This window comes from Methylobacterium sp. AC832 (assembly GCF_979256025.1).
Window position 1 is genome coordinate 452,014 of sequence record NZ_CEEDMV010000004.1, and the last position, 111,303, is coordinate 563,316.

General features: G+C 67.8%; 113 protein-coding genes and 1 pseudogene (2 of these 114 cut by a window edge). 46 read left to right on the forward strand and 68 right to left on the reverse strand.

Translation table 11 applies throughout. The features are described from left to right. Positions 1-170, reverse strand: the 5' portion of a protein-coding gene (locus AC0IXR_RS16760; protein ID WP_471761520.1) for a hypothetical protein. Its footprint begins 79 nt before the window's first position; 170 of the gene's 249 nt are visible here — the first part of the coding sequence; the start codon lies at positions 168-170; its stop codon lies beyond the left edge, outside the window. Between the two features lie 133 nt (positions 171-303). Continuing rightward, positions 304-573: a hypothetical protein gene (locus AC0IXR_RS16765; protein WP_056423171.1), complete on the reverse strand. Its 270-nt coding sequence runs from the start codon at positions 571-573 to the stop codon at positions 304-306. Positions 574-1,047: 474 nt separating this feature from the next. Here AC0IXR_RS16765 and ileS point away from each other — a divergent pair, with 474 nt between their 5' ends. The 6 genes from ileS to AC0IXR_RS16795 all read left to right on the forward strand — a co-directional run bounded on the left by ileS (position 1,048) and on the right by AC0IXR_RS16795 (position 9,263). Next, positions 1,048-4,032 carry an isoleucine--tRNA ligase gene (ileS, locus tag AC0IXR_RS16770; RefSeq protein ID WP_471761521.1) on the forward strand — a complete coding sequence of 995 codons (2,985 nt, stop codon included), beginning with the start codon at positions 1,048-1,050 and terminating at the stop codon, positions 4,030-4,032. Positions 4,033-4,195: 163 nt separating this feature from the next. Next, on the forward strand, positions 4,196-4,696 hold the full coding sequence (gene lspA / locus AC0IXR_RS16775) for a signal peptidase II (RefSeq protein ID WP_056423178.1): 501 nt from the start codon (positions 4,196-4,198) through the stop codon (positions 4,694-4,696). Between the two features lie 209 nt (positions 4,697-4,905). After that, complete coding sequence (locus AC0IXR_RS16780; RefSeq protein ID WP_207413047.1) at positions 4,906-5,535, forward strand: hypothetical protein; 630 nt, start codon at positions 4,906-4,908, stop codon at positions 5,533-5,535. Positions 5,536-5,720: 185 nt separating this feature from the next. After that, positions 5,721-7,106 (forward strand): M16 family metallopeptidase, encoded by a 1,386-nt coding sequence (locus AC0IXR_RS16785; RefSeq protein WP_056423183.1) that lies wholly within the window; start codon positions 5,721-5,723, stop codon positions 7,104-7,106. Positions 7,107-7,169: 63 nt separating this feature from the next. Next, positions 7,170-8,471, forward strand: a complete 1,302-nt coding sequence (locus AC0IXR_RS16790) for a M16 family metallopeptidase (protein WP_471761522.1) — start codon at positions 7,170-7,172, stop codon at positions 8,469-8,471. Between the two features lie 195 nt (positions 8,472-8,666). Beyond that, positions 8,667-9,263, forward strand: a complete 597-nt coding sequence (locus AC0IXR_RS16795; protein ID WP_056423189.1) for a HupE/UreJ family protein — start codon at positions 8,667-8,669, stop codon at positions 9,261-9,263. A gap of 10 nt (positions 9,264-9,273) precedes the next feature. On the opposite strand, the gene AC0IXR_RS16800 is transcribed toward AC0IXR_RS16795, so the two are convergent. Further along, complete coding sequence (locus AC0IXR_RS16800) at positions 9,274-9,897, reverse strand: FMN-dependent NADH-azoreductase (protein ID WP_471761523.1); 624 nt, start codon at positions 9,895-9,897, stop codon at positions 9,274-9,276. A gap of 153 nt (positions 9,898-10,050) precedes the next feature. Here AC0IXR_RS16800 and AC0IXR_RS16805 point away from each other — a divergent pair, with 153 nt between their 5' ends. From AC0IXR_RS16805 to AC0IXR_RS16825, 5 genes are all read left to right on the forward strand, one after another. Then, positions 10,051-10,986: a ring-cleaving dioxygenase gene (locus AC0IXR_RS16805; protein ID WP_461235676.1), complete on the forward strand. Its 936-nt coding sequence runs from the start codon at positions 10,051-10,053 to the stop codon at positions 10,984-10,986. Positions 10,987-11,674: 688 nt separating this feature from the next. Then, positions 11,675-13,360, forward strand: coding sequence for a methyl-accepting chemotaxis protein (locus tag AC0IXR_RS16810; RefSeq protein ID WP_471761524.1), 1,686 nt, complete (start codon positions 11,675-11,677; stop codon positions 13,358-13,360). A gap of 360 nt (positions 13,361-13,720) precedes the next feature. Then, a complete protein-coding gene (locus tag AC0IXR_RS16815) occupies positions 13,721-14,494 on the forward strand; it encodes a ferredoxin--NADP reductase (protein WP_056454539.1) in 774 nt (257 codons plus the stop codon). A 1-nt stretch (position 14,495) separates the two neighbouring features. Continuing rightward, positions 14,496-15,194: a dethiobiotin synthase gene (bioD, locus tag AC0IXR_RS16820; protein ID WP_471761525.1), complete on the forward strand. Its 699-nt coding sequence runs from the start codon at positions 14,496-14,498 to the stop codon at positions 15,192-15,194. 264 nt (positions 15,195-15,458) lie between these two features. Next, the gene (locus AC0IXR_RS16825; RefSeq protein ID WP_471761593.1) at positions 15,459-17,318 is read left to right on the forward strand and encodes a potassium transporter Kup; all 1,860 of its coding nucleotides are present in this window, start codon (positions 15,459-15,461) and stop codon (positions 17,316-17,318) included. Here the strand turns inward: AC0IXR_RS16825 and AC0IXR_RS16830 are convergent, their stop codons facing one another. Then, the gene (locus AC0IXR_RS16830; protein WP_419953250.1) at positions 17,319-17,627 is read right to left on the reverse strand and encodes a hypothetical protein; all 309 of its coding nucleotides are present in this window, start codon (positions 17,625-17,627) and stop codon (positions 17,319-17,321) included. It lies immediately after the preceding gene. A 335-nt stretch (positions 17,628-17,962) separates the two neighbouring features. Here AC0IXR_RS16830 and AC0IXR_RS16835 point away from each other — a divergent pair, with 335 nt between their 5' ends. Further along, positions 17,963-19,111: a sensor histidine kinase gene (locus AC0IXR_RS16835; RefSeq protein ID WP_056430889.1), complete on the forward strand. Its 1,149-nt coding sequence runs from the start codon at positions 17,963-17,965 to the stop codon at positions 19,109-19,111. 144 nt (positions 19,112-19,255) lie between these two features. Here AC0IXR_RS16835 and AC0IXR_RS16840 read toward each other — a convergent pair whose 3' ends face one another. The 4 genes from AC0IXR_RS16840 to oxlT all read right to left on the reverse strand — a co-directional run bounded on the left by AC0IXR_RS16840 (position 19,256) and on the right by oxlT (position 24,055). Then, positions 19,256-20,791, reverse strand: a complete 1,536-nt coding sequence (locus AC0IXR_RS16840; RefSeq protein ID WP_471761526.1) for an acyl--CoA ligase — start codon at positions 20,789-20,791, stop codon at positions 19,256-19,258. 117 nt (positions 20,792-20,908) lie between these two features. Next, positions 20,909-21,919: a ketopantoate reductase family protein gene (locus AC0IXR_RS16845; protein WP_471761527.1), complete on the reverse strand. Its 1,011-nt coding sequence runs from the start codon at positions 21,917-21,919 to the stop codon at positions 20,909-20,911. Positions 21,920-21,967: 48 nt separating this feature from the next. Then, positions 21,968-22,744, reverse strand: a complete 777-nt coding sequence (locus AC0IXR_RS16850; RefSeq protein WP_471761528.1) for a fumarylacetoacetate hydrolase family protein — start codon at positions 22,742-22,744, stop codon at positions 21,968-21,970. A gap of 3 nt (positions 22,745-22,747) precedes the next feature. Further along, complete coding sequence (oxlT, locus tag AC0IXR_RS16855; RefSeq protein WP_419953253.1) at positions 22,748-24,055, reverse strand: oxalate/formate MFS antiporter; 1,308 nt, start codon at positions 24,053-24,055, stop codon at positions 22,748-22,750. A 329-nt stretch (positions 24,056-24,384) separates the two neighbouring features. On the opposite strand from oxlT, the gene AC0IXR_RS16860 reads away from it, so the two are divergent. From AC0IXR_RS16860 to AC0IXR_RS16870, 3 genes are all read left to right on the forward strand, one after another. Next, positions 24,385-24,597: a CsbD family protein gene (locus AC0IXR_RS16860; RefSeq protein WP_056251411.1), complete on the forward strand. Its 213-nt coding sequence runs from the start codon at positions 24,385-24,387 to the stop codon at positions 24,595-24,597. 217 nt (positions 24,598-24,814) lie between these two features. Then, positions 24,815-25,252 (forward strand): CsbD family protein, encoded by a 438-nt coding sequence (locus AC0IXR_RS16865; protein ID WP_471761529.1) that lies wholly within the window; start codon positions 24,815-24,817, stop codon positions 25,250-25,252. A gap of 88 nt (positions 25,253-25,340) precedes the next feature. Continuing rightward, positions 25,341-26,117, forward strand: coding sequence for a creatininase family protein (locus AC0IXR_RS16870; protein WP_056426951.1), 777 nt, complete (start codon positions 25,341-25,343; stop codon positions 26,115-26,117). Between the two features lie 16 nt (positions 26,118-26,133). On the opposite strand, the gene AC0IXR_RS16875 is transcribed toward AC0IXR_RS16870, so the two are convergent. Beyond that, positions 26,134-26,655 (reverse strand): YcgN family cysteine cluster protein, encoded by a 522-nt coding sequence (locus AC0IXR_RS16875; protein ID WP_471761530.1) that lies wholly within the window; start codon positions 26,653-26,655, stop codon positions 26,134-26,136. A gap of 312 nt (positions 26,656-26,967) precedes the next feature. On the opposite strand from AC0IXR_RS16875, the gene AC0IXR_RS16880 reads away from it, so the two are divergent. From AC0IXR_RS16880 to AC0IXR_RS16890, 3 genes are read left to right on the forward strand one after another with little or no spacing between them, the layout of a single operon-like run. Then, the gene (locus AC0IXR_RS16880; protein WP_056426948.1) at positions 26,968-29,196 is read left to right on the forward strand and encodes a transglycosylase domain-containing protein; all 2,229 of its coding nucleotides are present in this window, start codon (positions 26,968-26,970) and stop codon (positions 29,194-29,196) included. Between the two features lie 37 nt (positions 29,197-29,233). Then, positions 29,234-29,917 carry a DUF1214 domain-containing protein gene (locus tag AC0IXR_RS16885; protein WP_056427092.1) on the forward strand — a complete coding sequence of 228 codons (684 nt, stop codon included), beginning with the start codon at positions 29,234-29,236 and terminating at the stop codon, positions 29,915-29,917. After that, entirely contained in the window at positions 29,914-30,516 is a 603-nt protein-coding gene (locus tag AC0IXR_RS16890) for a DUF1254 domain-containing protein (protein ID WP_471761531.1), read from the forward strand. Before AC0IXR_RS16885 ends, AC0IXR_RS16890 begins: the two co-directional genes overlap by 4 nt. 38 nt (positions 30,517-30,554) lie before the next feature. Here AC0IXR_RS16890 and AC0IXR_RS16895 read toward each other — a convergent pair whose 3' ends face one another. Both AC0IXR_RS16895 and AC0IXR_RS16900 read right to left on the reverse strand, forming a co-directional pair. Next, positions 30,555-31,361 carry a hypothetical protein gene (locus AC0IXR_RS16895; protein ID WP_471761532.1) on the reverse strand — a complete coding sequence of 269 codons (807 nt, stop codon included), beginning with the start codon at positions 31,359-31,361 and terminating at the stop codon, positions 30,555-30,557. Between the two features lie 72 nt (positions 31,362-31,433). Continuing rightward, positions 31,434-31,610, reverse strand: coding sequence for a hypothetical protein (locus AC0IXR_RS16900; protein ID WP_311276602.1), 177 nt, complete (start codon positions 31,608-31,610; stop codon positions 31,434-31,436). 602 nt (positions 31,611-32,212) lie between these two features. Between AC0IXR_RS16900 and AC0IXR_RS16905 the strand changes: the two genes are divergently transcribed. After that, the gene (locus AC0IXR_RS16905) at positions 32,213-32,503 is read left to right on the forward strand and encodes a hypothetical protein (RefSeq protein ID WP_471761533.1); all 291 of its coding nucleotides are present in this window, start codon (positions 32,213-32,215) and stop codon (positions 32,501-32,503) included. A 220-nt stretch (positions 32,504-32,723) separates the two neighbouring features. Further along, positions 32,724-33,671 (forward strand): glutathione synthase, encoded by a 948-nt coding sequence (gene gshB, locus AC0IXR_RS16910; RefSeq protein WP_471761534.1) that lies wholly within the window; start codon positions 32,724-32,726, stop codon positions 33,669-33,671. 84 nt (positions 33,672-33,755) lie between these two features. Here the strand turns inward: gshB and AC0IXR_RS16915 are convergent, their stop codons facing one another. The 4 genes from AC0IXR_RS16915 to AC0IXR_RS16930 all read right to left on the reverse strand — a co-directional run bounded on the left by AC0IXR_RS16915 (position 33,756) and on the right by AC0IXR_RS16930 (position 37,039). After that, complete coding sequence (locus AC0IXR_RS16915) at positions 33,756-34,265, reverse strand: OsmC family protein (protein WP_471761535.1); 510 nt, start codon at positions 34,263-34,265, stop codon at positions 33,756-33,758. Between the two features lie 91 nt (positions 34,266-34,356). Next, positions 34,357-35,130, reverse strand: a complete 774-nt coding sequence (locus AC0IXR_RS16920; protein ID WP_461221668.1) for an ABC transporter ATP-binding protein — start codon at positions 35,128-35,130, stop codon at positions 34,357-34,359. 37 nt (positions 35,131-35,167) lie between these two features. Continuing rightward, a complete protein-coding gene (locus AC0IXR_RS16925) occupies positions 35,168-35,908 on the reverse strand; it encodes an ABC transporter permease (RefSeq protein WP_471761595.1) in 741 nt (246 codons plus the stop codon). Between the two features lie 156 nt (positions 35,909-36,064). After that, positions 36,065-37,039, reverse strand: coding sequence for an aliphatic sulfonate ABC transporter substrate-binding protein (locus AC0IXR_RS16930; RefSeq protein ID WP_471761536.1), 975 nt, complete (start codon positions 37,037-37,039; stop codon positions 36,065-36,067). A 182-nt stretch (positions 37,040-37,221) separates the two neighbouring features. Between AC0IXR_RS16930 and AC0IXR_RS16935 the strand changes: the two genes are divergently transcribed. The 3 genes from AC0IXR_RS16935 (at position 37,222) to grpE (ending at position 40,853) form a co-directional block, all read left to right on the forward strand. Further along, positions 37,222-40,011: a [protein-PII] uridylyltransferase gene (locus tag AC0IXR_RS16935; protein ID WP_056426917.1), complete on the forward strand. Its 2,790-nt coding sequence runs from the start codon at positions 37,222-37,224 to the stop codon at positions 40,009-40,011. Between the two features lie 111 nt (positions 40,012-40,122). Next, positions 40,123-40,260 carry a hypothetical protein gene (locus tag AC0IXR_RS16940; RefSeq protein ID WP_156467748.1) on the forward strand — a complete coding sequence of 46 codons (138 nt, stop codon included), beginning with the start codon at positions 40,123-40,125 and terminating at the stop codon, positions 40,258-40,260. Then, positions 40,257-40,853, forward strand: coding sequence for a nucleotide exchange factor GrpE (gene grpE / locus AC0IXR_RS16945; RefSeq protein WP_056426914.1), 597 nt, complete (start codon positions 40,257-40,259; stop codon positions 40,851-40,853). The genes AC0IXR_RS16940 and grpE overlap by 4 nt, the downstream gene beginning before the upstream one ends. Positions 40,854-40,927: 74 nt before the next feature. Here grpE and AC0IXR_RS16950 read toward each other — a convergent pair whose 3' ends face one another. The 5 genes from AC0IXR_RS16950 to AC0IXR_RS16970 all read right to left on the reverse strand — a co-directional run bounded on the left by AC0IXR_RS16950 (position 40,928) and on the right by AC0IXR_RS16970 (position 45,354). Then, positions 40,928-41,899, reverse strand: a complete 972-nt coding sequence (locus AC0IXR_RS16950; RefSeq protein WP_056426911.1) for a hypothetical protein — start codon at positions 41,897-41,899, stop codon at positions 40,928-40,930. A 309-nt stretch (positions 41,900-42,208) separates the two neighbouring features. Beyond that, entirely contained in the window at positions 42,209-42,847 is a 639-nt protein-coding gene (locus tag AC0IXR_RS16955) for a 2,3-bisphosphoglycerate-dependent phosphoglycerate mutase (protein ID WP_056143159.1), read from the reverse strand. 105 nt (positions 42,848-42,952) lie between these two features. Beyond that, complete coding sequence (gene dapB / locus AC0IXR_RS16960; RefSeq protein ID WP_311276599.1) at positions 42,953-43,750, reverse strand: 4-hydroxy-tetrahydrodipicolinate reductase; 798 nt, start codon at positions 43,748-43,750, stop codon at positions 42,953-42,955. A gap of 120 nt (positions 43,751-43,870) precedes the next feature. After that, positions 43,871-44,560 (reverse strand): MarC family protein, encoded by a 690-nt coding sequence (locus AC0IXR_RS16965; protein ID WP_471761537.1) that lies wholly within the window; start codon positions 44,558-44,560, stop codon positions 43,871-43,873. Positions 44,561-44,619: 59 nt separating this feature from the next. Further along, positions 44,620-45,354: a class I SAM-dependent methyltransferase gene (locus AC0IXR_RS16970; protein ID WP_056426899.1), complete on the reverse strand. Its 735-nt coding sequence runs from the start codon at positions 45,352-45,354 to the stop codon at positions 44,620-44,622. Positions 45,355-45,549: 195 nt separating this feature from the next. On the opposite strand from AC0IXR_RS16970, the gene gloB reads away from it, so the two are divergent. From gloB to AC0IXR_RS17015, 9 genes are all read left to right on the forward strand, one after another. Then, positions 45,550-46,329, forward strand: coding sequence for a hydroxyacylglutathione hydrolase (gene gloB / locus AC0IXR_RS16975; protein ID WP_461221662.1), 780 nt, complete (start codon positions 45,550-45,552; stop codon positions 46,327-46,329). Positions 46,330-46,498: 169 nt separating this feature from the next. Next, entirely contained in the window at positions 46,499-47,149 is a 651-nt protein-coding gene (locus tag AC0IXR_RS16980; RefSeq protein ID WP_244478182.1) for a TetR family transcriptional regulator, read from the forward strand. Between the two features lie 290 nt (positions 47,150-47,439). Beyond that, positions 47,440-48,402: a malate dehydrogenase gene (mdh, locus tag AC0IXR_RS16985; RefSeq protein ID WP_018045796.1), complete on the forward strand. Its 963-nt coding sequence runs from the start codon at positions 47,440-47,442 to the stop codon at positions 48,400-48,402. Positions 48,403-48,516: 114 nt separating this feature from the next. Next, a complete protein-coding gene (gene sucC, locus AC0IXR_RS16990; RefSeq protein ID WP_461221660.1) occupies positions 48,517-49,713 on the forward strand; it encodes an ADP-forming succinate--CoA ligase subunit beta in 1,197 nt (398 codons plus the stop codon). Positions 49,714-49,721: 8 nt separating this feature from the next. Then, positions 49,722-50,606 carry a succinate--CoA ligase subunit alpha gene (sucD, locus tag AC0IXR_RS16995; RefSeq protein ID WP_056426894.1) on the forward strand — a complete coding sequence of 295 codons (885 nt, stop codon included), beginning with the start codon at positions 49,722-49,724 and terminating at the stop codon, positions 50,604-50,606. A 183-nt stretch (positions 50,607-50,789) separates the two neighbouring features. Then, complete coding sequence (locus tag AC0IXR_RS17000; protein WP_056426891.1) at positions 50,790-53,777, forward strand: 2-oxoglutarate dehydrogenase E1 component; 2,988 nt, start codon at positions 50,790-50,792, stop codon at positions 53,775-53,777. A 56-nt stretch (positions 53,778-53,833) separates the two neighbouring features. Next, entirely contained in the window at positions 53,834-55,159 is a 1,326-nt protein-coding gene (gene odhB / locus AC0IXR_RS17005) for a 2-oxoglutarate dehydrogenase complex dihydrolipoyllysine-residue succinyltransferase (protein WP_056426888.1), read from the forward strand. A 114-nt stretch (positions 55,160-55,273) separates the two neighbouring features. Next, positions 55,274-56,674 (forward strand): dihydrolipoyl dehydrogenase, encoded by a 1,401-nt coding sequence (gene lpdA, locus AC0IXR_RS17010; RefSeq protein WP_056426886.1) that lies wholly within the window; start codon positions 55,274-55,276, stop codon positions 56,672-56,674. Between the two features lie 145 nt (positions 56,675-56,819). Further along, complete coding sequence (locus AC0IXR_RS17015) at positions 56,820-57,542, forward strand: glutathione S-transferase (protein WP_471761538.1); 723 nt, start codon at positions 56,820-56,822, stop codon at positions 57,540-57,542. Here the strand turns inward: AC0IXR_RS17015 and AC0IXR_RS17020 are convergent. Next, positions 57,496-58,521 carry a tyrosine recombinase XerC gene (locus AC0IXR_RS17020; protein WP_419953267.1) on the reverse strand — a complete coding sequence of 342 codons (1,026 nt, stop codon included), beginning with the start codon at positions 58,519-58,521 and terminating at the stop codon, positions 57,496-57,498. The two genes, AC0IXR_RS17015 and AC0IXR_RS17020, sit on opposite strands and share 47 nt — an antisense overlap. A 171-nt stretch (positions 58,522-58,692) precedes the next feature. Between AC0IXR_RS17020 and AC0IXR_RS17025 the strand changes: the two genes are divergently transcribed. Then, entirely contained in the window at positions 58,693-59,277 is a 585-nt protein-coding gene (locus tag AC0IXR_RS17025) for a histidine phosphatase family protein (protein WP_461234958.1), read from the forward strand. Between the two features lie 48 nt (positions 59,278-59,325). Here the strand turns inward: AC0IXR_RS17025 and AC0IXR_RS17030 are convergent, their stop codons facing one another. The 10 genes from AC0IXR_RS17030 to AC0IXR_RS17075 all read right to left on the reverse strand — a co-directional run bounded on the left by AC0IXR_RS17030 (position 59,326) and on the right by AC0IXR_RS17075 (position 70,815). Beyond that, positions 59,326-60,039, reverse strand: coding sequence for a hypothetical protein (locus AC0IXR_RS17030; RefSeq protein WP_471761539.1), 714 nt, complete (start codon positions 60,037-60,039; stop codon positions 59,326-59,328). A gap of 97 nt (positions 60,040-60,136) precedes the next feature. Next, positions 60,137-61,153 (reverse strand): nickel/cobalt transporter, encoded by a 1,017-nt coding sequence (locus AC0IXR_RS17035; protein WP_471761540.1) that lies wholly within the window; start codon positions 61,151-61,153, stop codon positions 60,137-60,139. Next, positions 61,144-61,848: a DUF1007 family protein gene (locus tag AC0IXR_RS17040; protein WP_471761541.1), complete on the reverse strand. Its 705-nt coding sequence runs from the start codon at positions 61,846-61,848 to the stop codon at positions 61,144-61,146. The genes AC0IXR_RS17035 and AC0IXR_RS17040 overlap by 10 nt, the downstream gene beginning before the upstream one ends. 124 nt (positions 61,849-61,972) lie before the next feature. Beyond that, entirely contained in the window at positions 61,973-63,652 is a 1,680-nt protein-coding gene (locus tag AC0IXR_RS17045) for a methyl-accepting chemotaxis protein (RefSeq protein WP_056426864.1), read from the reverse strand. A 171-nt stretch (positions 63,653-63,823) separates the two neighbouring features. After that, positions 63,824-64,183, reverse strand: coding sequence for a hypothetical protein (locus AC0IXR_RS17050; protein WP_056427078.1), 360 nt, complete (start codon positions 64,181-64,183; stop codon positions 63,824-63,826). A 304-nt stretch (positions 64,184-64,487) separates the two neighbouring features. Continuing rightward, positions 64,488-64,955 carry a cytochrome c-type biogenesis protein gene (locus AC0IXR_RS17055; RefSeq protein WP_056426861.1) on the reverse strand — a complete coding sequence of 156 codons (468 nt, stop codon included), beginning with the start codon at positions 64,953-64,955 and terminating at the stop codon, positions 64,488-64,490. After that, a complete protein-coding gene (locus tag AC0IXR_RS17060) occupies positions 64,952-66,961 on the reverse strand; it encodes a heme lyase CcmF/NrfE family subunit (RefSeq protein WP_056426858.1) in 2,010 nt (669 codons plus the stop codon). The genes AC0IXR_RS17055 and AC0IXR_RS17060 overlap by 4 nt, the downstream gene beginning before the upstream one ends. 31 nt (positions 66,962-66,992) lie before the next feature. Next, positions 66,993-67,514, reverse strand: coding sequence for a cytochrome c maturation protein CcmE (gene ccmE / locus AC0IXR_RS17065; RefSeq protein ID WP_056426855.1), 522 nt, complete (start codon positions 67,512-67,514; stop codon positions 66,993-66,995). A 205-nt stretch (positions 67,515-67,719) separates the two neighbouring features. Then, the gene (gene ccmI, locus AC0IXR_RS17070; RefSeq protein WP_471761542.1) at positions 67,720-69,234 is read right to left on the reverse strand and encodes a c-type cytochrome biogenesis protein CcmI; all 1,515 of its coding nucleotides are present in this window, start codon (positions 69,232-69,234) and stop codon (positions 67,720-67,722) included. A 165-nt stretch (positions 69,235-69,399) separates the two neighbouring features. After that, positions 69,400-70,815 (reverse strand): sensor histidine kinase, encoded by a 1,416-nt coding sequence (locus AC0IXR_RS17075; protein ID WP_056426850.1) that lies wholly within the window; start codon positions 70,813-70,815, stop codon positions 69,400-69,402. A gap of 92 nt (positions 70,816-70,907) precedes the next feature. Between AC0IXR_RS17075 and AC0IXR_RS17080 the strand changes: the two genes are divergently transcribed. Continuing rightward, a complete protein-coding gene (locus tag AC0IXR_RS17080; protein ID WP_082470591.1) occupies positions 70,908-71,129 on the forward strand; it encodes a type II toxin-antitoxin system VapB family antitoxin in 222 nt (73 codons plus the stop codon). A 36-nt stretch (positions 71,130-71,165) separates the two neighbouring features. Here AC0IXR_RS17080 and AC0IXR_RS17085 read toward each other — a convergent pair. The 20 genes and pseudogenes from AC0IXR_RS17085 to AC0IXR_RS17180 all read right to left on the reverse strand — a co-directional run. Then, positions 71,166-71,639 (reverse strand): annotated as a pseudogene (locus AC0IXR_RS17085) (RES family NAD+ phosphorylase); the annotation flags it as partial. Continuing rightward, on the reverse strand, positions 71,636-72,088 hold the full coding sequence (locus tag AC0IXR_RS17090; protein WP_056426848.1) for an antitoxin Xre/MbcA/ParS toxin-binding domain-containing protein: 453 nt from the start codon (positions 72,086-72,088) through the stop codon (positions 71,636-71,638). The pseudogene AC0IXR_RS17085 and the gene AC0IXR_RS17090, both read right to left, overlap by 4 nt. 77 nt (positions 72,089-72,165) lie before the next feature. Further along, complete coding sequence (locus AC0IXR_RS17095) at positions 72,166-72,843, reverse strand: response regulator transcription factor (protein WP_056143225.1); 678 nt, start codon at positions 72,841-72,843, stop codon at positions 72,166-72,168. A 68-nt stretch (positions 72,844-72,911) separates the two neighbouring features. Next, positions 72,912-73,286 carry a PepSY domain-containing protein gene (locus tag AC0IXR_RS17100; RefSeq protein WP_056426845.1) on the reverse strand — a complete coding sequence of 125 codons (375 nt, stop codon included), beginning with the start codon at positions 73,284-73,286 and terminating at the stop codon, positions 72,912-72,914. 143 nt (positions 73,287-73,429) lie between these two features. Beyond that, the gene (locus tag AC0IXR_RS17105; RefSeq protein ID WP_311276584.1) at positions 73,430-73,636 is read right to left on the reverse strand and encodes a hypothetical protein; all 207 of its coding nucleotides are present in this window, start codon (positions 73,634-73,636) and stop codon (positions 73,430-73,432) included. An 88-nt stretch (positions 73,637-73,724) separates the two neighbouring features. Continuing rightward, a complete protein-coding gene (locus tag AC0IXR_RS17110; RefSeq protein ID WP_207410814.1) occupies positions 73,725-74,075 on the reverse strand; it encodes a hypothetical protein in 351 nt (116 codons plus the stop codon). 404 nt (positions 74,076-74,479) lie between these two features. After that, positions 74,480-75,004, reverse strand: a complete 525-nt coding sequence (locus AC0IXR_RS17115; RefSeq protein ID WP_471761543.1) for a hypothetical protein — start codon at positions 75,002-75,004, stop codon at positions 74,480-74,482. 41 nt (positions 75,005-75,045) lie between these two features. After that, positions 75,046-75,741 (reverse strand): lysozyme, encoded by a 696-nt coding sequence (locus AC0IXR_RS17120; protein ID WP_471761544.1) that lies wholly within the window; start codon positions 75,739-75,741, stop codon positions 75,046-75,048. Positions 75,742-75,820: 79 nt separating this feature from the next. Next, complete coding sequence (locus tag AC0IXR_RS17125; protein ID WP_471761545.1) at positions 75,821-77,386, reverse strand: DUF2793 domain-containing protein; 1,566 nt, start codon at positions 77,384-77,386, stop codon at positions 75,821-75,823. Positions 77,387-77,411: 25 nt separating this feature from the next. After that, positions 77,412-81,320 (reverse strand): baseplate multidomain protein megatron, encoded by a 3,909-nt coding sequence (locus AC0IXR_RS17130; RefSeq protein WP_471761546.1) that lies wholly within the window; start codon positions 81,318-81,320, stop codon positions 77,412-77,414. 270 nt (positions 81,321-81,590) lie between these two features. Then, complete coding sequence (locus AC0IXR_RS17135; RefSeq protein WP_471761547.1) at positions 81,591-82,037, reverse strand: NlpC/P60 family protein; 447 nt, start codon at positions 82,035-82,037, stop codon at positions 81,591-81,593. 19 nt (positions 82,038-82,056) lie between these two features. Beyond that, positions 82,057-82,950, reverse strand: coding sequence for a DUF2163 domain-containing protein (locus AC0IXR_RS17140; RefSeq protein WP_471761549.1), 894 nt, complete (start codon positions 82,948-82,950; stop codon positions 82,057-82,059). 15 nt (positions 82,951-82,965) lie between these two features. Continuing rightward, positions 82,966-83,601, reverse strand: coding sequence for a phage distal tail protein, Rcc01695 family (locus tag AC0IXR_RS17145; RefSeq protein WP_471761550.1), 636 nt, complete (start codon positions 83,599-83,601; stop codon positions 82,966-82,968). 73 nt (positions 83,602-83,674) lie between these two features. Further along, a complete protein-coding gene (locus tag AC0IXR_RS17150) occupies positions 83,675-84,247 on the reverse strand; it encodes a phage tail tape measure protein (protein WP_471761551.1) in 573 nt (190 codons plus the stop codon). Positions 84,248-84,259: 12 nt separating this feature from the next. Then, positions 84,260-84,475 carry a phage tail assembly chaperone gene (locus AC0IXR_RS17155; protein ID WP_461221638.1) on the reverse strand — a complete coding sequence of 72 codons (216 nt, stop codon included), beginning with the start codon at positions 84,473-84,475 and terminating at the stop codon, positions 84,260-84,262. Beyond that, on the reverse strand, positions 84,472-84,795 hold the full coding sequence (locus tag AC0IXR_RS17160) for a gene transfer agent family protein (RefSeq protein WP_311276574.1): 324 nt from the start codon (positions 84,793-84,795) through the stop codon (positions 84,472-84,474). The genes AC0IXR_RS17155 and AC0IXR_RS17160 overlap by 4 nt, the downstream gene beginning before the upstream one ends. Continuing rightward, positions 84,795-85,202 carry a phage major tail protein, TP901-1 family gene (locus AC0IXR_RS17165; RefSeq protein ID WP_018045758.1) on the reverse strand — a complete coding sequence of 136 codons (408 nt, stop codon included), beginning with the start codon at positions 85,200-85,202 and terminating at the stop codon, positions 84,795-84,797. Before AC0IXR_RS17165 ends, AC0IXR_RS17160 begins: the two co-directional genes overlap by 1 nt. Positions 85,203-85,263: 61 nt before the next feature. Beyond that, entirely contained in the window at positions 85,264-85,704 is a 441-nt protein-coding gene (locus AC0IXR_RS17170) for a DUF3168 domain-containing protein (protein WP_471761552.1), read from the reverse strand. Further along, on the reverse strand, positions 85,701-86,048 hold the full coding sequence (locus AC0IXR_RS17175; RefSeq protein WP_471761553.1) for a phage head closure protein: 348 nt from the start codon (positions 86,046-86,048) through the stop codon (positions 85,701-85,703). The genes AC0IXR_RS17170 and AC0IXR_RS17175 overlap by 4 nt, the downstream gene beginning before the upstream one ends. A 23-nt stretch (positions 86,049-86,071) precedes the next feature. Next, positions 86,072-86,632, reverse strand: a complete 561-nt coding sequence (locus tag AC0IXR_RS17180) for a head-tail connector protein (protein WP_461234976.1) — start codon at positions 86,630-86,632, stop codon at positions 86,072-86,074. A 29-nt stretch (positions 86,633-86,661) separates the two neighbouring features. Here AC0IXR_RS17180 and AC0IXR_RS17185 point away from each other — a divergent pair, with 29 nt between their 5' ends. Then, on the forward strand, positions 86,662-87,432 hold the full coding sequence (locus AC0IXR_RS17185; protein ID WP_471761554.1) for a trypsin-like serine protease: 771 nt from the start codon (positions 86,662-86,664) through the stop codon (positions 87,430-87,432). A gap of 107 nt (positions 87,433-87,539) precedes the next feature. After that, positions 87,540-88,403, forward strand: coding sequence for a S1 family peptidase (locus tag AC0IXR_RS17190; RefSeq protein ID WP_471761556.1), 864 nt, complete (start codon positions 87,540-87,542; stop codon positions 88,401-88,403). A gap of 110 nt (positions 88,404-88,513) precedes the next feature. Here AC0IXR_RS17190 and AC0IXR_RS17195 read toward each other — a convergent pair whose 3' ends face one another. From AC0IXR_RS17195 to AC0IXR_RS17210, 4 genes are all read right to left on the reverse strand, one after another. Continuing rightward, positions 88,514-88,759 carry a hypothetical protein gene (locus AC0IXR_RS17195; protein ID WP_471761557.1) on the reverse strand — a complete coding sequence of 82 codons (246 nt, stop codon included), beginning with the start codon at positions 88,757-88,759 and terminating at the stop codon, positions 88,514-88,516. 1 nt (position 88,760) lies between these two features. Continuing rightward, the gene (locus AC0IXR_RS17200) at positions 88,761-89,864 is read right to left on the reverse strand and encodes a hypothetical protein (RefSeq protein ID WP_471761558.1); all 1,104 of its coding nucleotides are present in this window, start codon (positions 89,862-89,864) and stop codon (positions 88,761-88,763) included. Positions 89,865-90,077: 213 nt separating this feature from the next. Next, positions 90,078-91,391 (reverse strand): phage major capsid protein, encoded by a 1,314-nt coding sequence (locus AC0IXR_RS17205; RefSeq protein WP_471761559.1) that lies wholly within the window; start codon positions 91,389-91,391, stop codon positions 90,078-90,080. After that, positions 91,388-91,921, reverse strand: a complete 534-nt coding sequence (locus tag AC0IXR_RS17210; RefSeq protein ID WP_471761561.1) for an HK97 family phage prohead protease — start codon at positions 91,919-91,921, stop codon at positions 91,388-91,390. The genes AC0IXR_RS17205 and AC0IXR_RS17210 overlap by 4 nt, the downstream gene beginning before the upstream one ends. A gap of 74 nt (positions 91,922-91,995) precedes the next feature. Here AC0IXR_RS17210 and AC0IXR_RS17215 point away from each other — a divergent pair, with 74 nt between their 5' ends. The 3 genes from AC0IXR_RS17215 to AC0IXR_RS17225 all read left to right on the forward strand — a co-directional run bounded on the left by AC0IXR_RS17215 (position 91,996) and on the right by AC0IXR_RS17225 (position 93,250). Continuing rightward, on the forward strand, positions 91,996-92,238 hold the full coding sequence (locus AC0IXR_RS17215) for a type II toxin-antitoxin system VapB family antitoxin (protein ID WP_082470627.1): 243 nt from the start codon (positions 91,996-91,998) through the stop codon (positions 92,236-92,238). Continuing rightward, a complete protein-coding gene (locus tag AC0IXR_RS17220; protein ID WP_311276564.1) occupies positions 92,235-92,648 on the forward strand; it encodes a type II toxin-antitoxin system VapC family toxin in 414 nt (137 codons plus the stop codon). The genes AC0IXR_RS17215 and AC0IXR_RS17220 overlap by 4 nt, the downstream gene beginning before the upstream one ends. Before the next feature lie 164 nt (positions 92,649-92,812). Beyond that, a complete protein-coding gene (locus tag AC0IXR_RS17225) occupies positions 92,813-93,250 on the forward strand; it encodes a YybH family protein (RefSeq protein WP_056426769.1) in 438 nt (145 codons plus the stop codon). A gap of 5 nt (positions 93,251-93,255) precedes the next feature. Here the strand turns inward: AC0IXR_RS17225 and AC0IXR_RS17230 are convergent, their stop codons facing one another. From AC0IXR_RS17230 to AC0IXR_RS17240, 3 genes are all read right to left on the reverse strand, one after another. Then, positions 93,256-94,416 (reverse strand): phage portal protein, encoded by a 1,161-nt coding sequence (locus AC0IXR_RS17230; protein WP_461234982.1) that lies wholly within the window; start codon positions 94,414-94,416, stop codon positions 93,256-93,258. Positions 94,417-94,824: 408 nt separating this feature from the next. After that, positions 94,825-96,102 (reverse strand): DNA-packaging protein, encoded by a 1,278-nt coding sequence (locus AC0IXR_RS17235; RefSeq protein ID WP_471761562.1) that lies wholly within the window; start codon positions 96,100-96,102, stop codon positions 94,825-94,827. Continuing rightward, positions 96,035-96,772, reverse strand: coding sequence for a hypothetical protein (locus tag AC0IXR_RS17240; RefSeq protein WP_471761563.1), 738 nt, complete (start codon positions 96,770-96,772; stop codon positions 96,035-96,037). Before AC0IXR_RS17240 ends, AC0IXR_RS17235 begins: the two co-directional genes overlap by 68 nt. A gap of 424 nt (positions 96,773-97,196) precedes the next feature. Between AC0IXR_RS17240 and AC0IXR_RS17245 the strand changes: the two genes are divergently transcribed. From AC0IXR_RS17245 to AC0IXR_RS17255, 3 genes are read left to right on the forward strand one after another with little or no spacing between them, the layout of a single operon-like run. After that, positions 97,197-97,403, forward strand: a complete 207-nt coding sequence (locus tag AC0IXR_RS17245) for a hypothetical protein (protein WP_471761564.1) — start codon at positions 97,197-97,199, stop codon at positions 97,401-97,403. Next, on the forward strand, positions 97,400-97,669 hold the full coding sequence (locus AC0IXR_RS17250) for an ATP-binding protein (RefSeq protein WP_471761565.1): 270 nt from the start codon (positions 97,400-97,402) through the stop codon (positions 97,667-97,669). Before AC0IXR_RS17245 ends, AC0IXR_RS17250 begins: the two co-directional genes overlap by 4 nt. A gap of 33 nt (positions 97,670-97,702) precedes the next feature. Next, positions 97,703-99,898: an AAA family ATPase gene (locus AC0IXR_RS17255; protein WP_471761566.1), complete on the forward strand. Its 2,196-nt coding sequence runs from the start codon at positions 97,703-97,705 to the stop codon at positions 99,896-99,898. A 407-nt stretch (positions 99,899-100,305) separates the two neighbouring features. On the opposite strand, the gene AC0IXR_RS17260 is transcribed toward AC0IXR_RS17255, so the two are convergent. The 4 genes from AC0IXR_RS17260 to AC0IXR_RS17275 form a co-directional block, all read right to left on the reverse strand. Further along, the gene (locus AC0IXR_RS17260; protein WP_471761567.1) at positions 100,306-100,809 is read right to left on the reverse strand and encodes a hypothetical protein; all 504 of its coding nucleotides are present in this window, start codon (positions 100,807-100,809) and stop codon (positions 100,306-100,308) included. Positions 100,810-100,910: 101 nt separating this feature from the next. Then, positions 100,911-101,393 carry an Hsp20 family protein gene (locus tag AC0IXR_RS17265; protein WP_056426748.1) on the reverse strand — a complete coding sequence of 161 codons (483 nt, stop codon included), beginning with the start codon at positions 101,391-101,393 and terminating at the stop codon, positions 100,911-100,913. 619 nt (positions 101,394-102,012) lie between these two features. Next, positions 102,013-102,474, reverse strand: a complete 462-nt coding sequence (locus AC0IXR_RS17270; protein WP_471761568.1) for a hypothetical protein — start codon at positions 102,472-102,474, stop codon at positions 102,013-102,015. A 106-nt stretch (positions 102,475-102,580) separates the two neighbouring features. After that, positions 102,581-103,777: an MFS transporter gene (locus AC0IXR_RS17275; protein WP_471761569.1), complete on the reverse strand. Its 1,197-nt coding sequence runs from the start codon at positions 103,775-103,777 to the stop codon at positions 102,581-102,583. 123 nt (positions 103,778-103,900) lie between these two features. Here AC0IXR_RS17275 and AC0IXR_RS17280 point away from each other — a divergent pair, with 123 nt between their 5' ends. Then, positions 103,901-104,689 (forward strand): helix-turn-helix domain-containing protein, encoded by a 789-nt coding sequence (locus AC0IXR_RS17280; protein ID WP_471761570.1) that lies wholly within the window; start codon positions 103,901-103,903, stop codon positions 104,687-104,689. 116 nt (positions 104,690-104,805) lie between these two features. Then, positions 104,806-105,228: a hypothetical protein gene (locus tag AC0IXR_RS17285; protein ID WP_471761571.1), complete on the forward strand. Its 423-nt coding sequence runs from the start codon at positions 104,806-104,808 to the stop codon at positions 105,226-105,228. A 112-nt stretch (positions 105,229-105,340) separates the two neighbouring features. Here AC0IXR_RS17285 and AC0IXR_RS17290 read toward each other — a convergent pair whose 3' ends face one another. The 6 genes from AC0IXR_RS17290 to AC0IXR_RS17315 form a co-directional block, all read right to left on the reverse strand. Then, positions 105,341-105,985: an OmpA family protein gene (locus AC0IXR_RS17290; RefSeq protein WP_471761572.1), complete on the reverse strand. Its 645-nt coding sequence runs from the start codon at positions 105,983-105,985 to the stop codon at positions 105,341-105,343. Between the two features lie 8 nt (positions 105,986-105,993). Beyond that, entirely contained in the window at positions 105,994-106,446 is a 453-nt protein-coding gene (locus AC0IXR_RS17295) for a hypothetical protein (RefSeq protein ID WP_471761573.1), read from the reverse strand. Between the two features lie 181 nt (positions 106,447-106,627). Then, positions 106,628-106,828: a DUF3606 domain-containing protein gene (locus AC0IXR_RS17300; protein ID WP_471761574.1), complete on the reverse strand. Its 201-nt coding sequence runs from the start codon at positions 106,826-106,828 to the stop codon at positions 106,628-106,630. Next, positions 106,825-107,028, reverse strand: a complete 204-nt coding sequence (locus AC0IXR_RS17305; protein ID WP_056426724.1) for a hypothetical protein — start codon at positions 107,026-107,028, stop codon at positions 106,825-106,827. The genes AC0IXR_RS17300 and AC0IXR_RS17305 overlap by 4 nt, the downstream gene beginning before the upstream one ends. Positions 107,029-107,087: 59 nt before the next feature. Further along, on the reverse strand, positions 107,088-107,912 hold the full coding sequence (locus AC0IXR_RS17310; protein ID WP_419953382.1) for an ATP-binding cassette domain-containing protein: 825 nt from the start codon (positions 107,910-107,912) through the stop codon (positions 107,088-107,090). Between the two features lie 54 nt (positions 107,913-107,966). Further along, the gene (locus AC0IXR_RS17315) at positions 107,967-109,349 is read right to left on the reverse strand and encodes a lysine N(6)-hydroxylase/L-ornithine N(5)-oxygenase family protein (protein WP_471761575.1); all 1,383 of its coding nucleotides are present in this window, start codon (positions 109,347-109,349) and stop codon (positions 107,967-107,969) included. Positions 109,350-109,547: 198 nt separating this feature from the next. Here AC0IXR_RS17315 and AC0IXR_RS17320 point away from each other — a divergent pair, with 198 nt between their 5' ends. Together AC0IXR_RS17320 and AC0IXR_RS17325 are read left to right on the forward strand one after the other, a co-directional pair. Next, positions 109,548-109,763 (forward strand): MbtH family protein, encoded by a 216-nt coding sequence (locus tag AC0IXR_RS17320; protein ID WP_056426712.1) that lies wholly within the window; start codon positions 109,548-109,550, stop codon positions 109,761-109,763. 41 nt (positions 109,764-109,804) lie between these two features. Beyond that, positions 109,805-111,303: part of an AMP-binding protein coding region (locus AC0IXR_RS17325; RefSeq protein WP_471761576.1), annotated on the forward strand (this coding region is incomplete at its 3' end). The annotated region continues 2,916 nt past the right edge of the window; the window shows 1,499 of its 4,415 annotated nt.

The window sequence follows — 111,303 nt, forward strand, 5'->3', positions numbered from 1 at the left end:
AATCGGCGCGCGAGACGGCCGGCAAGCCGGTCGATCATCATGACGATGGCGCTGACGATGATGGCGAAGGCGCAGGTGCTCCCGATCAGGATACCGATGACGCCTGGTGTCGGGATCACCATGAGGCAGACGAGACCGAATAGGGCCGTCAGCGGAATCCATTTTGCCATTTCGCAGACGGTCCCTCGGTAAGGCCGGACCGACGTTGCCACACCTCCATAAAGACACTCTTAAACCAATGGCGAGCGTTGCAGAGAAGCCCGCCGGCCTTCCCTGTCGCGGGAAGGCCGGTTCGGATTCGCCTCAGCGGCGGTGGTGGTGGTGGCGGTAGTGGCGACGCGAATTCATGCGCGTCCGGTAGGCCCTGCGACCCGGATCGATCCCGAGGGCGCCGTTGACGGTCCCAACTGCGCCACCGACCGCGCCACCCACGATGCCACCGATCGGTCCGCCGACCCGGTCACCCTCGGCCGCGCCGCGACGGACACCACCGGGAAGGCCCTGGGCCTCGGCCGCGCCCGACAGCGCAAAGGCGGATAGGACGAGGGTGGCAGCAAGCAATGCCTTCTTCATGACGGCTTTCCTTCTCTTTCGTTCCTAAACCGGCCGCATGTTCGCGGCCGGTTCGGCTTCGAGCGTTCGGATCGGCACCGTCCTCGACAAGGACGGCGCGCCGTCACGCATAGACTGATAACGGCCGAGCTTCGAAAAGGTGGCATCGATCCCGCCGGGCGCTCGCGGTTCCATGGTGGACCGGGTCCAGGAAGAGGAGATGAGAGGCGCATTGGGATGGCTTCAAGCGATTGCCCGTTGACTCTCGCACCGCTGCTGGTTTCTGCCGTCCGGCGCTGCTAGAAGCCGGGAATGCGCGTTCTTGACGTCCCGCGCGGCGCGAGCCGCCTTCGAATTACGAGCCCGGCCTCCGCCTGAAGGCCGCTGCGGCGGCCCGAGCGGGAGCCGGGAGGGCGGTCGCACCGCCTCCGTTCGCCGACATCGGCCCAATGCCGACCGTCTTGAAGATCAGCGCACCGTTTCGCAGAAGATTCCATGACCGATTCGACAGCCACCGACGCCGGCCTGCCCGCCCGCGACTATTCGCAGACCCTGTTCCTGCCCAAGACCGAGTTCCCCATGCGGGCCGGATTGCCGGTGCGCGAGCCTCACCTGCTGGAGCGTTGGGCCGCCATCGACCTGTATGGCCAGATCCGCGTGAAGGCGGCCGGCCGGCCGAAATTCGTGCTCCATGATGGGCCGCCCTATGCCAACGGCAACATCCACATCGGCACGGCGCTCAACAAGATCCTGAAGGACGTCATCGTCCGCAGCCAAGGCGCCCTCGGCTACGACGCCAATTACGTTCCGGGATGGGACTGCCACGGCCTGCCGATCGAGTGGAAGATCGAAGAACAGTACCGTGCCAAGGGTCGTAACAAAGACGACGTTCCGGTCATCGAGTTCCGCCAGGAGTGCCGGACATTCGCCGCGCATTGGCTCGACGTGCAGCGCGCCGAGTTCAAGCGCCTGGGCGTCACCGGCGATTGGGAGCACCCCTACGCGACCATGGCGTTTCCGGCGGAAGCCGCCATCGCCCGTGAACTCATGACCTTTGCCATGACAGGGCAGCTCTATCGCGGCTCGAAGCCGGTGATGTGGTCGGTGGTGGAAAAGACCGCCCTCGCCGAGGCCGAGGTCGAATACGAGGACCATGTCAGCGACACGATCTTCGCGGCGTTCCGGCTCACCGCAGGGGCGCCCGATGACCTGGCCGCTTCGCGGATCGTGATCTGGACCACGACCCCCTGGACGATGCCGGGCAACCGCGCCGTCGCTTATTCGAAGCGCGTCGCCTACGGGCTCTACCGGGTGACTCAGGCCGCCGAAGAGAATTGGGCCAAGACCGGCGACAGCTATATCCTGGCCGATAGCCTGGCCGCCGGGGTCTTTACCTCGGCCCGCGTGGAGAAGTTCGAGCGTGTCCGGGACGTCACGGCCGCTGAGCTTGGCGGCCTCACCCTCTCGCATCCGCTCGCCGGGCACGTTTCCGGCTACGATTTCGCGGTACCCCTCCTCGACGGCGACCACGTCACCGACGAGGCCGGTACAGGCTTCGTCCATACGGCGCCGGGCCATGGCCGCGAGGATTTCGAGGTCTGGACGGCCAATGGCCGGGCCCTTGCCCAGCGCGGCATCGAGACCCGTATCCCCTACACCGTCGATGCCGACGGGGCGCTCACCGAAGAGGCGCCCGGTTTCACGGGAAAACTCGTTCTGACTCCGAAGGGCGACAAGGGGGACGCCAACAAGGCGGTCATCGCTGCATTGACGGAGGCCGGCTCCCTGGTCGCGCGTGGCACGCTGAAGCACAGCTATCCTCATTCCTGGCGCTCGAAGAAGCCGGTGATCTTCCGCAACACGCCGCAATGGTTCATCGCCCTCGATAGGCCGGTGGAGGCGCTGGGCGAGAAGACACTGCGCGACGTGGCGCTGAAGGCCATCGACGAGACACAATGGGTGCCCACCCAGGGCAAGAACCGCATCAACGGCATGGTCGCCAACCGCCCGGACTGGGTGGTGTCGCGCCAGCGCGCCTGGGGCGTGCCGATCACCGTCTTCGTCAAGCGGGGCACCAGTGAGGTCCTACGCGACGAGGCGGTGAATGCCCGCATCGCGGCAGCCTTCAAGGCGGAAGGGGCGGATGCCTGGTTCACCGATGTCGACGGCGCTCGCTTCCTAGCCCCGGATTACGATCCGGCCGAGTACGAGAAGGTGACCGACGTCCTCGACGTGTGGTTCGATTCCGGCTCGACGCATGCTTTCGTGCTCGACGACCCTGAGATGTTTCCCGGCCTGTCGGGTGTCGTGCGTAAGCGCGACGGCGGCCTCGACACGGTGATGTATCTCGAAGGCTCCGATCAGCATCGCGGCTGGTTCCAGTCCTCGCTGCTCGAATCGAGCGGGACCAGGGGACGCGCGCCCTACGACATCGTCCTCACCCACGGGTTCGTCCTCGACCCGAAAGGGCTGAAGATGTCGAAATCCAAGGGTAACGTCGTGGCGCCGCAGAGCGTCATCAAGGATTCCGGTGCCGATATCCTCCGCCTGTGGGTCGCGGCCTCTGACTATGCCGACGACCTGCGCATCGGCCCCGAGATCATCAAGACTTTCGCCGAGACCTACCGCAAGCTTCGCAACTCGCTTCGCTGGATGCTCGGCTCGCTGGCGCATTTCGAGGCCGGGCCGGCCGTGCCCCATGCCGAGCTGCCCGAACTCGAGCGGCTCATCCTGCATCGCCTCTGCGAGCTCGACGGTGAGATCCGCGAGGCCTACGCCAGCTTCGACACCAAGCGCGTGGTGGCCCTGCTCAACGGATTCATGACCGGCGATCTCTCGGCCTTCTATTTCGACGTGAGAAAGGACGCGCTCTATTGCGACCCGATCTCGTCGCAGGTCCGCCGTGCCTCCCTGCAGGTGATCGACGAAACCTTCCGCCGGGTGACGATCTGGCTCGCGCCCGTGCTCGCCTTCACGGCGGAAGAGGCCTGGCTCGATCGCTATCCGTCAGCCGTCGGTTCGGTCCATCTCGAGACCCTGCCCGAAACGCCGACGTCCTGGCGCGACGACGCATTGGCTCAGCGCTGGCAGAAGATCCGCCGCGTCCGCCGGGTCGTCACCGGCGCCCTGGAAATCGAGCGCGCAGCCAAGCGCATCGGAGCGAGTCTCGAGGCGGCGCCGACCGTGTTCATCGCCGATCCCGACCTGCTCACGGCCCTCGACGGAATCGACTTCTCGGAAGTCTGCATCACCTCCGGCATCACCATCGAGGCGGGCGAGGGCCCGGCCGACGCTTTCCGGCTCGATGACGTGCGGGGCGTGGCGTTGGTCCCAGGACTTGCCCAGGGACGGAAATGCGCCCGTTCTTGGCGGGTCTCGGAGACTGTCGGGTCCGATCCCGCCTATCCGGACGTGACGCCGCGCGATGCCCAGGCGTTGCGCGAGTGGGACGCCGTCCATGGCGGGGCGGGGGCGGCGTGATCCGAATGCGCCGGGCGGCCATCCCTCTTTTCCGGGGGAGGCCGGTCATGAAGCGACCGGAGGAGCGGGCGCCGTCTCCGAGCGACGCGGCGCGTCCCTCACCTGACCTAAGCTCAGGCGAGGGCCGACCTCGTTCGCGACCGGGAAAGGGACGAGTGTGGCCATGACCTCCTTCCGCCTTGGCCTTGTCGTCCTCCTGACCACCCTCGTCCTCGATCAGGCCTCCAAGCTCTGGCTCTATTTCGGCACCGACCTGGTGCTGACGCAGCCCTGGCACCTGACCGCCTTCGTGGATTTCGTCGTCGTGTGGAATCGCGGGATTTCCTACGGTCTGTTCCAGCAGGATGGCGGCCTGGGTCGCTGGATCCTGGTGGCAGTCTCCGTGGCGGCCTCGATCGGGATGATCGCCTGGATGCGCCGTGCCTCGTCGGCGCTCCTGGCCGCCGCCCTCGGCCTCATCGCGGGCGGGGCGATCGGCAACGCCATCGACCGTGCGGCCTACGGCGCGGTGTTCGACTTCGTCCACCTCCATGCAGGAGCATGGTCCTGGTACGTCTTCAACATCGCCGATGCGGCCATCGTCGCCGGTGTGGTCGGACTCCTCATCGACAGCCTGATCCCGGTCCGGCGCCCTCGCGACGGGGCCTCGCCCGGCGAGGCCTGAAGATTCGCGTGGCTGTGTTCCGTAAACCACAATACGGATCCTTATCTCCGTGAGGCTGGTGCGCTGCGGTCAAGGCGCCATACGATCGCCTGAAACCGCCGTCAGGCCACGAGGGCAGGATCGGCATCGACCAACGAACGCCGGTGCCTTCCGGGCAGGCACGCATTCGAGCCGGCGCAATCTGCGAGCCGGCGTAATTTGGGGGCAGCATGATCGGGCATCGTGGGTTCATCCTGGGCCTTACCGGACTCCTCGCCGCTAGCGGCGCGCAGGCGCAGCAGGGCGTGTTCATGCGCGACACCCTGAGCAGCATGGGCCTGATCGAGGCCGATAAGCCGGCCATCACTTACCGTGAGCGGGCGCCCCTGGTGATGCCGCCCAAGCTCGACGGCAAGGCGCTGCCGCCGCCGCGCGCCGCCACCGCCACGCCGCAATGGCCCAAGGATCCCGAGATCGTCCAACGCGAGCGCGAACTCGCCGACGCGAGGAAGCCGATCTCCCGCGGGGCACAGGGGCGGATGGACGACAACAACATGACGCTCTCGCTCGACGAGATGCGCGGCGGTCGCCGTGCCGACGCGAGCGTGCGTACCGAGCCGGGTCGTCCCGAAAGCGACGGTGCTTCGTCTTCGATCTGGAGCCCCTTCGACATTTTCGGCAAGCGCGAGGAGAAGGCCGAGCCGATTCTCGTCGAGCCCGATCGCGATACGCTGACCGATCCGCCGAACGGATACCGCAAGGCTCCGAAGGCGGTCGCCCGGAACAACAGCGACCCGATCAACAATCCCTCGCGCGAGCGTGAAGAAGCCGATCCGGGTGCCTACATCCGGGGACGTTAGGCGCGTTCGAATCTCGGACCTGCCTGGTCCGGCTCTTCGAGAGGGCGAGGGTAACGCCCGGCCGGTGTCGGTACGGGATTTGCCCTGACTTCAGTTCCTCGGGCTCACGGCATCCGAGGAGTGCGCAAGAGGCATTGCGCTCATGACGGGCGGTCACGTGTGGCCGACGTATCAAGGAAAAGACGATGCATCTGCTGCGGAAGGATACGCCCGGGTTCTCGCTCAACCGCCGCTACGGCCATGCGGGCCGGGCCGAGGCCGCGCCCTTCGGCCGGTCCGAGGCAGGTGGTCCCGAAGTCTCCGCCTTCGCCCTCGATAACGGCCTCGACGTCGTGGTGGTGCCCGATCACCGCGCCCCGGTGGTGACCCACATGGTGTGGTACCGCAACGGTTCTGCCGATGATCCGATCGGACAGTCCGGCATCGCGCATTTCCTCGAACACCTCATGTTCAAGGGCACCGAGAAGCATCCGGTCGGCGCGTTCTCGCAGGCCGTCTCCGGCCTCGGCGGACAGGAGAACGCCTTCACCTCCTACGATTACACCGCCTATTTCCAACGCGTCGCCCGCGACCATCTCAAGACCATGATGGAGTTCGAGGCCGACCGCATGACCGGTCTCGTCCTCGAAGATTCCGTCGTGGCGCCCGAGCGCGACGTGGTGCTGGAAGAGCGCCGCATGCGGGTCGAGACCGATCCGTCGGCGCAGCTCTCGGAGGCCATGGCTGCCTCGCTGTTCGTGCATCACCCCTACGGCACGCCGATCATCGGCTGGATGCACGAGATCGAGGATCTCAACCGCACCCACGCTTTGGATTACTACAACCGCTTCTACACCCCCGAGAATGCGATCCTCGTCGTCGCCGGCGACGTGACGCCCGATGAGGTCCGCCGCCTCGCCGACGATACCTACGGCCTCGTGACGCCGCGCGGATCGCGGCCGGTGCGGGTCCGCGCCAAGGAGCCGGAGCCCCGCGCCCTGCGCCGCCTCAGCGTCGCCGATCCGAAGGTGGAGCAGCCGACCCTGCAGCGCCTCTACCTCACCCCGTCCTGCATGACCGCCCGCGACGGCGAGTGCCACGCCTTGGAACTCCTGGCCGAGGTGATGGGCGGCGGCTCGACCTCGTTCCTCTACCGCAAGCTGGTGATGGAACTCGGCGTCGCCGTGAATGCCGGTGCCTGGTACATGGGCTCGGCCATCGATGACACCCGCTTCTCGGTCTACGCCATCCCGGCCGAGGGCGTCAGCCTGGAGCGGCTGGAGGAGGAGGTCGACCGCGTCCTGCGCCGCGTTCCCTCCGAAGCGCTGGGCCCGGAGGCGATCGAGCGGGCCAAGACCCGGCTCGTGGCCGAGACGGTCTATTCTTCCGACAGCCAATCCTCGCTGGCCCGAATCTACGGCTCGGCCCTCGCGATTGGCGAGAGCATTGAGGAGGTCCGTCGCTGGCCCTCGGATATCGAGGGGGTCACGCAGGCCCGGCTCGCCGCCGTCGCCGAGCGCTACCTGATCCCCGCCCGCTCCGTGACCGGATACCTGACGAAGACGCGCGATCCCGACGCCGCCGCTGCGTGAGGCGAGCCCTCGCGCGATCCCGCTGATGCCGGCCCGGGCGCCCAGAAAAAGAATGAGGTTCTCATGAACTCGGTCGAAGCCAATCTGGTCGATACCACCGCCCGCGGCGCGGAGGCTCCCACGGTGGCGCTTCCGGTGGCCGCCGCCGCCGGGATCGAAGCCTGGCACGTGGAATCGCCTGTGGTGCCGATGATCGCCCTGGCCTTCACTTTCGAGGGCGGTGCCGCACAGGATCCCGAGGGCAAGGGCGGCGTCGCCCAGATGCTGGCCCGCCTCCTCGACGAGGGCGCAGGCGATCTGTCCTCCGACGCCTTCCAGGAGCGGCTGGCCGCGCGGGCCATCGAATTGTCGTTCCATGCCGGCGCCGATGCGGTGGGCGGCTCCCTGAAGATGCTGGTCAAGCACGCCGACGAGGCCATCGATCTCCTGGCCCTCGCGCTGGCCAAGCCGCGCTTCGATGCTGACGCCATCGAGCGGGTCCGTGCCCAGACCCTCGCCGGCCTGCGCTACCAGCAGAACGATCCGGGCGTGATGGCCTCACGCCGTTTCTTCGCCGAGGCCTATGCGGGCCATCCTTATGCCCGGCCGTCCTCCGGCACCCCGGAGAGCATCGCGGCCATCACCCGTGACGACCTCGTGGCGATGCATCGGCAACTCATCGGCCGCGGTGGACTCAAGGTGGCCGCCGTCGGCGCCATCGATTCCGACCGTCTGGCCGATGCCCTAAACCGCGCTTTCGGTGTCCTCGACGAGGCCGGACCGTTGAATGCCGTGCCGCAGACGCAGGTCGGCCAGCTCGGTCGCCGCGTCGTCGTCGATATCGACGTGCCGCAATCGGTCCTGCGCTTCGGCATGGGCGGCGTGCCGTGGAAGGACCCGGATTTCATCCCCGCCTATGTACTCAACCATATTCTGGGCGGCGGCTCTTTCACTTCACGCCTGTTCCAGGAAGTGCGCGAGAAGCGGGGACTGGCCTATTCCGTGGGCACCTCCCTCGTCAGCCACCGCGCCAGCGCCATGACCTGGGGCTACACGGCCACCAAGAACGAGCGCGTCGGTGAAGCCCTGTCGGTGATCGGCGACGAGATCGGCCGGCTCATCAGCGACGGTCCGTCCGACGAGGAGCTACAGAAGGCCAAGGATTATCTCACCGGCTCCTATGCGCTCGGCTTCGACACCTCGACCAAGATCGCGCATCAGCTCGTGCAGATCTCCTTCGAAGGGCTGGGGATGGATTACTTCGCCCGCCGCAACGAAATGGTGACGAACGTAACCCAGGCGGATATCCGCCGCGCCGGCGCTCGCACCTTCGCCGACGGCAGGATGCTCGTTGTGGCGGCGGGGCGGCCCACCGATTTCCTGTAGGATTCGCATGCCTCGCGGCGTGTCGGCCGAGCCCCGGATCGGATGCCTTTCGCGCCCCACGCATCGGGGGACGTCACCGTCCTGCCAAGTCTACCTGATTCTGCCCGCCGTCGCGTCGGCACGACCGTTGCCAGGACCGATCACGTCCTGCATTCAGGACGGGTGATGGCCTTCGGGGCTTCGGGGAGAGTAGGGATGACGCGTTTCGTTCGAATTCTGCCGGGTCTGGCATTCGGCATCATGGCCGGTCCCGCCCTGGCGCATACCGGGCAGGGCGATGCGTCGGGGCTCGCCCATGGCTTCCTCCATCCGCTCACCGGCCTCGACCATATGCTCGCCATGGTGGCGGTGGGCCTCGTCGCCGCGCAGGTCGGCGGCCGCGCGATCCTTCTCGTCCCGCTGTCGTTCATCGGCATGATGGTGGTGGGCGGCGCGCTCGGTGCGTCCGGCGTGGTGCTTCCGCATGTGGAGACCGCCATCGCCCTGTCCGTCGCCGTGCTCGGTGCCGCCGTCGCCCTGCGCCTGACGATGCCGGTCGCGGCCGCCATGGCGCTCGTGGGCGTCTTCGCAGTGTTCCACGGCCATGCCCACGGTGCCGAGATGCCGGAGGCGGCCTCGGGCCTTGCCTACGGCGCCGGCTTCGTCGCTGCCACCGCCCTGCTCCACGCCGTGGGTCTCGGTCTCGGCCTCGGCATGGGCCGCCTCGGTGAGCAGAATGGCCGTCCGGCGCTACGTGTCGCCGGCGCAGCCTTCGCGGCCGCCGGTCTCGGCCTCCTGGCCGGCGCTTTCTGAAAGCGTAGCCCTACAGCCTTCGCGCCAGGGCTTCGGCTTTGGCGCGGGCCTCGTCACGGGATTGCCGGTCGAGATCGGCTCCCATCAATCCCTTCTCGACCGCGATCTGGTGGACGTCGGTGATGCCGACCATGCGCAGCCAAGTGGCCATGTAGGTCGATTGGTGGTCGTAGATCTCGGCCGGGAAATCCGCGCCGATAGCGACGCCGCGCGCATTGATGACGACGGCCGTGGCATCGAGCATCCCGTTCTGGCCGCTCTCGTCGAAGGTGAAGAGAAGGTCTTTCTGCGAGACCAGATCGAACAAGTGCTTGAGCTTGTAGGGGATGGTGTAGTTCCACATCGGCACCGCGAACAGGATCGGGTCCGCCGCGCGAAACCTGTCCGCAAGGGCGCGGATCGCCACCCAGGCCTCCTCCTGCGCGGGGCTCAAGGTTTCGCCCGCCAGGGCCGCATACTTGCCCGCCAGCGCCTCCCCGTCGAAGTCCGGAAGCGCCGTGTTCCAGACATCGAGCATGTCCACTTTGCCCTCCGGATGCGTCGCACGCCAGGCATCGAGGAAGGCGCGGGCGACCTCGATCGACGCCGAGCGTTCCTTGCGCGGTGACGCTTCGACGTAGAGTAGGTGGGGCATGCGGGAACTCCGATGGTCGGTGAGCGAGGGATCTATCGCGCATTCCGCCCCGGCCTAGGGGCACGCTCCCTTCGCGGATGGTACGCAGGGGCATCGCATTCCGGCGTCGGATGACCCATGTCAGCGTTCCCTCGTCATTCGAAGGACAGGCTGATGCACCTCACCGGACTTCATCACCTCACCGCCATCACCGCGCGGGCCGCCGACAATGCGGCCTTCTACACGCGGAGCCTCGGGCTGAGGCTCGTGAAGAAGACGGTGAATCAGGACGATGTCTCGGCCTACCACCTGTTCTACGCCGACGGCGTCGCCTCGCCCGGCACCGACATGACCTTCTTCGACTGGCCGGCGCCACCCGAGCGCCGGGGCACCGACAGCATCGTCCGGACGGCGTTCCGCGTCTCGGGGGAGGGCACGATCGCCTGGTGGCGCGAGCATCTCGCGCGAGACGGCGTGATCCACGAGGAGCCCGTCCTGCGCGACGGTCGCCTCACCCTGGATTTCGAGGATCGGGAAGGCCAGCGCCTGATGCTGGTGGATGACGGTGGCGCGGGAGACGCCCATCCCTGGCCCGCCAGCCCGGTGCCGGTGGAGCGGCAGATCCGTGGTCTGGGGCCGATCCGCCTCAGCCTTGCGCGGATCGAGGCGACCGAGGCGGTTCTGGCCGACGTGCTGGGGATGAGCCAATCCCGTACCTATGAACTGCCGGAAGGCGAAGTCCGCGTCTGGCAGATGGGGGACGGTGGCGCCGGTGCCGAGCTACACCTCATCGCCCAACCCGACCTGCCGCCCGCGCGCCAGGGAGCGGGGGCGGTCCACCACGTCGCCTTCCGCGTCCCCGATGCGGACTACGCAGGTTGGGCCGACAGGCTGAAACAGCGCCGCATGCCCTCCAGCGGACCGGTGGATCGCTACTATTTCAAAAGCCTGTACTTCCGCGAGCCCAACGGCATCCTGTTCGAGATCGCCACCGACGGTCCGGGCTTCACCGCCGACGAGCCGCTGGAGGCGCTGGGCGAGCGCCTGTCCTTGCCGCCCTTCCTCGAAGGACGCCGCGCTGAGATCGAAGCCGGGCTGAAGCCTCTCTGACCGCAAGACGACTACCCCGAGCAGGTTCGGCAGGAGACGAGCCCCGGCGCGGACCGGTTTCGGCTAGCAGGTTCAGCAAAAGTGGTCACCGGTTCTGCGTCCTCGAACCGGTGGCCGTTCAGAGGCCAGAGCGAGGTGAAGCTTTGGCTGGCCAATGCGAACTACTTACGTCAGACGACGAAACCGGGAACGGGCGTCGATTGCCCGCGCCGCCGTCATTTTTCGCCCGAACCAAGTCACCAGCACTCACTTTGTCAGCGTGATTCTGTTCGAGGGAAGCAACGAATGGATGCCTCTGCGCGTCCGCTCCGTCAGATCGACAAGCATCCGCAACGCTCAGCAATGATCCCCACTTCGTCTAGATCAACCCTGTTGGGCTGATCGGACAAATTCTGGCGGCTTGCTGACAGATACATCATGACGGTGAGCATGATCCCCCTTCTTCCAGAACGGCTGAGTCTGGAGTGGGGGAGCCGGGATCCCGGCGGAAAGAGCATTGGCCTGTCGTTTCAGTCTGCTTTATCTGAGTAATTCTTTGGAAAACAGTACTCGCCTGAAAAGGCGATCGAATTAAGAAATATTTAGCCCGTATTGGCGATAACGCACATCGGAGGCGAAACCTCCCGTCGGCAAGAGCAGTGAAACGGCCTCCGACATTCTCCCATCCCATCGGAACTCAGGCTGAACGATGTTCAAGTTGTCGATCGCGAAGAAATTGGGATTTTTCTCAGGCCTTGGCATTCTCCTGGCGGTCGGATTGGTCGCCAACCAGTGGATGGGAAACCAGCGGATCATTCATTCCATTGAAGCCGTTGCTCGAGAGCAGACGATCCTCGACGGTATCAAGAACGCACAACTCGCACAGTCCCGGATTCAGGTCGCCTTCCGCGACGTGCGCCTGTCCGAAACGGAAGAGGCCTACAAGGATGGCGTTAACCGAATTCGGACGAGCTTGGAGTCCGCCCATGAGGGACTCAAGACACCGATCCGTATCGCCCTGAAACCCGACGTCCTCAAGGATATCGATACTGCGCTGGCGCAGTTCACGGATCTCGTCCTCAAGTCGGCGTCCACCATCACGTACGATCAGGGTCGCAAGAGAACCGACGCGGCGGCCCTAGAGGCGGCGACGGCACAACGGGACATCGCCCGCGGGAAGGCCTTTGCCGCGATCGAGCAATCGCTTTCCAATGCGCAGCGCTTCGCGGACGAGGCGCGGCTGTCGTCGACCGCTGCCGTGGAAACCGCCACCCTCGTGGGTCTCGTGATCGGTGGCGTGGCGATCCTCCTTCAACTCGGTTCGGCCCTCTTCTCGATGGTCACGGTCGCCCGGCCGATCCGCGGAATGACGGGCGCGATGAACCGGCTAGCCGCAGGCGATGTCGAGGTCGCGATTCCGGACCGGACGCGCACGGACGAACTCGGCGCCATGGCGGAGGCGGTGCAGGTGTTCAAGGACGGCATGATCCGCAACCGCGCTCTCGAGGTCGAAACCGAGCACCTGCGCGGCGTCGCGGAGGCGGAGCGCAAGGCCGGCATGCATGCCCTGGCCGACGAGTTCGAGGCGGCGGTCGGCGGGATCGTGAGCATGGTGTCCGCTGCGGCCACCGAAATGCAGGCTACCGCCTCGCAGCTGACGGCCTCCGCCGAGGAGACGTCGGCCCAGTCCAGCGCGGTTCTGTCGGCCGCCGAGGAAGCCTCGGCCAATGTCACCGCCGTGGCCGGTTCGGCCGAGCAGCTCGGCGCCTCGGTGGCGGAGATCGGCCGTCAGGTCGCACGTTCGGCGGACATGACCGCCGCCGCCGTCCGTGAGGCGGAGCAGACCGCACTGGCGGTGTCGGAACTTCGCGAGGTCGCCGCCAGCATCGGCGATGTCGTGAACCTCATCTCCAACCTCGCCGGCCAGACCAATCTCCTCGCTCTCAACGCGACGATCGAAGCTGCGCGGGCCGGAGAAGCGGGCCGGGGCTTCGCGGTGGTGGCCTCCGAGGTGAAGGAGCTCGCGAACCAGACCGCCAAGGCCACGACGGAAATCTCCGCGAAGATCGGGGCGATCCAATCCTCCACCCGCCAGGCAGCCAGCGCCATCGACGGGATCTCCTCGACCATCCACGGGATCGACGAGACGGCCGCCGCCATCTCCGCATCGATCGCGCAGCAGGATTCCGCGACTCGGGAGATCGCGGGCTCGGTGGCACAAGCCTCGATCGGCACCGGCGAGGTCAGCGCCAACATCACCGGCGTTGCCCGTGCGGCGCAGGAGACCGGCGCCGGCGCCGGCCAGGTGTTCACCGCCTCGTCGGAACTCGCACGACAGGCGGAGCGGCTGAGCGCGGAAGTGCAGAAGTTCCTGCATACGGTGCGCGCTGCCTGAACCGAGGGCCGATAGCACTTCTCCGGTCGAGGACTATCAGCGCCGCCCGCCTCTCGATGAGGCGGGCGGCACGCGTCGCGATGCAGCCCGCCGCCTTGGGCGGACACTCTCCCTCCCTCCCGGGGAGGGCACGGGAGCCCCGCGAACGCCCTTCCCACCCGCGTTCCCGCAAGATCCTGAGAAGGAATCGGGACGAGGTCGCATCGCCCGAGGCATCGCCGCCCTCAAGTAAGAGCAATTCCAGACAGTTGGCGGTTTCGCTGCCTGCGCGCCTGCTATGCCTTGACGGGCGTGCCGCAGGTGCGAGAAGACCCGGCTGAAGGCCGAGATTCGCAAGCGAAGTTTGAGACGGACCCGTCGATGAGCAAGTTCAACGAGGAGCGTGTACTGAGTGTCCATCACTGGACCGACACGCTGTTCTCTTTCCGCACCACCCGTGACCCCGCGTTCCGCTTCCGCAACGGCGAGTTCGTGATGATGGGAATCGAGGTCGAGGGCCGTCCGCTGCTGCGCGCCTACAGCGTCGTCTCGGCCAATTACGAGGAAGAGCTCGAGTTCTTCTCGATCAAGGTCGAGAACGGCCCGCTGACCTCTCGGCTCCAGCACCTCAAGGTCGGGGACCCGATCATTGTCGGCAAGAAGCCCACCGGGACGCTGGTGCTCGACAATTTGATGCCGGGCAAGAACCTCTATCTCCTCGGCACCGGCACCGGCCTCGCGCCGTTCATGTCGATCATCAAGGACCCGGAGACCTACGAGCGCTTCGAGAAGGTCGTTCTCGTCCATGGTTGCCGACAGGTCTCGGAACTCGCTTATGGCGAGACGATCACGCAGGACCTGCCCAACCACGAGTTCCTCGGCGAGGTCATCTCCGCCGGCCTGATCTATTACCCTACGGTCACCCGCGAGCCCTTCCGCAACCGCGGCCGGATCACCGACCTGATGACCTCCGGCAAGCTGTTCGAGGATATCGGCCTGCCGCCGATGTCGGTGGAGAACGACCGGTTCATGCTGTGCGGCTCGCCGGACATGATCCGCGACACCCGCGAGATGCTGACCAGCGGCGGTTACGTGGAAGGCAACCATGGTGAGGCCGGCCACTACGTCATCGAGAAGGCTTTCGTCGAGAAGTGACGTGCGCGCCGTCTTCGTCGCCGGCGCCGGCACCGAGATCGGCAAGACCTACGTCACCGCGTCCCTGACGCGCGCCCTGCGCGCGCAGGGCTGCGCCGTTTCGACCCTGAAGCCTCTGGCGAGCGGTGTCCCGCCCTTCGGCGATCCGGCATTTCGTGAGAGCGACACGGCGATCCTGCTGGACGCACAGAGGATGCCGCTGACGGCCGAGACGGTGGAGGCCTGCTCGCCCTGGCGTTTTGCCGCGCCGCTCAGCCCCGATCTCGCCGCCGCTCGCGAAGGAAGGAGCCTGAGCCTTTCCGAGCTCGTGAGCTGGTGCGAGGCCCGGCTCCAGGGAGCCGCCACGGAGACGATCATCGTCATCGAAGGCGTCGGCGGCCTGATGAGCCCGGTGACGTCGGAGGCGACTGGCCTCGACTGGCTCGAAGCCCTGGCCCTGCCGACGATCCTCGTCTCCGGCAGCTATCTCGGGGCGATCAGCCATGCGCTGACGGCGGCGGAGACCCTGCGCTGTCACGGCCAGCGGCTGCTCGCCGTCGTCGTCTGCGAAAGCCTCGGCGCTCCTACGTCGCCGGAGACGGTCGCCGACGCCATCGCCCGCCATGTGCCGGTTCCGGTCGTCTGCATCGCCCGCGACGGCGAGTGCCCGGAGGCTCTGGCGCGGCTGGTACGGGCCGGCTCGTTAAACCCTACCGCCTGACGACAGCGCCAGCGTTCCGGAAATGGCGAGTCTGTCTCGACCCGCCGGGGATTCGCCCAGGGACCGCGCACGATGTCGTCACTTGTGCGATCCGGGGCCATACACCATGGACGGCCCGTCCGTTACCCTTAGGTTCGATACACTCGGGTTCGATCCGGCGGATGCCAGCGTCTTCGGCTTGTCCGTGCAAGGAGTACTCCATTGGCCCACCAGGAAACGGCTCATGGAGCGCCGACGGACGCGCGCGTCGCGCCCCGCGCCAGCCTGCCCCTCCTCCTCGGAGCGCTCGGCATCGTCTATGGCGATATCGGAACGAGCCCCCTCTACGCGTTCAAGGAGGCCGTGCGGGCGGCGAGCGGAGGCGGCCCACCGGCCGCCATCGCGGTCGTCGGCGCGGTATCGCTCATCTTCTGGGCGCTGATCCTCATCGTCTCGCTGAAATACGCGGTGCTGATCCTGCGGGCCGACAACCGGGGGGAGGGCGGCATCGTCGCCATGCTGGCGCTGCTCGGCGCCCGCCATGCAAAGCCGGGCACGCGGCAGGCCGCGCTCCTCGTCGTCGGCCTCATCGGCGCGGCCCTGCTCTACGGAGACGGCGCGATCACCCCGGCAATCTCGGTGCTGAGCGCCGTGGAAGGCCTCAAAGTGGCGGCCCCAGGGCTGGATCATCTCGTCCTGCCGATCACGATTGCGATCCTGGTCGGGCTGTTCCTGGTCCAGAGCAAGGGCGTCGCCTTCATCGGCCGCATCTTCGGCCCGGTAATGGTGGTGTGGTTCATCGTCCTCGCGTTGCTGGGCCTCGGCGGCATCTGGCACGCGCCTCAGATCCTCGGCGCTCTCAACCCCTGGCGCGCGGTGGATTTCCTCGTCCATGCGGGCTGGCATGTCAGCTTCGCCATGCTGGGCGCGGCCTTTCTCGCCGTCACCGGCGGCGAGGCGATGTATGCCGATCTCGGCCATTTCGGCGCCAGACCCATCCGCATCGCCTGGTTCGGTCTCGTCCTGCCGGCCCTCGTCATCCATTATTTCGGCCAGGGCGGGCTTCTGCTGGTGGAGCCCGACGCGATCGAGAACCCGTTCTACCGCCTGAGCCCGGACTGGGCCTATTATCCGCTGATCGCGCTGGCGACGCTGGCCACCGTCATCGCCTCGCAGGCCATCGTCTCGGGCGTGTTCTCGCTCACCCAGCAATCGATCCAGCTCGGATTCCTGCCGCCCATGCGGGTGATCCACACGGCACGCGAGGAGCGCGGGCAGATCTACGTGCCGGTGATCAATTGGCTGATGGCGGCCGCGACCCTCACGGCCGTCCTCACCTTCGGCTCATCCGATAAGCTGGCCGGCGCCTACGGCATCGCCGTGTCGTCGCTCATGTCGATCACCACCCTGCTCGCCGCCCTGGTGGCGTTGAAATGGGGCTACAACCCCGTCGCGGTCTTCGCAGTCAATGGCTTCTTCCTCGCCATCGACATCGTCTTCCTCGGTGCCAACAGCGTGAAGCTGTTCGAGGGCGGCTGGTTTCCCCTGGTGCTGGCCGGCTTCGTCGCCTTCCTGATGCTGACCTGGCGCAAGGGAAACATCCTGGTGGAGGAGGCCCGCGCGACGTTGCGGCAGCCCGAGGCGGAGTTCATCGAGCAGCTGCGCCGCAAGCCGCCGATCACCCTGCCGGGCAACGCGGCCTTCCTGTCCTCGGCCACGAGCGGGATTCCACTCCACCTGTCGCGCTTCGTCGAGCGTAGCCATGCCCTGCACAAGCGCATCCTGCTCGTCACTGCGCTCTACGAGGAGGCGCCGAGCGTGCCGCGGACCGAGCGCGCCGAGGTGACCGAGATCACCCCGGATATCTTCCGCCTCGTCCTGCATTACGGCTTCATGGAGGACGCCTCGATTCCCGACGGGCTACGATGCGCCGTCGAATGCGGGATCCTGCCGAAGGAGTTCCTCGACGACCTGACGATTTTCATCGGCCACGAGACCATCATCCCGAAGAGCGACCAGCGCGGCATGGCGACATGGCGTGAGACCATCTTCGCCTTCCTCCTGCGCAACGCGGAGGCCACCGGCGCGCAATTCTGCATCCCCACTCGCCAACTCGTGGAAGTGGGCACCGAGATCGAGATCTGACTATTCGGCGTCGGGGCTACGCGGCATCCGCGCCGCCACGCATTCGCGCATGGCATCCTCGATCTTCGCCGCCTTGGCGTTGCCGTAGGCGGCGACGTCATCGATGCATTTCAGGAAGTACCCGGCGGTGAAGCTTTCGCTGATGCTGTTGAACGACTTGCCGAGACGTGAGGCGATCTGCATCCGGTCTATGGCCGTGCCCTTGGTCCATTCCGTCAGCGGGTCGTTCATCGACAAAGCCTGCGCCGGGGCGGAGACCAGAAGTGCCATCGCCACGAGGACGGCACGGGCAACTGTCTCGTCGAACATCTCGCATCCTCCCATCGGTTGTACCGGCTGAACACCGTGCTTTCGACGCCGGTTTTTCGGGGCAGTTAGCGAAATTTTCTTGTTCAGGCAATAATCTCAAGTCATGCGTTCATGATCAAACAGGTTTGTTTGTAAGTACTTATTATATAATCTGCTTTGCTCCTCCGATATCCTCCGTCTGCGCTGGCCGCTGCTGAAGCGTTGCCGCCAATCCGGTCCTCCCCACGCCACCCTCACGTGAGTTACCCCCGCCGCCCTTGCATCCTGCCTCACGGCACCGCACAGACCAGATGGCGTTCTTCTCATCTATCCAGCCGGTCGCAGGACCATCTTCCATGACCGATGTCTCACCCGCCCTGGCCTTGCGTCTGCGTCAGCAGGCCCTGCTCTCGGATTTCGGCGTCGAGGCCCTGCGTGCCACCGAGCTGTTGCCCTTGCTGCATCGCGCCGTCGAACTCTGCGCGGAAGGCATGAAGGCCGAGTTCTGCAAGGCTCTGGAATATTCCAGAGAGCAGGATTGCCTGCTGATCTGCGCCGGTGTCGGCTGGAAGGACGATGTCGTCGGCAAGGCCATCATAGGGGCCGATCTGGCATCCCCGGCGGGTTACGCCTTGAAGACCGGCCAGCCGGTCATCTCCAATCACCTTCAGGTGGAGACCCGGTTTCGCACGCCGCAGATCATGGCCGATCACGGCATCAAGCGGGCCATCAACGTGCTCATCGCCAACCGCGACGGGCATTATGGGGTGCTCGAAGTGGACGACACCCGCGAGGGCAAGTTCGAGGAGGCGGACATCGCCTTCATGCAGGGCTTCGCCAATCTTCTCGGCGGCGCCATCGAGCGTCAGCGCGGCGAGGCGCGGCTGAAGGCCGCCCTGGAACGGCAGGACCTCCTGTCCCGCGAGATGAGCCACCGGGTCAAGAACAGCCTCGCGGTGGTCGCCGGGTTCCTGGCCCTGCAGGCTCGCGGCTCGGACGACGAGAAGGTGAAGGAAGCCCTGGTCGATGCGCGCACCCGAGTCGAGGCCGTGGCCGCGGTTCACGATCAGCTATGGCGCCAGCCGACCCTCGGCGCCATCGATGTCTCGGGCTTCCTGGAAGCGCTCTGCGGCAAGCTCCAGGAGAGCGCCCGGCGCAACGTCATCCGCTGCGAGGCGGTCCGTCTCGACATTCCGGCCGATCTCGCGATTCCGCTCGGGCTCTTCGTCAACGAGCTCGTCACCAACGCGATCAAATACGCCTATCCCGACGGCGAGGGCGAAATCCGAGTCACCGCCCGTCCGCATGAGGAGGGCGGCCTCGTCATCGGCGTCGCCGACGATGGCGCCGGTCTGCCGGATGGGTTCGACCCGACCCAGGCCCGGAGCGCGAGCCTCGGCATGCGCATCATCAACAATCTCGGCCGCCAACTCGGCGGTCCGCTCACCGTGGCGCCCGATGTGAAGGGCGCGCATTTCTCCCTCAGGATGGTCCTACCATCATAGGGAACGCGAACGACGCTTACCCACCATAGCCCCGTCACGAGCGATCGTGACGGGGCATCGGAGGCAAGTCGTCTGAAGGCAGGTGGTCCCCGGACGGTTTTCCGAGGAGGTCTTTCCCGAGTACGGGCCGGAAGGCTCCCGTCTTCACACCAGTCCGAGCTTCTGGGCGAGGCCGATGCGCTGAAGCTTGCCGGTGGCGCCCTTGGGGATCTCCTCGAGGAAGATAATCTTGGCCGGCACCTTGAACGGGGCGAGGCGCTCCGAGGCGAAGCCGCGCAGCTCCTTCTCCGACAGGACGTCATGGCCCTCGCGCAGGACGATGGCGGCGACCACGTCCTCGCCGAGCTTGTCGTGCGGCATCGCGAAGGTGATGCATTGCGACACGGCCGGGTGGTCCATCAGGATCTCGTCCACCTCGCGCGGGGAGATCTTCTCGCCGCCGCGATTGATGATCTCCTTCAGGCGTCCGGTGATCGAGAGATAACCCTCCGGCGAGAGGGTGCCCTGGTCGCCGGTGCGGAACCAGCCCTGCTTGGTGAAGGCGTCGGCATTGGCCTTCTCGTTGTTCTCGTAGCCTGCCATCACGTTGTCGCCGCGGATCACGATCTCGCCGGTCTCGCCGACGGGCAGCGGCTCCCCATCCTCGTCGACGATGGCGATCTCGGGGCCGGCGGCGATGCCCACCGAGCCGGCATAATGCGGCCGGGGCGGCAGCGGGTTCGAGGCCATCTGGTGGGCGGCCTCGGTCATGCCGTAGGCTTCGAGCAGCGGCGCGCCGAACACCTCCTCGATCTCCTTCATCACCTGCGGCGGCATCGAGGAGGAGGAGGAGCGGATGAAGCGCAGCGGGTTGGCCGCGATGATTTCCTTGTTGCGAGCCGCGCGACCGAGGATCGCCTGGTGCATCGTCGGCACCGCCGTGTACCAGGTCGGGCGAACCTCACTCATCCAGCCGAAGAACTTCAGGGCGTTGAACCCCGGGGTGCAGCACACCTGACCTCCGGCCGAGAGCGGCGCCAGGATGCCGGCGATCAGGCCGTGGATGTGGAACAGCGGCATGATGTTGAGGCCGCGATCCTCGGACGTAAAGGCGAGGGTGGTGCGGATGTTGCGGGCCGAGGCGCAGACGTTCGACTGTTTCAGCGGGACGATCTTCGGGCGCGACGTGGTGCCCGACGTGTGGAGCACGAGGCCGATATCGTCGGGATGGGCCGGGCCGGAATTGGCGGCCGGCGTCACGGTTCCAGCGGGGAAGGCAAGAGTGAAGCTGCCCGCGCCCTGTTCCGGCGTCGCGGTGAGACGCACCACCGGCACGCCGAGCTTCTCGGCCACCGCGACGGCCGGGCTCTGCGAGCCTTCCGCCGCCACCAGCAGCTTGGCGTTGAGATCGGTCAGGTAGAACTCGAACTCGTCGGCCTTGTAGGCGGGGTTCAGCGGCGCCGAGGTGGTGCCCGCCGCGATGGCGATGAAGGCGGCGGCCATTTCCGGGCCGTTGTCGAGCACTATGGCGACCCGATCGCCACGGCCGATTCCCTGCGCGTTGAGGGAAGCGACGGTGCTCTCCGTGAGCGCCCGCAGGGCTCCGAAGGTCAGGGGAACGCCGCCGGGGCTCGACAGGGCGGTGGCCTCGTCGGCGCCCGCCTGGATCAGCGCGTGCAGGGTGGTTGCGGTCTCGGCCATGGTAGCTGTGTCCTCATCGTCAGTTGCCTTCGGGGAGGAGAAGGCGGTCCGCCGCATGGGGAGCGGCACATGTTCACGCGGATCGGCGGTCGCGGGCGACCGCCGGGGAAACGGTGGTCAGGCCGTCGCGATGGACAGGCGCCCCTGCGCCCGTTCGAGGCTCTGGGACAGCAGCCGCATCAGGGCATAGACGGTGCCGATATGCGGGGTCGGGGTGTCGGTGAGACGACCGAGTTCGATGATCGAGCCGACGAGGGCTTCGAGTTCGATCGGCCGCCCGGCCTCCACGTCCTGCAGCATCGAGGTCTTGTGCGCGCCGACCTTCTCGGCCCCGGCGATGCGCCGCTCGATCCCGAGCTTGAAGGTGATGCCGAGCTTGTTCGCAATGGTCTCCGCCTCGCGCATCATGTCGGCGGCGAGCGCCCGCGTCTCTGGGAACTGGCAGATATCCACCAGGGTCGCATGCGAGAGCGCCGAGATCGGGTTGAAGCTGAGATTGCCCCAGAGCTTGAGCCAGATCTCCGCGCGGATGTCGCTGGTGACGGGCGCGCGGAAGCCCGCCTTGATCAGGAGCTGAGCCAGGGCCTGGACCCGCGGGCTCATGGAGCCGTCGAGTTCGCCGAGACCGAAACGGTGGCCCTCGATCACCTGGACCACGCCGGGCTCGGTGAGGACGGCCGCCGGATAGACCACCGAGCCGATCACATGCTTCGGGTCGAGATACTCGGCGATGAGCCGGCCCGGATCGGCGGTTTCCAAATGCGTCCCGGTGAGTTCGCCGCCATGGCCACCCGAAAAATACCACCACGGGATGCCGTTCTGCATGGTCACGACGATGGTATCGGGGCCGATGAGGTGGTGCAGATCGGCCGCGATCGGCCCGACCTGATGCGCCTTCACGGTGAGGAGCACCACGTCGTGGACGCCGGCCTCCTCCATGGACTTGGTGGCCTTGAGGTTCTTCACGTGGATCTCGGAGCCGTTCTCCTCGATCAGGCGCATGCCGTTGGAGCGGATGGCATCGAGATTGGCCCCGCGTGCGATGAAGGTGACGTCCTCGCCGATATTCGCGAGGCGAACCCCCAGAAATCCGCCGATGGCGCCTGCGCCGACGATCGCGATGCTCATGCTGGTATCCTCATTGTCCGGATGTCGTGTCGGTCTGGTCTGTGCGGCTCAGGAGAAGCGGTTCGACAGGATTCCGATCCCCTCGATCTCCACCTCGACCGTGGCGCCTTTCGGGATCGGGCCGGAACCGTTGGAGGTGCCGCAGGCGATGACGTCGCCGGGTTCCAGCGTCATGCCCCGTGAGATCATGGCGACGATCTCGTGCGGGCGGAAGATCATGTCGGAGAGGGGATAGGTCTGGCGCTCGCGCCCGTTCACCCGCACCTTCACCGAGAGCGCCTCGGGGTCGAGATCGGTGGCGATGGCCGGGCCGAAGGGACCGAACCCGTCCAGTCCCTTGGAGCGCGTCCATTGGGCGAAGCTTGGATCGGCCTTCAGGATTTCCAGCGCGGTCACGTCGTTCACGCAGGTATAACCGAAGATGTGGTCGGCCGCCTCGTCCGGTGTGAGGTCGCGCCCGCTCCGACCCGCGACCTTGCCGATGACGATGCCGAGCTCGCCCTCGAACAGGATACGACCGGCGCAATCCGGCACCGCGATCTCGGCGCCGCTGGGGCGATAGGTGTTGGCCGGCTTCAAGAGGAACAGCGGGGCGACGGGAGGGGTCAGACCCTGCTTCTCGGCCATGGCGGAGAAGTTGTTCCATAGGGCGATGACCTTGCTCGGCCGGCACGGCAGGTCGAGGACCACCTCGGCGAAGGGCAGGATCTCTCCCGTGGCCCGGGGCGCGTCGAACAGGTCGCCCTCGTGGACAGTGACCTGTTCTCCGTCGAGGCGACCGAAACCGGCGCGTCCGTCGTGACGATATCCGATCCAGCGGGCCATGGTTCAGATGCTCCGGGCAACGATGCGGGCACGCCAGGGCTTCAGCACGGCGATGGCGAGGAGGGATGCGAGGATGTTGGCGCCTGCGGCGACGAGGAAGACGCCGTCCCAGCTGTTGGTGGCCTGCTGGAGGTAGTTGGCGACCGGGACCAGGAGGGCGGCGGTGCCCTTGGCGGTGTAGAGCAGGCCGGCATTGGTGGCGGCGAACTTGGTGCCGAACGTGTCGGTGCAGGTGGAGGGGAAGAGGGAGTAGATCTCGCCCCAGGCGAAGAACACGAACCCTGAGAGCAGCACGAACCACAGCGGGTCGTGGCCCCAGAGGTAGAGCATGTAGATGCCGAAGCCTTCCATGGCGAAGGCGATGAACATGGTGTTCTCGCGGCCGATCTTGTCGGAGACCCATCCGAAGAACGGGCGGGTCAGGCCGTTGAGCACGCGGTCGATGGTGGCCGCGAAGGTGATGGCCACCATGGTGATGCCCATGATGGTGACGGGCACCTTGTCGACGCCGATATCGGAGGCGATGGGCTTGAGGTTGGCGGTGATCATCAGGCCGCCGGCGCCGACGATGACGAACATGAAGTACATGAGCCAGAAGATCGGCTGGCGGGCGACTTCACCGGGGGTGTAGTTGCGCCGGGTCTGGATGATGTTGGCGTTGGCCACGACCTCCGGCACCTGGCCCTTCTTGGGCGAGGTGAAGAAGAAGGCGAGCGCGCAGACGACGAGGCCCTGGCCGATGCCGAAGTTGAAGAAGGCGGCCTGGAAGCCGTGGTCGGCGATCATCCACTGGATCGGGGCGACGGTCAGCGCCGAGCCGGCGCCGAAGCCGGCGGCGATGATGCCGGCGGCGAGCCCGCGCTTGTCGGGGAACCACTTCAGGGCCGAGCCGACACAGGTACCGTAGACGGCGCCGGCGCCGATGCCGGCCACGACCTGTCCGAGATAGAACATGTTGAGCGAGGCGGCGTAGGAGTTGATGACCCAGCCGATGCCGCAGAGCGCGCCGCCGAACAGCACGACCACGCGCGGGCCGTACTTGTCCACGAACCAGCCCTCGATCGGGACCAGCCAGGTCTCGAACAGCACGAACAGGGTGAAGGCCCACTGGATCGCCGCCCGGTCGAAGCCGAACTTCTTCTGGATGTCCGGCACGAAGAACGTCCAGCCGTACTGAAGGTTGGCGATCATCACCATGCAGATCACGCCGATCACCAGCTGACCCCAGCGCCCGAAAGGCGGTGCGGACGCCGTGCCCAGGGTCGGATGGGTGGTCCCGCCCGAACGTGGGATGGCGGCGCGAACGGTCATGACCGTCTTCCTCGGTGTCTCGTCTGTTGTTTGCCGAGTTCTAGCCGGGAATATTTTGAATTCAAGAAACTTTGCTGGCAATGGCGTCGCAAGCCGAAACAAAAAATTTGGATCGCGCGTATAAAAAATTCAAACTCTTGCTGCGGAGACCTTTAACTTCACGTCAGTGCTCGGCTGCGGAGTTCCTCATCCGGATCAGTCGGGAATCGTACAATTCCACGGCCTCGAATCGGAACATTTCAGCAATTGTTATCGTTCGGCTTTCGACTTCGCGGTGCCCGGCGCATGCCGCGTCCCGGCCTCCCCGAGCGATCATGAGGATCATTTCGATGAGCAGCACCACCGACAAGATCAAGGGTCTCGCCAACGAAGCCGTCGGCAACATCAAGCAGGGTGTTGGCTCGGCCACGGGCAACGAGAAGCTGCAGGCCGAAGGCAAGGCACAGGAACTGAAGGGGGAGGCCCAGAAGACCGTGGGCGACGCCAAGGACGGGATCAAGGGCGCGGCTCAGAGCGCAGCCGACGCCGTCAAGAAGATCTGACGATCCGGCCCGATGCCCAGTCCGGTGAGGGGAGTATCTCTCCCCTCACTGTAGATCGACGTCCATGCGACGTCCGGCTGAGACAGAATCAAAGCTCGAACAACGATTCCGAGAGCCGAGATCGGGAGCCCGATTCAGGGCCAACGCCTGGATCGGTGCGACGGCAGGATGGATCGGGCCCACGCCCTTCCATCGGCTCGCGAATGGAGATGTGTCCATGAACAGAGATCATTTCGACGGTGGCGTCCGCAACCTGCAGGGTCGCGGCAAGACGGCTCTCGGCGCTGTGACGGGCCGCGCGCGCCAGCAGGTCGAAGGCGCATACGATCAGGCCGCCGGCGCAGCGCAATACGCGTATGGCGAAGCACGCGACACCGTGAACGACCTGCGCCGCGATGGCGAACGCTTCATCGGCGAGGCGAGCTCCCGCGCCCATGCCTTGGCCGACGAAGCCGAGCAGCGTCGCCAAGCGATCGCCGACCGTGGGTATGCGCTCGCCGACGAAGCTCAGCGCCGCGGCCGTCACTACCGGGGTGAAGCTGTGCGGCACGGCCGGGCGGTGGCGGCTCGGGCGGACGAGAACAAGGCCGTCACGCTCGCTCTCGTGGCGGCGGCAGCCTTCGGGCTCGGATGGCTGCTGCGCCCCTCGCGCTGAGTCCGAGATCCGGACACCCTTCTTGTGAGGGCTTGTTCGGCCTAGAAGACCACCCTGGCGGCGCGGGGTCGCGAGGGACACGACGACCATGGCGGTGCGGAACTGGTTCGATCTCACGACCGGCGAGATCGAATCCGCCATCGGCCACTCCATCGCCATCCTCCCCGTGGCGGCAGTGGAGCAGCATGGCCCGCATCTGCCGCTGTCCACCGATGTCACCATCGCCGAAGGCTATCTCGCCAAGCTGGCCGAACTCGATGCGAGCGACCTCGACATCCTGGTCCTGCCGGTCCAGAGCATCGGCAAATCGGACGAGCACGACGCGTTTCCCGGCACGCTGACCCTCACGGCCGAGACGGCCCTGCGGGCCTGGGGCGAGATCGGCCGCAGCCTTCATCGCGCCGGATGCGGCAAGCTCGTCATCGTCACCTCCCATGGTGGCAATAGTGGCCTCATCGACCTCGTGGCGAGCGACCTGCGCAGTCTCGGCATGCTCGCCGTCACCACGGCCTGGAGCCGTTTCGGCTACCCGCCGGGCCTCTTTCCCGAAGACGAAATCAGGCATGGCATCCATGCCGGCGCCGTCGAGACGGCGCTGATGCTGGCGCTGAAACCCGATGCGGTGCGTCGGCAGGCCATAGCCGATTTCGAGCCTCGCTCAGTCGCGATGGAGCGCGACTTCACTCACCTGCGCGCCGGCCGCCCAGCCGCCTTCGCCTGGAAGTCGCAGGACCTCCATCCTTCGGGTGCCATCGGCAACGCGACTCTCGGCACGCGCGAAGCCGGCCTCGCGGCCCTCGATCACGGTGCGCGAGCCTTCCTCGATCTCCTGCGCGACGTGGATCGCTTCCGTCTCGATCCGTGAGGCGCCTTCGCGGCGCCTAATCCTCGTCCTCGGTCTCCGGGGTGCGGCCGGGCCAGGTGACGATCTGGTCGAGGAGTTCGTCGGTGGTGAACTCCTCTTCGTTGCCCGAGATCCGGCCGCGCACCGAGATGCCGGCTTCGTGGACGCTGGCCTGACGGCCTGAGACGAGGGGATGCCACGGATAGAGATCCTGGCCGTCGCGCACGAGGCGATAGGCGCAGGTCCGTGGCAGCCACGGGATGGTGCGGACCGCCTCCGGCGTCAGGCGGACGCAATCGGGCACCCGTCTCTGGCGGTTGACGTAATCGCGACAGTTGCAGGCGAGCCCGTCGAGTAGGGTGCAGCCGACATCGGTATGGTAGACCTCGCCGGTATCGTCATCCTCGAGCTTCAGCAGGCAGCACCGGCCGCAGCCGTCGCACAGGCTTTCCCACTCGGACGACGACATTTCGTCGAGGGTCTTCTCCCGCCAGAACGGCTTCGATGGCTCGGGCGCCATTGGGTCCGGGGCAAGGAGGGGGGATGTGCGGTCCCTCATCGGGAGCACCTTCGGGGTTCGAAACGGAGGGCGGAGCGCGCAGGCTCCTTGACGCATGTGGGCCTGATCGGCAAGCCGCGCCACCTCCGCGCCCCATTCCCGGATCAAGGTTGACGAAGGGTTATTCTCGCCGACGTCGCGACGTTTTCGCTTTCCGACGCATTATGGTGCGGGCCGTCCGCGTTCTTCCCCTGCCGAAGGGCGGGTGGTGTGGATTGCTGGGCCTCGCGAAGACGCGCGGAGCTTGGTAGTGCTTGACCTGCGGCATCGGTGAGCGGTGCCGGCCGTGCGTTGAGGGACAGAGATCACGTCGTGCGCCTGCCCAAAGCCACCTCGCTTCTGACGCGCCTGAAACACGCCGCCCTCGGCTTCGATGCCTGGGTGAATGCGAGCCTGTACGACAGCGGCCGCTCCACCGCCGAGACCTACGAGCGTTTCCAGGAACGCATGCAGATCTTCTCGGTGCGCGGCTGGAAGCGTGTCGCCCTCGATCTCACCAGCGAAGCGGTGACGCTCGGGACCGGTGGCGCCGTTCTGATGCTGGCCCTCGCGCAACCCGCCTTCAACCTCACCAGCGAGAACTGGCTGAAGCAGCAGGATCTCGCCGTCACCTTCCTCGACCGCTACGGCGTCGAGGTGGGGCGGCGCGGGATCAAGCACGACGATTCGCTGAAGCTCGACGACTTTCCCGACAGCATGATCAAGGCGCTGGTCTCCACCGAGGACCGGCGCTTCTACGAGCATTGGGGGATCGACCCGATCGGCACGGCGCGCGCCCTCGTGTCGAACTCGCGCGGCGGCGGCAACACGCAGGGCGGCTCCTCCATCACCCAGCAGCTCGCCAAGAACCTGTTCCTCACCAATGAGCGCTCCCTGGAGCGCAAGGTGAACGAGGCGTTCCTGGCGCTGTGGCTCGAGAGCCATCTCAGCAAGAACGACATTCTCAAGCTCTATCTCGACCGCGCCTATATGGGCGGCGGCACCTTCGGCGCGGTTGCGGCGGCCGATTATTATTTCGGCAAGCCCCTGAAGGACGTGAGCCTCGCCGAGGCCGCGATGCTGGCCGGCCTGTTCAAGGCGCCGACAAAATACGCGCCGCACGTCAATCTGCCGGCGGCCCGCGCCCGCGCGGTGGACGTGCTCCACAACATGGTGGAAGCTGGCTTCGTCACCGAAGGTCAGATCCAGACGGCATTGCGCAACCCGGCGACGCCGGTGACCCGCACCCGCGACATCACCGCCGATTACTACCTCGACTGGGCCTTCGGCGAGATCAAGGGCATGGCGGATGCCGGCAAGCTGCGCGGCGATCGCGTGCTGATCGTGAAGACGCCCCTCGACATCGGTATCCAGAAACGTGCCGACCAGGCGGTGGAGAACATCCTGCGTCAGTACGGCGACCAGTACGACGTGGACGAGGCTGCCATGGTCATCCTCGATCCGGACGGGGCGCTGCGCGCCATGGTCGGCGGGGCCGATTACGGCGAGAGCCAGTTCAACCGGGCCACCGATTCCCTGCGCCAACCGGGCTCGTCGTTCAAACCCTACGTCTATGCGGCGGGTCTCGCCGCCGGCCTCTACAGGCCGGACACCCGGGTCGTCGACCGGCCGATCTGCCTCGGCAATTGGTGCCCGCAGAATTACGGCCGCTCGTTCTCCGGCGCCACCAACCTCACCGTGGCGGTGGCGAAATCCATCAACACGATCCCGATCCAGATCTCGGTCGCACTCGGCAAGGCCATCGGCATCAAGGGCGACTTCCCCGCTGCCAAGGCCGGACGCGCCAAGATCATCGAAATGGCCCATCGCATGGGCATCACCACCCCGCTCACCGATTCCGTCTCGCTTCCCATCGGCTCGGCGGAGGTGAACGTCATCGATCAGGCGGCAGCCTATGCGGTGTTCGCCAATGGCGGCCGCAAGGCCAAGCCCTACGCGGCCATGGAGGTGAAGAACTCCTCCGGCGAGGTGATCTACCGCCATGCCGACGAGAAGCCCGAGCAGATCCTCTCCCCCCAGGTGGTGGCCGACATGAACTTCATGTTGAACAAGGTGGTGGAGGAGGGGACCGGCCGTCGCGCGCAGCTCGACGGCATCAAGGTCGCGGGTAAATCCGGGACGACCAACGCCTACAAGGATGCCTGGTTCGTGGCCTATACCGGCAATTACGTGGGCGCCGTCTGGTTCGGAAACGACGATTCCACCTCCACCAACAAGATGACCGGTGGCTCGCTGCCCGCCATGGCCTGGCACGACGTGATGGAAACGGCTCACCAGGGAATCGAGTTGAAGGCGATGCCGGGCCTCAAGGAGAACACCCGTCCGATCGCGCAGGCCGGGTCGTCCTCACCACCCAACGCGGCCGCCAGTGCGGCCGGCAAGCTCTCGCGGCGCTCGTTCGAGGTCATCGGCAGCATGAACGGACTGTTCCGCACCGTGGAGGCGGGTACGCCCGCCGGCGCCCGCGCCGCCGCTGGGGAGACCACGGGCGCCGTCGCCGATGGCGCCCGCCCGGTCGGCGGCCGCATTGGCATCCCGTAGCGACGGTGTCCAACGGCCCCAGGATGTCAGCCGCCGCATGAGCACCACAGATCACCCTGCCCGGTCCGGCGCGATGCCAGGCATCGCGGGCGTCGCCGGCCGGGGAAGCCGCGCCTTTCGGGCCGTCCTGCGCCGGACGTCCCGCGTCGGGCTCGTCTTCTATACGCTCGCCCTCGGCGCGGGCTTAGGGTTGGCGACGGCGGATTATGCCACGCGGGGCGGCTATCCGTTCGGCGGCGTTTCGGTGGGGAGCTGGATCGCTTGGCCGCGCACGGGCTCGCTCGGCGCCGATCCGTATGCCCGCGCGGTGAATGCCCGGCGCGGTGAGATTCCCCTGGCGGTGGGGGAAGGCCTGCTTCTCACCGCCTCCCAGGACGACGAGGGCCGCGCCCTCAATGCGGCCTGCACCTACCGGATCGCCGGCGCGACGCCTCCTGCACGGGCCTGGACCATCACCGTCGCCGGGCGCGGCAAGCGTGACCCCGACCGGCCTGTGATGCGCGAAGGCTTCACCTCCACAGAGGTGCTGCGCGACGTGGACGGGCGCTTTTCCATCGTCCTCGCCCCGGACGTCCAGCCCGGCAACTGGCTGCCCATGCCGCGCGCTGCCGGCCCGGTGCGGCTGGCGCTCCGCCTCTACGATACGCCGGTGGCGGCCAGCGCCGGCACGGTGGAGCGATCCGCGGTTCCCACGATCTCCCGCACGGAATGCGCGGAATGAACCCGACCGGCCGTTTCCTTCTCGCGACCCTCGCCGGCCTCGTCCTGGCCGGGCTGGTGCATATCGTCGTCGTGCTGGCGATCCCGAGCCTGTCGGAATCCGACGCGCTGACGAAGGCACGCACCAGCGAGACGCTCGATCACGCGATGCCGGTCTACACTCTGGCCACCGGCATCAACCCGGCTCCAGCCGAGGCGTGGTTGCCCATTCCCGATCCCTCCGTCGCCGTGGGGATCTGCGCCTACAACCTCGCCGAGGGTCCGATGCGGGTCTCGGCACGGACCGGCGCGCTGATGCTGTCCCTGGCCGTTCATGGCCGGCGGGGGGCCTTCTACGCCGTCACCGACCAGGCGGCGGTGCGCGGCGCCCTCGATCTCGTGATCCTCACCCGCGCCCAATACGACGAAGCCTTGGCCAACGAGGACGAGAACGATGTGAGCCGCGACGTGCGGATCGTCGCCACCGAGCGGGAGGGCTTCGTGGTGGTGCGCGTGGTCGCGGCCCTTCCGAGCCAGCGGCAGGGGGCGAACGAGGCGGTCCAGGCCGTTTCCTGCACCATCGACAGCCCGACCGAGGACGCTGCGAAATCCGGGGGCTGAGGGCCGGCCCCCATCCTCTCCGGACGGGCAGCCCTGATTCAGTACTTCGCGACGATGGGGAGGGCGGCCTGGGGAACGGGCGCTTCCACCAATCCGCAGCGGGCCTCCGCCTCCGCCGGAAGCAGCGGGTCGAGCATCACCCGGCGTCCGTCGAGGCCGGCGAGGCTGCGCTCGACCGAGACGGCTTCGACCGAAGGGACCTCCACGAGGAGGTGCTGCAGGGCGTAGCGGTAACGTTCCGCGCGAACCCCCGTCTCCAGCCGGACCCAGGCCACGAGGCAACGGTTCTCGGCGACCCGCATGGCGGCCTGCCGAATGCTCTCGTCGTCCAGGCTCTTCACGAAGGGCAGGCTGCGCAGGCGCAGGGTATCGGCATTCGCCACCCGCGCGGCCGTAGCCACGAAAAGTGGGATCAGGCGCCCATCCGCCGTGATGTCGTCCGACAGGCGACGATAGCGCGAAACGGGCGAGCGGAAGGGCTCCGCGACCAGGGCCGCGTGATAGCTGGCGACGTCATCGTTCCGCCAACTCGGCGGCAGCACGCGGGTGCGGGTGAGATTGGCTAGGGCGTCGGTGAAGGCCTCGTTCTCGGCTGCCGGCATCAGGAAGCGCCAGGCCCGGTCACGCAGGGTGCGCTCGTCATCCGTGAGCGGGAAATACGAGGCCGGCTCGTTGCGGTAATGCGCGGCCACGGTGCCGGTGGATGCAACGAGGCTGTTCCACGCGCTCGGGGCCGGACGGCCGAAATCACCCTTCTGAGCGCAGCCTCCCAACAGCAGAAGCGCGGCGGCGGTTGTGGTCCGGACCGGGCGTCGGGTGGAGCTGACGGAATGGGACGCCGGCATCGCGCTTCCTCGGAGTGACGGTGCTGCTCGGCTCGCGGTGACCGGAGGCGGGGTCTCAAGAGGCGTGGGGCGTCAGGAGCGTCGGCGCTGGCGGGGGGCGGGCAATGCCGGGTCGGGCATGCGCTCGTAGCGGACGCCGGTGAACAGCAGGATCTCTCCCGCCATGCCGTCTGCGCTTTCGTCTTCCCTGCGGAAGCGGCGAACGGCGCTCTGGCGGAACGGAACGACGCTCGCGGTCGGGCGCGTCATCGAACGATCCCCCCGGTCGCCCGAAGGCTCTCCGGTATGTGGGTCGGCTTTCTGGGACTTGCGGTCAGGCGTCATCGCTGGCGATCCCATCGATCCTCGATCCGCACCACCCGAACCTGTCGGAAGCGTCCACTCGAATCCCGTCGGGGCCTGGCCCCGTCGAACTCTCAATCCATCGTGATGCAGAGCGGAGATCATCACGGGGTAGTTAATGAAAGGTTTCTGCGCTTCTTCAATTCGAGGGGTGGCGCGGGACGGCTGCCATGGGGAACGCGGTCGCGTGGCAATTTCGCCGCAGCGACGGGGCCCTCCGAATAGGAGGCGGAAACGAGCCCTGGCTTGCTCCTTGCTTCGCTCTTCGCTGCCCATGGCGGGCGTTTCCTCCCTTGTACTCGGCCCCGCTCCACCTGTGAGCGGGGCCATTTTTATGACCCGTCTCGCGGTGCATCGAGCAAAAAGTGTGACCGGCACGACACGCTCACCGTCTGCCCCCGTGTCCGATGAGCCTTGGCCGGAACAAGGACGGCATCCCGCGCGCTTGCTAACCCATGGCAGCGGCAGATATGCCGCCTCAATCCGATCCGAGCGAAGGACAACGCAGAATGCGCGTGGCGACCACACGATCCTCCAGCCTCTCGAAGGGCCTGTACGTGGCTCTGAAAGCCGCTCCCTTCGCGCTCCTTCTCCTTGCGGCCGGCCCAGCCCAGGCCCAGCGTGAAGATCAGGGCCTGCAGCTCGGCTGCGCCAACGACTACTTCCGCCTCTGTGCCGGGGTCGATCCCAACAGCAACGAGGCCGAGAAGTGCATGGAGCGCAATCGCCCTCGTCTCTCTCCCGAATGCCGCAACGCCATCGGCGACTACGACCGTCGCACCGGCGGCAAGTCCCGCTGAGAGGATTAAGTCCCGCTGAGAGGATAGGTCCCGCTTAGGCGGGACCACGGAGACAGGTCTCGCCGACAGGGGAAAGTCACCCCTCGGCGACGCGTCCCGGTAAGAAGTCTGTCGACGCGAGCCGGGCCGTCGACTAGGCCTGCTGCGTCCGATGAAGACTGGGGACGGGCGGGTCCCCGAGCCTTCGCCGATGCTCGAACGTGAATGAGGCTCGTGCGCCATGGCTCTGACCGTCGCGGTTCAGATGGACCCGATCCAGGCGATCAGGATCGCCGGTGACACCACCTTCGCCCTGCTCCTCGAAGCGCAGGCGCGAGGCCACGACCTTCTGTTCTACACGCCGGACCGCCTCTCCATTCAGGGGCAGGTGGTGACCGCGCGGGTCGAGCCCCTCCGGGTCCAGGATGTGGAGGGCGCTCACGCGACCCTCGGTGCCGTGGAGCGTGTCGACTTGGCCGAGGTCGACGTGGTGCTGATGCGCCAGGATCCGCCTTTCGACATGGCCTACATCACCGCGACCCATATGCTGGAGCGGATCCATCCTCGGACCCTGGTGGTGAACAACCCGGCCGAGGTGCGCAACGCGCCCGAGAAGTTGTTCGTCCTCGATTTCCCGCAGCTCATGCCGCCGACCCTGATCACCCGCGACAAGGCGGAGATCGAGGCGTTCCGCGCCGAGCACGGCGCCATCGTCATGAAGCCCCTGCACGGCCATGGCGGCGCGGCGGTGTTCCGGGTGCTGCCGGAGGACGCCAATTTCGGTTCGATGTTCGACCTGTTCTCGGTGACGTTCCGCGAGCCCTGGGTGGTCCAGCGTTTCCTTCCCAAGATCACCGAGGGCGACAAGCGCATCATCCTGGTGGACGGCGAGCCGATGGGCGCGATCAACCGTGTCCCGGCGCTTAACGACATCCGCTCCAACATGGTGCGCGGCGGGGCGGCGGCGGCCTCCGACCTCACCGAGCGCGAGCGGGAAATCTGCGCCACGATCGGACCGGAGCTTCGCCGGCGCGGCCTCATCCTCGTCGGCATCGACGTGATCGACGGCAACCTCACCGAGATCAACGTCACCTCTCCCACGGGCATCCGCGCCATCAAGCGGCTCGGGGGACCGGATCTGGCGGTCTCGGTCTGGGATGCGATCGAAGGGCAAATCGCGGCAGCCTGAGCGCATCTTTCAGGGCCAGGCCACGCTCCCCTTTTCCGGCGAGAGGGCCGAAGGCGCCAACCGGGACGCCTTCGCCTTCGCCGATCAGTCTTTCGACGCGTGGACCGCGAGTTCGGGCTTGTGGTTCAGGGTCTGGAAGACCACGCAATAGCGCTCCGTCAGCTTGAGGAGCTGGTCGAGCTTCTCCTGCGGCGCATCGGTGTCGAGGGCGAAGTTCAGGCGGATCGCGCGAAAGCCCACCGGCGCTTCCTTGTCGACACCCAGCGTGCCACGGAAGTCGAGGTCGCCCTCGGCGCTCACCGTGCCGGCGCGCAGATCGATCTCGAGGGCGGTCGCCACCGCTTTGATCGTGACCCCGGCGCATGCGACCAGCGCCTCGAGCAGCATGTCGCCCGAGCAGAGTTCGAGGCCGGACCCGCCGGTGGCCGGGTGAAGGCCGGCGACCGCAAGCGCCCGCCCGGTCTCAACCTTACAGGCGATGGAGGTGTCGTCGAGGGTGCCCTTGGCCTTCAGGGTGATGACGGCCGATTCCGGCGTATTGCGGTACTGGTCCTTGAGAGGGGCCTGGAGCGAGCGCAGGGTGGTGGCGTCCATCGGGTGTTTCCTCGATCGTCTTGGTGCGATTGTCGTCTTGGTCTTTGCCTCGGCGTCTAACCTGGGATGCGCCCGGACGCCAGGGAAGGGCTCACCACCATTGCGCCGCCTCGGTAGGCGCCGCCGCTTGAGCCGGCTTCAGCGAGCGGTCCAGGGCGGCGAGGATGCGGCGGGTGGCTGCCTCGCTATGCGGCGAGGCGGGATCGCGCGGCCGGGCCAGTGCGAGGGGGATGGCATCGTCGAGGCGGCCGGGCTTGGGGCGCATCACCACAGCCCGGTCGGCCAGCGCCACTGCCTCCCCGACATCGTGGGTGACGATGAGGATCGTCGGCTTCGTTTCCTGCCAAAGGGCGAGGAGATGGCCGTGCAGGTCCTTGCGGGTGAAGGCGTCCAGCGCCGAGAACGGTTCGTCGAGGAGGAGCACGCGCGGGTTCGCCACGAAGGCGCGGGCGATGGAGACGCGCTGCTGCTGCCCGCCCGAGAGTTCCCGCGGCCAGCGGCCCGCATGTTCGGCGAGACCCACCATGTCCAGAGCATGGGTGACGCGTGCCTTGCGCTCCGCCCGGGGCAGGTGGCCGAGGCCGAAGCCGACATTGTCGGCGACATCGAGCCAGGGCAGCAGGCGCGGTTCCTGGAAAACGAGCCCGACGCCCGGATGCGGCTCCGCGATCCGCTCGCCGTCGAGGACGATGCGGCCCTCGCTCGCCCGGTCGAGCCCCGCGACGAGCCGCAGCAAGGTGGTCTTGCCGCAGCCCGAGCCGCCGATGAGCGCGACGATCTCGCCCTGGGGCACGGAGAGGTCGATGCGCTCCAGCGCCCGCGTGCCGTCGGAATAGGTCTTGGACAGGCTATCGAGGGTGAGCATCGCGGGGCGCCAGCCTTCTTCGATCCGGTGAGGGGACCTACAACGTCTCCCGCGCCGTGTCCTGCCAGCGCGTAAGAGGCCGGGTCACGGCGACGAGGACGGTATCGGCGAGCTTGCCGAGGATGGCGAAGGAGATGATCGCCGCCAGGATCTGGTCCGCCTTGCTGAATTGTTGACCGTCGATGAGGAGGTAGCCGAGTCCTTCGGAGGCTCCCATCAGCTCGGCGGCGACCACGAACAGGAAGCCGAGGCCGAGGCCGGTGCGCAGGGCGGTCAGGGTCGCGGGCAGGACGGCGGGAAGCAGGATACGCCGGGCGAGCTGCAGCTTCGACAGCCGGAAGATGCGTCCGACCTCGATGAGCTTGCGGTCGACGGAGGCGATGGCCCCCGCCACCCCGATATAGACCGGGAAGAACACCCCCACGGCGATGAGCGTCACTTTCGGCGTCTCGAGGATGCCGAGCCAGAGGATGAAGAGCGGCACCCAGGCGAGGGACGGCACGGCACGCAGTGCCTGGAGCGTCGGGTCGAGGATATGGCGGGCTGTGGGAAGCGCCCCGGTCAAGGCGCCCGCCGCGATGCCGGCCAGGGCGCCGAAGGCGAAGCCGAGGGCGACGCGCACCAGCGTCGCCTGGACGTGCATCCACAGGTCGCCCGAGGCGGCAAGGTCGTGGAGGGTCGCCGCGATCCGGCTCGGCGGAGGCATCAGCCGCCCCTGGGCGAGGCCGGTGCGGACGGCGAACTCCCACCCGATAACCAGGGCCAGGGGCAGGATCAGGCCGAGCGCGAGGCGGCCGCCCCGGTGCCAGAAAGTGTCCCCCCGGGGCTTGGGCGACGCCGTCCCGTCAGCCGCGTCGTGCGCGGCCGACACCACGGAGGCAGTCGCAGCGGGCTCGATTACAGCGCGCTCGGTCGCGGCGGACTCGTTCACGGATCAGCGGGCGGCGGGTGCGAATTGCGGATCGATCAGCCCGTCCACCGCCGCCTTCACGTCGGTGCCGGCGGGGATCACTCCGGCCTGCTGCAAGGCGATGCCGGCGGCGGTGATCGACTCCGCTTGAGCCTTGCCGATGGCGGGCCGGGTGAGGTCGGTCCGCTCGATCTGGCGGGCGATCACCGTCTCCGGCAGTTTCGTCACCGTGACGAGGGCGCTCTTCAGGGTGTCCGGATTTTTGATCGCGTAGTCGCGCGCGGTCTCGTAGGCGGCGATGACGGTGCGGACGAGGTCCGGGTTCGCGGCGGCGAAATCCTCGCGCACGTCGAGCACGCCCCAGGTATTGGCGGCGGCATCGCGGTGGAACAGCACGTCGTCGTTCTCGATCTCGGAGGCCGCCATCATCGGGTCGAGGCCGGCCCAGGCATCGACGTCGCCCCGGTCGAGGGCGGTGCGCCCGTCGGCATGCTGAAGCAGGACGAGCTTGGCGTCCTTCTCGGTCAGCCCGGCGCCCTGAAGCGCGCGGATGAGGAAGATATGCGGGTCGGTGCCGCGGGTCACCGCGATGCGCTTGCCCTTGAGGTCGGCGGGCTTGGTGATGCCGCTGTCCTTGCGGGTCACCAGTGCCGTCCATTCCGGACGCGAGAAGACGTAGACCGCCTTGATCGGGTTGCCGTTGATCCGGGCGAGCAGAGCCGCGGCCCCCGCCGAGGACCCGAAATCGATGGCGCCGCCATTGAGGAATTCCAGCGCCTTGTTGGAGCCCAGCGACTGGGTCCATCGCACCTTGATGCCCTTGTCCTTCAGGGCCTCTTCCAGGAAACCCTTGTCCTTGAGGATCAGGCTCACCGGGTTGTAGGTTGCCCAATCGAGGCGGATCTCCTTGACCTCCGCCGCCTCGCCGTGGCGCGGCATCAGCAGAAGCGACGCGGCGCCGCAGATGACACTCAGGATGGCGCGACGAGACAGTGTCATCGGTCAATGGTCTCCATGGTCCCGGCAGCGGCGCGGGGTTTCCGAGGTAGCCAGGACCGTTCGTTTCGTCAAACAGATTTTCCGGCACGTAGAACGACATCATGCCGAGTGCCCATCACATCTACGCCTCTGCCTAGCGTTGTCTCTGGTGTCCGACCGGGAACATGATAACGGGTTTGCGCATGTTCGACGCCGCCGACGCCCTCAAGACGGTCCTCACCACTCTCGACCGCGACGTGCGCGAGGCGACGCAGCTGCGCGCTCTTCTCGTGCCGCAGCTCCGCCGCATCATCGAGCTCGGGCATGCCGATGCCGAAGCCCGGCTGATGGAGGAGCGCAACGGCACCGCCTGCGCCCAGCGCATCAGCAACCTCACCGATGCGGTGATCCGCACGATCCACGATGCGGTGGTGTGGCGGCTCTACCCCAACGATAATCCCTCCACGGGCGAGCAGCTCGCGGTGGTGGCCACTGGCGGTTACGGCCGTGGCACGATGGCGCCGGGATCGGACATCGATCTCCTGTTCCTGCTTCCCTACAAGCAGACCGCCTGGTCCGAGAGCGTCGTCGAGGCGATGCTCTACGTGTTGTGGGACCTCAAGCTGAAGGTCGGCCACGCCACGCGCTCGGTGGAGGAGTGCCTGCGCGAGGGGCGGGCCGACATGACGATCCGCACCTCCCTCCTCGAGGCGCGCTACCTCTTCGGCGCGCGGGCGCTGTACGAGGAGCTGGTCACGCGGTTCGACACCGAGCTCGTCATGTGGACGGCGCCGGAATTCGTCGAGGCCAAGCTGCGCGAGCGCGATACCCGCGTCTCGAAATCGGGGGCCTCGCGCTACCTCGTCGAGCCCAACGTCAAGGACGGGAAGGGCGGACTACGCGACCTCAACACCTTGTTCTGGATCGCGAAATACACCTACCGCGTCCGCGACCAGAGCGAACTCGTCCCCGCCGGCCTGTTCACGCCGGAGGAGTACCGGGTGTTCGAGCGCTGCGAGGAACTGCTCTGGCGCGTCCGCTGCCACATGCATTTCGTCACCGGACGGTCCGAGGAGCGGCTCTCGTTCGGCCTGCAGCCGCGGATCGCCGAACGCTTCGGCTACGAGCCGCGCGGCGGCCTGTCGGGCGTCGAGCGCTTCATGAAGGCCTATTTTTTGATCGCCAAGGAAGTGGGTGATCTCACAGCCATCGTCTGCGCTGCCCTCGAGGCGCGGCATGCCAAGCGCACGCCGGTCCTCGACCGCTGGATCGGCCGCTTCCGTGATCGTTTCCGCGCCACCGCCATCGAGGCGGAGGATTTCATCGACGATCATGGTCGGATCAACCTGCGCACCGCCGATGCCTTCTCGCGCGATCCGGTGAACCTGATCCGCCTGTTCTGGCTCGCCGATCGCCACAACCTGCCGATCCACCCGGATGCGACCCGGGTCGCCACCCGTTCGCTTCGGCTCATCGGTCATTCGCTGCGCTCCGACACGGAGGCCAACGCCCTGTTCCTCGACGTGCTGACGTCGAAGAACTCGCCGGAGACGATCCTGCGGCTCATGAACGAGGCCGGCGTGCTCGGCCGGTTCATCCCGGATTTCGGCCGCATCGTCGCGCTGATGCAGTTCAACATGTACCACCACTACACGGTGGACGAGCACCTGCTGCGCTCGATCGGCGTGCTGGCGGCCATCGATTCCGGCACGGTCTCCGAAGACCACCCCATCGCCACGCGGCTCATCGACACGATCAGCCACCGCCGCGCCCTCTACGTCGCGGTGCTGCTGCACGACATCGCCAAGGGGCGACCGGAAGACCATTCCATCGCCGGCGCGGCCATCGCCGAGAAGATCGGCCCGCGCTTCGGCCTCACCCAGGCCGAGACCGAGATCGTGGCCTGGCTGGTCGAGCATCACCTGCTGATGTCGATGACGGCTCAGAGCCGCGACCTCTCCGACCCGAAGACGATCCAGAAATTCGCCTCCGTGGTTCAGACCATGGAGCGGCTGAAACTCCTGATGATCCTCACCGTCGCCGACATCAAGGCGGTGGGGCCGGGCGTGTGGACGGCCTGGAAGGGCACGCTGCTGCGCACCCTCTACGACGAGACCGAGGTGCTCCTGTCGGGCGGTCATTCCGAGATCGCCCGGACCGACCGGGTCCGCCTCATCCAGATGGGCTTGCGCGAACAGCTGGCGGATTGGGATCCGACCTTCTTCGATACCTATGCCGCTCGGCACAACCAGGCCTATTGGCTGAAGGTCGACGCCGTCCGGCAGTTCAAGAATGCGGGGTTCGTGCGCGGCGTCATGGAAGACGGTCGCACCGTCGCCACCGTCTACGAGACCGACCCGACGCGGGGCGTGACCGAGATCACAGTCTATTCACCCGACCATCCGCGTCTCCTCGCCATCGTCACCGGGGCCTGCGCGGCGCTGGGCGGCAACATCGTCGACGCGCAGATCTTCACCACGACCGACGGCTTCGCCCTCGATTCGATCTTCATCTCCCGCGCCTTCGAGCGGGACGACGACGAGTTGCGCCGCGCCAAGCGCATCACCACGGCGATCGAGCGGGCGCTGAGGGGCGAGATCCGCATCGCCGATCTCGTGGCCGACCGGCATCCGCCGAGCAACCGCTCCAACACGTTCCTGATCCCCCCCGACATGGCGATCGACAACGCCCTGTCGAGCCGGGAGACCGTCGTCGAGGTCACCGGCCTCGACCGGCCGGGCCTGCTCTACGAGTTGACGACCGCCCTCGGGCGCCTCAGCCTCAACATCACCTCCGCCCATGTGGCGACCTTCGGCGAGCGGGCGGTCGATGTTTTCTACGTCACCGATCTTACCGGCACCCGGGTGATCCAGCCCGACCGGCAGGCGGCGATCCGCAACGCGGTCATGGAGGTGTTCGCCAGCGATGTCGCTGCCCTGAGGGCGGAGGGGTTGGAAGCGCTAGTGGAGTCGCCGCCTCCGCGGGAAGCCTGAGCCCCCTGCAGGCATGAATCACGCAGGGGGCTGAGGCGGGAGACGGCACCAGGGCGGCGCTCGGCTTGATTTCATCCTCTGCGCGTCTGATATCACCTCCGATCCCGGAGCATGATGCCGACCCCCGTCGAGCGGGTCTCGGCGTCGTGGCCCGACCCCATTCCGATCGACCGCGTGCTGTGGGTCGCCGGCGACTATGACCGACGACCGGTGCGGGACGAGCAACCTGCGATCGACGAAGAGCGATGATGGCGAACGACATGGAGCATGATGGGCAGCGCGCCGACGCGGCGGCGGAAGCCGAGGCGAAGACCGATGCGCGTGCGGAGGACAACGCCGAGGCTTTGGCGGGCCTGATCGCCGAGCGCGACGAGTTGAAGGATCGCGTCCTGCGTACTCTGGCCGAGATGGAGAACTTGCGCCGGCGCACCGAGCGCGAGGTGGCGGATGCGCGGACCTACGCCGTGACGAATTTCGCGCGCGACATGCTGAACGCGGCCGACAACATCCGTCGTGCGTTGGAGAGCGTGCCGGCTGAGGCAGCCTCGGCTGCCGAGGGGCCGTTCAAGGCGCTGATCGACGGGATCGAACTGACCGAGCGCGATCTGGCCAAGACCCTGGAGCGTCACGGCGTGAAGCTCATCGAGCCGCAGGGCCAGCGCTTCGATCCGAACCGCCACCAGGCGATGTTCGAAGTTCCCAATGCCGAGGTCCCGAACGGCACGGTGGTGCAGGTGATGCAGTCCGGCTACATCATCGGCGACCGGGTCCTGCGCCCGGCCCTGGTGGGTGTCGCCAAGGGTGGACCCAAGGCCGCCGCCAGTCCGGCGGACGCGGCCTGACGCATCGGCCGAACATCAAATGATGACCGCAGCCTCGTCCCGGACGATACCTCCCGGGCGAGGCTGCCGCCCGGCTATTTCACTTCGACGCTGTCGATGACCTCGCGGAACTTCGACAGCATGGCGCTGCGCTGGTCGGCCCGCACCACGCCGAGCGCGCGGAGGTAACCGTCCGGCGCGAACCGGATGGTTTGCGAGACCACCACCGGCGTGTTCGAAGGGCCATCCACTGCGCGGGCAACGATCTCGTGCCAGTCGACGCCGTTCTGGCGGTAGGTCTGCGAACGCTCGACCGCGAAATCCTTCATCGTCTGGTTCGAGTAGAGCGCGGCGCGGGCGAAGGCATCGCGCTGCTCCGGCTGGGGCGGCTGCTGGACGGCCTGGGCCAGGACCAGGATGGGCTGTTCGAGATTGAGCATCTGGTCCTTCGGACCTTGCGTCATCAGGACCGAATTACCCGCGAGCACCCGGACGGGACGGAAGCCGGCCGATTCACGGATTCGGAACGGCAGCGCGGCGACCTGTTCGTCCAGGGTGAGTTCCGGACGGATCTTCACGCTGGTCAGCATGTTCCGCATGGTTTCCGGCGTCTCGGCATCGGGCACGGTCTGGGCGATGATGATGCCCGTGACCGTGGTGTCACCGACGAGCAGCAGCCATTTCCTGATGGCTGGGGTGTTGGCGCCTTCCGGGGCCGGCTGCTCCCCCGTGAAGAGCACGGCATCCACGTCACCCGCGACCTTGATGGCTTCCCGCGTCGCGACGACGAACCCCTGCGTACGGAGGTTCTCGTCGGTGAAGCTCTTCTCCAGGTCGACGAAGGCCGTCGACGGCAGCTCGACGATGGAGAGCGTCGCGCCGCCCTCCATCCGCTCGAATCCGGAGAACCGCTTGGACAATGTCATGTCCGAGGCCGGCGTGAAGCCGAAGCGCGAACTCGGCGGGAAGATCGCATCGGCAGCCCAGGCCACGGAGATGGCGCCTGACGAGAGCCCGGCGATCAGGGCCAGTGCCGCGACCGGACGGACGAGATTACGCAGACGCATCGGATCGGTTCTCCGCGACGGAGCCGCCTGTTGCGGCTCCGGTTCAGGTGTTCGGACGCGAGACGACTCCGGTCAAGGCGAAGGGCTCGCGCGGCCTTCGTGAGGAAGGCTCGCCGACGATGGGTCGGCCCACACCTTCCCGCTGTCAAGCGTTCCGGTCGGCCTGCGGCGGGGCCGTGGCTCCACGCCGCTGTCGGCCCGCCTCCCGGGCGGAGCCACGTTCGGCGGAACGAGGGAGCATAGGCGTGCTGGATGTCTGTTCGGGAACCGCGCACCGATGCCCGGCGCGGCTTTCACCGCGCTTTGCCGTCAAGCGTCGTGGTCGATGTCCCGCTCAAGGACGGCCTTGCTCTCCACCGTGGTGTCGGATTTGAGCTGATAGACGAGGGGGATACCGGTGGCGATCTCGAGACTCGCGATGGTCTTCGTGGTCATCCCGTCGAGCACCATCACCAGCGCACGCAGCGAATTGCCGTGGGCGGCCACCAGGACGCGCTCGCCGGCCATGACGCGCGGCAGGATGGTCTGAATATAATAGGGCAGCACGCGCGCTGCGGTGTCCTTCAGGCTTTCGCCGCCGGGGGGCGGAATGTCGTAGGACCGGCGCCATTGATGGACCTGGGCATCGCCCCAGCGCTCACGGGCATCGTCCTTGTTGAGGCCCGACAGGTCCCCGTAATCCCGCTCGTTGAGCGCCTCGGACCGGACCGTCTCGATGCCGCCCTGGCCCATCTCCTCCAGGATCAGCGCGCAGGTATGCTGTGCCCGCTGAAGGTTGGAGGTGAAGGCGACGTCGAAAGCATAGCCCTGCTGCTTCAGCCAGCGGCCGGCGGTCCTGGCCTCGGTGATGCCGAGCTCGGTGAGTTGCGGATCGCGCCAGCCGGTGAAAAGCTTCTTGAGGTTCCATTCGCTCTGGCCGTGGCGAGCGAGGACGAGCAGGCGCTCCATCAGACGTCCATCCTATTTCTCGGTGAATGGTGCGACGCAACAGAATCTGCGCCTGCGGGGCTGGTGTACCGGCCGACCTGAACAGTCAATGACCGGGCGCTCGTATCAGAGACCGAGGACGTCGGCCATGCCGTAGAGGCCTGGAGGTTTGGCATGGGCCCACAACGCCGCTCGTACGGCGCCACGGGCGAAGATCGCCCGATCCTCGGCATGGTGGCTGATGGTGATGCGCTCGCCGGGTCCGGCGAAGGTCACGCTGTGGTCGCCCACCACCGTGCCGCCACGCAGGGTGGCGAAGCCGATATCGCCGGGCCGGCGCGCGCCGGTATGGCCGTCCCGGGTGGAAACGCGCGTCTCGGCGAGGTTGACGCCGCGCCCCACCGCGGCCGCCTCCCCGAGGAGGAGGGCCGTGCCGGAGGGCGCATCCACTTTCATGCGGTGATGCATCTCGACGATTTCGATGTCGAAATCCTCGCCCAAAGCCGCAGCGACCTTCCGCACGAGACCGGCGAGCAGGTTCACGCCGAGGGACATGTTGCCCGAGCGCACGATCCGGGCATGGTGCGCTGCCGCAACGAGCTTGTGGATATCCGCTTCGGCGAGGCCAGTCGTGCCGACGACATGGACGATGCGGGCCTGGGCGGCGAGTTCGGCGAAGAAGGTCGTGGCCGAGGGGGCGGTGAAATCGAGGACGCCGTCGGTGGCCGCGAAGACCGTGAGCGGATCGTCGGTGACGTTGACGCCGAGCGGCGGCAGGCCGGCGAGGGTCCCTGCATCCTGGCCGAGGGCGGGCGAGCCCTCGCGCTCGACGGCGCCGCTCAGGGTGCAGCCCTCGGTCTCCGTCACCGCCCGGATGAGCATCCGCCCCATGCGCCCCTCGGCACCGACCACTGCGAGCCGCATCCTGTCGTCCTTCCACGAGAATTCGCGCCTGCGGTACAGCCTCAACCGGGCGATGCCAAGGCGAGGTTGGCCAGGGCGAGGTTGGCCAAGGCGAGGCTGTCGGTGTGCGGGCCTGTCCGCTCAGCGCTTGCCGGCGGCGAGGATCGGTCCGAGGACGTCGGTGACGCCGTTCACGGTGATCTGGGTGCCGATGCACAGGAGCAGGAAGGCGAAGAGCCGGCCGAGAACCCGTGCGCCGACCGGGCCGATGGCGGTCACTACCCTGTCGGCCGAGCCGTAGGTGAACCTGACCATGAGCGCGATGGCGAGGGCCGCTAGCGACATGCCGAGATAGAACCCGATCCGGTCGGGCCCCGGAACGGGCCGGTTCGAGCCGAGGGCGATCGCGACGGCGATGGTGCCGGGGCCCGTCGTGAAAGGCAGGGTCAGGGGGAAGAACGCCACGTCGGCGACGCTGTCGGGAGCATCATGGGTCGCCTCGGCATGTTTCCGTGCCTCACGAGCCTCGGGCGCGCTGAGCAGGGTCCAGGCGGAGGCGGCGACCACGAGACCGCCTGCGATCCGCAGGGCACCCAGCGACACACCGAAGAAGTTGAGGATCGGCGCCCCCGCCCATAGGGCCGCGAGCATGATCAGCGCGGAGTAGAAGCCGATGCGCTTGGCGATCTCCACCCGTTCCGGATGGGAGTTCTGTGCGGTGATCTGCGAAAAGATGAGGGCCGAGCCGACCGGATTGACGATCGAGAAGAGGCTCGAGAACGCGAAGATGAAGCTGTGGAGCGCCGCTTCCGGGGCGATGAGGCTGAACATGGAAACGGCTGCCTTTGGTCTGGAGCCTTGGTCGGATGCCTGAATCGAGTGGCCTCGGTTCAGCCCGGGGAGGGGGTGGGAACCAGTACTCTCGCCGGAGCGAGGCGGGTTGCCCGTTGCACCTTGCGGACCGCCACCGGACGATAGAGCTGCTTCGTGGCGTCGATGACGTGCAGGCCCGCGAAGGGGAGGGAGAGACCGGTCCCGACCTTCTCCCAGGCGCTGGCCGTCCGCAGCCAGAGCCGGCTGTTCACCGGGGGCATGTAGAGCGCTTCGGCCCATCCCTCTGGCGAGAATTGGGTGGTCCGCATCAGCCGCCCGAGCTGCGAGCGGCTATACGGCTGGCCATGGCCGAACGGCGTTGCATCGCGACGTGCCCAGACGCCGCGCCGATTGGGCACGACGAGGATCATCCGCCCCCCCGGCGTCAGCACGCGCCACACGTCCTGGAGTAATTCGGTCGGACTTTCCACCGATTCGAGGGCATGGACCAGGATCACCCTGTCCACCGCCGCTTCCGGCAGGGGCATCATCGTGGGGTCGGCGAGGGCCGAGCAGGAGCGTCCGCCGCCGGGCCAGTTCACGACTCCCTGCGTGGCCGGCATGAAGGCAAGCGTCCGCTCGGCGATGACGTGGATCGGCCCGAGATAGGGGGTCGCGTAGCCCAGGCCGAGAACCCTCAGGCCCGAGACCGAGCCGAGGAATCCATGGATCGCCCGCCCGACGATGCGATGGGTCACGCCGCCGAGGGGGCTGGCATAGAAGGCGCGCAGATCGGTCACGTCGAGGCGCATGGGCGGCTTGCTCCGGCGCGGCCGGACGTTTTGAAGTTACAGGGTTCTTTGACGCAGGCTAGGAATCGGATCAATGGGGACGAGGCCGCTCGCCCACAACCCGCAACGTCCGCCGCAACGTCCGGATGCCGGAACTCCTCGCCGCCGCGTCCGGTTCTTGCTTAGGTTCACCGCGCCACCAGAGAGGAACGCCTCTTGACCGTTTCCCGCCCCGAGATCCGCACCTTCCTCTGCCGGAGCGACAATATCGGCGTGCTGATCCGAGATCCCGCGACGGGCGCCTGTGCCGCCATCGACGTGCCGGAAGCGGCTCCCGTCCTGAAGGTGCTCGACGAAACCGGTTGGACGCTCACGGATATCCTGGTGACGCACCGGCATCTCGATCATATCGAGGGAATCCCGGAGGTGAAGCGCCGCACCGGCGCGCGGGTGACCGCGCCGCGCAAGGCCGGGGCCGATGTGCCGGAGGTGGATGTCGCCGTCGCCGAGGGGGATCTCGTCCGGGTCGGCGAACTCGAAGCGCAGGTCTGGGAAACGCCGGGCCACTGCAACGACCACGTCAGCTACTGGTTCTCCGGAGCGCGGATCGTGTTCGCTGGCGATACCCTGTTCACCCTCGGATGCGGGCGGGTTGTGGAAGGCCGGCCGGAATCGCTCTGGCGGTCGCTGGAGCGGTTTCTCCCCCTGCCGGACGACACCGAGGTTTTCAGTGGGCACGATTACGTCCTCTCCAATGCCCGTTTCGCCCTCGCCGCCGATCCCGACAACGTGGCGTTGAAGTCTCGTATGGCGGAGGCTCAGGACGCAAAGGCCGCTGGCAGATTCCTGGTTCCGACGACGATGAGGCATGAGCGCGCGACCAATCCTTTCCTTCGTTCCACGGAGCCTTCCCTCGCTAAAGCAGTGAATCTTTCTGCTAATTCACCGGCGGAACTAGTGTTCACTGCATTAAGGGCCTGGAAGAACAGCTTCTGACCGGCTATGGGCCTCTGGCTGTCTCGATCTCAGCGAGACATGCGGGGGCGACGCCGACTCCGGATACGGCCCGCCCTCCTTATCAGCGCCGGCTGGAGTATCGATGGAGACGGCAGGTACGTCCTTTGTGGTCGGCTATGATTCGGTCGGCAGCGATGATGCTACACCCATGACGGGTCTCCGCCCGCCCGACAGGCCCAAGGCCCGAATTAGCCGGGCCAGCCCCACGCCGCTCTCGGTGGATGCGCGCCTCCTGGCGATCGCGACGGAGCATCTCGCCAGGCTCGGGCACAAACGGGTGACGGTCGTCGCGGTGGCCGCCGAGGCCGGCATGACCCACGCCAATGTCTACCGGTATTTCCCATCCAAGGACGCCCTTCTGGATGCCGTCGCGGGGCGCTGGCTCCGAGATGTGGAGGCGGAACTCGCCCGCATCGCCGATGCGCCCGACCCCGCAGACGACAAGATCGAGCGCCTCCTGATGGCCCTGGCGAGCGCGCAGCGCGAAGTCCTGGCACGGGAGCCCCATCTGTTCGCGGTCCATCTCGATGCGACGGTGGCGGCACGGCCCATCGCCCGGCGTCACCGGGTTCGCCTGCGCAGTCTCGTGGAGCGTGTGGTGGAGGAGGGGATCGCTGCGGGAGCCTTCGTGGCTCGTGATCGCGAGCGGGCCATCGCCTACATCTTCGATGCGAGCTACCGCTTCACCCATCCGCTGGCGATGCAACACGATTCCGATCTGCCCGTCGACCTGATCCAGGCGCGCTTCGGAGCCGTCATCCAGGCGATCCAGAAAGTGCTGCGGATCGGCGCACTTTAAGCGAAGTAACAATATTTTGGACCTGTCACCGAAGCTTTGCCGTCGAACCGGAGAGGGGTTCGTTGGTCTAAAATGCTCCGGCGAAAGACTTTTTTGGAAGGCATCCTCCAGCGTCGCGGTACGTCTGTGGCCCGAACTCTGCTTAGCGCCGACCACGTCGGGTTGAAGCATGGGGACTTTTCCGCCACACCGTCGCGGCGAAATCAACGTGCGATCGCGACCTCGGCAAGCAGCCCGTCCGTCGGGACGGAGCATCGCGGATCGGCACTGATACTGGAGGTTCGTTTTCCATGGCACGCAGCAAGATCGCGCTCATCGGCGCCGGGCAGATCGGCGGAACCCTCGCGCATCTGGCGGGCCTGAAGGAACTCGGCGACGTCGTCCTGTTCGACATCGTCGACGGCGTTCCCCAGGGCAAATCCCTCGACATCGCGGAATCCGCTCCGGTCGACGGGTTCGATGCGACGTATACGGGCGCCAGCGATTATTCGGCCATCGCCGGAGCCGACGTGGTGATCGTCACCGCCGGCGTGCCGCGTAAGCCCGGCATGAGCCGCGACGACCTGATCGGCATCAACCTCAAGGTGATGGAAGCCGTCGGCACCGGTATCAAAGAGCACGCTCCGGACGCGTTCGTGATCTGCATCACCAACCCGCTCGACGCCATGGTCTGGGCCCTGCAGAAGTTCTCGGGCCTGCCCACCAACAAGGTCGTCGGCATGGCCGGCGTTCTGGATTCGGCGCGGTTCCGCCACTTCCTGGCCGACGAGTTCAAGGTCTCGGTGGAGGATGTCACCGCCTTCGTGCTCGGCGGCCACGGCGACGACATGGTCCCGCTGGTGCGCTACTCCACCGTCGCCGGCGTGCCGCTGCCGGACCTCGTCAAGCTCGGCTGGACCACCCAGGAGAAGCTCGACGCCATGGTCGAGCGCACCCGCAAGGGTGGCGGCGAGATCGTGAACCTGCTCAAGACCGGCTCGGCCTTCTACGCCCCGGCCGCCTCCGCCATCGCCATGGCCGAGAGCTACCTGCGCGACAAGCGCCGGGTGCTGCCCTGCGCCGCCTATCTCAGCGGCGAGTACGGCATCGACGGCATGTATGTCGGCGTCCCGATCGTGATCGGCGCCGGCGGTGTCGAGCGCGTCCTCGAGGTGGAATTCAATGCCGACGAGAAGGCCATGTTCGACAAGTCGGTGGGCGCCGTAAAGACGCTGATCGAAGCCTGCAAGACCGTGAACCCGGCGCTGGCCTGAAATCTCACAAGAAGCGTCGCGCGCCGGCGGGTGTCCCGTCGGCGTGAACGAGGCCGGTGTGTCGTGTCTTCCAATCCCGCGCGCTGCCGCGGGACGAGGCGAGGAAATGTCCTAATGAACATCCATGAATATCAGGCGAAGGCGGTGCTCAAGGAGTTCGGCCTGCCCGTCTCCCGCGGCGTTCCGATCTTCAAGCCGGAAGAGGCCGAGGCTGCCGCCAAGGAGCTAGGCGGTCCGGTCTGGGTGGTGAAGTCGCAAATCCATGCCGGCGGACGTGGCAAGGGCACGTTCAAGGGCGCGCCCGCTGGCGCCAAGGGCGGCGTGCGCGTCACCAAATCCATCGACGAGGTCAAGCAATTCGCCGGCGAGATGCTGGGCGAGACGCTGGTGACGATCCAGACCGGCGAAGCCGGCAAGCAGGTCAACCGCCTCTACATCGAAGAAGGCGCGCAGATCGCTGCCGAGTTCTATCTCTCGATGCTGGTGGACCGCGAGACCGGGCAGGTCGCCTTCGTCGTCTCGACGGAGGGCGGCATGGATATCGAGACCGTGGCCCACGACACGCCTGAGAAGATCATCACCTTCTCGGTCGATCCGGCTACCGGGATCATGCCCCATCACGGCCGGGCCGTCGCCAAGGCTCTCGGCCTCACCGGCGCACAGGCCAAGGAGGCGGGCGACCTCACCACCAAGCTCTACCAGGCGTTCACCGCCAAGGACATGAGCATGCTGGAGATCAACCCGCTGGTCCTCACCGGCGACGGCCATCTCAAGTGCCTCGACGCCAAGATCTCGTTCGATTCGAACGCGCTCTACCGCCATCCCGACATCCTGGCGCTCCGCGACGAGACCGAGGAGGACGCCAAGGAGATCGAGGCCTCGAAATACGACCTCGCCTATATCGCGCTGGATGGCACCATCGGCTGCATGGTCAACGGCGCGGGCCTCGCCATGGCCACCCTCGACATCATCAAGCTCTACGGTGAGGAGCCGGCGAACTTCCTCGATGTCGGCGGTGGCGCGAGCGAGGAAAAGGTGACGGCGGCCTTCAAGATCATCACCGCCGATCCGCAGGTGAAGGGCATCCTCGTCAACATCTTCGGCGGGATCATGAAATGCGACGTGATCGCGAACGGCGTGATCGCGGCGGTGAAGGCTGTGGGCCTCGAAGTGCCCCTGGTGGTGCGTCTGGAAGGCACCAATGTCGAGAAAGGCAAGGAGATCATCCGGAATTCCGGCCTCAACGTGATTCCCGCCGATGACCTCGACGATGCCGCGCAGAAGATCGTCGCCGCCGTGAAGAAGGGCTGAGAGTACCCATGTCCATCCTGATCGACGCGAACACCAAGGTCATCTGCCAGGGCTTCACCGGCAAGAACGGGACCTTCCATTCCGAACAGGCGATCGCCTACGGCACCAAGATGGTCGGCGGCACCTCGCCCGGCAAAGGCGGCGCGACCCATCTCGGCCTGCCGGTCTTCGACACCGTGGCCGAAGCCCGCGAGGCCACCGGCGCGACCGCATCGGTCGTCTACGTGCCGCCGCCGGGCGCAGCCGATGCCATCTGCGAGGCCATCGCCGCCGAGATTCCGCTCATCGTCTGCATCACCGAGGGGATTCCGGTCCTCGACATGGTGCGGGTGAAGCGCTCCCTCGAAGGCTCGAAGTCGCGCCTCATCGGGCCGAACTGCCCGGGCGTGGTCACGGCCGGCGAATGCAAGATCGGCATCATGCCCGCCAACATCTTCAAGCCGGGCTCGGTGGGCATCGTCTCGCGCTCCGGCACGCTGACCTACGAGGCCGTGTTCCAGACCACGAATGCCGGTCTCGGGCAGACCACGGCAGTCGGCATCGGCGGCGATCCGGTGAAGGGCACCGAGTTCATCTCGATGCTCGAACTGTTCCTGGCCGACGACAAAACCGAATCGATCGTCATGATCGGCGAGATCGGCGGTTCCGCCGAGGAAGAGGCGGCGCAGTTCATTGCCGACGAGGCCAAGCGCGGCCGTCGCAAGCCGATGGTCGGCTTCATCGCCGGGCGCACGGCTCCTCCGGGCCGCCGCATGGGCCATGCCGGTGCCATCATCTCGGGCGGCAAGGGCGGAGCCGAGGACAAGATCGCCGCGATGGAAGCGGCCGGCATCCGGGTATCGCCGTCTCCGGCGCGCCTCGGCAGCACGCTGGTCGACGTCCTCAAGGGGTGAGGTTCTCGGGAATCTGTCACTTGTGTTGCGGTGCAAAATGGCTCCGCAGCATCTATCTAGGAAACGGCGCGGCTGGATCGCCGCGCTGCCACGAACATCCCCATCGAAGCGCCCGTCGGCGCCATGGGGAGCAGGGGGCCGCCGCAGGGGTGGCCACTCCGCCAAGCGGTAGGATGATCGACGATGGCTCGCCAGGACGCGCTTCTCGAAACCTCGTTCCTCACCGGCGGCAACGCCGCCTATCTCGAGGAATTGCAGGCGGCCTATGCCCGCGATCCGCATTCGGTCGATCCGCAGTGGCAGGATTTCTTCAAATCCCTCGGTGACGAGAGCGGCCTTGCCGAGAAGAACGCCGCCGGCGCCTCATGGCAGAAGCCGAACTGGCCGGTCCATGCCAACGGCGAGATGGTCTCGGCCCTGGACGGCAACTGGGCCACCGTCGAGAAGGCGGTGGGCGAGAAGATCCGCGCGAAGTCTGACACCGCGAAGATCGATGGCGCCAAGGCTGCCAACGGCGCGGCCGTCGTCGCCGCCAGCGGCGTCTCGGTCGAGCAGGCGACCAAGGATTCCGTCCGCGCGATCATGTTGATCCGCGCCTACCGCATGCGCGGCCATCTCCACGCCAAGCTCGATCCCCTCGGCCTCGCCCCGCGCGGCGACCACGAGGAGCTGCACCCCCAGCATTACGGTTTCGAGGAGAAGGATTGGGACCGTCCGATCTTCCTCGATAACGTGCTCGGCCTCCAATATTCGACCATCCGCGAGATCGTCGAGATTCTGGAGCGCACCTACTGCCAGACGCTGGGCGTCGAGTTCATGCACATCTCCAACCCGGAGGAGAAGGCGTGGATTCAGGAGCGTATCGAAGGCAAGGGCAAGGAGATCTCCTTCACGCCCGAGGGCCGGCGCGCGATCCTGAACAAGCTGGTGGAAGCGGAGGGTTTCGAGAAGTTCCTCGACCTCAAATACACCGGCACCAAGCGCTTCGGCCTCGACGGGTCGGAATCGATGATCCCGGCGCTGGAGCAGATCATCAAGCGCGGCGGCGCGTTGGGCGCGAAGGAGATCGTGCTCGGCATGGCCCATCGCGGCCGGCTCAACGTGCTCTCGAACGTCATGTCGAAGCCGTTCCGGGCGATCTTCAACGAGTTCAAGGGCGGCTCGGCCTCTCCCGCCGAAGTCGAGGGCTCGGGCGACGTGAAGTACCATCTCGGTGCCTCGTCGGACCGTACCTTCGACGACAACAACGTCCACCTGTCGCTGACCGCCAACCCGTCCCATCTCGAGATCGTCGATCCGGTGGTGCTGGGTAAGGTGCGCGCCAAGCAGGACCAGCGGGCCAAGCCGAATGTCCAGCGCACCAGCGTCGTGCCGCTGCTCATCCACGGCGATGCGGCCTTCGCCGGCCAGGGCGTGGTGGCCGAGTGCCTCGGCCTGTCGGGCCTCAAGGGGCACCGAACCGGCGGGTCGATCCACTTCATCATCAACAACCAGATCGGCTTCACCACCGATCCGCGCTTCTCGCGCTCGTCGCCCTATCCGTCCGACGTCGCCAAGATGGTGGAAGCGCCGATCTTCCACTGCAACGGCGACGACCCGGAGGCCGTCACCTTCGCGGCCAAGATCGCCATCGAGTACCGCCAGAAGTTCGGCAAGCCCGTCGTCATCGACATGCTGTGCTACCGCCGCTTCGGCCATAACGAGGGCGACGAGCCGGCTTTCACCCAGCCGAAGATGTACCAGCGCATCCGCAAGCACCCGACGGCGCTGGAGACCTACGCCAAGAAGCTCATCGCCGAGGGTGTGCTGACGCAGGAGCAGTTCGACGCGCGCAAGGCCGAGTTCCGCGCCATGCTCGACGGGGAGCTGGAGGTCGCCGGCAACTACAAGGCCAACAAGGCCGATTGGCTCGACGGGCGCTGGTCCGGCTTCAAGGCCGTGCGCGAGGATGTGGACGATCCGCGCCGCGGCAAGACCGGCGTGCCGGCCGATATCCTGCGTGAGATCGCCCAGCGCATCACCACGCCGCCGCCCGGCTTTCACCTCCACCGCACGATCCAGCGCTTCTTCGACAACCGCGCCAAGGCCGTCGAGACGGGCAAGGGGATCGACTGGGCGACGGCCGAGGCCCTGGCCTTCGGTTCGCTCCTCATCGAGGGCCATCGGGTCCGGCTGTCGGGCCAGGACGTGGAGCGCGGGACCTTCTCGCAGCGCCATGCCGTGGTGATCGATCAGGAGAACGAGCAGCGCTACACCTCGCTCAACTCCATCCGCGAGGGGCAGGCGAATCTCGAGGTCATCAACTCGATGCTCTCCGAGGAGGCCGTGCTCGGCTTCGAATACGGCTACTCCCTGGCCGACCCCAATTCCCTGGTCCTGTGGGAGGCGCAGTTCGGCGATTTCGCCAACGGCGCGCAGGTCGTCATCGATCAGTTCATCTCGTCCGGCGAGCGCAAGTGGCTGCGCATGTCCGGCCTGACTCTGCTGCTGCCGCATGGCTACGAGGGACAGGGGCCGGAGCATTCCTCGGCCCGCCTCGAACGCTTCCTGCAGATGTGCGCCGAGGACAACATGCAGGTCGCCAACTGCACGACTCCCTCGAACTACTTCCACATCCTGCGCCGGCAGCTCAACCGCGAGTTCCGCAAGCCGCTGGTGCTGATGACCCCGAAATCGCTCCTGCGGCACAAGCGGGCGGTGTCGAACCTCGACATGCTGGCGGAGGGATCGACCTTCCACCGCGTGCTCTGGGACGATGCGGAGCACGAAGACGACACGATCAAGCTCGTGAAGGACGACAAGATCCGTCGCGTCGTGCTCTGCTCGGGCAAGGTTTATTACGACCTCTACGACGAGCGCGAGAAGCGTGGCGTCAATGACGTCTACCTGATGCGCGTGGAGCAGCTCTATCCGTTCCCGCTCAAGGCGCTGGCCAACGAGATGGCGCGCTTCCGTAATGCGGAGGTCGTCTGGTGCCAGGAGGAGCCCAAGAACATGGGCGCTTGGTCCTTCGTCGATCCGTATCTCGAATGGGTCCTCGGCCAGGCTCAGTCGCAGGTGAAGCGGGCGCGCTATGTCGGCCGCCCCGCCTCGGCCTCCACGGCGGTCGGCCTTCTTTCCAAGCATCAGGCCCAGCTCCAGGCTTTCCTCAACGAGGCGCTGGCGGTCTGACGACCCCGGTATTCCCTTCTCCGACGCGACCAAACCATTCGGGCGGACAGAGCACCATGGCAACCGACATCCTCGTTCCTACGCTGGGCGAATCCGTGAGCGAGGCCACCATCGGCCGCTGGTTCAAGAAGCCGGGCGACGCGGTGGCGGCGGACGAGCCCCTTGTTGAGCTCGAGACCGACAAGGTCACCCTCGAAGTCAACGCGCCCGCCGCCGGTGAACTCGGTGAGATCCTGGTGAAGGACGGCGAGACCGTGGAGCCCGGCGCCCTGCTCGGCTCCATCGTCGAGGCCGGCGCCGGCGGAGGCGCCAAGGCTCCCGCCGCCAAGAAGACCGAGACGAAGGCCGACACCCGCACCGAAGAGGCGACGCCGAAATCCGAGGGCGCGGACAAGGCGCCCGCCGAGGAATCCTCGGCGGCCTACGGCAACCACGGCGAGGCCGCGGCGCCGAAATCCGATCGTCAGGCCGGCGATAACGGCCCCGCCGTCGCCAAGATGGCGCGGGAATCCGGCATCGACCCCTCGACGGTGAACGGCACCGGCAAGGACGGTCGCGTCACCAAGGGTGACATGATCGAGGCGACTTCCAAAGCGCCCTCCGCCCCTGCCCCGGCTCAGGAGCCGGCCCGCCAGGCCAAGGCTCCCTCGCCGCCGCGCCCTGCCTCGAAGCCCGACGATGCCGCGCGCGAAGAGCGCGTAAAGATGACGAAGCTGCGCCAGACCATCGCGCGCCGGCTCAAGGACGCCCAAGACACGGCGGCGATGCTGACGACGTTCAACGACGTCGACATGTCGGCCGTGATGGCCATGCGCGCCCAGTACAAGGACATGTTCGAGAAGAAGCACGGCACCAAGCTCGGCTTCATGGGCTTCTTCACCAAGGCGGTGATCGGAGCGCTCAAGGACGTGCCGGCGGTCAATGCCGAGATCGACGGGACCGACCTCGTCTACAAGAACTACTACCATATCGGCATCGCCGTCGGCACCGATAAGGGCCTCGTCGTGCCGGTGGTGCGCAATGCCGACGACCTCTCCATCGCCGGCATCGAGAAGACGATCTCCGGTTTCGGCAAGAAGGCGCGGGACGGCAAGCTGTCCATCGAGGAGATGCAGGGCGGCACCTTCACCATCACCAATGGCGGCATCTATGGCTCGCTGATGTCGACCCCGATCCTCAACGCGCCGCAATCGGGCATCCTCGGCATGCACCGCATCGAGGAGCGTCCCGTGGTCCGCGCCGGCAAGATCGAGGCGCGGCCGATGATGTATCTCGCGCTCTCCTACGATCACCGCATCGTCGACGGGAAGGAGGCCGTGACCTTCCTCGTGCGCGTCAAGGAGGCGCTGGAGGATCCGGCACGCCTCGTGCTGGACCTCTGAAACAACCCGGCAGCTGCCGTCCGCCGGCCGCCGCAGGGCGGCCGGACGCTTCCGCGTGCGTGAACTTCGATGGTGGGGCCTGACCTGCCGAACCTTCAAGCGAGTCACCAGCCTATGTCTTACGATCTCGTCGTCATCGGTACCGGCCCCGGCGGCTATGTCTGCGCCATTCGCGCCGCCCAGCTCGGACTCAAGACCGCCGTGGTGGAGAAGCGGGCGACCCATGGCGGCACCTGCCTCAATGTCGGCTGCATTCCGTCGAAGGCCCTGCTTCACGCCTCCGAGGCATTCGAGGAGGCTTCGAAGCACTTCGCCGACATGGGCGTCATCGTCAGCGCGCCCGAACTCGACCTCAAGAAGATGATGTCGTTCAAGCAGGACGGCGTCGACGGCAACACCAAGGGCGTCGAGTTCCTGCTGAAGAAGAACGGGATCGACGCCTATCACGGCCTCGGCCGGGTCGCCGGTGCCGGCCGCGTCGAGGTGCTGTCCGAGGATGGCGGCAACCAGATGCTGGAGACGAAGAACATCGTCATTGCCACCGGCTCCGACGTGACGAAGCTGCCCGGCGTGACGATCGACGAGACGATCGTCGTCTCCTCCACCGGCGCCCTCGAGCTTCAGTCCGTGCCGAAGAAGCTCCTCATCATCGGCGCCGGCGTGATCGGCCTCGAACTCGGCTCCGTCTGGCGTCGCCTCGGCTCGGAGGTCACCGTGGTGGAATATCTCGACCGCGTCCTACCCGGCATGGACGGTGAGGTCGGCAAGCAGTTCCAGCGCATCCTCGGCAAGCAGGGCATCGTCTTCAAGCTGTCCTCGAAGGTCACCGGCGTCGAGGTGAAGGACGGCGCCGCCACCGTCTCGGTGGAGCCGGCCGCCGGCGGCGAAGCCGAGAAGCTCGAGGCCGACGTCGTGCTCGTGGCCATCGGCCGCGTGCCCTACACCGAGAAGCTGGGTCTCGAAACCGTGGGCGTGCAGCTCGACAACAAGGGCCGCATCCAGACCGACAGCCACTATGCCACCAACGTCACCGGCATCTACGCCATCGGCGACGTGATCGCGGGGCCGATGCTCGCTCACAAGGCCGAGGACGAGGGTGTAGCCGTGGCGGAACTCCTCGCCGGGCAATCGGGCCACGTGAATTACGGGGTGATCCCGAACGTGGTCTACACCTATCCGGAGGTCGCCTCGGTGGGGAAGACCGAGGAAGAGCTGAAGAAGGACGGTATCGCCTACAATGCAGGCAAGTTCCCCTTCACGGCGAACGGTCGCGCCAAGGTCAACCACACCACGGACGGGTTCGTGAAGATCCTGGCCGATGCCAAGACCGACCGGGTGCTTGGCGTTCATATCGTCGGTGCGGATGCGGGCAACCTGATCGCGGAAGTGGCCGTCGCCATGGAATTCGGTGCCAGTGCCGAGGACGTGGCCCGGACCTGCCACGCTCACCCGACGCTGACAGAGGCGGTCAAGGAAGCCGCCCTCGCCGTCGGCAAGCGGGCGATCCACATCTGAGACGGGCTACCGCCCCCGTCTTGGCAATGAGCCGGAGGGCGGGTTCGACGTAGGCCGCCGTCCGGGAACGTCGCTTCGCTCGGCACCCCGGACGGGGTGCCCGTGTTGGAACAGGTGTCTCACACCTTCCGCAGCGGAGCGCCGGATGCCCTACGAACTCTATTACTGGCCGACGATCCAGGGGCGCGGCGAGTTCATTCGCCTCGCCCTGGAGGATGCCGGGGCGGAGTATGTCGATATCGCCCGTGGGCGAGAGGCGGAGGGTCAGGGCCTCGGCGCCATGACCGCTTTTCTCGGCGATCCCTCGGTGGCGCGGCCGTCCTATGCGCCGCCCTTCCTCCGAGATGGCGACGTCGTGGTCGGACAGACGGCGGCGATCCTGCTCTATCTCGGTCCCCGGCTCGGCCTCGCGCCGTCGGACGAAGCCGACCGCCTCTGGACCCATCAGATCCAGCTGACCGTCGCGGATGTGGTGGCCGAGGCTCACGACACGCACCATCCCATCGCGGTGAGCCTCACCTACGAGGACCAGAAGCCCGAAGCGCTTCGACGCGCGAAGGATTTTCAGGCGAACCGGATTCCGGAATATCTCGCCTGGTTCGACCATGTGCTCGGCCGTAACGATGGCCACCATCTCGTCGGCGGGTCCACGACCTACGCCGATCTGACCCTGTTCCAACTCGTGGACGGGTTGCTCTACGCGTTCCCCCACGCGACGGAGCGGACCCTCGCCGAAAACCGCCACGTCGCCGCCCTTCACGACGCGGTGCGGCAACGGCCCGGGATCGCCGCCTATCTGGCGAGCCCGCGCCGCATCCCCTTCAACCAGCAGGGGATCTTCCGACGCTATCCCGAACTCGACCTGTAGCGCGCGCACCCGCACGCGGATGGGCCTGCTCGAACGCATCCATCAGGCGGGCGGCGTCGACCTTGGTGTAGAGCTGCGTCGTCGAGAGCGAGGCGTGGCCGAGCAATTCCTGGATCGCGCGCAACTCCCCCTGGCGGCCGAGGAGGTGCGTGGCGAAGGAGTGCCGCAAGGCATGGGGCGTGGCGCTGTCCGGCAGGCCGAGGGCACCGCGCAGGGAGGCCACCGCATATTGGATGATCCGCGGGGACAGCTTGCCGCCTTTCACGCCCACGAAGAGAGGCCCTTCCGGATCGAGCGCATGGGGGCACGCGGCGAGATAGGCCGCCACCGCCTCGGCCACCACGGGAAGGATCGGCACCATCCGCTCCTTGCCGCCTTTGCCCATCACCGTCACCGACTCCACTCCCGGTACGGGCGCATCGCGCCGGGTGAGGCCGAGGGCTTCGGAAATGCGTAGGCCGGAACCGTAGAGAAGAGCGAGAACGGCGGCGTCACGCGCCAGAACCCAGGGCTCGCGGGATTCCCCGGCGCGGATGTCGATATCGGTCAAGGCGCGGGCGGCGGCGATGGGAATCGGGCGAGGCAAGCGCCGCTCGACCTTGGGGGAGCGGATCGCCCCGAGGGCCGACACGCTGCCGTGACCGTCCCGTTCGAGGTGCCGCGCGAAGGAGCGAAGGCCCGCGAGCGCGCGCATCAGTGATCGACCGCTCACCGTCTCGGCCCGGCGCGCTGCCATGAATCCACGGATGTCGCGGGGCTTCAATGCGACGAGCCCGGCGATTCCGACCGTGCCATGCCGGCTCTGCAGGTGGTCGAGGAACTGCCGCAGGTCGCGCGCATAGGCTTCCACCGTGTTCGCGGCCATCCGGCGCTCGCGCAGCAGACTGTCCTGCCACGCCATGGCGACGGACCGGACTGCCTCGTCACCGGGAAAGGCGATGGCGCTGGCAGTGGCAGGTGAAGGCGGAACGTGGAGCATCGCGCGGTGATCCGGGAGCGAAAAGCCCACTCAACGTCACCGAGGTTGACGGAGCGTTGCCGACGGGCCGAGGAGATCGTGGCGGTGGTCGGCTGTTTCACGGAACGGCGCAGCGGCTCAGCGCTTGATCATCGCATCCTACCCCTGTCGTCCCTCCCGATCCGAGCCCGCATGCCCGAGACACGCATCGTCTGCATCCGCCACGGCGAATCCACCTTCAACGCAGCCCATCGCCTCACCGGGCGCGATCCCGGCCATATCGATGCCCGGCTGACGGAGCGGGGCCTCGCCCAGGTCGCGGCGGCCCGGGATCGGCTACGGGACATTCCGTTCGATCTGGTGGTGACGTCTCCGCTCACCCGCGCCATCCAGACCACCGCCGGCATTTTCGGCGATCATCCGGCCAAGCCCGAGATCCTGGTGGAAGTGCTCCATCGCGAATGCCAGGAGAGCAGCTGCGATGTCGGGCGCGCCGCCTCCGTGCTGAAGGCGGAATTCCCGCATCTCGACATCGATCACCTGCCCGAAATCTGGTGGCATGCCGAGGGTGAGCCGATCGCGGAGGGCGTGCATGTGGAGCCGCGCCACCTCTTCGATCGTCGCGTGGCGACGTTCCGCGACTGGCTGACCGAGCGGCGCGAGCGGACCATCGCCGTCGTCGGCCACGGCACGTTCTTCTTTCACCTCACTGGCATCTGGCTCGACAACTGTGCCACCACCGAACTCGACCTCGCATCGGGGCCCGTGGCCGTCTGAGCCGACGCGGCGGAGATCACCCGCCTCGTCGAACCTATTGGCCGAGGCTCAGGACGCGCTCGCCCGCGCCGCATCCAATCGTTCCTGCGCCTGAACGAGATCGATGTCCGGTGCCTGCCGTCCGATGGTCAGGGCCTCGTCGAGGATGGTCGCTGCGCTGTCCCAGACGCCCTCGGTGAAGGGTGATGCACCTTCGGCGATCTCCGCCGCTGACCGGGCATCGGTGGCCGACCTCACGGCTGCCACCGCGCTGCGAGCGATGGCGGAGGCGAGGGCTCCCCGTCGCCAGTCCCGCTGCTGCGACGCGGCCTGGGCCACAGTCCCACCGCGCCACGCAGCGGCCTGCGCAGCCAAAAGACCCGCATCGAGATCCTGGGTTTCGTCGCAGCGAGCGGCAAGATCAGCAAAACCTGCCCGGTCGAGGAGAGGCGGCAGGATCCGACGAATGCTTTCCAGGGCGAGGAAGCGGGTGCGTTGCTCCTCTATCTCCGCCGTATCAGCGGAGCCGGAGAGGCGCAGGACGAAGGCCATCAAGCGAGAGCGCTGGTCGTCCGGCATCGCGTCGTTGAGGCCGAGCGCGTAGGCGGCGAGGGGTTTCGAGAAGCACGGCGGACAATCCGAAGAGGAGCGGATCGACCGGTAGGGCAGGCCGGCCGCGACGACCGCCGCCTCGTTGATGCAGGTCCCGCCATCTGGGCCGGGGAAGGGGTGCGAGCCGGACAGCAACCGCCAGTGAAGGATGTGCTCGAAACCTGATGCCATGCGGGCCGGCTCCGTCGGTTTCACGGGAAAACCCAGCCGCGAACCGGCGGGTCACCCGAAACCTGCCACAGGACGGCAATCCGTGACGAGGAAAATCTTATCCGCCCACGCCCACGGCGAGCCCGGCTAGCATGGCGATGCCGACCACGAAGACGAAAGCGCCGGCCAGCAGTTCGAGCCCGCCTACGGCGATTGCCCCCGTGGACCCGCGCCCTCCCGCGAGACGCAGGGCCAGGGCCTTGGCGAAGACCGCCAGGCTCGCCAGCACCCCGGTGGTCAGGGCCGTGCCCAGGGCCATGGCGAACGTCGCCGCGATACCCGCCGCCAAAATGCCCTGCGACGCGGAGAAGACCAGGATGAGGATCGCGCCGGCGCAGGGGCGTGAGCCGGCCGCCAGTACCACGCCCGCCCGCTCGCGCCAGGAATCGAGGCGGCCGATGGCGGTGGCGTCGCTGAGGTGGACATGGCCGCAGCCGGGCGCGCAGGCGGCCGCGTTACCGCCGTGAACGAGCCCCGCCAGTCGTCCGGCCTTCCGCCACGTCACCGTGAGGCCGAGGAGGGCCACGAGGGCGAAGCTCACCGTCTCGATCACCGTGCCGGCCCGCGTCATCCCGGCGGCAGTGGCGTTGAGGAGGAGGTTGCCGATGGCGACGATGGCGATGGCGACGAGAGCTTGCAGCAAAGCAGCGGCGGCACTGAGCGAGAAGCCGCGTGCCAGCGCCCGTTCCCCGGCCATGATGTAGCCGGCGATCACCGCCTTGCCATGGCCCGGTCCGGCGGCGTGGAACACGCCATAGCTGAAGCCGATGAGGATCATGGGCCCCCAGCTTCCACCCTGCTTGATGGCGGCGACGGTGGCTTGCAGGCTGCGCGAGAAGCTCGATTGCATGGCGAGCAGCCAGCCGCCGATCCCGGTGGCCGAGGGCGCCGCCTCGCGAAATCCGACGCCGAATGGGGAGCGCGGCGGCGGTGGCGCCACGCTGGAGCCGAGGAGCCACGACAGCGCCGTGAGGACGAAGGCGACACAGGCGATCGCTGCGAGAGCCAGGGTGATCCGTAAGGCGATCCGGCCGCGCGGATGATCGGCCCATGCGGCGGCCACGCCTACGGACATGCGACGATGATCCGGTTCGCGAACTGGACGCCGTAACTCGATGCGTTGGTCAGCGCTTCGAAGAACGCCTCCGACAGACCCGGCTTGGCATCGGCAGTCTTGGCATCCGTGGTCTTCGCCTGCTCGGATTTGGGCCGCGTGATCGTGGCGGCGCAACCGGCCGGCGAGCCGACGAGGCGCGCGGTGTCCGCATCCTCCGAGAGGCTGAACGCAACGAAATAGGTCGGGTCGAAGACTTCCAACGCCGCGACTCCGCGCGCCTGCGCCACCGGCGATTTCAGCGGCAGAAGGAAGCTCAAGGTCAGCCTGTCGCCGTCCATTCTCATGCGCGGCTCGATCGGATCGGCGAAGGTCTGCTCCTTGCCGCCGATCTTGAGCTTCGTGAAATAGGCGAATTCCGCGAGATTGGCGGTGTTGTCCGTGGCGAGGCCCGCGAGTTCGTCGGGGGAGACCGTGCCGTCGCCGTTCGCATCGAGCCCCTGGATCGCCGAGGCCGAGTAGCTCGCATCGAAGGTCCAGGCGTGACGAATGCCCGTCACCTTGCCGCCCTCGCCGTAATCGATCTCGGCCTTCGAGGTCACCCAGACATGCGGATGGGCCGATGCCGGAGCGGCGGCCCCGAGGCTGAGGGCAAGCGCCGCCAAAGAGGACGCGACAAAGGAGCGAGCGGAGAGGAGAGCGGTCGGCGAAGCCATGCTGGACGCTCGCGAGTCAGGGTAAAGAAAGTCTGAACGGGTGCTGCGACGGGGGGCCGGGAGTCCGGCCGCCGCCTCGATCTCCTCCGATTTCAGTGGGGCGAAAGCGAGGCGCGACCGTACGTCAGGCGGCCCGGACGCTGGCGAGAAACCCCGCAATGCTTTCGTCGAGGGCGAGGCTCGCTGCTGCCACGCGGCCGGCGACACTCCTCACCGATTCGGCGGCCTGTGCGCTGGACGCGGCGGCTTCCTCGACCGTGGCGATGCCGCCGGACACGGCGTCGGCGCTGGCTTCGGCATCGGCCACACTGTCGGCGACGCGCGCACCGGCGATCCGCTGAGCCTCGAGAGCGAGGGCAACGGCCGCATCTGCGCCCGCCATCTGATCCATCGTTCCACCGATCGCTTCCACCGCCCGGAGCGTATCCTGAGCCGCGCCACGCATCGCCTCGATCTGTCCTTTGATCGCCTCGGTGGCACCGGCCGTCTGGGCGGCGAGCGCCTTCACCTCGCCGGCGACCACCGCGAAGCCCCGTCCGGCCTCACCCGCGCGCGCGGCCTCGATCGTGGCATTGAGGGCCAGGAGATTCGTCTGCGCGGCGACGGTGGCGATGGTCTCGACCACGGTGCCGATCTCGCGCCCCGCTTCGGTGAGGAGGGCGGCGGCGCGTCGCGTCGCGGTGACCTCGCGGTGTGCCAGGGCGCCCAAACCGTCGCGGATCCGCGATTGCCGGTCGATCGCCTCGCCACCACCCGCGACATCCGCACTGGCTGCCGCGGCCCTGCGCACCTGTTGCCCCGCGCCGGCCGCACCTTCCGAAACGATGGTGGTCTGATCTCGCGTGAGCCGCACGGCGTCCGACACCGCCTCCGCCGCGCCCGCCATGGCAGTGGCGGCGCTCGACAGATCCTGCGCCACCCGCTGAGCTTCCTCCTCGAAGGCCTGGGCGGCTGCCTCCAGGCGCGCGGCGCGCTCGGCTTCGAGAGCGGAATGAGCGAGCGCACGCGCATCGCCTTCGACCTTGTCGACGATGACGGTCCGCAGCACCGCAATGGAGCGGGCCATGGTTCCGATCTCGTCGCGTCGTTCCAGCAACGGGATGGCCCGGGTGAGATCCATGGCCGCAAGGGCATCGATCGCCGATCCGAGGCGGGCCAGCGGCTGGCGGATCTCCTTGAGGACGAGCCAGAGTGCGAAACCGAAGGTGAAGAGGATCACCGCCCCGGAGGCCACGAGGCTGATGATGCGGGTCTGCTCGATCTCCGCCACGGTCTCCGCGCGTTCGCTGCCGAGACGCGTGAGCGTGTCCTTGCCGATGCGCGTGATCGCGGACACCATCCTGGCGCGGCTCGCCACGGTGGCCTCGTCGGTGCCCTGGATGAGCGCGGCCTTCGGTGAGATGGTGAGGCCGAGTTCCGCCGTATCGGTCTGATAGGCGAGGAACTCCTTCAGCATCAGATCGAGCTTGAGGCGATCCGCATCGGGAACCTGCCCGACGATCCGGCTCAGGAACACGTCCTTCTGCTCGCCGACTTCGGCGAGGGCGGTTTTCAGGCCACCGAACTTGGCCCTGGCGTCATCGGTATCGTCCGCTGTATAGACCGCGCCCGCCGCCACCACCGTCCGTTCGATGGCGAGGGCGAGGCTTTGCGCCGACAGGGCCTGTTCCCAGACCGAATCCATTTCGGCCGCCCGCGCCTGCTGATGCAGCACCACGCGGTCGTTGAACAGGGACAGGGCGCAGGCACCGAGTGCCAGAAGCCCCATCACCGCCGCGAGTTTGTTGCCGAGGGAAAGGCGCATCGATGTGTTCCGTCATCTAAAGCTATCGTGAAGCTGATGACGCCCGAACCTTGCCGGGAGTTTAAATCGAGGCGGCTAACAAATTGAAAGTATTGGATTAAACGCCCGGGTCCGTCCGTGAGGGAGCGTCCCCAGGCATCGATGGATACGGATGACCGAGGAAAGGGCCGTTCAGTAGGCTGTCGAATCGGCCGAGGCGACATCGACCCTGTCGCCGGTACGCGAGAAGGCGATGGTGGTCTCGCGTCCGTCGGAGCCAAGCGTGCCCGGCACCGAAAGGTGGACGGTCTGTTCGGGATTCAGGGTCGTCACGAGGCGGATGACCTGGGGCAGATCATGGCCGGAATTGACGCTGGCGAGGGTGGCGACCACGCGGTAGCGGCCATTCTCGACGGTGTAATAGGCCGAACCACGATAGGTGCCGAGGTCGACGCTCTGGGCGCTCGCGGGCGAAAGCTCGGCCGCCTGGGAGGCGGTAGCGGAGGCGAGGGCGAGCGCGGCGGCGAGGAGGGCTTTGGACGAGATGCGCATGATGAGGGAACCTGTGCGGTTACTGTCCGCCGGGAGTGCCCGTTCGGAGAGCCGGTTGCACCGGGAGACCGACATATGCCGATTTTATGCTGCGCTGCGAAGAGATGAATGTTGCAATGCGTCAATGCTTTAATTGCATGACTCGGCAAAAAATATCTCGATGCATGTCAAAATTACATAGGTCTGAAGTGTGAGCGATTGAAACTGCTACTCCTCAGCCGGGAAATATTCGTCAGGCGGAAGGCGATCCCCTCCGCGCTTGAGGTAGAAGCATCCTATGCTGCAATGCAGCACAAGCGTTCCGTCAGTCGCGTCGGGTAAGGGCGGCGATCTCGGCTTCTTCCGCAGGGCTCAGCTTGGTCTCGTGTTCCGCACGCCGACGGGACAGACGCCAGAGGCCGAAAACCCCGAGGCCGAGGGCCATCAGGGGCGTCAGCCAAAGCAGCAACGTGTGCAGGGCAAGGACCGGGCGCAGCAGGACATACTCGCCATAGCGGCCGACGACGTAATCCTGCACCTGCCTGTCATCGTCGCCCGCCTTGAGCCGCTCGCGCACGATCAACCGCAGGTCGCGCGCCAGGGGAGCATCGGAATCGTCGATGGACTGGTTCTGGCAGACGAGGCAGCGCAGGCCCGACGAGATATCGCGCGCCCGCGCTTCGAGCTTCGCGTCCGGCAGGACTTCGTCCGGCTGGACGGCCAGGGTCGTGCCCGTCGAGCCGGCGAGAAGCGCCAGGGCGACGAACAGGCGGGGAAGACGAGCCGCGCTCATTCGGCGGGGGCCATGGTGCCGGGCATGGTCTTGGCCTTCTCCTTGGCCCGTGCGGGCGCTCCCACCCGCATCCTGCGGTCGGTGAGGGACACCGCCCCGCCCAGCGCCATGACCACGGAACCGAGCCAGATCAGCAGCACCAGGGGCTTGTAGTAGAGCCGCAGGCCGATGGCCCCGCCGGGGACCATCTCGCCGAGGCTGGCATAGACCTGACTGACCCCGACGGTGAGCAACCCGGATTCCGTCACGTTCATCTTGCGGCTGGGATAGAAGCGCTTGCCCGTCTCCACGGTGCCGATGAAGTCACCGGCCGTGTTGCGGATGGTCAGGAAAGCCGTCGTCTCCTCGTAATTCTCGCCCGTGCGCGGGCCGACCCGGTCGAGGGTGGCCACGTAGGGGCCGGAGGTGAGGGACTCGCCCGGCTTCACCGTGCTCAGGGCCTCCGTGGCCCAACCCTGCGCCGCGATGCCCAGAACCACGATTCCGACGCCCGCATGGGCCAGCGCGGTCCCCCAGGCCGAGCGCGGCAGGCCGATGGCCCGTCGCATGACGGCGCTGACCGTCCGTGCCCGGCTGTTGCCGTAGCCGCGAGCCCGCGACACGATCTCCATGGCCGAACCGACGACCAGGTAGGCACCGAGGCCGATGCCGATGGGCGCCATCATCGGGCCGCCCCAGGTCCAGGCGAGGACCGCGAGGCCGATGGCGAGGGCGACACCCATGGCGGCGAACAGGCGCTGCGAGGCTGCGTGCACGTCGCCGCGCTTCCAGGCCAGGGTCTGGCCGAAGGGGACGATGAGGAGGAGCGGAATCGCCAGGGGGATGAAGGTGTAGTTGAAGAAGGGCGGCCCCACCGAGATCTTCTCGGAGGTCAGGGATTCGAGCAGCAACGGGTAGAGCGTGCCGACGAAGACGGTGGCGCAGGCGGCGGCGAGGAACAGGTTGTTCATCACCAGGGCGCCCTCGCGTGAGATCGGCGCGAACAGGCCGCCCTGCCGCAGCATCGGCGCCCGCCAGGCGAAGAGGCTGAGCGAGCCGCCGATGAACAGGATCAGGATGGCGAGGATGAAGACGCCGCGCGTCGGGTCGGTGGCGAAGGAATGCACCGAGGTGAGGACGCCCGAGCGGACGATGAAGGTGCCGAGCAGCGACAGCGAGAAGGTGAGGATGGCGAGCAGCACCGTCCAGACCTTGAGCGCATCGCGCTTCTCCATCACCACGGTGGAATGGAGCAGCGCCGTGCCCGCGAGCCAGGGCATCAGCGAGGCGTTCTCCACCGGATCCCAGAACCACCAGCCGCCCCAGCCGAGTTCGTAATAGGCCCAGTACGAGCCCATCGCGATACCCAGGGTCAGGAAGCTCCAGGCGATCAGCGTCCAGGGACGCACGGCGCGGGCCCAGACCGCGTCGATGCGGCCGTCGATCAGCGCCGCGATGGCGAAGGCGAAGGTGATCGAGAAGCCCACATAGCCGACGTAGAGGAGGGGCGGATGGATCGCGAGGCCGAAATCCTGCAGCAGCGGATTGAGGTCGTTGCCCTCGATCGGCGCCGGGCTCACCCGCATGAACGGGTTCGAGGTCGTGATGATGAACAGCACGAAGACGAAGGTGACGAGACCCTGGACCGCCAGGGTGTTGGCACGGAGCACCGGCGGAACCGAGTTCCGGGACACCGCGACCAGGGCGCCGAACAGGGCCAGGATGAGGACCCAGAGCAGCATCGAGCCCTCATGGTTCCCCCACACGCCCGAGAGCTTGTAGAGGAAGGGCTTGGCCGTGTGCGAATTCTCGATCACGTTCTGGACCGAGAAGTCTGACGTGGCATGGGCGTAGGTGAGCGCCCCGAACGAGAACAGGATGCAGGCGAAGGTGCCGAGCGCTGCCGGAGTGGCCACGGCGCGCAGGGCCGCGTCCCCCGAGCGGGCGGCCCAGACCGGCATCACCGCCTGGACCAGGGAAAGCGCCAGCGCCAATGCCAGCGCGAAATGTCCGACTTCGATCAGCACGTCGGATTGTCCTTCCTCAGGGTCATACCGGTCATCGTTCGCTGCGTCGTCCGAGCGTCGGCTCGCCGTCGGCGGTCTTCACGCCCTCGGCGGCTTTCCCGGCGGGGGCTGCCTTGGAGCCGCCCTCCTGCCACCGGCCCTGCGCCTTGAGCGCATCGGCGACCTCGCGGGGCATGTAGGATTCGTCGTGCTTGGCCAGCACGGTGTCGGCGCGGAAGATGCCGCCCGGCTCGAGCCGCCCTTCGGCGACGATCCCCTGGCCCTCGCGGAACAGGTCGGGAAGCAACCCGCGATACTGCACCTGGACCGTCGCGTTGGTGTCGGTCACGGCAAAATCGATGTTCTGGTCGGGGCCACGCTGGAGCGAGCCCTCCTTCACCAGCCCGCCGAGGCGGAAGCGGGTGCCCGGCGCCACACCCTGCGCGGTCACCTCGGTGGGTGACCGGAAGAACACGATCGACCCACTCATGGCGGACAGGATCAGGCCGAGGGCCAGCGCGAGCACGGCACCGCAGGCGGCGATCAGGATCAGGCGGCGGCTCTTGCGAGTCACAAGTTTCGTCCCGTTTCTGTTCCGGCGCCTCGTGAACGGGCGCTCGGTCGGCGCGGAAGGGCAGATCCGGCTGTCCTGTCGTCTGGCCAGTGGTCCGGTATAATTTAGGTTTCTGGCGTAACTCGGGTTTCGGCCCCATGACAGTCCGGGTCAAGACCCGTGGCCGGGGCGGATTGTCAGGGGGCGTCCTTCGTCGCAGCCCGGATTACGGCTTGTCGTTGCCTCCGCGCAGGCCGAGTTCCTGGGCCAGGATGTCAAGCTTTTCCATGGCGCGGGCATCCGGGCTGAGGGCCATGCGACCGCGATCGAGGGCATGGCTCGCCTGCTGGCGTTCACCCAATACGCTGTACGAACGCACGAGACGCAGCCAATCATCCACCGTGCCGCCCTTCGAGGCGAGCCGCCGGTCGAGGCCGGCGACCATGCCGCGGATGGCGGCGTCCCGCTCGGGCGCCGGCATCGCCTTCACGGCAGCCACGGCGGCATCCGTCCCGGCGCGCTCTGCCGCATCGGCGGCGGTCACCGGCGGAGCCGCCGGTGCCGTAGCGAGGCCGAACTCCCGTGCGAGTTCATCGAGCTTGGCCCCGGCCCCAGCTTCGCTGCCGACCGCGTTCCGCGCCCGGTCGAGGGCCGCCTTCATCTTTTCGCGATCTCCCAGCACGCCGTAGGACCGGACGAGGCGGACCCACTCGTCGGCGGTGCCCCCCTTCTCGGTCAGGCGCCGGTCGAGCCCGTCGACCATGCCCCGGATCGCCGCGTCGCGATTGGCGGCGGGCATCGCCTGCAGGTCCGCCGCAGCGCTGGAATCGGGAGCCTTGGCGGCAGGACTGGGCTTGGCGGCCGTGGCCGGCGCCTCGCCGTTCAGGCGGGTGAGCGTCTCGCGCACCAGGGGCAGCCAGGGCGCATCGGCCGGGGCGCTCTCCATCAGGGTGGTCAGCTGGCGGACCGCGCCGGGGATGTCGCCCTCGAGTTCGGCGGCGCGCGCCAGGTAGAAACGCGGCTTGGCGGCGCCGGCATCGAGGCTCGCCGCGCGTTCGAAGATCTCCTTCGCCCGGGGCGTCACGGTCCCGTTGGCGCCGGCGACGAGGGCCTCGCCCCAATCGGAGAGGCGCTGCGGCGACTCGCCGAGCAGGCGGGTGGCGGCCTCATAGGCATGGGCCGCATCGTCGAACCGTCCGAGGCGGACATAGACCGGCGCGAGCACCGACCAGCCGCGGCCGTCGCTCGGATCGCTGGCGAGCCGCGCCTCGATCTGCCCGATGGCCTTCAGCATGTCCTGCCCGCCGGACTGCACCGCCTGCCGGTCGGAGGCCGTCTGGGACGGCATGTGAGGCGAGCCGTAGAGCCCGTAGGCGATGAGCGCCACGAGCGGGATCGTCGACAGTGCGAAGGCCGAGGCCGCGCGGCGCTGGCGCAGGGCGGGCTCGGCCATCCCATCGGAGACGGCTTCGGGGTTCTCCCGGCTGGCGCGAAGGAGGCGGCGGGCCGCCTCGGTGCGGGCCGCGTCGGCCTCGGCGGGTGCGATCAGCCCGCGCGTCAGGTCGCGCTCGATCTCGCGGAGCTGGTCCTCATAGAACGCGGTTTCGGTGGACAGCGCTCCGGCCGGAGGCGGGGGAGCGGCATCCGCCCGCCGTGCCTTGGACCACAGCGACATCGGCCAGAGCAATGCCAGCACGGTGCCCCCCGTCATCACCGCCAAAATGAACCAGATCGCCGTCATCGCACCCCAAACTCGCAGCATCGCATGTAAGCGCCGGACGAGCCTGAACGCAGGGACCGGTTCGGCGACACGGTGTCACGTGAACCTGTGCCGTGTCGGAAGTCGCCGACCCGAGGGGCACGCCCGTCTGAAACACCATTCGGGGCGTTTCGCATAGTCCGGCGCTCATCCGGCGCTGGCATTCGGTGCGTCTCCGGGCACCTCGATCACGGCCCGGACGCCGCCGAGCTGGGCTTCTTCCAGGCGGAAACGGCCACGATAGAGGGCCGCCAGATCGGCCACGATGGAGAGGCCGAGGCCCGAGCCGGGTTTGGTCTCGTCGAGCCTCTGTCCCCGGCCCAGCACCGCCGCGCGGTCTTCCGGCTGCAGGCCCGGCCCGTCATCCTCGATGGAGACGAGAAGGTGGGGATAATGGTGCTCGCTCACCGTTTCCGCCCGGATCGAGACGCGGCTGCGCGCCCATTTCGAGGCGTTGTCGACGAGGTTGCCGATCATCTCCTCGAAATCCTGCCGCTCGCCGCGAAAGCGCAGACCCGGCGGGACATGGACCTCGTAGGCGATGTCCTTGTCGCGGTAGATCTTGCCGAAGGTGCGCACGAGGCCCGCGAGCGCCGGCTCCACCTCGGTGGAGGTGCCGAGGGTGCCGGCCAAAGCCGCCGCCCGCGCCCGGTCGAGATGGTAGTTCACCTGATCGCGCATCACCGCCGCCTGCTCGCGGATCTTCGCGGCGAGGTCGTCCGACGCGTCGCTGGCGCCGACCTCGTTGACGATGATCGATAGCGGCGTCTTCAGGGCGTGCGCGAGGTTGCCCACCTGCGTGCGCGCCCGCTCCAGGATCTCGCGGTTGGTCTCGATCAGGAGGTTCACCTCGCCGGCGAGGGGGGCGATGTCGCGGGGATACTCGCCGCCGATCCGGTCGGCCTCGCCCCGGCGGATCGCGCCGAGGGCCGTGCGGAGCTTGGCCAAGGGCGCCAGGCCGAAGCGGATCTGCAGCAGGGTCGTCAGCGCCAGGAACAGGCCGAGCAGGCCGAACGTCACCATCAGCGAGAAGCGGAAGCGGCCGACATCGTTCTCGATCTCGTCGGCGGGGCCGGCGACGCGCACGGTGTAGCGTCCCTCCTCGCCGAGATCGACGTCGCGCTCGATGATGCGTAGCGGCCGGTCGTCCTGGGCCTTGCCGTAGCCCTGGCGGATCTGGCCGATCCCGGCATTGTTGTCCGGCGTGCCGGCCGGCTTCAGCGGCACGCCGACGAGGGAGCGCGAGGTGCGCAGGTCGCGCGGGCGCGCATCCGGCCGCCCCACCTGCCAGTACCAGCCCGAGAGGGGCAGGTCGAAGCGCGGGTCGCTCAGGTTGAAGGAGCGGCTCTCGGGATCGTTGGGGGAGACGAGATCGGTGGCGAGGTTGTTGGCATAGACGAGGAGCCGGCTGTCGAAGGAACGCTCGGTGTTCTCGCGGTAGAGCGTGGTGAGGATCCAGGCCGCGATCAGCAGGATCGCCGAACTCGCGATCAGAGCGGAGCCCGCCAGACGCACGGCGATGGAGCGCCGCCGGAACGGCAGCCAGGAGGGAAAGGCGGTCACACTCGTCTCGTCGTCATGATGGGGCGGCGGTCTCGCTCTGGTTGAAAGACGTGTCGTACCGTCTGTACCATCATCCGAATGGAGATGCGGCGATGGCCTTCGACATCGATGATCCCGAGACCGAACTGCTTGTGAGAACCCTGGCGGAGCGCTGGGGCGTTTCGTCCGACGAGGCGATCAGGCGTGCGGTTGCCCGCGAGTTACAAGAGACGTCACCGCAAGAGACGTCACGGATCCAGGTTCGGACCGTCGCCGAACTCGCCGATAGCGGAGAGGGCGTCGTGCGGCCCGGCGGATTGGACCGGCCGCGATGAGGCCGTTGGTGCTGAAGCAGGGTTGCCCGGCCGCTCGAACAGGCGGTTGTCCCACCAGCATGGCTGATGAAGCCCCACCGTAATCCTGCCGAAATCCGGATGGTCCGGGTTGATGAGGATATTGGTGCTCACGCGCGCCACGACGCTCGGGACGAACAGAAGCAGCGACCGGCGAGAGTGGTGCCAAGTTTCGCCGAAGGTCCGCGATGCGTTGCAATCGGGATGATCCCATCCCGGCACCGCAGGTTGGGACAGCACCTCGTAGGCGAGACCGGCCGATAGGAGGATCTCGACGTAGTGCTGGTTGGGTGGAAGCCGTCCGCTGCCGTGGACGAGCTTTTCGAGCATGGATGTGGAGTAGTCGGCCGACGCATAGATCATCGGGCTTGCCGGTGTGTTCCATCGGCCGGGGAAAAGGCGTGACCCCGTCGGATCGAAGATTGCGTACTCGCCGTCGGGATCCCCGATTCGGTAGGCCTTCTGTGCCTGCGCGAGCGTCTGACCGCTCACGCAGCGGAGCCATATTTGAGCCGGCCGAGGACGGCCTCCACGCGTGGTCCGCCGAACTCGGATTCCAGCGCGACTTCGAGGGGCGGCCGGTTCTCGAGGAGAGGATGAGGGCGGTGAAGGAAGTCCCGCGCGGCGTCATCCGATTTCCAGACATCACGGGCCATCGCCCAGACCTTCGCCAGGCGCACTACCTTCGCACTCTCATGCGGGGTCAGCCTCGCCTTCGCCTCCGCGCGGCGGCGGTTGAGCGTAGCGCGAGCCACGAAGTTGAAGGCGAAAGTCCGATCGTCGGGAGCGACGGCGGAGGCGAGCCGATCGACGGAAGCCACCGGCAGCCCCGCCGTGACCTGCGCAATGACATTCGCGTCGGTGCTTTCGCCGGACCTCGGCCCTTCGAATCCGAGAACGTCGGCAACGGCCACCCCGCTGTCCATGTCGTAGCTCGCCATGTCGCACTCCCGTCTCATCTGAGCCGATTATGGGGCTCAGATGAGACGGGAGCAAGATCCGTCGAAGTTCTACCCTCCTACACCCGTGGCGCAGGCTGGTTCGGGTCGACGAGGTAGCCGAGGCCGCGCACGGTCTGGATCAGGTCCACCGCGAGCTTCTTGCGGAGACGCCCGACGAAGACCTCGATCGTGTTGGAATCCCGGTCGAAATCCTGGTCGTAGAGATGCTCCGTCAATTCGGCGCGGGAGACCACGCGGCCGGTATGGTGCATCAGGTAGGCGAGCAGGCGGTATTCGTGGCTCGTGAGCTTGATCGGGTTGCCGTCCACATAGACGCGGCCCGAGCGGGTATCGAGCACGACGGGCCCGCAGGAGATCTGGCTCGTGGCGTGGCCGGTGGCGCGGCGCAGGAGCGCGCGCACGCGGGCCATCAGCTCCTCCATGTGGAAGGGCTTGGTCACGTAATCGTCGGCCCCGGCATCGAACCCGTCGACCTTGTCCGACCAGCGGTCGCGGGCGGTGAGGATGATGACCGGCGTCTTGATGCCGGCGCGGCGCCATTTCTGCAGCACGGTGACGCCGTCCGCCTTCGGCAGGCCCATGTCGAGGATGATCGCGTCGTAGGGTTCACTCTCGCCGAGATAGGCGCCCTCTTCGCCGTCGAAGGCCTTGTCGGCGACGTAGCCGGCCTCCTCGAGCGCGCTGACCACTTGCCGGTTGATGTCCCGGTCATCCTCGACGACGAGCAGACGCACTGCGATTCACTCCCAAGATGAGGCGGCGGTGAAGCCCCCGTCGCGGAGAACGATAGGCGCCCCCGCCTTTATTTGCCGATAACCCGTCCGGTGGTGGCATCCACCAACACGTGGACGAACTGTCCGTCCCGGCGCAAGGCCGTCAGGAGATAGGCGAGGCCCTCCCCGTGCCGGCAGAGCCGGGCGCGCTGGATCTCGGCCCGGGAGATCACCGTCCTGGCGGCGCGGATCGCGGCCACCGGCTCGATCACCCGCTTGTCCGCCACCGCCTCGCGCAGGTCCGCCGGGCTGAGACAGCTCTCGCTCGGCGGGACCACGTGCATCGGCGCCGAGACCTCGGCCGTACCGGGCGTCATCGTCTCCTCCGCCAGCGTGCGAATCGGCCCCGTCGCGAAAGCCGCGACGGTCAGGCCGATGAACAGCAGGGCGAGGAGGATGCGCATGGGATGAGTCAATGGTCTTCGGGCACTGAATGCGCCCTGAATGCGGGTTCGGCCGGGCCCCGATCCCGAAGGATCGGATCGTGGCGCGGCGAGATGAGAGCGGGCAAGCCGATCGTGCCCCCTCCGGTTCCCGAAACGGGCGGTCACGAGCGGCCTTCGCCGTGGAGAACCGGAGGTTGCAGGCTCGCCCGCAAGGCGATGCCGAGGAGGCGGTGACAATCGACGTGTTCAAGGGCGGCCCTGCGCAGGTCGGTCATCGAGAGCTCGAATCCGGTCTCCGCCGCCCGGAGGCGCCCGGAGGCGGCGCGCAGGCGCGGGGAGGGCGGGAAGAAGCGGGCGAGACGGTTCATCGGGGCGATCTCCCATCCATGGGTAAAGGGGAACGGGCAAAGAAGCACGAGGCGCGATGAGCGCCGCGCGGAGGGGAAAGCCTGGGCGTCATCGGCCCTCGTGGCGGGGTTCCGAGAGGCGGCGCAGGATCTCGTCGAACTTCTCCCGCGCCCGCTCGTCGCCGCGATCGACACCGCGCGAGATCTCGCCGGCCAGCCGGGACAGGTCCTCGAGCACGCGCGTGCGGCTCTCGATGGCCAAAGCCACGGCCGAGTTCGCCTGCGAGGCCCGTTCCAGAGCCGTCGCCGTGGCGCCGGCCTCGCCGATCCGGGCTTCCTGCGCCCGACCCACCTCCCGGTAGAGATGCAGGCAGGCGAAGCCGAGAAGGGCGGCGACGATCCAGCCCGCGCCCTCCTCCGAGAACAGCAGGCGGGCGGCTTCGAGTGCGATCCTGTCCATGGGAATCTCCCCTCCGCTGCCCCGAATGGGCTCACCCATCTGCTCGAAGGCTGTTCGCTCTTTCCAAGCAGGTCCGCGACCTAAGGCGCGCCGGGTGCCCTCTCCTCGCATTCAGGGCGACCGCATATGCCGATTTGCCTGTCAGAAACCCGCTGGCACCACCCCGTCATCCCGGGTCCGCGCAGCGGAGCCCGGGATCCAGAAACACAAGTGATGCAGGACTTTACACTGTCGGCGGCTCTGGATTGCACGCCTCTGGCGCGGCCCTCCGGGTCCGGGCTCGCCTGTGGCGACCCGGAATGACGGTGTGGTATCATATGCGATCGCCCTGCCTTCCAGGAGAGGGCACCCGAGCGGCCCGCGAGATGTGCGGATGTCGCAGCCCTCGGTCCACGGAACGCAGCTCAGGCCGGGGACACCGCGCCCTGTCCCGCCCGCAGGGCATCGAGGGCGGGGGGCAGGGTGTTGCCCGTCGTGGCCTCCTCATCGAGGGGCAGGCTGCGGAAGACCTTCTCCGCGAGACCCTCCGCCCCGCCCGCCGCCGTCACCAGCCAGGCCGGCGCCTGGTCGAGGGCCCGTTGAACCGCGCGTGCGATCACGGCCGAGCCCACCGGCACCGACAGGGTCCGTCCGCGTACGGCGCCGGCCACGGCATTGATCGCGTAATCGCCGACATTGCGCACGAGACGCTCGACCAGGGTGGTCGTGATCAGAACCTGCAACGGGCCGGCGATCCGTGCCAATGCGGCGGTCGCCGCGGTGATCGCCAGGGGCACCAGGAAGGCGGTGACGATCTGGGCGAGGGCGATCGCGGCATCGCCCCAGGGCAGGAGGATGGCGGCTTCCGCCGTCGCCGCCATGCAGGGCGAGGCGGCGCAGGAGGAGAGCAGCACGGCAAGGCCGCCGAGGACGAGGAACGAGGGTTTCATGACGATCTCCGGGATGCGGCGGGGGAGCGGGCTTTTCGGGATCAGGCCCCCGGGCCGAACAGGGCCCGGAGGGACGCCGTGAACCGAGCCCAGGCACTGGCGGGCGCGACGCTCCGCTGCGGCGGCGCGGTCCGAATCGAGGGCGTGCGGGGGAGGGGGCGGCGCTCGGAGCCGACGGCCGGGCCCGTCAGGAGTCCCGGCCCTGCTTCGGGTTGCTCCCGCGCCGGGCTCGCGGGCAGTGGGGTCGTCTCGGCCGGGCGCGGGATGACGGCGGGATCGGTGGAGCGGGCGCGCGGCAGGGATGCCGCGTAGGGCGTGCGGAACTGGTCGTATTCGGCCCTCCGGCGCGGGATCAGGGAGGCGGGCCGGTTCCACATCAGGATCGCCTCGGCGGCCCCCGCGCGGTCCCCGGCCTTCAGGCGGCGCACGACGGTCGAGCGCCGGAACGCGCCTTCGCCGATGTTGAAGCAGAGGGAGACCAGGGCATCGAAGGCATGGTCGGGTAGATCGCTTGGCACCGCCGCCTCGACGGTGCGCACGAAGCGGCCGACATCGCGGGCGAAGACGGCGTCGCATTCCGCCGCGGTCAGACGCAGGCCCTGGGTCACCGCGGGCGGCTCCGCCGCGCTGGTATGGCCGATTCCGATGGTCCAGATGCCGACGGAATCGCGATAGGCGTCGAGGCGGCGGCCTTCGCGGGCGACGAGCACGGCACTGCCGATGGCGCTGAGGTCCATGGTTCACTCCGGGTCTGGAACGGGGGAGAGGCGTCGTCCGGCGACGCGCGATCCGGGAGGGCACCGCCTCCCGGGCGGTTCAGGGCACGGAGAGGCCCCAGAACGTCGTGTCGGCGGCGAGGATGCCGCCCTCGGCGCCGGTGAACTGCGCGAACACCTCCACGGTGTCGCCCGCTGCCAGGGCGAGGGTCGCCGTGAGAGCGAGGGTCGAGACGCCGTCGACCAGGCCGGTCACGCCCGCCCGGTGGCGCGGGGACGCCGCGCCGTTGCGGTAGAACCGGGCCTGGAGCGCGGTGGGCGCGGCGTTGCCGCTTTTGCGGAAGGCGAGGCCCGCGCCGAACGTGTAGGTGCCGGCCTCGGGGGCGACGAACCGGTTCGCCGCGGGCACGAACGCGCCCTGGTCGTTCACCTCGGCGGTGTTGAACGCCACCTTCGCCCAGGCGCCCGCCGGAATCGTCATGTCGGCGGCCATGGCGGCTGCGAACCGGGGCAGGTCGGTGAGGCGGGACCAGCGCGTCCCGTCATAGACCTTGAACGCGGTGGCGGTGCCGTCGAACAGGATCTGCCCGGGTGCGAGCCCTGCGCTCGGCGTGCCGGTGCGGGGGATGAGTTCGAGGGCGCCGTTGCCCCTGAACTTGACCACGGACCGGCGTGACCTCGTGCCGATTTCCGTCGTCTGGAAATCGACGAACGTGCCCTGCGCCGTGGCGGTGAAATCCTCTTCGGCGACACCGTTGAAGGTGACCATGTAGCCGGAGAACCCGCCCGCCGCATGGTAGCCGCGGCCGAAGAAACCGAAGAATCGGTCTCCCGCGAGGATGCCCGTCGGGGCGGCCGGGGTGCCGCGGGCGATGCGCGTCGTGATGTTCACCACCGGCGCGCCCAGGCTGTAGGATTCGAGCTGGATCAGGGCGGCACTCGACGAGCCCGAGACGGAGATCGGAGCACCCGGCACCGGGCCGCCCGGCGACGCGGCCGAACCGAAACCGACGAAGCCGTTATTCGCCTGGGCCCGCCAGGCATGGGCCCAGTTCGTCCCATCCGCCGAGACTTTTACGGACAGGCCATCGTCGGCGATCAGGCCGATCTCGGCGCGCGCCGAGAATCCGGTCTGGAGCAGCAGCGACAGCACGTTGCCCGTGGCCGCCTTGTTCAGGGCGAAGCGCAGGTCGCCGGTGCCGCCCTCCGCCGTGCCGCGCGCCGTCCACAGGGCCTTGTTGAGCTTGGCCGCGAACGGGTTCTCCGCATCCGCCTCGGTGCCGAGGCCGAGCAGGGCGAGGCTCTGCAGGGCCGAGATCGTGCGGGAGAGGGCGATCCAGGCGGTGCCGTCGAAACGGTAGAACGCGTCCTCGTCGGCCAGATAGGCGAGCCACCCGGCCCTCGGCGGGAGGCCGTTCCAGACGCCGTCATGGAAATGGACGATGTGGCCGGAGAGGCCGGTCCAGGCGCCGGTGGGCGCAGCGCTGGCGACGAGGTAGCGGTCTCCCTCGGTGGGCGAGGAGGGCGGGGATGTCAGGTCCTTGTCGAGGCAGGCGAGTTGCACGAGGGTATCGAGGGCCGCCAGGGCCTCGTTATGGGTCACGTGCTTTCCCGCCTGCCCCGCCGCGATCAGCGGCAGGGCGAGGTTGGCCGTCATCTGCGACATGGTGGAGCTCCGGATCGGTGGGCGCTCAGGCGAAGCGCACGGGCAGGATGGCGCGGCGGCCGGGGCCGGGGCCGGTGAGCGCGCCGATCTGGGCGACGCTCACGTCGAGGTGGGTCTGCGTCGCGCCGAAATCGGCGCTCTCGTCGGAGCCGAGGTAGAGGAGCACCGGCTCGGTCGTCCGGGCGGTCCGGAGGGTCGATCCGTCCGGCGCGTGGATCGCGACCTCGTAGGTCTCGCCCGCCTCGTCATGCGGGATCTCCACCGGCTCCCAGCCATCCGCGTCCCGCCGCGCCCGTCGGATCCAGGCGAGCCGGATCCCGTCCGCTTCGCGGCGCGCGGTCAGGTGCACCGGCGCGAGGGGGCGGAGCGGCAGCAGCCCTGCGCTCGCCTGCAGCTCCACGTAGCTCGGATCGCCGGGGTCGCGGCCTGCGGGACCGATCCGGTAGCGGAAGGGCCGGCCGGCCTCGTCGAGCCGCTCCACCAGGGGGACGACCGCCCCGTCGTCGAGGCGCACGACGAGGCAGCCGGCCGGATTCGCGCGCCGGCTGAGATCCTCGCTCCCCATCAGGCCGCGCAGCAGGCGGCTGAGGCGGTAGGTGCCGGGACCGATCAGCTCGGCGCCGGCCGCCGCGACGATCTCGACCCCGCCATCGCTGCCCACCAGGGCGAAGAGGTTGCCGCCCGCCAGAACGTCGCTCTCCGCGATGGAGGAGAGGGCGCCGGCATGGCGCAGGCGCAGATCGAGCCGGGTCCCCTGGTCGAAGCGCCAGAGCGGTCCCGGCGGCAGCGGGGTCAGCGTCTCGCCGAGGCAGGCGGGGTAATCGACGATGCGGTGCAGGCCGAGCGGCCCGTCCGTGCCGGCGGAGCGCCAGACGGCCATCTCACCGGGCCAGGGATCGGCCGAGACGGCGAGATATTGGAGGATGGTCGGGCTGCCCCTGTCCACCGGCAGGTCGAGCACGCAGGCGAAGGGGCGCCCGGCCATGGATGGCGGCGGCCTGTGGGCTTTCCCGTCGGGGCTGCGATAGGCGTCGCGGCGGAACCCCTGGGCCGGGACCGCACGGGTCTCGATCCGCCGCGCGCCCGCACTGTCGGCGATGCGCACGATCCGGTGGGGGAGCCGGGCCCCGGGCAGGGCCAGGAGGTCGCCCGGCACCAGGTCGATCCGGCGCGGGCTCACCGCGAAACCCGCGCTGTCGCGCCCGGCAATGGCCGTGTCGAGGAGCGCCTCGGCCAGCGCTTCCGCGCTCTCCCGGCGCGTGACGATGGGGGCGTCGGCGTTGCTTTCGCGCCGTCTTAGGCCGGTGGGACGGATCGCCGAGGCGCTGGCTTTCCGGTAATCGGTGCTCTCCCCGTCGCAGAAGCCGAGGGTGAGCGCGCGCGGCAGCTCGGATTCTTCGGCGCGGACGAAGCTGAGCGGCGCCCGGTCCCGCTCCGTCAGCACCAGATCGGCGGCCGCGAGGGCGATCGGGCGCTCGCGGCGCGGGCCGCGAATGTCGAGCCTGCCGCCCACCGCCGAGACGTCGAGCCCGTAGATCCGGGCCAGGGGCTCCAGGGCGCCGCGCGCAGAGATCGGCCGGTCGATGACGTAGCCGTCGAGCCAGGCATCGGCGGTGATCCGGGCCGGCGCGGTGATGCCGAGATCGGCGAGAATCGCGCGGATCAGGCGGTCGAGCTCCAGCCCCTCGATCCGTCCTGTGATCCAATGACCCAGGGACCAGTTCTCCGCATCCGCCCAGACCGTGTCGAAATCCGGGAAGGCCGGGAAGGGCCGCGCATCCCAGCACCAGACGAAGACCGACTCGGCGGCGACCATCGGGCCGCCATAGACGGGCGAGACCGGGTTGTGAGCCGGCTCGAAACCCGGCAGCGCCGCATCGAAGCGGGTCAGGAGGGCGGTGAGGCCACGGGCCTGGATCAGGTCGTCGCGACGATTGGCCGAGAAGGGCGGCGCGGCGTTCTCGGAGGATTTCGCGTCGGGGAAGACGTTGGGGCCGTTGGTGCCCCTGTCCACGGCGGGCACGCCGATCTCGGTGAGCCAGATCGGCTTGGATCGGGGAATCCAGGCCGTCGTGCCGGTCTCGACCCCGCCGTCCCGCTCACGATGCGGGTTCGACCACCAGGAGACGAGGTCCTTGGCCCGGTAGATCCAGGGCTTGGCCGCCGCGCCGTCGGTGATCGGCGTGCGCCGTTGTGCGCGCCGGTCGACGTCGTCGGCATAGTACCAGTCGAAGGCCTCGCCGGCCCCGAGGCGGCGCTTGAGATAGGCCGTGTCGTAGAGGCTGTCGGTTTCGGCGAGGTCGGCATGGTCCTCGCCGTCGCGCCAGTCACTGATCGGCGGGTAATAGTCGATGCCTACCGCCGCGATGGCGGGATCGGCGAAGAGCGCGTCGAGAGGAAAGCGCACGGTGGCCCCGCCGTCGCGGACATGGGCGCCGTATTCGGTCCAGTCGGCCGCGTAGACCAGGGCCACGCCGGCCCCGAGGCGGGCGCGCACCTCCTGGGCCAGCGCCGTGAACGCCTCCACCGCCGGATAGCGCCCGGCCTCGCCCCGCACGCGGGTGAGGCTCGGAAACTCGCTGCCGACGATGAAGCCGGAGAGCGAAACGCCGTCGGCCGCCCAGCCGGCGGCGAGGTCGGCGTAATGGAGAAGGAAACGGCGGTATCCGTCCGGGTTCTGGAAGAAGGCCGCGACCTGCGCGGACGCAGCGGCGGTCCCGTCCGGGCTTCCGGGCTGGCCGGGGGCCGGCGCGCAGGTGATGCGGCCCCGCCAGGGATAGGGCGGCTGATGGAGCGCGCCCGCGTCGCGCGGATCGGGCAGGCCGTTGCCGGCGGGCACGTCCATCATCACGAACGGGTAGAGCACGACCTCGAGACCGCGGCGGCGCAACTCGGCGACGAGGCGGCCGAGCCCGGCATCGGAGGGCGTGCCGCCATAGGCTGCACCTCCCATGGGCGCGGTCGAGACCGTCTCCACCTCATCGCGGGCCAGCCCGGCGACGCTCCATGTGTCGCCGAGGGTCGCCTTGTCCGGCCGGTCGACCTTGGGCGTCACCGTGCATCGGCCCGCGCGCAGGTCGCTGCCGAACCAGCTCGCCACCACCGAGACGCGGGCGAGGCGCGGGCACAGGGCCTGGAGCGCATCGAGGGAAGCGGTGACGTCGCTCGCCTCCTGGAACTGGAACCGGTTGGCGGCCCGCGTGGTGCCGAAACCCGCATCCTCGGTGACGAGGCGGGGGTCGAGGCCGAACTCCGTCGAGCCGGGGATGAGGCAGACGGCGCGGACCATCCCGGCGAGCCCCTCGACGGGGCGGATCACCTCGAAGGCCAGCTGCGGCACCCGGTTGCCGAACTCGGCGAGCGCCAGACGCTCGAACACCATATAGGCGAGGCCGCGATAGGCCGGGGCTCGTTCCGCGCCCTCCTTGGCGACGATCAACGGATCGGGCGCCTGGTCGGCCCCGCCCCGGTGCAGCCGGTAATTCAGAGTGGTGAGGTCGATCTCGCGGCCATCGGCCCAGACCCGGCGGACATGGGCGATCTCGCCCTCACACAGCCCCACCGCGAGGTCGGCGAAATACGCGTAGGTCGTGGTCACGGTCTTCTGGCCGGCGCCGCCCTTGCCCCCGGACGCGGCGCGCTGGACGCTCGTATTGGCGACCTCCAGCGGGCGCGTCGCCCAGATCAGGGTGCCGCCCACCTTGGCGCGGCCATAGACCCGCTTGATCGGCTCGCCCTCCGTGGAGGACAGCCCGGCCACATCGGTCAGGCGCGGGCCTTCGACGAAGCGCGGCCCGGCCCGCGCTCCGAACAGGGCGCTGTCGATCGCACCACCGGCCACGGCGCCGAGCGTGCCGAGCACGGCCCCGCCGATCGGCCCGCCGAGCGCGGTCCCGAGGGCCGCCCCGGCTGTCTGCAGGATGAGCGTGGCCATGCGGGAGGGCTCCGGGAGGGAGGGCTAAAGGATCAGGGACACTCGGTGCGCATCGCCTCGCCCCGCTCGCGGGGAGAGGGACGTGTCTCCCCCTTGCCGGGGAGCACGTCGAGGCGTCAGCCGACGGTGAGGGGGCTTCTTCGGACGGGCCTCATCCGGAGCCGCCCCCTCACCCTCGCTCCGCTCGTCACAGGCACGACGAGGTGCCTGCGACCCTCTCCCCGCGTGCGGGGAGAGGGGAAGCGCGCCTGCCGTCTCGGCTTCCCGATATCAGGCCCCCGGAAACCGGAACACATGCGCCAGGTGACGGCGCCACCATCGCGTGAGGGTGACTTCCGTCACCGCCGCGCCGTCATGGGCGTGGATCATCGTCCCATCCCCGCTCGCGATCGCGCAGTGCTTTGCCGGCAAATGAGAGCGGAAGGCGAAGAGCAGGACGTCGCCTGCTCTCGGTGTGTAGCCGCTCAGAGGATCACGCACGGCGGCGAGATGGCGGCGGGCGGCCTCCGCCATCGGGTCGCTGCCGGGGAGGGCGGATTCCGCCCACGAGGCCGAATAAGGCGGCGCGGTCTCTGGCTCCGGCCCGAGGAGCCCGCGCCAGATTCCCCGGACCAACCCGAGGCAATCGCAGCCGACGCCCTTGAGCGAGGCCTGATGCCGATAAGGCGTGCCGATCCAGGCCCGTGCCTCGGCGACGATCCGGTCGGAGCTTCGCATGATCAATTCCTTTGCCGGCTCAACGGAACAGGCTGCCGCCGTCGAGGGCGGTACTGGAGCCGGGGATGGCGCTGATGACGAAATCGTTGCCGGGCATGTGCGGGAATCCCTGGAAGTTCACCGCATTGGCGAAGACCGCCGCACAGGTGGAGAGGCGCTTGTCGCAGCCGGCCGTCAGGGTGAACCGGTCCCCGGCGGCCATGGCGCGGGGCGGCTCCTGCCAGAGTTCGATCCGGACGCCGCCATCGGCCTGCCGGTGCGCCCGGACGTCGTTGGCGAGGCCGGCATTCGCGCCGGAATCCCAGCTGAGCCGTCCGCCCGTGAAGGTGCCAGCGGCGAAAATCCCCGCCAGGGTGGCTGGCAGGTCGCCCGGTGTCGCCGGCGCGAGGACAGTCCCGGTGGTGCGGTAGCGCGGGTCGGCGAGATCGACGCGGCAGCGTGCATCGCCGAGATCCGCGCCGCAGGTGGCCCGGAAGGTCCGGCCGCGCTCCTCGTCGAGGCGGTCCATCAGCCCGCGCAGTTCCGCCACGAAGGCGGTGCCCGCCCGGCGGATCTCGCCGATGGTCCCGACGTCGAGGAGGAGCCGCGTCCCCGGATCGGTCCAGTCCACGAGCCAGGTCTCGATGCCGGCCGCGTCGTAGAGCCCACCCGCCACGTCCGCGTCGGCGATGCCGAGCGAGGTCAGCGCCCCGGCGACCTCGCCGCCGCCCACCGCGAAGCCGAGCTCCGCGCTCGCCTCGGCGGCTTCTAACCCCGAGCGCGCCGCGAAGGTGATGCCGGAGAAGGCGAGGTCGCGGTCATGGTCGGTGAAGCCGAGGGTGAGGCCATCGCGCCGGGTCAGAGACCAGCAATGGCACAGGGTGGTGGACCCGCCGGCGAGATGCGCGGCGAGGGCGGCGGGGATGTCGCGCATGAATCCAAGCTCCGGTCAGGGCACGATCTCGATGAGCGGCACGCTCGGGATCTCGCCGGCGCTGAACGCCTGGAGGTCCACGCTGAGATCGTCGGTGTCGAAACGGACGGGCACGTCGAACCAGAACCCCGCCGTCACCGGCGCGCCGGGGGCGGGGGCCGTCGCCAGGGTCACGAGCCCCGTGGTGCCGTCACAGGTGAAGGAAGAGGGTGGCCGCTCGACACCGGCCACGGCTACCCGCACGGTCTCCGCCACCGGCTTGGCGATGAGGCGGCGATAGGGCAGCGGCCCGGTGCCGTAGGTCTTGGCGAGGGCAAACACCCGCGTCGCGCCGTCGCCGAGGCCGAGAGGCTGGTCGCCCGGCCCCACCGCTTGGCTCGGCGGCCCCGAGCGATGGTCGATCCGGTCGCGATAGCGGAAGCCGTAGAGGCGCCCGCGCCGTTCCTCGAAGAAGGCCAGGACCGCATGCAGGGCGTCGAGGGTGCGGATGCCGAGGCCCGCATCGTAGCGCCGCCGCGAATCGGCCCAGCGGCTGTTGCGGTGCTCGCGCCCCGAGGCGAGGGTCACGATCTCTGTTAGCCGGCTCGGCCCGCCGCTGCCGCGCAGGGCCACGTCGAGGGGAAAGCGGACCTCGTGGAAATCACCGGCCATGGCGGGCCTCCCCGGATGGTGTTCAGGATGCCGTGGTTGTTCAGGATGCGCGCCGGCCCCGCGTCGTTCTCGCTCAGGACGCGCGCCTTCCGCGCGCTACGGCGCGGGCGAGGGCGGCGGCCACCTGCGCCTCCGAGCGGCGGAAGCTCTCCGCATCCGGCGTCGCGATATGGACGGTGACGGAGACCGGCTGCCCCGAAGCGCCGCCGGCGACCCCGAGCCGCCCGTCGCTGCCGCGCGCGAGGGGCAGGATCGCCTCCGGCCCGGCCTCGCCCATCAGGCCCGTCCCGTCGCGCATCGGGAAGTAGGTGGGGGCGGCCACCACGCCGCCACTGGCGAAGGGGCGCACCCGGCCGCCGGAGATCACGCCGCCCTTCGCGAAAGCCGCGCTCGATGCGCCTGAATTGATCAGGCTCTTCACCAGGGATTCGATGCCGCCCTTCACCGGATCGAGCACGGCCTTGCCGGCCATGCCGGCGAGCTTGGTGACGAGGGAGGTCAGCGCCCCGTCGAGCTGCTTGGCGGCGCTGACATTGCTGATGAAGGCCTTGCCCAGGCTGTCGCCGAACTTCTGGGCCAGATTGTCCAGGGTACCGAGTTGCTTTGCCTGCGCGGCTATGGTGCGGTCTGTCTCGGTCTCGGCCATGCAGGCCTCCGTTCAAGGATCGGGATAGGCATCCATCAGCCGCCGCAGGTCAGCGGCGCTGGCCGCGTCGCGGCGGCTAGAGCCTCCGAGTGCGGCCATCAATTCGCGGGGCGTCGCCGCCCAGAAGTCGCGCGGGCTCCAGCGCAGGGCGTTCAGGCCCAGGGCCATGGCCTCGTCCCACGGGAAGGCGGAGGGAGCCTCCGGCCCGATCCCGCCCGTGGGGCTCAAGGGTCCGGCGTCTCGGCCCCGAAGGCGGCGGCCAGGGCCTCGCCGAGGGCCGTCGCGATGGGCTCGATCCCGCCGGAGAGCGGCAGCCGCGCCACCGCCCCGTCGTCGAGATCGTGGCCGCCGCCGCGCAGGGTCGCGCCGAGGAGCGCGATGAGGTCGCGGCTGGCGAGGCGGCCTTCGGCGAAGCGGCCCGCCAGGCCAGTGAGATCGGTGGCGCCGAGCGCCTCCTCCAGTTCGGCCAGGGCTCCCAGGGTGAGGCACAGGGTGTAGCGCCGGTCCCCGATCGCGACGGAGACCTCTCCGCGCCTGCGGTTCGCCATCACAGGCTCGTAAAGGTGAGGGGACCGGCCGAATCGAGGGCCATGTCGAAGGTCACCTCGCCAGCATGGTCGCCGCGATATTCGAGGCTGGTGATCTGGAACAGGCCCTGGATCGTGCCGAAGGCCGGCACCACGACCTGCAGCGTGTCGATGCTGCCGTCGAAGAACATCTGGCGCAGGCGCGCGTCGGAGGCCTCGTCGCGAAAAACGCCCGAGCCCGAGACGGCCGCGCGCCGTACCCCCGCCCCGGCCAGCAGCTCGCGCCAGCGCCCGACGGATTCGGCCGAGGTCACGTCCACGGTCTCGGCGTTGAAGGCGAGCTGCCGGGCGCGCAGGCCGGCCACCGCCGTGAACCCCGTTCCCTCGCTGATCCGGATGAGGAGGTCCTTACCTTTCTGGGCACTCATGGGGTCGCTCCTTAAAGCGGGTTAGCAAGAGAGGTCGCCGGTTCTGCGGAGCAAATCCGGCTCAGGAGGTAGGCAGCCGCTCGGTGACGGCCTGGAGGGTGAGGATGGCGCGGGTCTCGCCGCTGCGCTCGTCGCGGGCGCAGGCGAGGGATTCGACCCGCAGGACCGACAGCGCATGGCCGGCGGGGGAGAGCAGCGCCTCGTGCAGCAGGTCGGCGGCCCGGCCGGCGGCCTCGATGGCGCTGCGGCTGGAGCCGGGCCTGGCGAACAGGATCAGCCCGAGCCGATGGGAATGGCGCAGCGCGCCGTCGACGGAATCGTCCCGCATCTCGGCGGGGCCGAACACCGCATAGACCGGCGCCGCGCCGCGCGGCGGCTCGTCATGGATGCGGACCTCGCCGCCCATGAGCCGGCCGAGCTCCGCGTCGCCGCCGAGGACGGTGAGGATGGCGGCCCGCAGGGCGAGGAGCGGGTTGGCCGGAAGGGACAGGGCGTCGCTCACGTCAGGCCCCCCGTCGTGTCGATCAGCTCCTCGACCTCGCAGACGAGGTCGCGCCCGCGCCCGTCGGGATCGCCCGCCGCGCGGATGGCGAAGCGGCGCGAGCCGGAGACGAGCCGCATGGCGGGCGTCACGTCCGCCCGGTAGGCGAGGCGGATGCGGTGGGTCGCCACCGCATCCGAGCGGCCGCCGCGCATGCGCTCGGCATGGCCGGTGGAATCCAGCGTGCCCCACAGGAGCGGGCCGGCCACGAACCGGCGAAGGTGCCCGCCGAACCCGTCCGGGTCGTCGACGAAGCGTTCGAGCACGTAGCGGCGTCGCCGCGCGCCGATGGGCTGGTGCGTCATGACAAGGCTCCGGGATCGGTGGATCAAAGACGCATGCGCCGGTGCGGCGCGACGAGCGCCTCCACCATCGGGGTGAGGGTCACCGGCAGGTCGCCCCGATGCTCGAACCCATGCGCCGCCACGAGCCGGATCGCCTGGGCGAGGGCAGGAGGGATCGGCGGGCCCGATCCGCCATATCCGGCATCGACCTCGATCAGGGCGGCGGCCCGGTACAGGGAGGGAAGGGCGGGCGAGACGATCAGCCCCGGCGCTTCCACCGTATCCGGCGCGAAGCGGACGAGGCCGGGGGCGAAGTCCGTGACGGTGCCCGTCGCATCCACCGAGCCCGCGCTCGCCAGGGCGACGAGGGGGCTCAGGGGAAGGGGCACGAACCCGTCCCGGGGCCAGGCCGTGAGCATCACCCGGTAGCGTCCGGGCGCCAGGATGCGCCGCGTCGCGAGTTCCACCATGGCGCGGGCGGAGGCGATCAGGCTCTCCACCAGACCGTCCTCGGCGGTGTTGTCCGGGTCGAGCCGCAGGTGGGCGCGCATGTCGGCCAACGTGACCGGCTCGACGATGGCGGCATCGACGCGTATCGGATTCATCGTCGTCTCCGGGTGGGGCGATGAAGGGGATGGGCGGAATGGATCTCGACATGCGGTCTGCGGGCATCGCGCTGCTGCTCGGCCTCGCCGCCGCGCCGGCCGGTGCCGTGGTCGGCGGCCGGGAGGCGCCGGATTCGGCCGGCTCGGCCGTGATGGTGCTGTCCTCGAACGGCGGCGTGTGCACCGGCATCGTCGTGGCGCAGGATTCGGTGCTGACGGCGGGCCATTGCGTGGCGGCGGGCCCCCGCCAGGGCGGCGCGGAGCACCGGGTGCATTTTCGCGACGAGGCGGGCCAGCCGGTGCTGGTCGATCTCGCCGCCCGCGCGGTCCATCCCGGCTACGATGCCGGCGCCATCGCCGGGCGTCGGCGCTCCATCGATCTGGCGCTCGTCCGCACCGCCACGCCGCTTCCCGCCCGCTTCCGGCCGACCCCGGTGAGCGCCGCACTGCCGCGCGCCGGCGAGAGCCTCGTCCTCTCCGGCTACGGGGTGTCGAAACCGGGCGAGCCGCGCACCACCGGCACCTTCCGCAGCGCCGTCCTCCCCGTGGTCGAGCCCTATGGGCAGAGCCGCATCCTGGTCTGGATGAAGCCGTCCGGCGGCGCATCCGGCGCCTGCCAGGGCGATTCCGGCGGGCCGATCGCGGATGCGCCCGATGCGCCGCCGCTGGCCGTCTCCGCCTGGGTCGGGGGCGGCGCTTGCGGTAGCATCTCACAAGGCGTCCTGCTGGGGCCGCAGCGCGACTGGATCGACCGGACCCTCGCGGGCTGGGGCCGCTCCGTAGGCTGGTCCGCACCCTGACGCCGCTCTGCCTCAGCGACGGAACCGGAGCTTGGCCGAGGGATTGCCTTACGCTAGGCTTCATTCCAGGGACGTCCGGGGCTCATGCCGGGCGCGGGAGAGACACGATGTTCACGACCGCGCTGCGAAGGGTCGCCGTCACGGCGCTGGTCGGTCTCGTCTCGGCTCCGGCGCTCGCCGTGATCAACGGCGAAGTCTCCCGTGATCCCAATGGGTTGCGCGCCTCGGTGGTGCGCATCGAGAGCACCCAGGGCGAGATCTGCTCGGGCACCCTCATCGGTCCCGATCTCGTGCTGACCGCCGCGCATTGCGTCATGCATCAGGCCGGCTACAGCGTCGTCGCCGTCGACCGGTCGTTCCGCCAGCGCCGCATCTCCGCCATCGCGGCGTCGATGCACCCCGATTTCGTGCCCGGCACCACGCCGGAGGATCAGCCGGGCATTGATCTCGCCCTGATCAAACTGTCCGAGCCGTTAGGGGCGGATTTCCAGCCCCTCGATCCGCGCGGCGGCGGGGCCATCGGCACCGGCGAGTCGGTGGACATCGCCGGCTTCGGCGTGGTGGCCGAGAACCGCCGCAACACCGCCCGCACCCTGCGGCAGGCGCATCTCGTCTCCATCGGCTCACTCCAGGTCGCAAACACGGTCACGGTGGTGACGGACCGGCGCAAGCTCGCCGAGACGGCGGGGGCCGGCGCCTGCCTCGGCGATTCCGGCGGGCCGATCCTGCGCGGCGGTCCGGGCGGTTACCAGATCGTCGGCGTGGTCAGCTGGTCGAGCGGCGCCATGCGCCAGGACAAGCGCGCCCGCACCGCCTGCGGCGGCTTCACGGCGGTGACCCCCACAGGCCAGCATGCCGGCTGGATCACCTCCCGCGCCGCCGAGATGGCCCAGCTCTCCCCGAGCGAAGCCCCCGCGAGCTTCCGCCGCTCCAACCGCTCCGATTGGATGGCGCGGCCGGGGCGGCGGTAGGGTGCTACGAGTGCAACGAGGTTACCCTGCAATTTGGCAGGGCGGCGTGCTTTAGCGAACGGTGGAAGCCTGAAGCACCCGCACGTTTCGCCGCCAAGATCTTCCGCAGATCAGAATGCCTTCGCTGATCCGGTGATCTGAACTTCTACGGCAAACTTATCGAAATGGTCCGGTAGTTCCCTGGCTGCGGAGGGAGACCGCGCGAACACTTTCATGGCCCAATCGTCGCCCGTCCGATTGAGGCCGAGCCCGACGGATCGGTCGGGATGGCCCGTAACGTAGCGCGAGGTGAATGCGTCCTTTGCCGCCAAGGCGGCTGGCTTCGACGCTACCAACTTCTCCCGCCGGTCCATCATGTCATGCTCCTGCCGCACCAGTGTAGAGTTCGATATCGAGAGCTTCAAGGACGCTGCGGATCGGGTTTGCATAAGTGATGCCGAATCCCGTTCGGCCCCCCGTTTCCGTTCCGGCGAACAGGAGTGCGACCGGGCGCCCCTCTGCCGTGCAGATCAGCGAGCCGCTATCGCCTCCCTTCGAGAAGGGTTTCGTCGTTCCGCTGATGGCAACCTGACGGTTGAAGACTGCATATCTGGGGCGTGGACCGCTGATCATCTGGACACGAACGTTGTCGACGTCGATCGCCTCGACCATTCCTTCTGTATACCGTGTGGTGCGTCCCACCTTTTTCACGGGGCTTTGATCCAGGATCAAATCCTCGATGTCGCCGAGATTCCACCTGTCTGGATCGATATCCGTCTGGCCGACCATGCGCGTTTCGCAATTCGCCGGGTCATCGAGCGATGCGAAGGCGCAATCGACAAAATTGGAGGCGCTCGGGTCGAAGTCTATGGGGACGAATGCCCGTAATTTTGCGATCCTGTGCTCGGCATTCCCGATATCTCCATGATCCAGCCGTCCCGGCTGAACGATGATGTCGCCGACCTTCGCGCGATTGGTGTGGGCGAGAACATGGTTATTGGAAATCATCCCCACCTTGCCCTGCTGATCGATGCCGAAGCACCCGAGCGTACCGGCCGTGACGCGATGGTGGCCAATGGATTCGCCCATCAGTAGCGGTCGGCAGAGTTTTGCCTTGGCCGTCACCTGACGACGCACGCGCCCGGTGACGATGACCTTTGCTTCACCCTTGGCAATGCGCTGCGCGGCTTCGACCACAGGATGGTGGAGCAGTTTCTTGTGCTGCACGAACAATCCCAGTCTCAGGTTCGATGTCCGGTCGTGTTCGCCGGATCGCCGAAGCACCCCGACCGCGATCTTCTCCTTCGGATCGAACTCCCCATCATGCCTGGCCCGAACGATATCGTCATGGGCGGCTGTCCCTGGTAGCGGGGAGAATGTCGGCGAAGTGCCGATGTCCATGGCTGCGGTGAGGACCTCCGAGTACTTGAAGGCCCGGAGGGACACCTCTGCCTTGGCGTTCGTCACTCCATCCAGATTCATGTTCGATATCCCGAGAAATCAACCTGAGATTGGTTATTCAACCCATCAAGGCCGAAGGAAAGACCTCAGTTCCGCAATCTTGGGTAGGATGGGTATAAATCCGCCGGTTGTATCGGGAAATCCACAGCGCAGAGGGGTGGAGCGCTCATATCGGAAGGTGCGGCGGTGCGGCTGGAGGCCGTCTCCGGGACCAGATCCCGGAGACGGCGAGACTCACGCGAATTTCAGCAGCTTGATCGCGTCGAAATCCTGCACGCCGCCGCCGACGCGCTTGGTGGTGTAGAACAGCACGTAGGGCTTGGCCGAGTAGGGGTCGCGCAGGACGCGCAGGCCGGCGCGGTCCACCACGAGATAGCCGCGCTTGAAGTCGCCGAAGGCGATGGACAGGCTGTTGGCCGCGACATCCGGCATCGCCTCGGCCTCGGCCACGGGGAAGCCGAGGAGGGTCGCGATCCTGTCGGCCGAGACCGGCGGCTGCCACAGGTAGTTTCCGTCGGCATCCTTCATCTTGCGGATCGTGCTCTGGACCTTGCGGTTCATCACGAAGCTGGCGTTCTGGCGGTAGCCGGCCCGCAGGGCATAGACGAGGTCGAACAGCACGTCGGACGAATTGGCGCTGGGGAAGGCCCCCGCCGCGCCCGTGGCGACGAAGCCGAGCTTGCCCGGTACCCAGGCGGAATTCTCGACAGTGTCCACGCTGAGGAAGCCGCGCGGGCGGCTGACCCCGTTGCCGGTGACGAAGGCGACGCTCTCCTGTTCGGCGAAGGCGGTCTCCACCTCGTCGGCGAGCCAGGCGTCGATATCGACGATGGCGTCGTCGAGGAGCGTCTGGGTCGCCGCCGGCATGGCGTAGAGTTCCATGGCCGGGAAGCTCAGTTCAGAGAGGGACGGAGCGTCCGTCTGCGGCCGCGCCGCGGTCTCGGCGACCCAGCCCGAGACCGCATCGGTGGTGGAGACGGCGCGCTTGTAGAGCCCGCCCGAAATGGTGCGCACCGTGGCGAGCGCCCGGATCGGCGAGAGGTTGGCGAGCCGCTTCAGCACGTCCCGTTCGATGGCCTGCGGCACGAGATAGCCGCCATCGGGGCCGGAGCCGGCCGAGAGCGCCTTCTCCTCCAGGCGCTTCAGCCCGCCGCTCTCGCCCGCCCGGACATAGAGGTCGAAGGCGGCCTTGTGCTCCACGGAAGCCGGGTCCGGACGGGTCGGCCCATCACCACCCAGGGGCGGACGGCGGCCGTCCAGGGTCAGGCGGTCGAGGCGGGTCCGCGTCGAGTCGAGGGCCGCGTCGATGCGGGCGAGCTTCTCCTCGGTGAGGACATCGCCCGAGCGGCGCCCCTCGAGTTCGGCGAGCCGGCCGTCATTGGTCTCCTTGAAGGCCTCGAAGGCGCGGGAGAGTTCGCCCATGGCGGCGCCGATTTCGGCGTCGGAGGCGGGGCGCGCCGCTTTGTTTTCCAGAAGGGCGTGGTTTTCCAGAAAGCCGTGCGGATCGGCCTTGGTCTCCGGGGCGCTCGGCGAAACGTGAACACTCATGCGAACCTCGTCTGCTGGGTGAAGGGGGAAGGGGCGGAGGCCGTCCGGGGGGACGGCACGCCACGCGGCGCGAGCCGGTGCGCGAAGGCGCGCAGCTCACGGGCGAGGGGCGTCACCGTCCCATCCGGCGCGGCGGCGCGGGCGCCGGGCAGGAGCGGGAAGGTGACGAGGGAAATCTCCCAGAGGTCGATGGCGAGCAGGCGGCGCAGGCCGCCGCGCTGCGGGCTCGACCGCAGGGTGCGAAAGCCGATGGACAGACCGTCGAGGCCGTCCTCGCGCATCAGCGCGTCGACCTCGCGCCCGCGCTGGACGGCGAGGTTGATCAGCCCCTCCACCCGCAGGCCGCGCGCATCCTCGCGCAGGGAGAGCCACCGCCCGATCGGCTCGGCCGGATCGTGCTGGAACAGCATCCGCACACCCGCGGCCCCGCGCTCGCCGAGGCTCGCCGCGAAGGCGCCGGCGGACACGACGTCGTTGCCGAGATCGGGCACGCCGAACAGGCTGGCATAGCCGGTGAAATGGCCGTCCATGGCGGGCTCCCGAAGGGTGGGGTGACTGGGGTGAGGCGGTGGGATATCCTCATCATGCCGAGGATATCCCGGAGGTGCGTGTGCCGCTCTACATCAAGGACGACGAGACGGCGGGCCTCGTGGTGAAGCTCGCGAAAGCGTCCGGCGTCACCAAATCCGAGGCCGTGCGCCGGGCCGTCACGGCCGAACTGAGCCGCCTGACACCGCCGGTGCCGCTGCGCGAACGCCTTGCCGCCTTGAGGGCCCGTCATCCGCTGCCGAAGCCCACGGGCCAGGCCGCCGACAAGGCCTTCTTCGACGACCTGAGCGGAGAGTGACGCTCTTCGTCGATGCCTCCGCCCTGATCGCGATCATCGCCGGCGAGGCGGAGGCCGACGCGTTCGCGGATATTCTGGAGACCGATCCCGACAGGCTGTGTTCGGCGCTCTCGCTCTGGGAAACCATCGCGGGCCTCGTGCGCAGCTACGCCTTCACGGTCGAGGCGGCCCGCGAACGGGTTCGCCTGACTTGCGAGGAGGCGGAAATCCGCCTCGTTCCGATTGCCGGGCGTGAGTTCGAACTCGCCGTCGAAGCCTATGAGCGCTTCGGCAAGGGCCGGCATCCGGCGTCCCTCAACATGGGCGATTGCCACGCCTATGCCTGCGCGAGAGCCCATCAGGCGGTCCTGCTGTTCAAGGGCGAGGATTTCACCCTCACGGATATCGTTCGGGCCGGACCTTCCGGATAAGCCACCGGCCGGTCGACGTGACACCCGAACCGTCGCGCCCCGATCGAGACGATGGTCCGGGTTGGCAATATCCGCCCGGGTACACCAAGATTTCGCTTTCCTGATCGCAGATCAGTGACATTATTCGACTTCGATCGACTGCGAATCGGAAACGGGGGATCATCATGAGCTTGAGCGTTAAGCTATGCATTGCATCCGTTCTGCTGTGCCTGCTTGGTCCGATCCCGGCCTCGGCCGCGGATCCCACTGCCGATGCCCAGGCCGCGGCGGCCCGCTGGGACAAGACCTACAATTCCGGCGACATGGACGGCCTCAAGGCCCTCTACGCCACCGATGCGATGGTGATCCCGAAGGGCGCAGCGGTGTCCGGCGCCGACAAGATCGGCGCCTTCTTCGCCGGGCTGAAGGCGAAGGGGTTCGAGGAGCACGCGATCAAGGTCAACTCGGCGCAGATGAAGGGGGACGTTCTCCTCGTCACCGGGCGCTGGTCCATGTCCGGCCCCGGCGAGGGGGGCGCGAAGAAGACGTTCGAGGGCAACTGGGTCAACGTCCTGGAGCGTGAGGGCAAGGACTGGCGCACGGTGCTGCACACCTGGAACTGACGAACCTATAACGCCGTCCCGTAGCCCACGGCCTCGCGTTTCTCCGCCTCGGTGAGGAAGTCCGCCGCCTGGACCCGGCGCCAGAGCGATTCCCGCTCCGGCGCCAGGGCCTCGATGGCGTCGAGATCGGGCTCCAGGCGGGCGGGGCCGAAGGCGGGCTCCAGCCATTGGGCGAGGCTCTCGGCGGTGCGGCGCGCCAGCGGGATCACCGTCTGCCGGTAGAAGGCGCGGTTGGCCTCGGCGTAATTGGCGTGGGTGTTGTCGCCCGCAAGGCCGAGCAGCAGGGGCGGCACGCCGAAGGCCAGCGCGATCTCGCGGGCGGCGGCGGCCTTCGCCTCCACGAAATCCATGTCCTTCGGCGAGAGCGAGAGCGGCTTCCAGTCGAGGCCGCCCTCCAGCAGCAGCGGCCGGCCGGCATTGGCCGCGCCCTGGTAATTCGCCTCCAGCTCGCCCTTGAGACGGGTGAACTGCGCGTCGCTCAACGTCGCGCCGGTGGAGGTGGCGTAGACCAGCGCCCCGGAGGGCCGGGCGGCATTGTCGAGGAGGGCCTTGTTCCAGGCCCCGGCGGCGTTGTGGATGTCGAGCGCCACCGCCGCCGCCTCCATCGGCGACAGGCCGTAATGGTCGTCGGCCGGGTGGAACAGGGTGAGGTGGAGGATCGGCGGCACGCCCTCGCGGGTCTGGTCGTGCCGCAGAACCCGCCCGCCGACGGTATGGTCGTAGGCGATGGGCCATCCGTCGGGGCCCGGCACCACCCGCATCCGGTCCGGACGCAGAGCGTGGAGTTCGCGCGGGGTGCCATCGAGGCTCAAGGCTTCGAGATAGGCGTTCCCCGAGACCATGAGGTGGCCGTAGAGCGTCTCCAGCAGGCGGGCGCCGCCCTCGCGGGCATTCGGCCGGGCGAGGAGGGCGAGGAGCGGATGCGGCCCGGCCCGGTCCGTCAGCACCAGGGGCAGCGCCGCGGCGGCCTCCGCCACCAGCCGCACCGCCCGGTGGACGATGGCGTTGCGCTGGAACCCCTCCCGCGCCAGCGCCCCGTAATCCCGCGCGGTCCACACCGCCCGGCCTTCGCCATAGAAGGCGATGCCGAGGCCGGAAACCGGCGCCGCCTTGGTCTCGGCCACGGGAAAGGCGGCCCGCGCCAGGCGGGTGAGAAGGTTCGGCATGGGACTGTCCTCGACGGGGAACAACCCCCCTCTGCGGGGGAGGGTGATCGCGGAGCGACCGGGATAGGGGCGGCGCAGGTCTACCCGGAGAAGGCGGTGGCCGTTGCGCTGCCCCCCTCTCCCCGCATGCGGGGAGAGGGCCGCGTCTCCCCCTCGTTGGGGAGCGCGGCGAGGCGGCAGCCGAGGGTGAGGGGGCTTGGCCGAAGGAGCCATACCCGGAGAGACCCCCTCACCCTCGCCCTGGCGGGCTCACGTCGCCTCCCGGCAAGGGGAGGACGACGCCCTCTCCCCGCCCGGCGGGGAGAGGGGGACCAGCCTCTTTTGAATAGGGACGTGCCCTCAGGCTGTTGGACCCGAAGGCCGTCGCTCATTCCCGTCTCCCCGCCCGGCGGGGAGAGGGGAATGCGCTCACATCTGCCGGATCCGCGGCTCGGCCCTCTGCCCCAGCATCAGGTGAGTCAACGCCCAGACGAGGGCGTCGAGGCGGTCGGGCGAGGCGCCGCTGGAGAGGCCGCCCGGCCCGAAATCGCAGAGCTCGTCCTCGAGCGCCGGCAGGCTGCCGACATGGTGGACGCGGCCCTGCGCGTAGAGCACCGAGACCGGCTCGGCCCGCAGATACTTGCCGCGCGTCGCCCGCACCGGGATCACCGGCACCGAGGCGTCGACCTCGGCGATGACCGCGATGGCCATCTCGCCGCCCTGGTTGACCTCGACCACGAGGCTGTCCGCCTCCAGGCGGTGATAGAGCGCCAGGGCCGCGCCGGCCCAGGCCTGCGGGCTCGCCCGGCCCAACGTGGCGTCGGCGACCACATAGGCATGCCCGTCCGGCCCGAGCCCGGCGGCGACGATCCCGCAGGCATCGGCCCCGGCCTTCGAGGAGGCGGGCGGGTCCACCGCCACGACGATCCGCCGAAGCTCCGGCATCCCGTCCCGGCGCGCGGCCTCGATCCCCTCCCGCGTCCAGAGCGCGTCGGGCCGGTCCTCGATCAGCTCGCCGTCGAGCTCCTGCCGCCCGAGCCGCGTGCCGGCATAGCGCCCCACCACGGTGTCGAGGAAGGACGGCGCGAGGTTGGCGGCGTTGTCGGCGGTGCGCGAGCGGCTCACCACCGTGAGCGGGTCGGCGAGGATGCGGCGGATCAGCGGGATCGGCCGGGGCGTGGTGGTGACGAGGTTGCGCGGCCGCTCACCGAGGCGCAGGCCGAACTGGATCATGTCGTAGGTGGCGTCCGGCCGGCGCCATTTGGCGATCTCGTCGGACCAGGCGGCGCCGAATTGCGGCCCGCGCAGGGAATCCGGCTCCTCGGCCGAGAAGGCCATCGCCACCGCGCCGTTGGCCCATTCGAGCCGCCGCCGCGAGGGCGCCCAATGCGGCCGCGCCCCGGAGAGCGCCAGCAGGCCGGACGGCCCCTCGATCATCACGTCGCGCACGTCGGCATAGGTCTCGCCGATGAGGGCGATGCGGCCCACCGCCCGGGCGCAGAAGGCGGGGTCGCCCGTGGCCAGGGCCCGCACCCATTCGGCCCCCGTGCGGGTCTTGCCCGAGCCGCGCCCGCCGATCACCGCCCAGGTCGTCCAGTCCCCCCGCGACGGGCAGGGCGGCAGCTGGTCGTTTCGGGCGTTATGGAGCCAGTCCGAGGCCAGCGCCCGGATCAGGTGCGGCGGCAGGCTCGCCAGGAAACCCGGCATCCGGCCGCTCGCCGAGGCATGCCGCATAGCGCGCCGCGATTGCCGCGCGCAGGGCGGGCAGGTCGCTGTCATCGGCCGGGGGGCGGGACGTCGCAGAAGCCCCGTCCGCAAGGTTGCGCTGCGCATCGCTCCGCTCCCGGTCTTCGCTAGAGAGGTCGTCGAGCAGCCGTTTCAGGCCGCCGAGGTCGCGCAGCACCTTCGCGGAATCGAGCGCGGGCGGCGTCTCGCCACTCAGCGCCGCGTCGAACCGCGCGATCTGGCGGCCGATATGGGCGCGCAGGGCCTCGCCCAGATTGTCCATCACCCGCGCCGCCGGAGGGGCCGCCCCGGCCTTCGGCGGGCGCGCCACCGGGCGGGCGCGCGGCCTGCGCTCGAAGCCGCAGGCCCGGAACAGGGCCGGCGCGCCGGCGACGGTGCCGCCCAGCGCCAGAGCCAGCGTTGCGGGCTCGATCTCCATCATCCCGTAGAGCGTCTCCACGGCGCGCCGCCGCGCGGGCGCCCAGGCTCCGGGGTCGAGCCGCCGCTGCGCGTCGCTCACCCCCTCGCGCCAGCCATGCTGGCGGTTCCATGTGCTGACCGTCTGGGCGCGGACCCCCGTCCGCTCCGCGATCTCGCGGCTCGTCATGCTCGTCGTCCGCATCAACTGCTCGACGAGTTTTCGTGTTTCCAAGGGAAGCTCCATGTCGCTGCCCCTCTCTCACACTTCTTGAGCGTTCCTCATTGATACCCGAGGAGCGTCACGCTGTCAATCATAAATTCCTAATTTAGGATTTTTAGACAGGTGGCGGGTGGAATGCAGCGTGGCAGATCAGCGACCTGATGCTTAATCGCATCTAGCTCAAGCCCTTGGCTGGTCACGGGAAGTTCTGCTTGCAAACCATTTAGTAAGACAGAGAGTAAGCCCAGATCGGGCAAAAACTTACAGTTCGTCTCCGGTGCAACTTTGAAAAAGATCTGCTGTTAGAGAATTGGTGGAAGGTCGTCCCAAAGACGCTGACGTTGAATGTGTCTTTCTCTCAAATGGGGCTTATTTTTTGCGGTTCTGCAATTCCCTACGCCGAGTTTGGGCGATAGGCTCCCGTCAGGGAGATGCCATGTTTGACGCTCAAAAATCCTTCGAGGACAACCTCGCCGCCTTTCAGGCGATGTGCGAAGGGATCGATTCCGATTGCGCAAAAATCCTCTTCGACGACATTGCTCTCCTTATCAAACACGGTGCCGATCGTGACGCTAGGACGATCTTCAATGCAAAGGTGAAGGCGGGGCTGGACGCGCTGTCCGTTGAGAAGGAAGGCCAATGACCCGGTACTTTCTTTCGCAGATTGCCGTTGAGGGGTTTCGTGGCATTAATAATAGTGGTGATCCGCTCACCCTGAAGTTCAAGCCGGACTGCGTGAACTCTGTCTACGCCAACAACGGCGTCGGCAAGACATCCGTGTTTGAAGCTCTCCAGTTCGCTATTCATGGTGAAATCCCTCGGCTCACCGCCCTTCAGGGTGCCGAGCGAGGCGACAGCTATGTCATCAATCGCTTCCATCCCCACAAGAAAGCGACGATAGAGTTATAGCTAAAGCCCGACGATGGTGCCCCCGACATAAGTGTGCTGGTGACACGCGATGCAGCTGGCACCCGCACTGTAACTTCACCTTCCGGCTACGCGACACCAGAAAGCTTGTTGCGAACGCTTCAGGAGGACTTTGTCTTAATAGACTACAAAACCTTCGCCGGATTTATCGAAAACACGGCTTTGCTGCGTGGTCGGTCATTCTCCGCGCTTATCGGTCTCAGCCAGTATTCCAATCTGCGCCAAGCCATTGAGGGGGCTAATAACACGGCTACCCTTCGCAATGATCTCGGCATCAAAGTGCTGAACGTCAACATTGCAACCTACAAGGCGGGCGTCGCCGAGGCGAGGCGTAAAGTTATTGAAGCCTACGCTGCAGTCACCGGAGAGTTCGTCGACAAGTTAGATGATCGAGCCGCGCTAGAGGCTTACATAACTAAAGTTCTGGCAGAAATCGGTCCGCTAAAAAAGGTGATGGTCGGCAAGACGGTGGCGGACTTTGATCACTCAGCAGCAGTCACGGCCTTGGAGGACAGCTCCGATAGCGCTAATCGTCTCAAGCTACAAAAAATGCAAGAGGACCGCACGGCCGTCAGGGAGCTTTCGTTCTTGGACGAGCACTCTATCCAGCTTGCTGCTTTGGAAAATGCTGCGAAAGAGCGGGACGAAGCTTTGGCAAAGATCGGTCATGCCGATATGCTGTCGTTGCTGAAGGGCGCGTCCAAAGTGCTGGGCACCGACGCATGGCCTGACGATAATACATGCCCAGTGTGCGACCTGCCACAAGACCAATCACTGGCTTTGAGGCTGAACGAAAAGATCGCCGCTTATGATGCAGTACAGGAGCGAGAGGCCGAACTGTCAAAATTGTGCCTCAGTTGCTCGGCGTTGGAACTTTTAAGTAAGCTCGAGGCTGCTGCTGCGCTGTCCGTCCCGGTCGAAGAGTGTATCGCCTCTGAGCTTATTAAGGCAGCGAAAATGGGCAGCGTGAAGACCGCTGTTATCGCGCAACTGAAAGTTCGTATTGAGGCCCTGATTAAGTCCCGTGATAAGAAAGTCGCCACGCTTGAAGGCGAAATCTATGAACTTGAGAAGAGTTTACCTCCATCGGTCGCTGCCGCTGCCCGTGCCATTGAGAACGCCAAAAATTTCCGTGATGCATTCGCCACGCTGGATAGCTTTAGTGAAGAGCTAACCAACGCCGAAGGCGCCATGGCAAAGATCGACCGCTGGTTGAAATTCATTAAGGCTGCTGACAAGGTGTTTGCAGACGCGGAAACTAAGCTATCAGGGGAGCGTCTTAAGGCCATCGAGACTTCCTACAAAGCGTTGTTCCCAAAGATCATGCGCGGGGGACCCGATCTAAAGCCACACCTTGTGCGGGCTGAGAGAAGTGAAAATATTGACCTTACGCTATCAGATTTTCATGGCGAGACGGGCGTCAATGCACGCGCTGTACTTTCTGAAAGTTATCGTAACGCAGTGGCAGCGTCGATTTTCCTTTCATCGGCAGTTAAGCATTCGCGGCCACCTCGCTTTATGGTACTCGACGACATCACATCTAGCTTCGATGGTGGTCACCAATTCAATCTTATGGACGTTCTGCTTCGTGATCTGCGGTTCGGAGCCGATCCAAACGGTATTCAATTTATCCTTTTGAGCCACGACAGTGCACTAGAAAAGTATTTCGACCGGCTCGGCGGTACCAAGGAATGGCATCACCAGAAGCTGCAGGGTATGCCGCCCATCGGTGCGGTTCAGACTAGTGCTAACGGAGCCGACAGGTTGAAGGCCCGGGCCATCGATTTGCTTAATCAGGGCAGCGTCGATATCGGCGCGCCGCTTGTGCGACAGTACTTAGAGTACAAGTTAGGTTATATCATTTCCAAGCTAGAGATACCGGTTCCGCCCGATTACGCGACGCGACCCGACAATAGGACGCTCTCGACTTATTTTGACTCCATTACCCGCGCCACTGCTCTGTACGATAAAGCGGGAGAATGCGTGCTAGAAGCTGCTCAGAAGGCCGCAATTAAGCAAACCCATCTTACTTCGATTATCTCTAACTGCATCGCTCACTATGAAACATCCGCAGGCCAGCCGTTTACAGCCTACATGCTGATTGGATTGATTCAGGATATCGATGCTTATGCGGAAAACTTCAAACAGGATGATCCTAGGAATCCAGCACGGCGCATCTATTGTCGTCGGCTTGACAAGCTGCACAGCTAACGATGCGGTTGGTTCAATGAGCTTAAAAGGTCCAGCTGCGGAAGTGTTTCCCATAGGACTTCTGCGTTTCTGGATGGTCGTATTTGATAAAACGACTTACATCATCTTGATAAATTCGAACACAGATAGTGGCTTGCTCGCCGGTTCTGGCGCTTCGTGAAAAATGCCCATGGACTTGAAGCAGCGGAGGTGGGTTGGCAGCGTAGCACTCCCTTTACGGCGAATGGCTAGACCCAGTGGCCACCTCACGCCAACCCCACGACGCCAGCGCCGAGCTTCGGAAGCCTTTTGCTTGGGTCCGCGCGAAAGGGGGGGGCGGTGGTCGTCGCAAGGACCAGCCAAGTTGCCAAAAAGTCCACCTCGCGCCCCGCCGCCCTTCGGCGGCGGCGCGCGTCAGCCTTCCCCGCTCAAGCCGGGATCGCGTCTGCGCTGGGCGGCGTCCGGGGGCGGGGCATGATCGTCGCCGGGCAGGGCGGCGGGTCGTCGTCGTCGTTGTTTCGACGGCGCGGGCGGAGATAGCGGTGCAGGTTCGCGAGGCGCGGCCGGCGGCGCGGCGCGGGCCGGGGCGCGTCGGCGGCGGCATTCTCCGGGGCGGCGGGGCCGTCGAGTTCGGCGAGCGCCGTGAGCAGGGCATCGACGGTGACCGGCTCGGCCCTGGCCCCGGTGAGGCAGCGCAGGCCCGGCGCGCTCTCGAGGGCGCAGGCATCCGAGACCCAGGAGGCCAGGATCGTCCGCTTCTCCTCGCGGGAGAGGAGCGGGTGCGCCAGCACCTCGCGCGGATGACGAAACACGTCCCCGGGGGCGACCACGGCCTGCCAGGCCTCGAACGAGGCTGGCTGCGTGGCGGCGGGGTTCATGAGGCCGGAATGCCCGGCGCCGGAACGGGACAAGTGCGTTTCCCTCATCGACATGATCGATCCTCCCTATGGCTGTGAGGCAGGACTGAGAACGGGATGCGGCCCTCGCGGACCTGTAGGCCCCCGAGGGTCTCTCTTATGCTTGGCGTCGGCGATCAGGCGGCCTCGGCGTGGTCCTCGACTTGGGCGGGCGCGTTGTCCTGGCCCACCGCCTGAGCCGCGCCGCCGATGGCGATGCGGCGGGGCTTGTAGGCCTCCGGCACCTCGCGCACGAGGTCCACGGTCAACAGCCCGTTGTCGAGGCTGGCCCCGGTGACCTTCACGTGGTCGGCGAGGTTGAAGGTCTGCCGGAAGGGCCGCGTCGCGATCCCGCGATGGAGATAGGCGCGCTCTCCGTCCTGGCCCCCCTTCTGGCCCGTCACCTGGAGCACGGTGTCGTGCTGCGTCAGGTCGATCTCATCCGGGGTGAAGCCCGCCACCGCCATGGTGATGCGATAGGCATCGTCGGCCACCTTCTCGATATTGTAGGGCGGCCAGGTGGTCGACGGCTCGATCCGGGTCGCCTGGTCGAGCAGCGAGATCATGCGGTCGAAACCGACGGTCGAGCGATAGAGCGGTGCGAAATCCAAAGTCCTCATGACCACATCCTCCTAAAGAGCAACGTGATGACAAAGCGCGCCGGACACCGTGTCCGGCGCCAGAATGCGAGCCGTTCTTGGCCTCGCACGCGCATAACGCCGATGGTGGGATGTGGTTCCGGGGCGATGTCGATTTTTTTCGCGGTGTGAAGGGCCGGGCTTCGGACCTCTCGCGGGCAGCGCGGGGCTGCTGGGTTCTCACATCTGCTCGTGCAGGCAGAGCGCGTCCCTCTCCCCCTTGTGGGGAGAGGCTAGGAGTGGGGGTGGCTCCGCCAGCCTCCGAAGCAGCAGGAGGGTCGCCCGACCACCCCCACCTCCAACTCCTCCCCACAAGGGCAGCGCGATCGCATATGACACCACGCCGTCATTCCGGGTCGCCACAGGCGAGCCCGGACCCGGAGGGCCGTGCCAGAGGCGTGCAATCCAGAGCCGCCGACAGTGTAAAGTCCTGCATCACTTGTGTTTCTGGATCCCGGGCTCCGCTGCGCGGACCCGGGATGAAGGGGTGGTGACAGCGGCTTTCTGACAGGCAAATCGGCATATGCGGTCGCCCTGCCATAAGGGGGAGGAGGGCAGAGCCGCGCATCTCGCGCGATCTGCGAACGGTGGGGCCGGGCTCTCAGCGGGCGCCGGCAAATTGCTTGATCACCGCGAGCGGGGCGGCGGGGGCCGGCCACAGGACGAGGCGGTAATGGTCCTCGCCGTCCAGGCGGTCGTCGGTGAGGGAGTCGAGGCCGCCGAAACAGGCGCGGACGCGGTAGGTGCCGGGGGCCACGGACAGGATGTCGATGGACCCGCCCGTGCATTCGTGGATTTCGAGCCGGCCCGAGGGCAGGTCGAGGCTCGCTTCCACCACATGGTCCCAGAGGCCGAGGGCCTCGTCGGGCGGCCCGTCGAGGATGTCGAGCTCCACCGGCACGGACATGTTGCGCTCGGGCTGGATGACCACGAGGAACGGCGCCGTCTTGACCCTCCGCTGGAGGTCGTCCTCGCTGTAATCCAGCGCCGCGTCGGGCATCTCGCCGTGATCCCAGAGATAGAACTGGTGGTAGTCGGCGAAAATCTCGTAGCGCTTCTGCATGGCATAGCTCCCGCTGGCACGACCGGAATAGGACGTCCGGCCGGTTTTCGCGATGATCCCGTCCGATGGCGGTGCGAAGGCCGGTCGCGTGGCGGTCGGCCCCGCTTCATTCCGCCGGGGCGAGGGGCCGGGACCGGTCTTTCCCCGTGAGGCCGAAGAAGCCGACCGCCGAGGCGACGATGACGCCGCCGCACGCCGCCGCGATCCCGAGCACGAGCCCGAACCCGCCCCTCTCGTGCAGCAGGGCGATCAGCGGCACCGCGAACCCGCTCACGGTGAAACCGAGGAAATAGCGCACGCTGTAGGCCCGCGCGCGGTAGAGCGGCGGCACGTAGCGGGCCACCATCGCGTCGTTGATCACCACCTGCCCGTAGAGCGCCGCCATGGTCAGGACGAGGCCGGCGAGGAGCGGGACGCCGCTGCTCAGGGCGGCGATTCCGAGGCCCAGCGGCTGCAGCACGGACAGGCCGAGGAACAGCGCCGGCAGGCTGTAACGGTCGATCAGTCGCCCCATGAGGAGTTGGGTCAGGGCCCCGACCATGAAGACCAGGGTGGCCACGGAGCCGATCAGCGCGAGGGGCAGCCCCTCGCCGACCCGCTCGTCCACCACCTTCGGCAGGGCGATGGTGGTGATGTTGAAGGTCATGCCCCCCGCCACGATGGCGCAGGCGAAAACCACGAGGAGGGGGATGGGGCGGGACACCGCGAGGACTGCCTTTCCCCCATCCTTGCCCTGCGCGCCCTCGCCGTCGCCGGGGACCATGGCCAGAAACGCAGTCCCGCAGGCGAGGCAGACCAGGCCCGGCACCACGAAGGCCGCCTGCCAGCCGAACCCCGTCGCCAGCAGCGCCGTGACACCCGAGGCCGTCGCGGCGCCGACATTGCCCCAGACGCCGTTCACGCCGAGGTCCCGCCCGAGGCGGCGCGAGTGGGAGACCAGCATGGTCGAGCCGACCGGGTGATAGATCGCCGAGGCCAGCCCGAGCACGCAGAGCCACAGGGCGAAAGCCGTCGGGCTGGCGGCGCTCGCGACCCCGAGGCACGACAGGCCGTAGCCGAAGAAGAACACCGCCAGGAGGTTTCGCCGTCCGAACCGGTCGGCGAGCCAGCCCATCGGCAGCGCACAGAGGCCGAAGGCCACGAAGGCGCCGGTGGCGAGCGCGATGAGCTCCCCATAGGAAAGCCCGGTCTGCGCCGCAATGGCGATCACGGCCGTCGGGTAGATCAGCAGCACGAAGTGATCGAGGGCATGCGCCACGTTGACGAAGCGCAGGGTGCGGCGGGACAGGGTTTCGGCGTCCATCGATAGAGGATCTCCGCAGGCAGGCCCCGCTCTAGCTGACCCGTTGAACGCTGTCGGGCCGAAGGTGTACGCGATCGGGCCAAGGCAAACGATGCCACGGCAAACCGCGCCGACGGGGAAACCATGCGCTCCATCAGGGCCGAGGATTATCAGGACGTGCCGCGCGCCGTCGCGGTGATGCCCAAGACCTTCGTGGCCGGCAGCCGCACGGAGCGGCACTCCCACAAGCGGGCGCAGCTGCTCTACGCCACCGCCGGATTGATGATGGCGACCGCCGAGGACGGGACCTGGGTGGTGCCGGAGGGCCATGCCCTGTGGATCCCACCGCGCCTCCCCCACGCGGTGGTCATGCATGGCGAGGTCGCCATGTGCTCGGCCTATCTGGCCGTCGAGGCCATCGCCGGCTTCTCCGAACGGGCGCGCGTCATCGAAGTCTCGCCCCTCCTCGCCGCCGCCCTGGTCGCCCTGACAGGCGAGCCCGTTCTGTATGACGAGACGGGTCGCGGCGGGCATCTGGCCGCCCTGGTGCTCGACGAGACGAGACACGCCCCCGAAACCCGGTTGACCCTGCCCTTGCCGCAGGATGCCCGCCTCCGGCGGATCTGCCTCGGGTTGATCGACGATCCCGCCTTGGCGCTCGGTCTCGACGCCTGGGCCGACCGGGCCGGCGTGAGCCGCCGGACCCTGACGCGCGGGTTTCGCCGGGAAACGGGCCTCAGCTTCGGGCAGTGGCGCGCGAGGGCCAGGATCGTGCGGGCCCTGGCCCTCGCGGCCGATGGCCGGGCGGCACGCCACGTCGCCGCCTCGGTCGGCTATCGGAGCCTCCAGGCCCTGAGGGGCAGGACCCAAGCGTTGATCGGACAGGAGGGGGACACCCGGCCGGGCTCGGCCACCGTCGCTCCGCCGGATTGAAGAGCGTCGTCCGTCCCGGCAGGATCGGTCATGCCCCGAGCCCGAGGAGCCCGCAGAATGGGTCGACATCCGCGACCTCCCCAGCGCCGTCTCGGACCCGTTCGGGGCCGACCGCGATGCTGATGCGTCTGCTCGCCCTGTCGCTGGCGATATCCTCGCCCGCCTGCGCCTTCGACGAACTCCTGGTCCGGCCGCCGACGAGTCTGGCGGACGAGTGCGTGAACGGCCTCGTCGAGCATCGAACAGGCCAGTGGAAGCGGCGGGACCGGCCGCTCACCTCCGGGGCGTTCGGGAGCGTCGAGGAGATCGTGCGGGACGTCGACCCGCCGGCCCTGCGCACCCTGGCGGAGCGCGGGTGCAGCCGGCACTTTCGGCATCTCTTCCTCTCCTGCACACGGGTCGATTGGTCCGAAAATGCCAGTCCCGCCCTCCGGCCCAAGGGCGTTTCGGCCGAAACGGAGGCGGAGATGATGCGGGTCATGCGCGGATGCCTCGCCGACCTGAAGCAGGCGGGCGTGCCGCCGGTGAGGAAGCGATGAGCGCGCAGCCGGACGGCTGGAAGCGCCTGCCGTTCGGTAAGCGGGACGAGGCTATCGGGAGGTCGTGGTCCCCGACGATCCGGGCGGACATTTCCGGTCGGTCGTTCTCCGTCTATCCATCGGGCGCGATGAGGAACGCGACGCGGCGGTTCCGCTGCCGTCCGGCGGGGTCGTCGCGACCATCGGGATTGGCGTTGGGCGCGACCGGCATGGTCTCGCCCTTGCCCGCCGCCGACAGGCGCCCGGCGGCGATGCCGCGCCCCACCAGCCAAGCGCGGACGGAGACCGCCCGGCGCTCCGACAGGGCCTGGTTGTAGGCGTCCGCGCCCATGGCGTCGGTGTGGCCGGTGATGGCCATACGGGCCTTCGGCATGGCCGCGAGAACCTCTGAGAGCCGGACCAGGGCCGGGCGGGCTTCGGCGCGGATCACGGACTTGTCGAAGTCGAACAGGACATCGCTCGGCAGCTCCACCAGGATGCCCGCGCCCTCCCGCCGGGCGCCGAGGGCGGAGAGGTTGGCCTCCGTCTTCAGACGCGCCTCGGACGTCATGCCCTTCGCCCCGAAGGAGGAAGCGCCGCCCGAACTGGCCGCAGCGCTCGGTTGGGGCTTCTCCTCCCAATGCGAGGCGGGGAGGCCGATCTCGGCGAACCGGGAGGGAGCGTCGCCGATCGCGGCCCCGCCCGCCGTCACGGTGTAGCTCGACGCATGTCCCTCCGGAGCGAGCCCGGGCAGTGCCAGGATCGCCGCCAAAAGCACTGCCCCTCTCACGGGGTCAGAGCCAGCGGAACGGTGATCCCGGGCGCATTGATGTCGTCGCCGGACCGGCCGGGGTTGAAGACCAGCGTCAGCCGGCTCGCGTCGGAGGGCAGGGCGCCGGGGAAAACGAGATCGCCCTCCATGGTCCGGCCGTTGAGAACGCGCATCCACTTGTTGTCGGCGATCTGGCGTAGGTGGAGGCGCTGCTCCGCCCCGTCGCCCCAGGCGAGATAGGCGTTCTGGCGGTCGTTCATGTTGACGAAGGTCGTCTTGTGGCTGTCGAAACTCGCCAGCAGGCGGACCGTCGTGGCGTCCTCACCCAAAGTGACGGATTTCACCTGTACGGTCAGGCCCACCGGCGCGCTGACCTGCCCTCCGGTGATCGTCACCGTCCGGTCCGCGGCAAGTGCCGCGACGGGCAGCAGGGTCATCAATGCGAGGGCAGTCAGTCTCGAGACCAAAGCGGCGTTCCTTTCGAACGGAGAGACGCGGGCTTACGGTCAAGCATATAGAGAAATCGGCCCCCGCCGGAAGATGCGGGTGCCGCCAAAGCGGGGCGGGACCGGAGCCACGCCTCGTCCGCAAGTTTAAGGGAGGAGGTGATCCGTCAGCCTCCCGCCGCTCCCGCTCAAGGGGATTCCCTCACACGATGCCGCTGGCTTCGAACGGCCACGGCTTTCCGAGCCGTTCGGCGACCTTCGCCGGATCGTGGCCGACCGCTGCCACGGCCGCCTCCACCTCCTCGCTCGGGGTCTGGAAGTAACGGGCCCAATAGGCCTTGTCCCGGGGCTCCTTCAGCGACACCGTGGTGGGCGCCTCGGGCGTGGATCCATCCATGCTCATCGGGCGGCTTCCTCAGCTTCGGTGCCGGGCCGGTCGCTTGGATCGTCCGGCGTTTCCTGAACGATCCCGCTCACGGTATCCTTCGGGCCGGTCGCGGCGCTGTTCTGTTCCGGCTTGCCGGAACCGCCGCCGCGCGACCGGTCGGAGGTGGATTCGGTCAGCGTCTCGGTCGGTTCGGGCGGTTTCGTCGTCTCGGACATGCGTCGCTCCCTGATCTGACGGGGCAACGCCTGAAGCGCGATGCGGGTTCGGGCCGGCCTCAATCGAGGTAGCTCAGGGCCATCCCCGTCCGGGGGTGGGGGAACACTCCCATACGCACCCCATAGATCGCCTCCAGCCCCTCAGGCGTCACGATCTCGACCGGGGTGCCGCGCGCGATGAGGCGTCCGCCATGGAGCGCGATGAGGTCGTCGCAGGTGCGGGCCGCCATGTTCACGTCGTGCAGGACCACGATGACGGTGAGGCCCCGCTCCTGGGACAGGTGACGCACGAGGGAGAGCACCTCGATCTGGTGGGCGATGTCGAGGGCGGCGATGGGCTCGTCGAGAAGCAGGCAGCGGGCATTCTGCGCCACCAGCATGGCGAGCCAGACGCGCTGACGCTCGCCGCCGGAGAGGCTGTCCACCATGCGCTCGGCGAAGGGTGTCACCTTGGTGAGCCGCATCGCCTCGGCGATGGCGTCCCGGTCGGTCGAGCCCAGTCGGCCCAACGCCCCGTGCCAGGGATAGCGGCCCATGGCGACGAGCTCCTTGACCAGCATGCCGGGCGCCTGCGGCGTCGCCTGCGGCAGGTAGGCGACCTCGCGGGCGAAGGCGCGGTCTCCCAGACTCTCGATCGATGCGCCCTTGAACAGGAGACGGCCACCGCTCGGGGCCTGCTGGCGGGCCAGAAGCTTGATCAGGGTCGACTTGCCCGAGCCGTTATGGCCGATGAGGCCGATGACCCGCCCGGTGGGGATGGTGAGGCTCAGTGGGTGCAGCAGCACGCGTCCCGGAACGGAAAACGTGACCCCGTCGAGGCTGTAGTCCGCATCGTCCGGACTCGGCTCGCGTCTCGCTCCCGCATCGGCTCGGCTCAAGGACATCGTTCGCCCGTTCGACGCTGCAACGCCGCCATGATGGTGGGATCGAGGGCCGCGTCAGGCCCGCGCACCGGCCCTCTGCCGGTCGGCGAGGAGCGATTGGGCGATCTCATGCCCCCGCATGACCAGGATGGACAAGAGGGTATCGCTCAGACCGTGGGTCGGCTCGCTGAAACCCTGGACGTAGATGGCGGGCTCGAAGCCGGGCCGGGTGGCGAGGCGGTAGTCGCGTCCGATGGCGCCGTCGGTGAGATGCGGCGTGAGGGCCGGCATCATGGTCTCCAGACGGTCGCGGCGGTACCCCGTGGCGAGAATCACGGTGTCGTAGAATTCCCGCGTCGTGAGGCCGGTGGCGGCGTCCAGGGTTTCGAGGACGATCTCGCCGGCCTGCTCCGAGGCCCCGACCACGGTGGTCCTCGGTCGTAGGGCATGGCGATGCTCGCCGCTGACCTTCTGCTGGTAGAGGAGATCGAAGATCCGCGTCAGCAGGTCGGTGTCGATCACCGAGTAATTGGTGCCGCGGAACTCGTCGATGATGGCCCGGCGATGGGCCTCGGGCTGGCCATAGACGAAGTCGGTGAAGTCCGGGTTGAAGATCTCGTTGACGAAAGGGCTGTCATCGGCGGGCTTCAGCGCCTGGCCGCGGAAGATCATGGCGATGTCCGCGTCGGGGATACGACTCTGCAGGTCGAGGAACAGCTCCGCCGCCGTCTGGCCCGCGCCGATGACGGCGATGCGCGGCCGGCGCGTGGAAGCCTCCGGCAGGGGAACACCGTCGATCCGCGACAGGTAGCGCGAGGAGTGGAACACCCGGGCGCTGCTCTGCAACTCCTCGAAGACCGGCAGGATGCGCGGCTCGCCCCCGGTGGCGAGGATGACGGCGCGGGTACGCCGCCTCTGCTCGCGGCCATCGGCCTTGCGTGAATGGACCAGCAGGTGGCGGATGGTATCGCCGCGTCCCTCCGGCTCGATGGCCAGCACCGTATCGCCGTAATCGCAGCGATCGGCGAAATGCCCCGCGACCCAGCGCAGATAGTCGTTGAACTCGATCCGGCTCGGGAAGAACGACTTGCGGTTGATGTAGTCGATCAGCCGGCCGTGGACATGCAGGTACTTGATGAAGGTGTAGGGACTCGTCGGATCGCGCAGGGTGACGAGATCCTTCAGGAAGGAGATCTGCATCCCGCTATCGGGCAGAAGCATCCCGCCATGCCAGACAAACTCGTCCTGGCGCTCCAGAAAGCGCACGCGCGGTTGGCGGCCCTGCTGCCGTCCCGCCTCGTCGAGGGCGATGGCGAGCGCCAGGTTCGACGGGCCGAAGCCGACGCCGACCGCGTCGTAGGCCGGTGCTTCGTCGTCGTCCCAGCGCCCGCCCTGCGAACCCCGGAAGGTGTCGCGCACGGAATATGAGGTGTCCGAGGGGTCGTAGGATTCCGTCATCACCGAACCTCCATTCCTGCGCCGAGATGTCCGCGCCGAGCGGACCTCACGATCCGCCGGCAACTGTCAGGCTAAGGGACGTTCGGGCGGGGGAGGGATTTAGGAGCCGCCGCGAAAATAGTTGCGCCGCCGCTTAAATTTCGGCCGTCCGCCACCGTCTTGGGCTTCGACACCGGCCCATTCGCGGAGCACGACGCCATGGCTATCGACGACAGCGAAGCGACGTTCCTCGTCGTGATCAACGGGGAGGAGCAATACTCGGTCTGGCCCGCCCACCGCGCCGTCCCGGCCGGGTGGCGTGCCACCGGCTTCTCCGGGCCACGCGCCTCGTGCCTCGCCCATATCGAGACGGTCTGGACCGACATGCGGCCGCTCAGCCTGCGCCGCGCCCTCGACGGCGACGCCAGAGCCTGAGCGTTCCGCCCCCCGTTCCGATGACACTTCCAGGACATCCGATGATCGACGGTCTTCCGCGCGCGCCGCTGACGGTCCCGCCCGCATCAGACCTCGTCAGCCACCTGCGCTGGCTCGCGGGGAGCCACGGCACCGTACCGGCCCTGCATTTCCTCGACGATCCCCGGTCGGGGGAGATCACCGTCACCTATGCGGAGCTCGCCGGGCGGGCACGGGCCATCGCCGCCCGGCTGCGGCGATCGGCGAGCCCCGGCGATCGGGTCTGCCTGCTACTCGATACCGGCCTCGACTATGTCGCGGGTTTCTTCGGCTGCCTCCAAGCGGGCCTCATCGCCGTCCCGGTCTTCCCGCCGGAGCCGCGCCGGGAGCAACATCAGGCCCGGATCGCCGCCATCATCGCGGATTCCGAGCCCTCGATCGTCCTCGTCCATGACAGTGATGCGGAGTCCGTCCGCAACATGCTCGCGGCTTCGGGCCAGCCAGGGGCGGTCCTTCCGGTGGAGGACATCACCCCGGACGACCTCGCCGAGGGGGAGGGCGCCGACTGGCTCGTTGCCACGCCGGCACCGGAGGCGGTGGCCTTCCTGCAATACACGTCGGGCTCGACGGCGGTGCCGAAGGGCGTGGTCGTGAGCCACGGCAATCTCATCGCCAACGAACATCTGATCCGGGTCGGGTTCGATATCCGCCCCAACGACGTCATGGTGAGCTGGCTGCCGCTCTACCATGACATGGGGCTGATCGGCGGGATGCTGCAGCCGATCTATACAGGCATCCTGGGCGTCCTCATGTCGCCCAAGCATTTCCTCGGACGACCGGCACGCTGGCTGGAGGCCATCCACCGCTTTCGGGGGACGGTCAGCGGCGGACCCGATTTCGCGTTCCGCCTATGCCAGGACAGGGTCGATGACGAGACGGCGGCGCGTCTCGACCTGTCGAGCTGGCAGATCGCCTTCTCCGGGTCGGAGATGGTCCGCGCCTCCACCATGGCCGAGTTCGCAGAACGCTTCGCGCCCGCCGGCTTCTATCCCCGTGCGCTGAGGCCGTCCTACGGTCTGGCGGAGGCGACGCTCTTCCTCACCGCGGGCCAGCGGGGCGAGGGCATGCGCAGTCTTGACCTCGACCCGGCCATTCTCGCGGAAGGTCGTGCCGTGGCGGCAGGGGAGGGCACTCGGCTGGTCGATTGCGGTTTCGCGCAGCCGGACCATCCGATTCACATCGCCGGACCAGACGGGGCCAGCCTGCCCGATGGGACAATCGGCGAGGTCGTGGCATCCGGCCCAAGCCTCGCCCAGGGCTATTGGCGCAACCAGGACGCCACCGATGCCGCCTTCGTCGAGCGGGACGGTATCCGGAGCCTCAGGACGGGAGACCTCGGCTTCCTGCATGGGGGCCGGCTCTTTCTCGTCGGGCGCGAGAAGGATCTCATCATCCTGCGCGGTCAGAACGTCTACCCGCAGGATGTGGAGCGGGTCGTCGAGCGGAATGTCGACATCCTGCGCCAGGGACGCATCGCTGCCTTCGCCATCGAGCGGGATGG

Coding starts and splice junctions, on each gene's coding strand:
- AC0IXR_RS16765 (WP_056423171.1), bottom strand. CDS start 573: ATGAAGAAGGCATTGCTTGCTGCCACCCTCGTCCTATCCGCCTTTGCG.
- ileS (WP_471761521.1), top strand. CDS start 1,048: ATGACCGATTCGACAGCCACCGACGCCGGCCTGCCCGCCCGCGACTAT.
- lspA (WP_056423178.1), top strand. CDS start 4,196: ATGACCTCCTTCCGCCTTGGCCTTGTCGTCCTCCTGACCACCCTCGTC.
- AC0IXR_RS16780 (WP_207413047.1), top strand. CDS start 4,906: ATGATCGGGCATCGTGGGTTCATCCTGGGCCTTACCGGACTCCTCGCC.
- AC0IXR_RS16785 (WP_056423183.1), top strand. CDS start 5,721: ATGCATCTGCTGCGGAAGGATACGCCCGGGTTCTCGCTCAACCGCCGC.
- AC0IXR_RS16790 (WP_471761522.1), top strand. CDS start 7,170: ATGAACTCGGTCGAAGCCAATCTGGTCGATACCACCGCCCGCGGCGCG.
- AC0IXR_RS16795 (WP_056423189.1), top strand. CDS start 8,667: ATGACGCGTTTCGTTCGAATTCTGCCGGGTCTGGCATTCGGCATCATG.
- AC0IXR_RS16800 (WP_471761523.1), bottom strand. CDS start 9,897: ATGCCCCACCTACTCTACGTCGAAGCGTCACCGCGCAAGGAACGCTCG.
- AC0IXR_RS16805 (WP_461235676.1), top strand. CDS start 10,051: ATGCACCTCACCGGACTTCATCACCTCACCGCCATCACCGCGCGGGCC.
- AC0IXR_RS16810 (WP_471761524.1), top strand. CDS start 11,675: ATGTTCAAGTTGTCGATCGCGAAGAAATTGGGATTTTTCTCAGGCCTT.
- AC0IXR_RS16815 (WP_056454539.1), top strand. CDS start 13,721: ATGAGCAAGTTCAACGAGGAGCGTGTACTGAGTGTCCATCACTGGACC.
- AC0IXR_RS16830 (WP_419953250.1), bottom strand. CDS start 17,627: ATGTTCGACGAGACAGTTGCCCGTGCCGTCCTCGTGGCGATGGCACTT.
- AC0IXR_RS16835 (WP_056430889.1), top strand. CDS start 17,963: ATGACCGATGTCTCACCCGCCCTGGCCTTGCGTCTGCGTCAGCAGGCC.
- AC0IXR_RS16840 (WP_471761526.1), bottom strand. CDS start 20,791: ATGGCCGAGACCGCAACCACCCTGCACGCGCTGATCCAGGCGGGCGCC.
- AC0IXR_RS16845 (WP_471761527.1), bottom strand. CDS start 21,919: ATGAGCATCGCGATCGTCGGCGCAGGCGCCATCGGCGGATTTCTGGGG.
- AC0IXR_RS16850 (WP_471761528.1), bottom strand. CDS start 22,744: ATGGCCCGCTGGATCGGATATCGTCACGACGGACGCGCCGGTTTCGGT.
- oxlT (WP_419953253.1), bottom strand. CDS start 24,055: ATGACCGTTCGCGCCGCCATCCCACGTTCGGGCGGGACCACCCATCCG.
- AC0IXR_RS16860 (WP_056251411.1), top strand. CDS start 24,385: ATGAGCAGCACCACCGACAAGATCAAGGGTCTCGCCAACGAAGCCGTC.
- AC0IXR_RS16865 (WP_471761529.1), top strand. CDS start 24,815: ATGAACAGAGATCATTTCGACGGTGGCGTCCGCAACCTGCAGGGTCGC.
- AC0IXR_RS16870 (WP_056426951.1), top strand. CDS start 25,341: ATGGCGGTGCGGAACTGGTTCGATCTCACGACCGGCGAGATCGAATCC.
- AC0IXR_RS16875 (WP_471761530.1), bottom strand. CDS start 26,655: ATGAGGGACCGCACATCCCCCCTCCTTGCCCCGGACCCAATGGCGCCC.
- AC0IXR_RS16885 (WP_056427092.1), top strand. CDS start 29,234: ATGAGCACCACAGATCACCCTGCCCGGTCCGGCGCGATGCCAGGCATC.
- AC0IXR_RS16890 (WP_471761531.1), top strand. CDS start 29,914: ATGAACCCGACCGGCCGTTTCCTTCTCGCGACCCTCGCCGGCCTCGTC.
- AC0IXR_RS16895 (WP_471761532.1), bottom strand. CDS start 31,361: ATGCCGGCGTCCCATTCCGTCAGCTCCACCCGACGCCCGGTCCGGACC.
- AC0IXR_RS16900 (WP_311276602.1), bottom strand. CDS start 31,610: ATGACGCGCCCGACCGCGAGCGTCGTTCCGTTCCGCCAGAGCGCCGTT.
- AC0IXR_RS16905 (WP_471761533.1), top strand. CDS start 32,213: ATGCGCGTGGCGACCACACGATCCTCCAGCCTCTCGAAGGGCCTGTAC.
- gshB (WP_471761534.1), top strand. CDS start 32,724: ATGGCTCTGACCGTCGCGGTTCAGATGGACCCGATCCAGGCGATCAGG.
- AC0IXR_RS16915 (WP_471761535.1), bottom strand. CDS start 34,265: ATGGACGCCACCACCCTGCGCTCGCTCCAGGCCCCTCTCAAGGACCAG.
- AC0IXR_RS16920 (WP_461221668.1), bottom strand. CDS start 35,130: ATGCTCACCCTCGATAGCCTGTCCAAGACCTATTCCGACGGCACGCGG.
- AC0IXR_RS16930 (WP_471761536.1), bottom strand. CDS start 37,039: ATGACACTGTCTCGTCGCGCCATCCTGAGTGTCATCTGCGGCGCCGCG.
- AC0IXR_RS16935 (WP_056426917.1), top strand. CDS start 37,222: ATGTTCGACGCCGCCGACGCCCTCAAGACGGTCCTCACCACTCTCGAC.
- AC0IXR_RS16940 (WP_156467748.1), top strand. CDS start 40,123: ATGATGCCGACCCCCGTCGAGCGGGTCTCGGCGTCGTGGCCCGACCCC.
- grpE (WP_056426914.1), top strand. CDS start 40,257: ATGATGGCGAACGACATGGAGCATGATGGGCAGCGCGCCGACGCGGCG.
- AC0IXR_RS16950 (WP_056426911.1), bottom strand. CDS start 41,899: ATGCGTCTGCGTAATCTCGTCCGTCCGGTCGCGGCACTGGCCCTGATC.
- AC0IXR_RS16955 (WP_056143159.1), bottom strand. CDS start 42,847: ATGGAGCGCCTGCTCGTCCTCGCTCGCCACGGCCAGAGCGAATGGAAC.
- dapB (WP_311276599.1), bottom strand. CDS start 43,750: ATGCGGCTCGCAGTGGTCGGTGCCGAGGGGCGCATGGGGCGGATGCTC.
- AC0IXR_RS16965 (WP_471761537.1), bottom strand. CDS start 44,560: ATGTTCAGCCTCATCGCCCCGGAAGCGGCGCTCCACAGCTTCATCTTC.
- AC0IXR_RS16970 (WP_056426899.1), bottom strand. CDS start 45,354: ATGCGCCTCGACGTGACCGATCTGCGCGCCTTCTATGCCAGCCCCCTC.
- AC0IXR_RS16980 (WP_244478182.1), top strand. CDS start 46,499: ATGACGGGTCTCCGCCCGCCCGACAGGCCCAAGGCCCGAATTAGCCGG.
- mdh (WP_018045796.1), top strand. CDS start 47,440: ATGGCACGCAGCAAGATCGCGCTCATCGGCGCCGGGCAGATCGGCGGA.
- sucC (WP_461221660.1), top strand. CDS start 48,517: ATGAACATCCATGAATATCAGGCGAAGGCGGTGCTCAAGGAGTTCGGC.
- sucD (WP_056426894.1), top strand. CDS start 49,722: ATGTCCATCCTGATCGACGCGAACACCAAGGTCATCTGCCAGGGCTTC.
- AC0IXR_RS17000 (WP_056426891.1), top strand. CDS start 50,790: ATGGCTCGCCAGGACGCGCTTCTCGAAACCTCGTTCCTCACCGGCGGC.
- odhB (WP_056426888.1), top strand. CDS start 53,834: ATGGCAACCGACATCCTCGTTCCTACGCTGGGCGAATCCGTGAGCGAG.
- lpdA (WP_056426886.1), top strand. CDS start 55,274: ATGTCTTACGATCTCGTCGTCATCGGTACCGGCCCCGGCGGCTATGTC.
- AC0IXR_RS17015 (WP_471761538.1), top strand. CDS start 56,820: ATGCCCTACGAACTCTATTACTGGCCGACGATCCAGGGGCGCGGCGAG.
- AC0IXR_RS17020 (WP_419953267.1), bottom strand. CDS start 58,521: ATGCTCCACGTTCCGCCTTCACCTGCCACTGCCAGCGCCATCGCCTTT.
- AC0IXR_RS17025 (WP_461234958.1), top strand. CDS start 58,693: ATGCCCGAGACACGCATCGTCTGCATCCGCCACGGCGAATCCACCTTC.
- AC0IXR_RS17030 (WP_471761539.1), bottom strand. CDS start 60,039: ATGGCATCAGGTTTCGAGCACATCCTTCACTGGCGGTTGCTGTCCGGC.
- AC0IXR_RS17035 (WP_471761540.1), bottom strand. CDS start 61,153: ATGTCCGTAGGCGTGGCCGCCGCATGGGCCGATCATCCGCGCGGCCGG.
- AC0IXR_RS17040 (WP_471761541.1), bottom strand. CDS start 61,848: ATGGCTTCGCCGACCGCTCTCCTCTCCGCTCGCTCCTTTGTCGCGTCC.
- AC0IXR_RS17045 (WP_056426864.1), bottom strand. CDS start 63,652: ATGCGCCTTTCCCTCGGCAACAAACTCGCGGCGGTGATGGGGCTTCTG.
- AC0IXR_RS17050 (WP_056427078.1), bottom strand. CDS start 64,183: ATGCGCATCTCGTCCAAAGCCCTCCTCGCCGCCGCGCTCGCCCTCGCC.
- AC0IXR_RS17055 (WP_056426861.1), bottom strand. CDS start 64,955: ATGAGCGCGGCTCGTCTTCCCCGCCTGTTCGTCGCCCTGGCGCTTCTC.
- ccmI (WP_471761542.1), bottom strand. CDS start 69,234: ATGACGGCGATCTGGTTCATTTTGGCGGTGATGACGGGGGGCACCGTG.
- AC0IXR_RS17080 (WP_082470591.1), top strand. CDS start 70,908: ATGGCCTTCGACATCGATGATCCCGAGACCGAACTGCTTGTGAGAACC.
- AC0IXR_RS17090 (WP_056426848.1), bottom strand. CDS start 72,088: ATGGCGAGCTACGACATGGACAGCGGGGTGGCCGTTGCCGACGTTCTC.
- AC0IXR_RS17100 (WP_056426845.1), bottom strand. CDS start 73,286: ATGCGCATCCTCCTCGCCCTGCTGTTCATCGGCCTGACCGTCGCGGCT.
- AC0IXR_RS17105 (WP_311276584.1), bottom strand. CDS start 73,636: ATGAACCGTCTCGCCCGCTTCTTCCCGCCCTCCCCGCGCCTGCGCGCC.
- AC0IXR_RS17110 (WP_207410814.1), bottom strand. CDS start 74,075: ATGGACAGGATCGCACTCGAAGCCGCCCGCCTGCTGTTCTCGGAGGAG.
- AC0IXR_RS17115 (WP_471761543.1), bottom strand. CDS start 75,004: ATGAAACCCTCGTTCCTCGTCCTCGGCGGCCTTGCCGTGCTGCTCTCC.
- AC0IXR_RS17120 (WP_471761544.1), bottom strand. CDS start 75,741: ATGGACCTCAGCGCCATCGGCAGTGCCGTGCTCGTCGCCCGCGAAGGC.
- AC0IXR_RS17125 (WP_471761545.1), bottom strand. CDS start 77,386: ATGTCGCAGATGACGGCCAACCTCGCCCTGCCGCTGATCGCGGCGGGG.
- AC0IXR_RS17130 (WP_471761546.1), bottom strand. CDS start 81,320: ATGGCCACGCTCATCCTGCAGACAGCCGGGGCGGCCCTCGGGACCGCG.
- AC0IXR_RS17135 (WP_471761547.1), bottom strand. CDS start 82,037: ATGCGAAGCTCCGACCGGATCGTCGCCGAGGCACGGGCCTGGATCGGC.
- AC0IXR_RS17140 (WP_471761549.1), bottom strand. CDS start 82,950: ATGCGCGACATCCCCGCCGCCCTCGCCGCGCATCTCGCCGGCGGGTCC.
- AC0IXR_RS17145 (WP_471761550.1), bottom strand. CDS start 83,601: ATGGCCGGTGATTTCCACGAGGTCCGCTTTCCCCTCGACGTGGCCCTG.
- AC0IXR_RS17150 (WP_471761551.1), bottom strand. CDS start 84,247: ATGGCCGAGACCGAGACAGACCGCACCATAGCCGCGCAGGCAAAGCAA.
- AC0IXR_RS17160 (WP_311276574.1), bottom strand. CDS start 84,795: ATGGCGAACCGCAGGCGCGGAGAGGTCTCCGTCGCGATCGGGGACCGG.
- AC0IXR_RS17165 (WP_018045758.1), bottom strand. CDS start 85,202: ATGAGTGCCCAGAAAGGTAAGGACCTCCTCATCCGGATCAGCGAGGGA.
- AC0IXR_RS17175 (WP_471761553.1), bottom strand. CDS start 86,048: ATGACGCACCAGCCCATCGGCGCGCGGCGACGCCGCTACGTGCTCGAA.
- AC0IXR_RS17180 (WP_461234976.1), bottom strand. CDS start 86,632: ATGAATCCGATACGCGTCGATGCCGCCATCGTCGAGCCGGTCACGTTG.
- AC0IXR_RS17185 (WP_471761554.1), top strand. CDS start 86,662: ATGGGCGGAATGGATCTCGACATGCGGTCTGCGGGCATCGCGCTGCTG.
- AC0IXR_RS17190 (WP_471761556.1), top strand. CDS start 87,540: ATGTTCACGACCGCGCTGCGAAGGGTCGCCGTCACGGCGCTGGTCGGT.
- AC0IXR_RS17195 (WP_471761557.1), bottom strand. CDS start 88,759: ATGATGGACCGGCGGGAGAAGTTGGTAGCGTCGAAGCCAGCCGCCTTG.
- AC0IXR_RS17200 (WP_471761558.1), bottom strand. CDS start 89,864: ATGAATCTGGATGGAGTGACGAACGCCAAGGCAGAGGTGTCCCTCCGG.
- AC0IXR_RS17205 (WP_471761559.1), bottom strand. CDS start 91,391: ATGAGTGTTCACGTTTCGCCGAGCGCCCCGGAGACCAAGGCCGATCCG.
- AC0IXR_RS17210 (WP_471761561.1), bottom strand. CDS start 91,921: ATGGACGGCCATTTCACCGGCTATGCCAGCCTGTTCGGCGTGCCCGAT.
- AC0IXR_RS17225 (WP_056426769.1), top strand. CDS start 92,813: ATGAGCTTGAGCGTTAAGCTATGCATTGCATCCGTTCTGCTGTGCCTG.
- AC0IXR_RS17230 (WP_461234982.1), bottom strand. CDS start 94,416: ATGCCGAACCTTCTCACCCGCCTGGCGCGGGCCGCCTTTCCCGTGGCC.
- AC0IXR_RS17235 (WP_471761562.1), bottom strand. CDS start 96,102: ATGCCGGGTTTCCTGGCGAGCCTGCCGCCGCACCTGATCCGGGCGCTG.
- AC0IXR_RS17245 (WP_471761564.1), top strand. CDS start 97,197: ATGTTTGACGCTCAAAAATCCTTCGAGGACAACCTCGCCGCCTTTCAG.
- AC0IXR_RS17250 (WP_471761565.1), top strand. CDS start 97,400: ATGACCCGGTACTTTCTTTCGCAGATTGCCGTTGAGGGGTTTCGTGGC.
- AC0IXR_RS17260 (WP_471761567.1), bottom strand. CDS start 100,809: ATGTCGATGAGGGAAACGCACTTGTCCCGTTCCGGCGCCGGGCATTCC.
- AC0IXR_RS17265 (WP_056426748.1), bottom strand. CDS start 101,393: ATGAGGACTTTGGATTTCGCACCGCTCTATCGCTCGACCGTCGGTTTC.
- AC0IXR_RS17270 (WP_471761568.1), bottom strand. CDS start 102,474: ATGCAGAAGCGCTACGAGATTTTCGCCGACTACCACCAGTTCTATCTC.
- AC0IXR_RS17275 (WP_471761569.1), bottom strand. CDS start 103,777: ATGGACGCCGAAACCCTGTCCCGCCGCACCCTGCGCTTCGTCAACGTG.
- AC0IXR_RS17280 (WP_471761570.1), top strand. CDS start 103,901: ATGCGCTCCATCAGGGCCGAGGATTATCAGGACGTGCCGCGCGCCGTC.
- AC0IXR_RS17285 (WP_471761571.1), top strand. CDS start 104,806: ATGCTGATGCGTCTGCTCGCCCTGTCGCTGGCGATATCCTCGCCCGCC.
- AC0IXR_RS17300 (WP_471761574.1), bottom strand. CDS start 106,828: ATGAGCATGGATGGATCCACGCCCGAGGCGCCCACCACGGTGTCGCTG.
- AC0IXR_RS17305 (WP_056426724.1), bottom strand. CDS start 107,028: ATGTCCGAGACGACGAAACCGCCCGAACCGACCGAGACGCTGACCGAA.
- AC0IXR_RS17310 (WP_419953382.1), bottom strand. CDS start 107,912: ATGTCCTTGAGCCGAGCCGATGCGGGAGCGAGACGCGAGCCGAGTCCG.
- AC0IXR_RS17315 (WP_471761575.1), bottom strand. CDS start 109,349: ATGACGGAATCCTACGACCCCTCGGACACCTCATATTCCGTGCGCGAC.
- AC0IXR_RS17320 (WP_056426712.1), top strand. CDS start 109,548: ATGGCTATCGACGACAGCGAAGCGACGTTCCTCGTCGTGATCAACGGG.